The organism is Kitasatospora sp. NPDC001664 (assembly GCF_053596675.1).
On sequence record NZ_JBSFGS010000009.1, the window covers coordinates 115,344 to 229,313 of the forward strand.

A 113,970-nucleotide genomic window follows, 5' to 3' on the forward strand; every position below is an offset into this window, starting at 1 on the left:
CACGGCTCCCATCAACCAGTGGATCATGGAGCAGCTGATCATGATCGACGCGCTGAAGCGGGCCTCGGCCCGCTCCATCACGGCGATCCTCCCGTTCTACGGCTACGCCCGGCAGGACAAGAAGCACCTCGGCCGCGAGCCCATCTCGGCCCGCCTGATCGCCGACCTGCTGCGCACCGCCGGCGCCGACCGCCTGATGGCGGTGGACCTGCACACCGCGCAGATCCAGGGCTTCTTCGACGGCCCGGTGGACCACCTGTTCGCCCTGCCGATGCTGGCCGACTACGTCGGCGACCGGGTCGCCGACCGCTCCAAGCTGACCATCGTCTCCCCGGACGCCGGCCGCGTGAAGGTCGCCGACCAGTGGTGCGACCGCCTCGGCGCCCCGCTGGCCGTCATCCACAAGCGCCGCGACCTGACCCAGGCCAACACCATCCTGTCGGCCCAGGTCGTCGGTGACGTCAAGGACCGGGTCTGCGTCCTGGTCGACGACATGATCGACACCGCCGGCACCATCTGCGCCGCCGCCGACGCGCTCTTCGACAACGGCGCCGCCGACGTCATCGTGGCCGCCACCCACGGCGTGCTCTCCGGCCCGGCCGCGGACCGCCTGAAGAACTCCCGGGTGAGCGAGTTCGTCTTCACCAACACCCTGCCCACCCCGCAGGAGCTCCAGATGGACAAGGTGACCACCCTCTCCATCGCCCCCTCGATCGCCGCCGCGATCAAGGAGGTCTTCGAGGACGGTTCGGTCACCAGCCTGTTCGAGGGCGTCCACTGATCCCGGAGAAACGTCCCTGCTGACGGACGGTCAGCGACGATCGGCCCTCCACCGTTCACGGTGGGGGGCCGATTTCACGGTTGACGAGCTTCCAAGTTAGACTCGTGAGACTGCTCGGCGAGGGATGCTGTGCGCCCAAAACGGTGCCGTGTCCGTGATCGACGCGCTGACCTCACGGTCCGTCGTCTCCGCCGCCGAGCGAACCCCCAGCGTATTTGTGGGTGTGGCTTCGGCGGTTTTCGCTTGTCTGCACCCGGACCTTCACGAGGAGCAGACGTGTCCGAGATCCGCCTTGCCGCCGAGTCCCGCACCGAGTTCGGCAAGGGTGCCGCCCGTCGCGCCCGCCGTGCCGGCTTCGTCCCCGGTGTCGTCTACGGCCACGGCCACGCCCCGGTTCACCTGAACCTGCCCGGCCACGACCTGATGATGGCCCTCAAGACCCCGAACGCCCTGCTGGTCGTCCCGATCGAGGGCAAGGACGAGTACGTCCTGCCGAAGGCCGTCCAGCGCGAGGCCATCAAGCGCTCCATCGAGCACGTCGACCTGCTGCTGGTGAAGCGCGGCGAGACCGTCACCGTCGAGGTCCCGGTCCACACCGAGGGCGAGCTGGCCGCCGGTGGCAACCTGCTCGAGCACGTCCTGAACGCCCTGCCGATCGAGGCCGAGGCCACCCACCTGCCCGAGGCCGTCACCGTCTCGGTCGAGGGCCTGGAGGCCGGTGCCTCCGTCACCGCCGGCGACATCGAGCTGCCCAAGGGCGCCAAGCTCGCCGTCGAGGCCGACACCGTCGTGCTGCAGGTCATCGGCGCCCAGGCCGCCGAGCCGGCCGCCGAGGAGACCGCCGAGGTCACCGAGGCCTGAGCCTCGCCCCGCACCTGACCGCTGCCCCGGTCGCTCCGTTCGGAGTGACCGGGGCAGCGGTGCGTCCGGGATGATGGCCGAAGCGAATCAGGAGGAGCGGTACACATGGACGACTACGACGGTCCCTGGCTGGTCGTGGGCCTCGGCAACCCGGGGGAGCAGTACGCCCGGAACCGGCACAACATCGGCTTCATGGTGGCCGACCTGCTGGCCGGGCGGATGGGGGCCAGGTTCAAGGCGCACAAGAGCCGCGCGCAGACCGCCGAGGGGCGGATCGGCGGCAAGCGGGTGGTGCTGGCCAAGCCGATGACCTTCATGAACCTCTCGGGCGGGCCGGTCACCGCGCTGCGGGACTTCTACAAGGTGCCCACCGGGGCGGTCGTGGCGGTCCACGACGAGCTGGACATCGACTACGCCACCCTGCGGCTCAAGCTCGGCGGCGGCGACAACGGGCACAACGGCCTGAAGTCCATCACCAAGTCGCTCGGCCCGGACTACCACCGGATCCGCTGCGGCATCGGCCGCCCGCCGGGCCGGATGGAGGTGGCGGACTTCGTGCTCAAGGACTTCTCGTCCACCGAGCGCAAGGAGCTGGACTGGTTCGTGGACCGCTCCGCCGACGCGGTGGAGGCGCTGCTGACGGAGGGTCTGGAGCGCGCCCAGTCCACCTACAACTCCTGACGGACCGTCAAGAAGTCGTCCTGGTTTGCGCAACGGTCGTACAACGCTTGCTTGATCGTTCCGAAAACGGTGTGGGAACGACCCGTCCGATCCGATAGCGTCGACCCGTGCACGGGGTTGAGGGGTCGGTACAGGGGGTAAGGAACGTGGTTCGCTCGAAGCGGGTCCGGGTCGCTCGCGTGGTCGGCGGGACGGCACTGCTGGTCACGGCGCTGGGTGCGCCGGCGGCGCGGGCGGCGGAGCCGACGGGGGGCCCGGTGGCGACGCCCGAGCCCGCGGCGGCCCAGTTCCCCGGGCCGAACGACGTCGACCTGGAGGGCGGCTCCGGGCTGTACGCGGTCGGCGGCGGCCTGGTGGTCGCGGCCGGCGGCGCGGCGATGTGGCTGCGCCGGCGCCGGGCCGGACAGCCGACCGTCCACTGACTCCGCGGGAGAGCGGCAGAACACCGCGAGGGCGGCCCGGGAAGTCCCGGGCCGCCCTCGCGTTCTGAGGCTCCGTCAGCCGGTGTTGCGCAGGCCGGCGGCGATGCCGTTGACGGTCAGCAGCAGCGCGCGGGCCCGCAGCGGGTCCTCGTCGCGGCCCTGGGCGACCAGCTCGCGCTGGCGGCGGAGCAGGGCGACCTGGAGGTAGGAGATCGGGTCGAGGTAGGCGTCGCGGACCTGGAAGGTCTGCTTCAACACCTCGTTGTGCTCCAGGAGTTCGCCCTCGCCGGTGAGGCGCAGGACCTCGCGCAGGGTGAGCTCGTGCTCGGCCACGATCTGGTCGAAGACGTGGTGCAGCTCGGCCGGGACCAGCTGCTCGACGTAGTGGCGGGCGATCCGCAGGTCGGTCTTGGCCAGCGTCATGGCGACGTTGGACAGGAAGTTGCGGAAGAAGTGCCACTGGCCGTGCATCTCGTCCAGCACGTCGCCCAGGCCCGCCTCGCGGGCGGCGGCCAGGCCGGAGCCGACGCCGTACCAGCCGGGGACGATCTGCCGGGACTGGGTCCAGCCGAAGACCCACGGGATGGCCCGGAGGCCGTCCAGACCGGCGCCGGAGTCGGGGCGGCGGGACGGGCGGGAGCCCAGGTGGAGCGAGGCCAGCTGGTCGACCGGGGTGGCCGCGAAGAAGTACTTCGGCAGGTCCTCCTGCTCGACCAGGGCGCGGTACGCGGTGTGCGCGGCCTCGGAGACCTGGTCCATCGCGGCGTCCCAGCGGGCCAGCTCCTCGGGGGCCTGGCGCGGGGAGGTGTGCAGCGCGGAGGCGGCCAGGGTGGCCGAGATGGTGAGCTCCAGGTTCTCCCGGGCGAGGGAGGGGAGCAGGTACTTGTCGGAGATGACCTCGCCCTGCTCGGTCACCTTGATCTCGCCCTCCAGGGTGCCCCAGGGCTGGGCCAGGATGGCCTCGTGCGAGGGGCCGCCGCCGCGGCCGACGGTGCCGCCGCGGCCGTGGAAGAGGCGCAGCCGGATGCCGTAGCGGTGGGCGACGTCGCGCAGCCGGCGCTGGGCGCGGTGGATCTCCCACTGGGAGGTGGTGATGCCGCCGAACTTGGAGGAGTCCGAGTACCCGAGCATGACCTCCTGGATGTCGCCGCGCAGCGAGACCAGCAGGCGGTAGGAGGGGTCGGAGAGCATCTCGTCGAGGATCCGGTCGGCCTGCTGGAGCTCGTCGGTGGTCTCCAGCAGCGGCACGATGCCGATCTTGGCGATGCCGGCGTGCAGGTCGATCAGGCCGGCCTCGCGGGCCAGCACGGTGGCGGCGAAGACGTCGTCGGCGCCCTGGCACATGGAGATGATGTAGCTCTCCACGATCTCGTCGCCGAAGCGCTCGAAGCCCTCGCGGATGGTGCTGAAGACGCCCAGGGTCTTGGTGCCGGCCGGGTCCAGCGGGGCCGGGGTGGGGGCCAGCGGGCGGCGGGAGCGGAGCTCCTTGGCGAGCAGCTTCTGGCGGTACTCGCGCGGCATGTCGGAGTAGCGCCAGGCCTCCTCGCCGAGGCGGTCGAAGAGCTGGCCGAGGGCGTGGTGGTGGGCCTCGGCGTGCTCGCGGACGTCCATGGTGGCGAGCTGCAGGCCGAAGGCCTCGACGGTGCGGATCGCGCGGGCCAGGCGGCCGTCGGCGATCAGGCCGCCGCGGTGGGCGCGCAGCGAGTCCTGGATCAGCTTGAGGTCGGCGACCAGCTCGCGGGTGCCGAGGTAGTCGCGGCCCGGGAGGTGCGGGGTGCCGGCGGCCAGGCGCTCGCGGGTGTTCTCCAGCTTGAGGCGCACGCAGGTGGCCTTGAGCCGGTAGGGCTCCTCGGCGTTCATCCGCTTGTAGCGCGGGCTGAGCTCGGGCAGCAGGCGCAGGTCGGCGTCGAGCGAGGCGAGCAGCTCCTCCGAGGCGCCGGCCAGCCGGACCGAGGTGGAGAGCGAGCTGCGCAGGTCGTCGACGGCGGCCAGGGCGTCCTTGATGCCGTACTCGTGCTGGAGGTTGAGCACGTCCCAGGTGACGGCCGGGGTGACGTTCGGGTTGCCGTCGCGGTCGCCGCCGATCCAGGTGCCGAAGGTCAGCGGGCGGACGCCCTCGGGGAGGGTGAGGCCGACCCGGGCCAGCTCCTCGTGGAGCTCCTCCAGCACCTCGGGGACGGCCTCGCGGTAGAGCTCGTCCAGGTAGTAGACGGCGTTGCGGGCCTCGTCGGTGGGCTCGGGGCGGGCGATCCGGAGCTCGTCGGTCTGCCAGAGCAGGTCGATCACCTCGGCCAGCCGGCGGTCGGCCTGGCGCTTGGCCGAGCTGTGGCGGGCCGGGTCGGTGGCGGCGAGGCCGGAGGCGACGTGCTCGCGGTGGATGCGCTCCAGCAGCTCGCCGATCCGGCGCAGCTTGTTGAGCACCGAGCGGCGGGCGGCCTCGGTCGGGTGCGCGGTGAAGACCGGGCGGACCGCGAGGTTGGCCAGGGTGTCTTCCAGGTGCTTGGGGTCCGCCTCGGCCAGCTGGTCGGCGGTCTGCGCCAGCAGCGAGCCCTCCTTGGCCCGGCGGGTGGCGAACTCGCGGCCGCGGTGCACCTGCTCGGTGACGTTGGCGAGGTGGAAGTAGGTGGAGAAGGCCCGGACCAGCTTGGCGGCGGTCTCCAGGTCGATCCCGGCGAGCAGCTCGGCGGTGGCCTCGCCGTCGGTGCGGCTGAGCAGGCGGACCTGCTCGACCAGGCCGAGCAGCTCGGGGCCCTCCTGGCGGACCAGGGTCTCGCCCAGCAGGTCGCCGAGGCGACGGATGTCCGCGCGCAGGGCGGCGTTGTCGGCGATCGGATTCGGGTTCTCCGCCGAGGTGGGGACCGGAGCGGTCACGGCTGGCTCCCTGTGGTGGTGGGGTTCGGCAACGGCTCGCGCGGACCTCGCTGTCCGACGCGCCCAGCATATGTGGCACCCGGTGCCGTCTCACCCGGGTAACCGAATGTCGGACACTCAGGAGTCGCGGGGCGAGGGTCCCGGGCTGGTCCGGGTCGGTCTCCTGAGGGGATGGTCGGTGCCCGCACCTGCCCGACCGTACGGAGCCCGGCCGACCTTGTCAGGTCGCCCCGCTGGTGCGGCCGATCGGCGGCCGGTTACTCGGGTGCCCGGCGTGGAGGCGCTGCCATAGGCTGAGCGGCATGAGCAACTCGCCGGACGGGGGCGGGCCGGGCCGATCACTCTGGTGGTGGGAGCGGCGCCGCAGCGTGGTGCTGGATGTGGGGCTGGCCGCGCTGGCCGCCCTGGAGTGTGCCGCCGGGGCCTACGCCACGGCGGTGCAGAAGTTCGACTGGTCCACACCCCTCGCGGTGGCCACCGCGGTGGTGGGCGCGCTGTGCGGGGCCTCGCTGGTGGTGCGGCGGCGCTGGCCGGCCGTGCCGGTGGTGCTGGCCCTGCTCTTCGTGCCGGGGTCCTTCGGGGTGGTGCTGCTGGTGGTGTCGCTGTACACCCTGGCGGCCACCTGGGAGTGGCCGTCCAGACGGGGGCGGGTGGTCTCGCTCTCCGCGCTGGCCTTCGCGGAGACCGTCGCGGTGGTGCTGTTCGGCATGTTCGAGCCGGTGCCGCCGGAGGAGACCACCCCGCCGGTCTGGGTGCTGGTGCTGATCGCGGTGCTGGTCTCGGTCGGCGTAACGGTCCCGCCGGTGGTGACCGGCCTCTACCTGGGCGCCCGGCGGCGGCTGGTCGAGAGCCTCAAGGACCGGGCGCACGGTCTGGAGACCGAGCTCGACCTGCTGGCCGAGCAGGCCCAGGAGCGCGCCCGCCGGGCCCGGCTGGAGGAGCGCACCCGGATCGCCCGGGAGATGCACGACGTGGTGGCGCACCGGGTCTCGCTGATGGTGGTGCACGCCGGGGCGCTGGAGCGGATCGTCGCCAAGGACCCGGAGAAGGCCCAGCAGAGCGCCAAGCTGATGGGCGAGGTCGGCCGGCAGGCGCTGAACGAGCTGCGCGAGATCCTCGGGGTGCTGCGGATGTCCGAGGAGGGGGCCGTCGCGGTGGACGACCTGGCCGGGCTGCCGGGGCTGGTCGAGCAGTCGGAGGCGGCCGGGATGCTGGTCACCCTGACGGTGAGCGGCAGCCGGCTGCCGTACACCACCGAGGCGGAGCGGACCGCGTACCGGGTGGTGCAGGAGGGGCTGACCAACGCCCACAAGCACGCCGGCGGGGCCAGGGTCACGGTGCTGCTGGCGTACGTGCCCAACGGGGTGCGGGTGGCGGTGCTGAACGAGTGCCCGGGCGGGGCGGCCAAGCGGGCCGGGCTGCCCAGCGGGGGCAACGGACTGGTGGGCATGGAGGAGCGGGTGCTGGCCCTGGGCGGCACCTTCGCGGCCGGGCCGGAGCCGGACGGCGGCTTCCGGGTCGAGGCGGTGCTCCCCTCACGCCTCGCGGTGCAGGACACCAGGCTGGCGTAGCAGCCGCTCGACCGGCGGCTGCACCAGCGGGCGCGTCAGCCGGACGGTGACCGGCAGGGCGAGCAGGACGGCGAGGGCGAGCGCGAAGGCGCCGTACAGCGGCAGCGCGGTCCAGGCGTGCCGGAGCACCCGGGCGTGGTAGACCCCGCTGGCCTGGAGCGCCTTCAGCGGCAGGCCGTGCAGCAGGTAGACGTAGAGCGAGGCGGCGCCCAGCGAGGTCCAGCGCAGCCGGCGGTCCGGGAGCAGGGCCAGGAACGAGGCGGCGGCCAGCAGCGAGAGCAGGCCGAGGACGACCCTGACGGCCAGCCAGACCGGGTAGCCGACCTTGAGCTGGGCGGCCGTCCCGGTGTACTCCAGCCAGCCCGAGTCCAGCAGGAACGGGTGGGCCGCCCAGACCGCCGCGAGGGTGAGCAGCAGGCCGAAGGGGGCCAGCCGGCGGACCGCCTGACGGCGCAGCAGCTCGAAGTGGCCGGGGCGCAGCACCAGGCCGAGCACGAACCAGGGCAGGAAGCCCAGGGTGCGCCCGAGCGCCAGCTCGGCCGGGAAGGCGTGCAGTGCGCCGGAGCCGAGGGCGATCAGCACCGCCACCGGCAGCGGGTGGCGCAGCGCCGTCCAGAGCGGCACGCTGAGCCGCCAGAGCAGCAGCGAGAGCAGGAACCAGGTGAGCCAGCGCGGCTCCAGCAGCGGTATCGGCTCCAGCTTCCGCTCCAGCGCCATCCCGACCACGTTGTAGAGCACCTGGAAGACCAGGTACGGCACCACCAGCTGGGCGATCAGCCGGGCGCCGTCCACCTGCGGGCGGCCGGGCCGGGGCCGTGCGAAGTAGCCGCACAGGGTGATGAAGACCGGCATGGCGAAGGCGGCGACGGTGAGCACCACGGCGCCGACCAGCCGGTCGGCGGCCAGCAGCGGCATCCAGGTGTGGGCGCAGACCACCAGGGCGACCGCCGCGAACTTGGCGTTGTCGAAGAGTGGTTGACGGTCCACCGGGCCCCCTGGTGCAGACGTGTGGGGAAAGTGTGGTGGCTCGGAGGTGCCGGTGGGAAGGGATTGCCCGAAGTGGCACGTGCCGCCGGAGGGCGTCGGGTCGTCAGACCGACAGCGGGAGCAGCCGCTCCGGCCGCAGGCCGAGCACCAGGGCGCCCACCGCCTGGTCCACCGAGCGGCCCAGGTACCACTCGCCGGCGTGGTCCAGGCTGTAGACCCGGCCGTCCTCGTCCAGCGCCAGCAGCGCCTGCCCGTACGACTCCTCGCCCAGCGGGGCGACCCGGCGTCCCAGCGCCCGGCCCAGGTCGGCCAGGGTGCGCGGCTGGTGCAGCCCGCAGCGCGGGTCGAGCAGGAAGGGGGTGCGGGCGATCTCCCGCCCGGCGCCGGACAGGTCGAAGGCCAGGCCGCCGAACTCGGCCCAGGCCTCGATCGCGGCCGGGAAGACGGAGTGCTGCACACCCTGGGGATCGCCGTGCGCGACCAGCGCGTCGGCCCACTCCTCGGCCTGCCGGATCTGCCAGCGGCCGGGGTGCCAGCCGGCCTGCTTGAGCTCGGCGGCCACGTCGGCGGGGAAGCGGGGCTGGGTGCGGAGGGCGGAGTTCAGTGCGGGCTCCAGACTGACGGGACGGGGGGACTCAGGGGGCGGCCGGGCCGACGGCCACGCTGGCCACCTGGAAGTGGGCCAGCAGCGGTTCGCAGGACCGGCAGGGCGGCGCGTGCGTGCCGTGCGCCGGATCGCCCTCCTCGCGGATCCGGACGGTGGTCAGCCGGGAGCCCTTGAGGGCCTTGCGCGCCTCCGGCAGGCCGAGCGGCTTGCGCGCGGCCCGCTTGGAGCGGTTGGCGTCCACCTCGGTCAGGTACCGGGAGAGCAGCACCGCCTCCGGGCAGCGCCCGAGGAAGCGCTCGCGCTGGTCCAGCGGCAGCCCGTCCAGGAACTCGCCGACCAGCGGGTGCAGTTCGGGCAGCTCGTCCGGCTTGTGCCCGGCCAGGGTGTGCACGGTGCCGTTCTTCAGGGAGAGCGCGGCGGCCACCGCGGGCAGCAGGCTGTCGCGGTGGTGGCGCAGCGTCGGGGCCTGCTCGGCCTGCTCCATGACTGCTCCTCACCTGCTCGGCCGCCCTTCGGCGGGTGGTGCCCCGGTGCACCACACTAGGCACCAAGCCTGCCAAATGCCGCCGACAGGGCGGACGCCGGGGGTGCGCGCCCCGCCACGCTTCACCATTCCCACACGGTTTCCCGATTCGCCCCCCGAGCGCCGATGGCAGCCGATAGCGTTCCGCACCAGGGCCGGGCCGCCATCCACCGGGGGATCGGTGCGCGGTCATGACGAGTGCCCTCTCAACTGTCGGGCAAGGGGGGTCTTGCGATGACGAACGCAGCTGACCAGGTGGCGCACGAGGCGCCGGGCGAGCACGTGGAGACACCGGGCGTGCCCGGACCGCGGTCGGCCGACCGGATCGGCATGGCCGTGGTCGGGGCGGGCTACTGGGGGCCGAACCTGGTCCGCAACGCCCAGCAGACCGCTGCCATGCGGTTGCACTGGCTGTGCGACCTGGACGAGGCCAAGTCCCGCCGGGTGCTGGGCGAGTACAGCACCGTGAAGCCCACCACCTCCTTCGAGCAGGTGCTGGAGGACGAGCGGGTGCACGCGGTGGCCATCGCCACCCCGGCCGCCGGCCACTACAAGCTGGTGCGGGCCGCCCTGGAGGCGGGCAAGCACGTGCTGGTGGAGAAGCCGATCACCACCTCGGTCGAGGAGGCCGCCGAGCTCTGCGAGCTGGCCGAGGAGCGCGGCCTGGTGCTGATGACCGATCACACCTTCTGCTACACCCCGGTGGTGCGCCGGATCCGCGACCTGGTCCACGGCGGCGAGATCGGCGACGTGCAGTTCTTCGACTCGGTGCGGATCAACCTCGGGCTGGTCCAGCCCGACGTGGACGTGCTCTGGGACCTCGCCCCGCACGACCTCTCCATCCTCGACTTCGTGCTGCCCCCGGGCGTCGAGCCGGTCGGCGTGAGCGCCCAGGGCGCCGACCCGATCGGGGCCGGCCGGGCGTGCGTGGCCTACCTGACGGTGCGTCTGTCCAATGGCGCGCTGGCCCACTGCCACGTCAACTGGCTCTCCCCGACCAAGGTCCGCACCACCATGATCGGCGGCTCCCGCCGCACCCTGGTCTGGGACGACCTCAACCCGCAGGCCCGCCTCGCCGTGCACGACCGCGGCGTGGACCTCACCCCGCCGGACGAGCTCACCGACGCCATCCGCCACCAGGCCCTGATCTCCTACCGGGTCGGCGAGATGGTCGCCCCCGCGCTGGTCGAGCAGGAGGCGCTGCGCAACGTGATGGCCGAGTTCGCCGCCGCCATCACCGAGGGCCGGGCCCCGCTCACCGACGGCCGCTCCGGCCTGCGGGTCCTCAAGCTGCTGCACGCCGCCTCGCGCAGCCTGGAACTCGGCGGCGCCACCGTGCCGGTGAACGCCGACGACTCCGCCGACGACTCCTCCGACGTAGAACTGATCACCGCACAGGAGAGGGCCACCGCCCGATGAACGCCGTACCGATCGAGGGTTCCCGCTGCCTGGTCACCGGAGGTGCCGGCACCATCGGCTCCACCGTGGTCGACCAGCTGATCGCCGCCGGGGCCCGCGAGGTCGTGGTGCTGGACAACTTCGTCCGCGGCCGGATGGCCAACCTGGCGGACGCCGAGGCCGCCGCGGCCCCGGGCCAACTGCGGGTGGTGGACGGGGACATCCGCGACCGCGCGCTGCTGCGGGAGCTGCTGGGCAGTGACACCGACCTGCTGTTCCACCTGGCCGCGATCCGGATCACCCAGTGCGCGACCGAGCCGCGGCTGGCGCTGGAGATCATGGTGGACGGGACCTTCGACGTGGTCGAGGCCGCGGCCGAGTGCGGCGTGAAGAAGGTCGTGGCCTCGTCGACGGCCTCGGTCTACGGCCTCGCGGACGTCTTCCCGACGCCGGAGACCCAGCACCCCTACAACAACGACACCCTGTACGGGGCGGCCAAGGTCTTCAACGAGGGCCTGCTGCGGTCCTTCCACGCGATGTACGGGCTGGACTACGTCGCACTGCGGTACTTCAACGTGTACGGCCCCCGGATGGACGTCCACGGCAAGTACACCGAGGTCTTCATCCGCTGGATGGAGCGGATCACCGCCGGGCAGCCCCCGCTGATCTTCGGCGACGGCGCCCAGACCATGGACTTCGTCTACACCGAGGACATCGCCCGGGCCAACCTGCTCGCTGCCTCGGCGCCGGTGACGGACCGGGTCTACAACATCGCCTCGGCCTCGGAGGTCTCGCTGCGCGGGCTGGCCGACGCCCTGCTGTCGGCGATGGACTCCGAGCTGGACGTCGAGCACGGGCCGGCCCGGGACACCGCCGGCGGTGTGACGCGTCGGCTGGCGGACATCTCGGCCGCCGAGCGCGACCTGGGCTGGAAGCCGGAGCTGGGCCTCGAAGACGGACTGCGCAAGCTCGTCACCTGGTGGCAGCAGGCTCGCTAGAGGCGACCCCGGGGGCGCGGGGAACTGCGCGACCAGCCATCCACTCGCCGTTAGATCGCGGCACTTGCAACTGAACCACTTGGGAGCGGCTCTATGGCGCGCTCCTTCCGCTGCGCGCAGTTCCTCGCGCCCCCGGTGTAACGGAGTTCGTCCACATGACCATCCCCGTGATGATCCCCTGGCTCGGTGAAGAAGAAGCCCTGGCGGCCGCCGATGCGGTGCGCTCGGGCTGGGTGGCCCAAGGGCCGCGGGTGGCGGAGTTCGAGCGGGCGTTCGCCGAGTACCTCGGCGTGCCGCACGCGGTCGCCGTCTCCTCTTGCACCACCGCCCTCCAACTCGCCCTGATCGGGGCCGGGGTGGGCCCGGGCGACGAGGTGGTGGTCCCGTCCTTCTCGTTCATCGCGACCGCCAACGCCGTCACCTACCTCGGTGCCGTCCCGGTCTTCGCCGACGTGGAGCTCTCCTCGGGGAACCTCACGCCGCAGACGGTGGAGCCGCTGCTCACCGACCGCACCAAGGCCGTGATCGTGGTGGACCAGGGCGGCGTCCCGGTGGACCTGCCCGCGATCGAGGCGCTGGTCGCGGGCCGCGGGATCACCGTGGTCGAGGACGCCGCCTGCGGCGCGGGCTCGCTGCTGAACGGCCGCCCGGTGGGCAGCGGTGCGGCGATCGCCGCGTACTCCTTCCACCCGCGCAAGCTGCTGACCACCGGCGAGGGCGGCATGGTCACCTGCCAGGACGGCGAACTCGCCGCCCGGCTGCGGCGGTTGCGCGAGCACGGGATGAGCGTCTCGGCCGCCGACCGGCACGCCGCCAGCGGCGGGGCCAGTGTGGTGGAGACGTACGACGAGGTCGGCTACAACTTCCGGATGACCGACATCCAGGCCGCGATCGGCCTGGTGCAGCTCGGGAAGCTGCCGGCGCTGGTCGCCCGGCGCCGCGAACTGGCGGCCCGCTACCGGGAGCTGCTCGGCCCGCTCGGCGAGCGCCTGGTGGCGGACCCGCCGCACGGCAGCTCCAACTTCCAGGCCTGCTGGCTGCTGCTGCCCGAGGACGCCCCGGACCGCACCGAGGTGCTGGCCCGGCTGGCGGAGAAGGGGATCTCGGCCCGGCGCGGGATCATGGCGGCCCACCTGGAGCTGCCGTACAAGGGGGCGGCCCGGGTGGAGCTGCCCAACACCGAGCTGCTGACCGGCCGTTCGCTGATCCTACCGCTCTACCACACGCTGACCGAGGAGCAGCAGGACACCGTCGTCGCGGCCCTGTTGGAGATCGTCGGGTGACGGTGATCAGGCACCTCGGCCACGCGGGCTTCGTGGTCGAGCACGCCGGGCTGCGGATCCTGATCGACCCGTGGTTCCACCCGGCGTTCCTGGACGCCTGGTTCCCGTACCCCGACAACCGGCCGCTGCTGCCCGAGGTGGTGGGCGGCCGGTACGACTACCTGTACGTCTCGCACACCCACGAGGACCACTTCGACGAGCGGCTGCTGGCGCAGCTCTCCCGCGAGGTGACGGTGCTGGTGCCCCGGTACCGCTCGCAGTCGCTGCGCCGCCGGCTGGCCCGGATGGGGTTCGGGCAGCAGGTGCTGCTCGGGCACCGGGAGTCGCACCGGCTGGGGCCGGACGCGGTGGCCACCGCGTACCTGGACACCAGTCACAAGGAGGACAGCGGCCTGCTGCTGGACCTCGGCGGGTACCGCTTCCTGGACCTGAACGACTGCAACACCCCGCTGTCCGAACTGCCCACCGGCATCGACCTGCTGGCGGCCCAGTACTCGGGCGCCATGTGGTACCCGAACGCCTACGGCTACCCGCCGGAGGAGATGGCCCGCAAGACCGCGGCCGTCCGGGCGGACCTGCTGGACACCCTGGTGCGCAAGGTCCGGCTGACCGGCGCCCGGGCCTACCTGCCCTCGGCCGGTCCTGCCTGCTTCCTCGACCCGGAGCTGGACCGGTTCAACGACCGGGCGGCCACCATCTTCCCGCACTGGGAGGACGTGGCCGGGGAGTTCGCCGCAGCCTGCCCCGGGGTCGAGGTGATCCGCACCGCACCCGGCGACACCGTGGACGCCCCCTCGGTGCCCGGGAGTTGGGCCACCGACCAGCAGGGTTACCTGGACGCCTACCGGGAGCGCCGCCGCGACGAGTGGGAGGCGTACCACCGGGGCCCGGAGCCGGTGATCCGCGCGGCCGAGGTGGCGGCGCACTTCGACCGGCTCCAGCGGCTCAACCGCCCACTGCTGGACGGCTACCGCCAGGGCCTGCGGCTGGAGGCCGACGGAGCGGCCTGGGGCGTGCGCCTGGGCGAGCTCGCCGAACGGGTCGAGCTTGAGGACGAGCCGGTCGACCCCGGCTACACCATCCGGGTCCCGCCCCGGGCGCTGCGGGCCGTGCTGGACGGCCGGACCGGCTGGGAGGAGGCGCTGCTCTCCATGCGGCTCTCCCTGCACCGCGACCCGGACGTCTTCGACCTGACCCTGCTCAGCCTGCTCCGCTACGGCCACCAGCCCGCCCAGACCCGGCAGTTGGTCCACGAACGGAGCGGGGCCGGGGATGCCGTGGTGGAGCGGGACGGCCTGCGCTTCCAGCGGTACTGCCCGCACGCCGGGGAGGACCTGGCCCACGCCGAGGTCGCCGACGGCGTGATCGAGTGCCCCCGCCACCACTGGCGCTGGGACGCCCGCACCGGCCGCTGCCTCTCCGGCGGCACCCTCCCGCTGCGCGTGGAACCCGCCGCAGCCCCTGTTGACCCCCTGCTCGAACCGACCCTGGAAGGGCCAGTCCGATGAACCCGATCCCGCTGGTGGACCTGCAAGCCGCCCACGCCGAGGTAGCCGAGGAGGTCCGGGAGGGCATCGACCGGGTGCTCGCCTCCGGGGCCTACATCAAGGGGCCGGACGTGGCCGCCTTCGAGGCCGAGTACGCGGCCTACTCCGGCGTCGCCCACGCGATCGGCGCCGCGAACGGCACCGACGCCATCGAGATGGCCCTGCGGGCGCTCGAACTCCCGCCCGGCGCCCGGGTGGTGATCCCCGCCAACACCTTCGTCGCCAGCGCCGAGGCGGTGGTCCGGGCCGGGATGCGGCCGGTGCTGGTGGACGCCGACCCCGAGCACCTGCTGATCGACCCGGAGCGGGCGGCGGAGGTCGGGGCCGAGGCCTACCTGCCGGTCCACCTGAACGGGCAGCTGGCGCCGATGGAGCGGATCCTGGAGCTCGCCGACGGCCGCCCGGTGGTGGAGGACGGCGCCCAGTCCCAGGGGGCCACCCGGCACGGCCGGGTCTCCGGCTCCTGGGGCGTGCTCGCCGCCACCAGCTTCTACCCCGGCAAGAACCTCGGCGCCTACGGCGACGCCGGTGCCGTGGTCACCGACTCGGCCGAACTCGCCGCCGCGGTCCGGGAGATCGGTGACCACGGGTCCAGCCGCAAGTACGTGCACGAGCGCTTCGGCTTCAACTCCCGGATGGACACCATCCAGGCGGTGGTGCTGCGGGCCAAGCTGCGGCGGCTCCCGGCCTGGAACGAGGCCCGCCGCGCGGCGGCGGCCCGCTACGACGCGCTGCTCGGCGAGTTGGGCGGGGTGACGCTGCCGAAGACCCTGCCGGGCAACGAGCACGTCTGGCACCTCTACGCCGTCCGGATCGCCGGGGGCCGCCGGGACGAGGTGCTCGCCGCCCTGAACGCGGCCGGCATCGGCGCCGGGATCCACTACCCCGCCCCGGTCCACCTCCAGCCCGCCTTCGCCGACCTCGGCCACCGCGAGGGCGACTTCCCGGTCGCCGAACGGGCCGCCCGCGAGCTGCTCAGCCTCCCCCTGCACCCGCACCTGACGGAGGACCAGCAGACCTACGTCGCGGAGACCCTGACCAAGGCCCTCTAGGGACCGAGGTCATACCGCTGGGGGCGCGAGGAACTGCGCGGGCCGGGAGGCGGCTCACCTGCAACTGACCCACCGTCGGCCAGTTGCACGTGCTGCCGTTCCCCCGCGCGCAGTTCCCCGCGCCCCTGCGGGGCGCAACCACCTTCGCCCTGCGAGGCACAGCCACCTCGCCCGTGCGAGGCAAAACCACCTGCGCCCGCCCCCCCCCCGGGGCGTCAGTCGGGAAGCCTGACCTCCAGCCCCGCGAGGACCGCCGGGTCGGCGGTGACCTCGATGGCGTCGATGGTGCCGTCCGCCGCGAAGGCGAAGCGCAGGACGACGGTGAGGCGGCCGAAGGGGGCCATCACCAGGGCGAGGGCGTCGTTCACCAGGGCGACCTCGGTCGCGCGGGCGCGGGCCATCGCGGCCATCGCCCCCTGCGCCACCGGGAGGGCCCCGGAGACGGTGACCGGTTCGGGCGTCGGGATGACCATGCGGTCGGCCCGGAGCACCACGTCCGGGTGGAGGAGGGCGAGCAGGGCGTCGAAGTCCCCGCCGCGGGTGGCGGCGAGGAAGGCCTCCACCACCTGCCGACGCCGCGTCAGGTCCGGGTCGGGGCCCGGCGCGGCGCCCCGCACCCGGCGGCGGGCCCGGCTGGCGAGCTGCCGCACCGCCGCCGGGGTCTTCTCCAGCATCGGGGCGATCTCGTCGAACGGGACCGCGAACATGTCGTGCAGGACGAAGGCCAGCCGCTCCGCGGGCGTCAGGGCGTCGAGCACCACCAGCAGCGCCAGGCCGACCGAGTCGGCCAGCAGGGCCTCCTCCTCGGGGTCGGCCCCCGAGCCCCGCTCCAGGGCCCGGTCCGGGCCCTCGGGCCCCTCGGGCCCGTGCTCCAGCGGGTCCTCCCGCCGGGTGCGCCGGGTGCGCAGCAGGTTGAGGCAGACCCGGCCGACCACGGTGGTCAGCCAGGCGGCGAGGTTCTCCACCTCGGAGGTGTCGGCGGAGGCGGCCCGCAGCCAGGCCTCCTGGAGTGCGTCGTCGGCCTCGCTCAGCGAGCCGAGCATCCGGTAGGCGACCGCGCGCAGGTGCGCGCGCTCCTCCTCGAAGCACCGTACGAGGTCCAGTTGCCGGTCCATGGGTGTCGCGTCCCCCCCCGTTCGCTCATGGGCGTGTGGTCGCCGCGAACCTACCGGGCCGAGGTGGACGGCTCCCGTGACGGGGCACCTGTCGACGGTCCGTCAAGTCCGTCCGGACCTGGTGGACCGGACGGGGAGTACCCCTAGGCTGTGGGCAGCAATCCGTCGCAGCAGCCAGTGGGGGCACCCAGATGACTACAGGCCGGCCCGGGACCGCCGCGCCCAACGGGGCGTACGCGGGGCAGGTGGTGCAGTTTCCCGACCCGTTGAGGGCGGGGAAGTACCCGGCCGGGGTGCGGGTGGACGAGAACGGCCTGCCGGACTTCTCCCCGTACGCCGCGGCCGCCGCCGAGGTGGCGGACCCGCCGGAGGGCTTCGGTGTGGACGAGATGCGGCTCACCGACTACGTCTCCGCCAACGCCGCCCTCTACACCCAGGGCCACGAGCTCTGGGCCGACCTGCCCACCGCCGTGGCCACCCCGGCCGGCTGGACCTGGCACCACGTCAGCGGCGGCGCGCAGCCCGGCTGGCGGCGGATGGAGCTGGTGCCCGTCGAGGTGAAGGCGCTGTTGCGCCACCACGGCGGCCTGGCGCACTCCGGCGCGGACCACCACCGCCGGGGCACCCGGCCGCTCCAGGAGCAGCGTCCGGCGCACTTCCCGCTCGCGCTGGACGGCGGCGACCCGCTGGCCGTCACCGAGGACCTCGCCCAGCGCGCCGAGCAGCGCCTGGGCCACCCGCTGCCGGACGCGTACCGCGACTTCCTCAAGCTGGCCGGCGGCCGCGCCCCGGTCGGCGTCGCGCTGGACGTGGGCCTCGGGCTGCTGGTGGACCAGCCGTTCCTGACCCTCAGTGAGGAGTACGGCGTCCAGGACCTGGTGTACGCCAACAAGTGCCTGCGCGACCACCTCACCAAGGACTACCTGGGCGTCGCCTACCTCCAGGGCGGCCTGCTGGCCCTCAAGGTGCGCGGCGAGGAGACCGGCTCGGTCTGGTTCTGCCCGTACGACGACGCCCGGGACGCCGGCGACCCGGACGAGACGCCCGAGCAGCGGGTGGCCCGGCTGCTGCTGCCCTGCGGCGCGGACTTCGACGAGTTCCTGCTCCGCCTGGCGGGCAGCCCCCAGGAGCTGGAGACGGTGGCGGCGATGATGGTGGACGGCGGCTTCGCGCGCGCCGTCCCGGTGAGTGCGGAAGGGGTGCGGCAGGCGTGGTGACCTACGCGCAGGCCCGGGAGACGGCCGAGGACTGGATCAACGCGGGGGTGCCGCGCTCGCGGCAACGCGAGGTCCGGGTGCGGGAGTTCGATCTGGGCTACGTCTGCTGGGCGGAGGAGGCCACCGACGTCCCGTCGGCCGACCCCGGCTCGGCTCCCGGCCCCCGGCTGGTGATCGCCCGCGAGACCGGCGCCAGCACCCTCTGGCCGGCCCTCCCCGTCAACGAGGTGGTCGCCCGCTACGAGGCCGCCTACGGCACCCCGAGCGAACCCAACCCGGCCGGTGCCGCCAAGCCCGCCCCGGGGCGGGTGGAGGCCACCTCCTTCCTGCTCAGCCCCCCGCAGTGGCTCCAGGAGGCGGGGGAGGCGGCCATCGCGGCCGAACGCGCCCGCCTCGGCGGCGAGCCCGACGCGGCTTCGGCGGCTGCGGCTGCGGACACCACCCTGCCGGGTCCCGGCAACGCTCCCACCGGTGAGGGCGCCACGCTGCCCGGGCCCGGTGCGGGAGCCGCGGGCGCGGGGCCGGCCACGGGGCTGCCCGAGCCCGGGGCCGCCGACGCGGGTCCGGTCGCGGCGGGCGGACCGTCCGCCGGTCCGGCCGAACCGGAGGGACTGGACGCCGCGCTGGCCTTCGCGCTGAGCGGCTCCCTCGACCCGGCCGTCGCGCCGGGCCCGGTTCCGGCGGCACCGAACGGCGGCCTGGCGGAGCCGGGCCACGCGGACGGCCCCGGCGCCGGCCCGGGCGCCGCTCAGGCGGCTCCTGCGGCGGGTGCCCAGCCCGCCCCCGGGCAGCAGCCCGGTGCGTTCCCGCCGCCCGGTGGCTTCCCGCCGCCCGGTGGTCCGGGTGCGCCGTTCCAGCCCGGGCCCGAGGGCTTTCCGCCGCACAGTGGTCCCGGGACTCCGCCGCACGGTGCACCGGGTGGCTTCCCGCCGCCCCAGGGTGTGCCGGGCGCGTTCCCGCCGCCCGGAGCTCCGTTCCCTGGTGGTCCGTCAGCGGGTGCGCCGCAGGCTCCCGGTGGCTTCCCGCCGCCCGGCGGGCCCGGAGCGCCTTACCAGCCCGGGCCCGGGGGCTTCCCGCCGCCCGGTGGTCCCGGGACGCCTCCGCAGGGTGTGCCGGGCGCGTACCCGCCGCCCGGGGCTCCGTTCCCTGGTGGTCCGTCAGCGGGTGCGCCGCCGCACGGTGCTCCTGGTGGCTTCCCGCCGCCGTACGCCGGTGGGCCGTACCCGCCGCCGGGTGGTCCCGGGACGCCGCCGCACGGTGCTCCCGGTGGCTTCCCGCCTCCGCAGGGCGCGCCGGGTCCGTTCCCGCCGCCCGGTGGTTTCCCGCCGCCGGGCGGCCCCGGGACGCCTCCGCAGGGTGTGCCGGGCGCGTTCCCGCCGCCCGGGGCTCCGTTCCCTGGTGGTCCGTCAGCGGGTGCGCCGCAGGCTCCCGGTGGCTTCCCGCCGCCCGGCGGGCCCGGTGCCCCGCCGGTGTTCGCCGCGCCGCCGGAGTCCGGCCGCCCGGCCGGGGACGCCCCGACCCTGCTCGCGCCCCCGCCCGGCGGGCCCGGCGCGGGCCCGGTCGGCGACCCCTCGCACGCGCCGACCCTGCTGGCCTCCGAGGTCCCCGGCCTGAGCGGACTACCGGGCGCCCCCGGACGGGGCGGTCCGACCGCCCCGCCGCCCCCGCCCCCGGCCGACCTGCGCGGGCCCGGCGCCCCGCCCGTACCGCCGGGCCCGACGGGTCAGGCCCCGGGCCGGACCCCGACCGCCCCGCCCCCGCCGCCGCCGGCCGAGCTGCGCGGTGACGGCGGCCCCGGCGCGGTCGGCGGCGCGGCCCCCGGCACCCGCCCGCTCCCGGGCGCGGCACCGGTCGGCTACGGCTACCCGGACGCCGGCTCGGCCGGCGCCCCGGCCCCCGCCGCCCCCGCCGAACCCGCGGCCCCGGCTCCGGCCCCGCAGGCCCCGGGCGCCCCCGGTCAGCCCTCGGTCGGCCCGGGCAGCAGCGCCGTGGTCCGCTACCGGGGCCCGGACGGCTCCGAGCAGACGGTGATGCAGCGCAGCGAACCGGGCACCCCGCACCCCGAGGTGAAGGTGCTCGCCGAACTGCGCCGCCTCAACGTGCCCCCGGACCAGGTGCTCGAACTCCACACCGACCTGGAGCCCTGCGACCTCCCGGGCGGCTACTGCCAGCGGATGGTCCGCGCGGCCTGGCCGAACGTCCGGATCAGCCACACCGCCGCGTACGGCCGCGACCACCAGGCCCGCCAGGCCGGCATGGCCGTGCTGCTGGACCACCTCGACCAGCTCCACCAGCTGGCCGCGGGCCCGCAGCGCCCGCGCACCGTCCGCGTCCCGCTGCCCCCGGCGGGCTCGCCGCCGGCCGGGGCGGTGCCGCTGCCGCCCACCGATCCGCAACAGCTGGGCGGCGAGCTGGCCCAGGTCTTCGGGCCTGCGGTGTTCCGCTTCGAGCAGCGCGCGGTGTCCCGCCAGGGCGTGCCCGAGCAGGTCGCCCAGATGCTGATGTGGGCCGGGCTGCCGCGCGACTTCGCGCCGTTCTTCTGGGCCCAGGCCCAGGAGGGCAGGCCGATCCCGACCCTCGCCGAGCTGGCCGCCGAACGCGGCCTGCCGGGCGCCCCGGACTTCGGCGGCTACCTGGTGCTGGGCAACGACTACGGGCGCCAGCTGTGCGTGCAGTACGGCACGGCCGCGGTGGTCGCCGTCGACCTGGAGCGGCCGGGCGCGGAGGCTCCGCGGTTCGTCAACAGCGGCGTCCCGGAGTTCGTCCGCTCGCTCGCGCTGCTCGGGCGGATGTGGCGCCTGCGCTACGGGCTGACGCCCGATCAGGCGGGCCGCTGGACGGTGGACTTCCAGGCCCAGCTCCAGGCCGTCGACCCCGCCGCCCTGGCCGGACCGGAGACCTGGTGGTCCGTGCTGCTGGAGCAGTTCTGGGACGGCCTGATGTAACGAACGCTCACCAATGATGGGGCGCGTCACAGGCTGACGCGCCCCTCGTCCGTCCCGTCCCGCAGACCCCGTCGGCCCTACTGCGGCTTGCCCGGGCGGGCCCCGCCCCCGAGCCCCCGGCAGGGGCCCTCACCCACCTGCCCCGGCACGGCCTTGTTTGGGTTTCGATCCCACTTGCGCAAAATAGGTCAAGAGGACGGTCCTATCCGCGCCTGCCTCCACCGGCACCGACAGGGGAAGAGACCATGAGCGACGCAGTCTCCCAGCACGGCTTCATCGTCACCCGCCGGGGCTACGCCCCCGAGCAGGTCGACCACGCGATGGTCGTGCTGACCGCCGAGCGCGACAGCGCGTGGGAGCAGCTCAGCGTGCTGGGCTCCGGCGTCCGGGAGATGGAGCGCCGGCTGGCCGAGATCCGGCAGGCCGCCGAGGACGCCCCGGAGCCGGACTACTCGGTGCTGAGCGAGCAGGCCGTGAAGCTGATGGGCATCGCGGACTCCGAGGCGACCGCCGTCCGGGAGGCCGCCCAGCAGGCCGCCGAGGACGCCCGCGACGAGGCGTACGAGAACGGTCAGAAGGCCGCCAACGCCGCCCGCGACCACGCCCTGGCAACCCGGAACGAGGCCGATGCGGCCGCTCGCCGCACCGACGAGCGGACCCGGGCCGAGGCCGAGCAGCTGCGGGCGGCGGCGGACCGGGAGTCGCGGGCGATCCGGGACTCGGCGACCGCGGACGCGGCCAAGGTCCGGGTGGCGGCCGCCGAGGCGCAGGAGCGCGCGGAGGTCAAGCTGGCCGAGCTGCGCCGCCGGGCGGACGAGACCTTCGCCGCCGTCGAGGCCAAGGCGGACGCGGAGGACGCGAAGATCTCCTCCACCGCCGAGCGCAAGGTGAGCGAGGCCGAGCAGCACCGGGAGTCGGTGCTGGCCACGATCAAGCAGGCCGAGGCCAAGGCCCGTTCCGAGGCGGACGCGCTGGTCGAGGCGGCCCGCCGGGAGGCCGAGCGGATCCGGGCCGCGAGCGAGCGCGAGCACCGCGAGTTCACCGCCAAGTACGAGCAGGTGCAGCAGCACCTGGACCACATCAAGCAGACCCTGGCCGCCCTCACCGGTGCCGCCGTCGGCCAGATCGAGGCGGCCGCACCGGCCGCTGAGCCCGCAGCCGCAGTCGCAGTCGCAGCCGACGCCGCAGCCGCAGCCGACGCTCAGCCGGCCCCGTCGGCCGCCGCCGCCCCGGCGACTCCGGCCCCCAAGGTGCTCCGGGCGGCCGAGGAGGCCCCGACCGCCCCGCTGCCGAGCATCCCGCCGGCCGCGCCGCTCCCGCCCAAGCCCCCGGCCCCGCCGGCCGCCGCCGCCCCGGCCCCGGTCCCCGCCCCGGAGGCCCCGGCCGCCAAGGCCGCCACGGCGCCCGAGCCGGAGACCCGGATCATCCCCAAGATCGTGATCGTGGACGACGGCCACGAGTACCCGAGCGAGGTCATCCGCCGCGGCTGACGCCCCGTCGGCCGGAACGCCGCGGGCCCCGTCCACACCCTGTGGACGGGGCCCGCGGCGTTCCGGCTGGATCAGAGCACCTCGACGGCCGGGCCGCTGAGGCGGCGGCGGCAGTCCAGCACGTACGTGGCGTGGGTGGTGACGGCCTCGTAGTCGAAGTCGTCGTGGTCGGCGAGCAGCACCACCGCGTCGGCGGCGGCCAGCTCCTCGGGGGTGGCCTCGACCCGGACGACCGCGCTGAACGGGGTCTCCGGTTCGGTGGCCCGCTGGCCGGGGATGACCGGCTCGGCCACGTGGACGCCCGTGACCACGTGCGGGTCGGCGGCCCGGACCTCGGCGCCCATCCGCAGCAGCAGTTCGGCCACCCGGGCGGCCGGGGTCTCGCGGGCGTCGCCGGTGTTCTTCTTGTACGCCAGGCCGAGCAGCAGCACCCGGGAGCCGCGGACCGAGCGGTGACGGTCGTTCAGGGCCTCGCCGAGGCGGCGGACCACGTAGTCGGGCATGTGGCTGTTGACGTCGTTGGCCAGCTCGACGAAGCGGAAGGACTGGCCCAGCGCGCGCTCGACCCGCCAGGACAGGTAGGAGGGGTCGATCGGCAGGCAGTGGCCGCCGACGCCCGGGCCCGGGGTGAAGCGCAGGTAGCCGAAGGGCTTGGTGGAGGCGGCGTCGATCGCCTCCCAGACATCGATGCCGAGGTCGTGGGCGAACATCGCGAGCTCGTTCACCAGCGCGATGTTGACGTGCCGGAAGGTGTTCTCCAGCAGCTTGGTGAGCTCGGCCTCCTTGCAGGAGGAGACCGGAACGGTGCGCTCGATCAGCTCCGAGTAGAAGGCGTCCACGGCGGCCAGGCCCTCGGGCGAGGTGCCGGAGACCACCTTGGGGGTGTTCTCCAGCTTCCAGGTCGGGTTGCCCGGGTCGATCCGCTCCGGGCTGTAGCCCAGGTGGAAGTCCTGACCGGCCGTCAGGCCGGAGCCCTCCTCCAGGATCGGGGCGAGCAGCTCCTCGGTGGTGCCGGGGTAGGTGGTGGACTCCAGCACCACGGTGGCGCCGGGGCGCAGGTGCTGCGCCAGCAGCCGGGCCGAGGACTCGATGTAGGAGAGGTCCGGGACGCCGTCCCGCAGCGGTGTCGGCACGGTGATCACCGCGACGTCGAACCCCGCGACCTCGGCCGGGTCGGCGGTCGGCTGGTAGCTCCCGTCGTCCAGCAGCGGACGGAGGCGCTCGGCCGGGATGTCCTCGACGTAGGACTCGCCGAGCGCCAGGCGCTTGATCCGCCGCTCGTCCACGTCGTACCCGACCACCTGGTGCCCGACCTCCGCCGCGCGGACGGCCAGTGGCAGCCCTACGTAGCCCTGGCCCGCGATGACCACGCGCATGACGAAGTACCCCCTCCGTTGCGGTTCGCACGGTGTCCCCACACCGTCTTCACACGAGAGGGTACGGAGCCCCGACCGGCCGCGCCGGGGTTCGGGCAAAGTGGTCGGAGAGTGGTACGGAGGGGACCGGGTGGGACGGGTCCGGAAACGCCAGGGGCCGCGGCGCCCCCCAGGAAGAGGCACCACGGCTCCCGCGATTGGGCACGGGCGCCCCCACCCAGGGCCGCCCGGCCACGCACTCCCGACCCCCATCGGAGGTGCGTCCGTGCCGCCACAGCCATCCCCCACGGTTGGGTGCGGCGGGCACGAACACCATGCTGCGCGACCACCATGGACGTGCAGTGTCGGCAATATGTCGAGTTCGTGATCTGTGGGCGGGTTCGGGTGTCCGCCCGGACGGACCGACCGGCCCGATGATCACGGCGGCGGGGCGGGTGGCGGCGTAGTCTGGAGACCCCCGGGGCGCTCCGCGTTCCGGGTCGTTCGCGTTGCCCGGCCGGGGTCCTCCGGCGCCCGGGCACTCCAGCCGTGGAGCCGAGAAGCATGAGTCTGTCCGGACTGCTCGACGTCGTCGTCCGCGACGCCGCCCTCGCCGAGGCGATCGAGGCGGCCGCTGCCGGACAGCGGCAGCACCTCGACCTGGTGGGGCCGCCCGCCGCCCGCCCGTTCGCGATCGCCGCACTGGCCCGCTCGCTGGCCGGGGCGGCCGGGGAGCGGGGGCGTCCGGTGCTGGCGGTGACCGCGACCGGCCGGGAGGCCGAGGACCTGGCGGCCAGCCTGCGCTCGCTGCTGCCGCCGGACGCGGTGGCCGAGTTCCCGGCCTGGGAGACCCTGCCGCACGAGCGGCTCTCGCCGCGCTCGGACACGGTGGGACGCCGGCTCGCGGTGCTGCGCCGGATCGTCCACCCGCGCGGCGACGACCCGGCGGCCGGGCCGGTGCAGGTGGTGGTGGCGCCGGTCCGTTCGGTGCTCCAGCCGCAGGTGAAGGGGCTGGCCGAGCTGGAGCCGGTGGCCCTGCAGCGGGGCGAGCAGCACGACCTCGGCGAGGTGTCCCGCAAGCTCGCGGCCGCCGCCTACTCCCGGGTCGAACTGGTCGAGAAGCGCGGCGAGTTCGCCGTCCGCGGCGGCATCCTGGACGTCTTCCCGCCGACCGAGGAGCATCCGCTCCGGATCGAGTTCTGGGGCGACGAGGTCGAGGAGATCCGCTTCTTCAAGATCGCCGACCAGCGCTCGCTGGAGATCGCCGAGCACGGCCTCTGGGCGCCGCCCTGCCGTGAGCTGCTGCTGACCGAGGAGGTCAAGCTCCGCGCGGCCGAACTGGCGGAGCAGCACCCGGAGTTGGCCGAGATCCTGGACAAGATCGCCCAGGGCATCGCGGTCGAGGGCATGGAGTCGCTGGCCCCGGTGCTGGTGGACGACATGGAGCTGCTGCTGGACGTGCTGCCGCAGGGCTCGGTCACGGTGGTCTGCGACCCGGAGCGGGTCCGTACCCGGGCGGCCGATCTGGTGGCGACCAGTCAGGAGTTCCTGCACGCCTCCTGGGTGGCCGCGGCCGCCGGTGGCGACCGGCCGATCGACATCGCCCAGCTCAGTGATCCGAGCATCGACGTCTCGGCCGCCTCGCTCTGGTCGCTGGCCGACGTCCGGGAGCACGCGGCGGAGATCGGGCTGCCCTGGTGGTCCGTCAGTCCCTTCGCCACCAGCGACTCGTCCGTCACCGAGATCCTGGAGTTCGACGCCAACACGCTGACCCTCGGCATGCACGCCGTCGAGGCCTACCGGGGCGACACCGCCCGGGCGATCGCCGACGCCAAGGAGCGGCTGAACGCCGACTGGCGGGTCGTCATGGTGACCGAGGGCCACGGCCCGGCCTCCCGCCTGGCCGAGGTGCTGAGCGGCGAGGGCATCCCGGCCAGGCTGGTGGCCGACCTGGACGGGGCACCGACCCGGGACGTGGTGTACGTCTCCTGCGGCTCGATCGAGCACGGCTTCGTGGACGAGGCCCTCAAGCTCACCGTCGTCACCGAGACCGACCTGTCCGGTCAGAAGTCCTCCACCAAGGACATGCGCCGGATGCCGTCCCGCCGCCGCAACGCGATCGACCCGCTGGCCCTGGCGGCCGGCGACTACGTGGTGCACGAGGCGCACGGCGTCGGCCGGTACGTGGAGATGGTGCAGCGCACCGTCCAGGGCGCCACCCGCGAGTACCTGGTACTGGAGTACGCCCCCGCGAAGCGGGGCCACCCCGGCGACCGGCTGTTCGTGCCGACCGACCAGCTCGACCAGGTCACCAAGTACGTCGGTGGCGAGGCGCCCACCCTGCACCGGCTCGGCGGCGCGGACTGGGCCAAGACCAAGCAGCGGGCCAAGAAGGCGGTCAAGGAGATCGCCGCCGACCTGATCAAGCTCTACTCGGCCCGGATGGCCGCGCCCGGCCACACCTTCGGCCCGGACACCCCGTGGCAGCGCGAGCTGGAGGACGCCTTCCCGTACGCGGAGACCCCGGACCAGCTCACCACCATCGCCGAGGTGAAGTCGGACATGGAGAAGTCGGTCCCGATGGACCGTCTGATCTGCGGCGACGTCGGCTACGGCAAGACCGAGATCGCGGTGCGGGCCGCCTTCAAGGCCGTCCAGGACGGCAAGCAGGTCGCGGTGCTGGTGCCGACCACGCTGCTGGTGCAGCAGCACTTCTCCACCTTCGCCGAGCGCTACGCCAACTTCCCGGTGAACGTGAAGGCGCTCTCCCGCTTCCAGACCGACTCCGAGGCCAAGGCCGTGCTGGAGGGCCTGTTCGAGGGCTCGGTGGACGTGGTGATCGGTACCCACCGCCTCTTCTCCAACGAGACGAAGTTCAAGGACCTCGGGCTGGTCATCGTCGACGAGGAGCAGCGCTTCGGCGTCGAGCACAAGGAGCAGCTGAAGAAGCTGCGGGCCAACGTGGACGTGCTCACCATGTCCGCGACCCCGATCCCGCGCACCCTGGAGATGGCCGTCACCGGCATCCGGGAGATGTCCACCATCACCACCCCGCCGGAGGAGCGCCACCCGGTGCTGACCTTCGTCGGCCCGTACGACGAGAAGCAGATCTCGGCCGCCATCCGGCGTGAACTCCTGCGCGAGGGCCAGGTGTTCTACATCCACAACCGGGTCGAGTCGATCGACAAGGCGGCCGCCCGGATCAAGGAGCTGGTGCCGGAGGCCCGGGTCGCCACCGCGCACGGGCAGATGGGCGAGACCCAGCTGGAGAAGGTGGTGGTCGACTTCTGGGAGAAGGAGTTCGACGTCCTGGTCTCCACCACCATCGTGGAGTCCGGCATCGACATCTCCAACGCCAACACCCTGATCGTCGAGCGCGGCGACACCTTCGGCCTCTCCCAGCTGCACCAGCTCCGCGGCCGGGTCGGCCGCGGCCGCGAGCGCGGCTACGCCTACATGCTCTACCCGCCGGAGAAGCCGCTCACCGAGACCGCCCACGAGCGCCTGGCCACCATCGCCCAGCACACCGAGATGGGCGCCGGCATGTACGTCGCCATGAAGGACCTGGAGATCCGCGGCGCGGGCAACCTGCTCGGCGGCGAGCAGTCCGGCCACATCGCCGGCGTCGGCTTCGACCTCTACATGCGGATGGTCGGCGAGGCGGTGGCCGAGTTCCGCGACTCGCTGGCCAACGGCGGGGCGGAGCCGGAGGAGGAGCCGCTGGAGGTGAAGATCGAGCTGCCGGTCGACGCCCACGTGCCGCACGACTACGCACCGGGGGAGCGGCTGCGGCTGCAGGCCTACCGCTCGATCGCGGCGGTCAACTCCGAGGAGGACATCGTCCAGGTCCGGGAGGAGCTGACGGACCGTTACGGCAAGCTCCCGGAGTCGGTGGAGAACCTGCTGCTGGTCGCCGCCCTGCGGCTGTACGCGCGGCGCTGCGGCATCGGCGACATCACGCTCCAGGGCCAGTTCGTGCGGTTCGGGCCGGTCGAGCTGCGGGAGTCGCAGCAGCTGCGGTTGAACCGGCTCTACCCGCGCAGCCAGGTCAAGGCGACGGCGCAGCAGCTCCTGGTGCCGCGGCCGTCCACCGGCCGGATCGGCGGCAAGCCCCTGGTCGGGCGCGAACTGCTGGCCTGGTGCCGGGAGTTCCTGAGCACCATGTTCGACGACCTCGCGGGTGCCTCGAAGGGCCGCTAGGCGGAAGACCCTGACCCGGGTGCCGGGTACGGACGTTCACGTGCCAGTGGATCTCCGTACCCGGCACACGGGTCTCGTCCTTCCGCAGCGCGCAGTTCCTCGCGCCCCCGGTACGACCACCTTCCGCCGCATCCCGTAGGCGGTACGGTGTGCCGGGAGTTTTGGCGGCGCTCGTACGGGAGTACCCATGGCTGGTCAGCAGTACGGCAGCAACCCCGGCCCGCTCGGGGTCGGCGGGAAGGTGCTGCTCGCCCTGGTGCCGCTGCTGTCGCTCGGGCTGCTGGGCATGGTGCCGTCCTTGGTGCTGGCGGTGCGGCGCAGGCGGGCGGCGGACGTGGCCGGTGCGGTGGTGGCCGGGCTGCTCCAACTCCTGGTCTACGTCGCGGTCGGGCTGACCGACCCGGACCCGGACGTCGCCAGCGGGCTGGACCTGGCGGGCGGGCTCGCCCTCTTCGCGCTCTGGCTCGGCGGCCCGGTGCACTTCCTGGTGATGGACACCCAACAGCAGTGGCGCTCGAAGGCACCCGCCCCGGCACCCTGGTACCCGCCGCCCGTGGTCCCGTACCAGCCGCAGCCGCAGCCCTCGTACCCGCCGCGGCCGCAGCCGCAGCCGCAGGCGGGCCCGGCCACCCAGGACGACCTCCAGCAGCTGGGTGAGCTGCTGCGCCGTCAGGCGCAGGAGGGCCGTCCGTGAGGGACGCCCGGCTGGTCGGCGGCCGGTACCGGCTCGGGGAGCCGATCGGCCAGGGCGGGATGGGGCAGGTCTGGGCCGGGACGGACGAACGCCTGGGGCGGCCGGTCGCGGTGAAGCTGCTCCGCGCCGCCCGCTTCGGCCACGGCCCGGACCCGGACGCGTCGCTGCGCCGCAGGTTCCTGCGCGAGTGCCGGGTGACCGCCGGGCTCGACCACCCGGGCCTGGTGACGGTCTTCGACGCGGGGGAGGACGACGGCGAGCTCTACCTGGTGATGCAGCGGGTGGCGGGCCTGAGCCTGGCGGACCTGATCGCCGCTCAGGACCCCTGCCCGCTGGAGCGGGCGGTCGCCGTGGCGGCCCAGCTCTGCGGTGCGCTGGAGGCGGTGCACACCGCCGGGCTGGTGCACCGGGACCTCAAGCCGAGCAATGTGATGGTCCGTGAGGACGGCCGGGTGGTGCTGCTGGACCTCGGCATCGCGACCGCACTGGACCCGTCGGCGACCAGACTCACCCTGACCGGCGTGCCGATCGGCAGCCCCGCGTACATGGCACCGGAGCAGGCCCTCGCGACCGGTGCCGACCGGCGCAGCGACCTCTACGCGCTGGGCTGCCTGCTGCACGAGATGCTGGCCGGCCGGGCGCCGTTCGAGGCGCCCAGCGCGCTCGGGGTGCTGCGCCGGCAGGTGGACGAACCACCCACTCCGCTGCGGGAGTTGCGGCCCGAGGTGCCGGTGGTGCTGGAGGCCCTGGTGCTGGACCTGCTGGCCAAGCGCCCCGAGGACCGCCCGCCGGGCACCCGCGCGGTGTACGCCCGGCTGCTGCCGCTGCTTCCGCAGGCCCGGGCCGAACTCCGGCCCGCCGCAGGGGTGCTGCCCGATCCGACCGCGCCCTACCGGTACCCGCACCAGCCGCTGCCGCCCGCTCCCGCCCCGGTCCCGGCGCCGGCCGCGGACCCGACGGGCGAGGGCCGGTCGGCCGGTGGCCCCGCCATCCTGCCCTCGGTCGCGGTGCCGCCGCCCGCCGCCGAGGACCTGACGGCCGCCTTCGACCAGCTCTCCGACCTGGTCGCCGCCCGCCGCTACGCCGAGGTCACCGAGCTGGCGGGCCGCCTGCTGCCCCGGGCCCGCGCCGAACTCGGCGAGGCGGCGCCCCTGGTGCGCACCGTCCGCACCATCCACGCCCGGGCCCTGCAGACCCAGCGCCGCTACCCGGAGGCGCTCGCCGAGTTCCGGCAGCTGCTGGCCGGGGCGGCGGGGGAGCCCGAGCGCGCCTTCGAACTCCGGGAGCAGATCGGCCTGTTGCTGATCCGCCAGGGGGAACGCCGGGCCGCCTGGCAGCAGTTCACCGAGCTCCTGCTGGAGCGCGAGCGCAGCTACGGCCCGCACCACCCCGACGTGCTCCGGCTGCGCTCCCACCTGGCCGCGATCGGCCCGGCGACCCCGCCGCCCACCCCGGTCCGCGGCAACCCGTACGCCTCCGGCTGACGGCCCGTCGGGGCACGGCGAAGGGCCCGCCCCTCCGCTGCCGGAAGGACGGGCCCCTGCACGGTGGTTCAGCCCTCGGCGCCCTGACGGCGGCGCGAGGCGGCGACCAGCGCCGCACCGGCGGCCAGCGCGGCCGCGGCACCGCCGACCTGCCACGGCAGGTCCTCGCCGCCGCCGGTGTAGGCCAGGCGATCGGTGCTGTCGGTGGTCACCGGGGTGGTGCCCGTGGTGGCCGGTGCCGGAGTGGTGGTCACGTTCGCCGGGGTGACCGTGGCCGGCTTCTCCCGCTCGGCCTTCTCGGCCGCGGCCTTGTCCTCGGCGGCCTTCTTCTCCGCCGCCGCGTCCGTCTCCAGGGCCTTGGCGTGGCCGCTGTTGAGGAAGGCGGCGATGCCCGCGTAGTCGCCGTCGAGGGCGGCGAGGGCGGCCTTGCGGACGGCGGGGCCGCCGGTCTCGGCGATCTGCGAGACCCGGATCCGGTCGGCGCTCTCGGCCTTCGCACGGCCGGTGTTGAGGAAGGCGGCGATGCCCGCGTAGTTGCCGTCGAGGGCGGCGAGGGCGGCCTTGCGGACGGCGGGGCCGCCGGTCTCGGCGATCTGCGAGACCTGGACCCGCTCGGCGCTCTCGGCCTTGGCGCGGCCGGAGTTGAGGAAGACGGCGACCTTGGCGTAGCCGCTCCGCAGGGCCTCGTCCGCGGCCTTCCGCACCAGCGGCCCGGCGATCTCGGCGATCCGGGCCGCCTCCACCATGTCGTCGCCCTTGGCCTCCTCGTAGCCCGTCGCGAGGAAGGCCTGGACCGCCTTGCGGTCACCGCTCATGGCGGCGCCGGCGGCCGCCCGGACGGCCGGACCGCCGGTGCTCATGAGCTGGGTCAGCTTCACCCGCTCGTCGCTCTCGCGCACCGCGTGCTGCTTGACCGTCAGGAACGCGACCCGGTCCTCCGGGGTCCCGTCGAGGGCGGCCTGGGCGGCCTCCCGGATGCCCGGCCCCTCCTTCGGGTCCGCGAGCATGGCCTTGATCAGGTCCTTGTTCTGCTCGTCGGTCTGGCTGTCGGCGGCCGAGACGCCCGGGGTGGCGGGCGGGTTCCCGGTGGCCGAGGCGGCGGACGGGAACAGGATCGCCGGGGCGAGCGCGGCGGCCGTGAGGACAGCGGAGACGCGGGACAGCTTCATGTACGGGATTCCCCCACCGGTGCAAAGAACGTGCAGTGAACGCGAGTACGAATCATAGGTGGGTGATCAAACCGGTTTCCGGCCGGTGCGCCCCGTCGCGACACCAGCCTTCCGGGGACGTCGGCACCCTTGGCCAAACGCCCCCGGGCCACGAGACTGGTGCACCGTCAGCAGAACCACGCGCGCCCCACAACTCCCGGGAGGCCCCACGTGATCCGCCACCTCCGCACCACCGCCGGAGTCCTGCTCGCCGGAGCCGCACTGGCGGCCTGCGGGAGTCAGCCGCCCCACCAGGGATCGGCTGCCGTGGTCGGCGGGGAGAAGATCAGCATCGCGGCCGTGGAGGCCCGGGTCGGCGAGGTCCGCCAGGGCGTGGCGGCCGAGACCGGCGGGCAGCAGGCCGAGCGGGCCGGGCTGGTCCGCCGGACGGTGGTCGACCTGGTGCTGGACCGGGTGGTCGCCCAGGCCCTGGCGGACCGTCGGCTCACCGTCACCGACGGGGAGATCGCCGAGGCCAAGGCGGGCCAGGCCAAGATGATGGGCGGCGAGGCCGAGCTGGCGCGCGAACTGCTGGTGCGGCAGAACGTCCCGGCCGACGCGGTGGACTCCTTCTACCGGCAGCAGCTGGGCATCCAGAAGCTGGCCGCCGGCAAGGACGCCCGCACCCCTGAGGGCGACGCCGCGATCCGCTCCGCGCTGACCGAGGCCGGGGCCAAGCTGAAGATCGAGGTCAACCCGCGCTACGGCCGCTGGGACGTCCAGCAGATCGGCCTGGTGACTGCCCCCGCGGACTGGATCAAGCAGCCCGCCGCCACCGCCTGACCGGGTAGGTTCGGAGTGTGGACACTCCGAAGCTGATCCTGCTCACCACCACTCACCGGGTCGCCCCCGGCCTGCTCTCCTGGCCCGCCTGGGAGGCGCTGCGCGGGGCGGCCCGGGTGCTGGCCGGGGACCCGGCCCACCCGCAGCTCCCGGCCGTCCGCCAGGCGGGCGTCACGGTGGAGCTGGTCGAGCGCTCCACCGCGCCCGCACTGGCCCGGCTGCTGACCGGGGAGCGGGAGGGCGTGACGCTCTGGCTCGGCAGCCCGGACGGGGACCCGGGGCTCACCGACGCGCTGGCCCGGATCGCGGTCGAGCAGGCCGGGGAGGCGCCCGAGATCGAGCTGCTGCCCGGCTCCTACGACCTTCCGGGGGCCCGGCTGCTGGACCTGGTCGCGGTGATGGACCGGCTCCGCTCCCCGGGCGGCTGCCCCTGGGACGCCGAGCAGACCCACGCCTCGCTGGTGAAGTACCTGGTCGAGGAGGCCTTCGAGCTGGTCGAGGCGATCGAGGAGGGCGACCGCACCACCCTGCGCGAGGAGCTGGGTGACGTCCTGCTCCAGGTGATGTTCCACTCCCGGATCGCCGAGGAGCACCCGGAGGACCCGTTCACCGTCGACGACGTGGCCGGGGACATCGTCGAGAAGCTGATGTACCGTCACCCGCACGTCTTCGGCGACGTGGAGGCCGCCGGCGCCGCCGAGGTGGAGGCCAACTGGGAGCAGCTCAAGGCCGCCGAGAAGCAGCGCGACTCGATCCTGGACGGCGTCCCGGCCGGGCTGCCCGCGCTGGCGTACGCCGCCAAGCTGGTCTCCCGGGTCCGCCGGGCCGGCTTCACCGCCGTTCCGGACGCCCCGTACGAACTCCCCGCCGCGCTCGACCAGGAGAGCCTGGGCAGGGTGCTGCTGGCCCTCGCCCAGCGGGCCTACGACGAGGACCTGGACATCGACCAGGCGCTGCGCGCCACCACCCGCGCCTACCGGGACGAGGTCCGGGCGGCGGAGTGAGCGGAAGGGCTCAGGCGGCGACGGCGGGGGCGAGGACCTCGCCGATCGCCTCGCCGACCTGGGCCATCAGCTCGGCCAGCGGGCCGAGGGTGGCGGGGAGTTCGGCGATCGGGAGGATGCGCTCGGCGTCGGGGCCGCAGACGCAGAACAGGTCGATCGGGCCCAGGTGCTTGACCGCGGTGGAGACCAGGGCGGCCACGTCGGAGGGCTGCCGGACGTCGGCGCCCACCCCGACCACCGGGCAGCCCGGACGGTCCAGTTCGGTGGCCAGGTCCTCCGCCACGCCGGCCCGCTGATCGGCGATCAGCATCCCGGCCGCGCCGGCGGCGGCGAACCGCCGGGCCAGCCCGGCACCCGAACCGCCGTCCAGTACCGCGATGACCACCACTGCCCCGGTTACTCGCATGGGACTGCTCCTCCTTGAGCCGCGCCCGGCGGGACGCGCCGCACCGGCGTCCCTCCAAGTCCGTATCGGAGGATCGTAAGCACGCTCCGATCCTCCGCAAGAGCAATTACCCGCCAGGTGACCAGGCTCACTCATACTTCGGCGGGTTACCGTTCACACCATGCCGGACAGCCCCGCCCCGACCCAGCCCGCCCTCTTCACCTGGGAGTTCGCCGCCGATCCGTACCCCGCGTACGCCTGGCTGCGCGAGCACGCCCCGGTGCACCGCACCACGCTGCCCAGCGGGGTGGACGCCTGGCTGGTCACCCGGTACGCGGACGCCCGGCAGGCGCTGGCCGACGCCCGGCTCTCCAAGAACCCGGCGCACCACAGCGAGCAGGCCCACCGCACCGGCCGGGTCGGCATCCCGGGGGAGCGGCAGGCCGACCTGATGACCCATCTGCTGAACATCGACCCGCCGGACCACACCCGGCTGCGCCGGCTGGTCTCCAAGGCCTTCACCCCGCGCCGGGTGGCCGAGTTCCAGCCCCGGGTGCAGGAGCTGACCGACCGCCTGGTGGACGGCTTCGCGGCCCGCGGCGAGGCCGACCTGATCCACGAGTTCGCCTTCCCGCTGCCCATCTACGCGATCTGCGACCTGCTCGGCGTGCCGCCGGAGGACCAGGACGACCTGCGGGACTGGGCCGGGGCGATGATCCGTCACCACGGCGGCCAACGCGGCGGAGTGGGGCGGGCGGTGAAGAGGATCCGCGCCTACCTGCTGGAGCTGATCCACCGCAAGCGGGCCGACCTCGGCGACGACCTGATCTCCGGCCTGATCCGCGCCAGTGACCACGGTGAGCACCTGACGGAGAACGAGGCCGCCGCGATGGCCTTCATCCTGCTGTTCGCCGGCTTCGAGACCACCATCAACCTGATCGGCAACGGCACCTACGCCCTGCTGCGCGACCCGGAGCAGCGGGAGCTGCTGCAGGCGTCGCTGCGCCGGGGCGAGAGCGCGCTGCTGGAGACGGCGGTGGAGGAACTGCTGCGCTACGACGGCCCGGTGGAGCTGGCCACCTGGCGGTTCGCCACCAGCCCGCTGACCATCGGCGGGGTGGACATCCCGGTCGGCGACCCGGTGCTGGTGGTACTGGCGGCGGCCGACCGCGACCCGGCCCGGTTCGCGGCGGAGAACACCCTCGACCTCGCGCGCAAGGACAATCCGCACCTGGGTTTCGGCCACGGCATCCACTACTGCATCGGCGCCCCGCTGGCCCGGATGGAGGGTCAGCTCGCGCTCGCCGCCCTGCTGACCCGGCTGCCCGACCTGCAACTCGCCGCCGAGCCCGCTGACCTGCGCTGGCGCGGCGGCCTGATTATGCGCGGGCTGCGGGAGTTGCCGGTCCGCTTCACCCCGGAAGGCTGAACACCCGTTATCTGACGGCGTGTCGGTCATATCTGATCGACCGTGATCTGAATACACATCAATCCGGCCACAGGAGTACGGTTTGTGGACGACCCACCGCGCAGCGTGATTTCGGTGTGATGTGTTCGACATGAGCTTGTGATCGATCAGCTGATCTGCTTACCCTCCCTGGAGTCCGCAGCTGCGGACCCCGCGCGCGGAACGCCGAATCCTGCCCGCCGCGCTACCGGGACACCGACCAGACCCTTGGGCAGGGGCGGGGGACCCACACGTACGTCGCCGTCCCCCCACGGCTTGGGGTGAAGCCGCCTCACGGCGGCCGGGCCACCTCCCGGTCCGAACCCGACAGCTCACCTCGCAGGCGTGCGGAGAGGGACTTCTTCATGCTGTTTTCTGGTTCGGGCCGTCACCGTCGTCGTACCCAGGCCGAGAAGGCGATCGCCGTCGCGGGCGTCGCGGGCGTCGGCCTCGCCCTTCCGCTGATGGCCGCCACCGGCGCCCAGGCCGCACCCGTCTCGACCTGGGACAAGGTCGCCCAGTGCGAGAGCGGCGGAAACTGGTCGATCAACACCGGCAACGGCTTCTACGGCGGTCTGCAGTTCACCTCCAGCACCTGGGCCGGCTTCGGCGGCAAGGCCTACGCGCCGCAGGCCAACCAGGCCACCAAGGGCCAGCAGATCGCGGTCGCCGAGAAGGTGCTCGCCTCCCAGGGCCCCGGCGCCTGGCCGGTCTGCTCCGTGAAGGCGGGCCTGACCAAGGGCGGCGCCGCCGCCCAGGTCGACACCAACTCCGAGGCCAAGGCCTCCCGTTCGGAGACCCGCACGGCCGCGCCGAAGGCGGAGACCCCGAAGGCCGCCGCGCCCAAGACGGAGACCAAGAAGGCGGCGCCGAAGGCCGCCGAGACCACCAAGCCGGCGCCCAAGGTCGAGACCCCGAAGGCCGCCGCGCCGACGGTGAACGCCCCGAAGCACGCCGCGCCGAAGGCCCCGGCCACCGGCAGCTACACCGTCAAGTCCGGTGACACCCTGTCCGGCATCGCCGCCGCCAAGGGCCAGGACTGGCACCAGGTCTACCAGGCCAACAAGTCGGTCGTGGGTGGCAACCCCGACCTGATCTACCCCGGCCAGGTCCTCCAGCTGGGCTGATCCGACGCACCGTCATCACGGAGGGGCCGCACCGTTCGACGGTGCGGCCCCTCCGTGCCCGTCCCAGGTGAACTACCGGTGGGTAGGAAGGCCACGAGGTGAGACGGGACCAAGGTCAGCGTGGTCCCGGGGCCCGGTGCGGTTAGGCTCTGGTCGTAACGACTACACATCCCGCTTCCGCAAGGAGATGCCTCGTGCCGTCCATCGATGTCGTCGTAGCCCGCGAGATCCTCGACTCCCGTGGCAACCCCACGGTCGAGGTCGAGGTCGGTCTGGACGACGGCAGCACCGGCCGTGCCGCCGTCCCGTCGGGTGCCTCCACCGGCGCCTTCGAGGCGCTTGAGCTCCGCGACGGTGACAAGAACCGCTACTTCGGCAAGGGCGTCGAGAAGGCCGTCCTGGCCGTCATCGAGCAGATCGGCCCGGAGCTCGTCGGCTACGACGCCACCGAGCAGCGCCTGATCGACCAGGCCATGCTCGACCTGGACGCCACCCCGGACAAGTCCTCGCTCGGCGCCAACGCCATCCTGGGCGTCTCGCTCGCCGTGGCGCACGCCGCCTCCGAGGCCAGCGACCTGCCGCTGTTCCGCTACCTGGGCGGCCCGAACGCGCACGTCCTGCCCGTCCCGATGATGAACATCCTGAACGGTGGGTCGCACGCCGACTCCAACGTCGACATCCAGGAGTTCATGATCGCCCCGATCGGCGCGGAGTCCTTCTCCGAGGCCGTCCGCTGGGGCGTCGAGGTCTACCACACGCTCAAGGGCGTCCTGAAGGAGCGCGGCCTCTCCACCGGCCTGGGCGACGAGGGCGGCTTCGCGCCGAACCTGGACTCCAACCGCGAGGCCCTGGACCTCATCACCGAGGCCATCAAGAAGGCCGGCTACACCCCGGGCAAGGACGTCGCGCTGGCGCTCGACGTGGCCGCCTCCGAGTTCTACAAGGACGGCGCCTACCAGTTCGAGGGCAAGGCGATCTCCTCCGCCGAGCTCATCGACTACTACGCCGAGCTGGTCGCCGCGTACCCGCTGGTCTCCATCGAGGACCCGCTGGACGAGTCCGACTGGGACGGCTGGAAGGCCATGACCGACAAGCTGGGCGACAAGGTCCAGCTGGTCGGTGACGACCTGTTCGTCACCAACCCGGCCCGCCTGGCCCGCGGCATCGAGACCGGCACCGCCAACGCGCTGCTGGTGAAGGTCAACCAGATCGGTTCGCTGACCGAGACCCTGGACGCCGTCGAGCTGGCCCAGCGCAACGGCTACCGCTGCATGATGTCGCACCGCTCCGGCGAGACCGAGGACGTCACCATCGCCGACCTGGCCGTCGCCACCAACTGCGGCCAGATCAAGACCGGTGCCCCGGCCCGCTCCGAGCGCGTCGCCAAGTACAACCAGCTGCTGCGCATCGAGGAGATCCTCGACGACGCCGCCGAGTACGCGGGCCGCGGGGCCTTCCCCCGGTTCAAGGCCGAGGCCTGAGCGACCCGGGGCTGACACTCAGCCAGCTGTGCCCGGTGCCCCGGCTCCCACCCCGTAGGGTGGTGGGCCGGGGCACCGGCGTGTGGATGGAGGGGTACCGGCGATGTGGAAGATTCCGGGCTTGGCGGCGCGACCGCGCTTCACCAGCCGCGCCACCGTGCTGGTGCTGGTCCTCTGCTCGCTGGTGGCGATCCTCGCCTACCCCACCCGGCAGTACATCGCGCAGCGCTCGGAGATCAACGCCCAGCGGGCCAAGGCCGAGCACGCCAGGGCCCAGGTGGAGAAGCTCAGCCGGGAGAAGGCGCGCTGGCAGGACCCGGAGTTCGTGAAGGCCCAGGCCCGCCAACGGCTGCACTACGCGATGCCCGGCGAGACCCCGTTCATCTCGGTGGACCCGGCCCCGCCGGCCACCAAGTCCTCCTCGGCCGACGGTGCGTCAGCTCCACAGGCCAAGGCCGCCCAGCCCTGGTACGCCAGCGTCTGGGACTCGGTCGACCAGGCCGACACCACCCCCGTCCCGCGCTAGGCGCAGCAGCACACCCCCAGAGGCAGTAGCAATCCCATGACTGACACCCCCTCGACCGACACCCCCCTGGTCGACGACCAGGACGTCGCCGCCATCGCGGCCCAGCTCGGCCGGGTGCCGCGCGGCCTGCGCGGCGTGGCCCACCGCTGCCCGTGCGGCAACCCGGACGTGGTGGAGACCGCGCCCCGGCTGCCCGACGGCACGCCGTTCCCGACCCTCTACTACCTGACCTGCCCCAAGGCCGCCTCGCTGATCGGCACCCTGGAGGCGGACGGCGTGATGAAGGAGCAGACCGCCCGGCTGGCCGAGGACCCGGAGCTGGCGGCGGCCTACCAGAAGGCGCACGAGGACTACATCGCGCGCCGGGACGCCATCGAGGTGCTGGAGGGCTTCCCGAGCGCCGGCGGCATGCCGGACCGGGTGAAGTGCCTGCACGTGCTGGTCGGCCACTCGCTGGCCGCCGGGGAGGGCGTCAACCCGCTCGGCGACGAGGCGATCGCGATGCTGGAGGACTGGTGGGCCAAGGGCCCCTGCGTCTCCCCGGCCGAGGTCGAGGAGGCCGGTGCCCGGGTGCTGAGGAACCGCGCCAAGGACCAGGACCACGCGGCCGTGATCGCCGCCAAGGAGCAGCTGACCGCCGAGCGCGCCGCCAAGAAGGCCGCCGCCGAGGCCGAGCAGGGGGAGTCCGAGTGAGCGTGACCAGGGTGGGGGCCATCGACTGCGGCACCAACTCGATCCGGCTGCTGGTGGCCGACCTGGACCCGGAGACCGGGGAGATCACCGACCTGGACCGCCGGATGGTGATCAACCGGCTGGGCCAGGGCGTGGACCGCACCGGCCGCCTGGCCCCCGAGGCGCTGGAGCGCACCTTCGCCGCCTGCCGCGAGTACGCCGCGGTGCTGGCCGAGCACGGGGTCGGCCCGGACCGGCTGCGGTTCGTGGCCACCAGCGCCTCCCGGGACGCCGAGAACAGCGCCGAGTACGTGGCCGGGGTCAAGGAGATCCTGGGCGTGGAGCCGACCGTGGTGAGCGGCGAGGAGGAGGCCCGGCTCTCCTTCACCGGCGCCACCAAGGAGCTGACCGGTGGTCAGTTCCCCTCCCCCTACCTGGTCTTCGACCTCGGCGGCGGCTCCACCGAGTTCGTGCTCGGCGGGGAGTCCGTGGAGGCGGCCCGGTCGGTGGACATCGGCTGCGTCCGGCTGACCGAGCGGCACTTCGAGGGCGGCGCCGGCGTGCCGACCGAGGAGCAGACCGCCCGGGCCAGGGCCGACGTGGAGGCCGCGCTGGACCGGGCCGCCGAGGTGGTCCCGCTGACCACCGCGGCCACCCTGGTCGGCCTGGCGGGCACCGTCACCACCGTGGCGGGCATCGCGCTGGAGCTGCCGGAGTACGACTCGGCCCGGATCCACCACGCCCGGCTGACGGTCGGGCAGGTCCGCGAGACCGCCCACCGGCTGCTGGCCATGGACCACGCCGAGCGGGCCGCGATCCCGGTCATGCACCCGGGCCGGGTGGACGTGATCGGCGCCGGGGCGCTGGTGCTGCTGGAGATCATGGAGCGCACCGGGGCCGCCGAGCTGGTGGTCAGCGAGCACGACATCCTGGACGGCGTCGCCTGGAGCCTGGTCTCCTGACGCCCCGTCGGGAGCCCTCCCGACGCCCCTGCGAGCGGCCCCGGAGCGCCTGGATGGCACCCGGGGCCGCCCGCTGCACCGGGTGTCGCAAGAACCTTCGTGAATTTCTTCACATGGCGAACCAGCCTTTCGTCGCACTCGGCGGTCCGGTCTGTCCGATATGCGGGACCGAAGGCCTCTGGTGGGCCGCGCTCGATGGTTCGAAGGTGGGCATCGGGCTGGGTAGTGGAATCGAAACAGCGGGCCGGGAACCGGGACCGGATCGGGATCGTTGCTGCTCAGCGACGGGGTTTCGCACGGGTACCGTTCGAGCGGACCGGGAACGCCGTCGGGCCGGGGTGAGGTGACACGGTGGGGCCCGGAGTGTGGCCGCGCAGTGTAGCAGACGGTGTCCAGAGGCTTGTGACGGGCCTCACGAAGGTGCCCCCGAACGGGGGTGGATACTTTCGGATATGAGCACCACGGAGCGTCCTCGCATCCTGATCGTCGGCGGTGGTTACGTCGGCCTGTATGCCGCGATGCGCATTCTCAAGAAGATGCGCTACGGCGAAGCGACCGTCACGGTCGTCGACCCGCGGTCGTACATGACGTACCTGCCCTTCCTTCCCGAGGCGGCCGGCGGCAACGTCGCGCCTCGCAACCTCGTCGCGCCGCTGCGCAGCGCCCTCAAGAAGGCGGAGGTGCTCACCGGTGCGGTCACCGGTGTGGACCACGCCCGCAAGGTCGCCACCATCCAGCCCGCAGCGGGCGACTCCTACGAGCTGTCCTTCGACTACCTGGTCGTCGCCACCGGCTCGGTCTCCCGCACCTTCCCGATCCCCGGTCTGGCCGAGCACGGCATCGGCATGAAGACCGTGGAGGAGGCCATCAGCCTCCGCAACCACGTGATGGCGCAGCTGGACCGCGCCGAGTCCACCACGGACGAGGCGATCCGCCGCAAGGCCCTCACCTTCGTGGTCATCGGCGGCGGCTTCGCCGGCATCGAGACCATCGCGGAGATCGAGGACATGGCGCGCGACGCCGCCAAGATCTACCGCACCGTCAGCCGCGACGACATGCGCTTCATCGTCGTCGAGGCGGCCAACCGCATCCTCCCCGAGATGGGCCCGGACCTCGGTCTGTGGACCAAGGAGAAGCTCGAGGAGCGCAACATCGAGGTCTACATCGAGACCTCGATGGACTCCTGCGTCGACCAGCACGTGGTGCTGAAGAACGGCATGGAGATGGACGCCTCGACCATCGTGTGGACCGCGGGCGTCAAGCCGAACCCGGTGCTGTCGCAGTTCGGCCTCCCGCTCGGCCCGCGCGGCCACGTGGACGCCGCGCCGACCCTCCAGGTCACCGGCTTCGACTACGTCTGGGCCGCCGGCGACAACGCCCAGGTGCCGGACCTCGCCGCCGGCGAGGGCGCCTGGTGCCCGCCGAACGCGCAGCACGCCGTCCGTCAGGCCGCCGTCCTCGGCGACAACGTCATCTCGGGCATGCGCGGCTTCCCGCAGGCCGAGTACAAGCACAAGAACCTCGGTGCGGTGGCCGGTCTCGGCCTGCACAAGGGCGTGGCCATCCTCTTCGGCAAGGTCAAGCTCAAGGGCCGGCTGGCCTGGTGGTTCCACCGCGGCTACCACGGCGCGATGGTCCCGACCATGAACCGCAAGATCCGGGTCTTCACCGACTGGACGCTGGCGATGTTCCTCAAGCGCGAGACCGTCGGCCTGGCGCAGATGGAGAAGCCGTTCGAGGCGTTCCAGGAGGCCACCGGCCCCGCGCCGAAGGCGGCCGTCCCGGCCCCCGCCGAGCCCGCCAAGGAGCTGGCCAGCAAGTGAGCGACTGGCCCCGGGCGTTGACCGCACCCGGGGTATGAGTCGGAGGCTCTCCGCCCGGCAGTGTCGCCGGACCACGACCTCCGTGGTGCTCAGCCGGTTCCACGACCGGGCGGAGTACAGCAGTTGAGACCGACGAAGGCCCCCACCGGGAGATCCGGTGGGGGCCTTCCTCGTGCCGCTGAGGGGTCGTCAGTCGGTCTTGATGCTGGTCAGGATGTCCAGCTTGGACGCCCGGCGGGCGGGCCACAGGGCGGCCACCAGGCCGACCAGACCGGCCATCAGCAGGAAGAGCAGCAGCTGGCCGTAGGGCAGCTCGGTGACCAGGCCCGGGATGCTGGAGTCCAGGGTGGAGTTGACCGCCCAGGCCAGGAAGGAGCCGAGCAGCACACCGGTGACGGCGCCGAACAGCGAGATCACCACCGACTCCAGCTTCACCATCCGCTTGATGCCCCGCCGGTCCAGGCCGATCGCCCGCAGCATTCCGATCTCCCGCTTCCGCTCGAACACCGACATCGCCAGCGTGTTCACCACGCCGAGGACGGCGACCAGCACCGACATGGCCAGCAGGCCGTACATCATGTTGAGCGCGAAGGAGATGATCTGGTTGAACTCCTCCTTCATCTGCTCCAGGGTCTTGACCTCGATCACCGGGTTGTTGCCGGTGGCCTCCTTGACCGACGTGGCGAGCGCGGTGGTGGCGCCGTCGGTGCCCTTCACCAGGATGTCCCGGATGTCGGCGTCCTTGGCGTGCGGGGCCATCACCGAGTCGGCGACCACGAAGGGGGAGAGCATGTCGAGCGACTGGTAGACGCCGCCGACCGTCAGGGTCCCGGTCTTGCCGTCCATGAAGTCCGCCTTGACGGTCGAACCGACCGTCAGGCCGCGCTTCTTGGCGGTCTCGGCCTCGACCAGCACCTGACCCTTCGCCAGGGCGTCCGCCGAGCCGGCGTCCATGGTGAGGTCGAGCAGCTTGGGCAGCGTCGCCGGGTTCACGCCGGAGACCGCGGAGTCCTTGCCCTCCAGGTCCCAGTACGCGTTGGTCAGGGCGCTGGAGGCGGTCACGCCGGGCGCCTTGGCGACCTTCTCGGCCAGCTCAGGGGAGAGGCTCATCCGGTTGGCGCTGGAGACCTTGTAGTCGGCCACCACGCCCTTGGAGACGATCCGGTCGACCGCTCCGCCGACCGAGGCGCCCATCACCGTCATGGCGGTCACCAGGGTCAGGCCGATGGTGAGCGCGGCGGCGGTGGTGGCGGTGCGGCGCGGGTTGCGCACCGCGTTGCGGCGGGCCAGCTTGCCGGGGGTGCCGGCCACGGCGGCCAGCAGCGGGCCGGTCAGCGCGATCACCGGGCGGGAGAGCAGCGGCAGCAGGACGAAGATGCCGATCATCGCGACCGGGGCGCCGCCCATGATGACGTAGCGACCGGTCTCGCCGCCCTTGGCGGCACCGCCGAGGATCATCGCGAAGCCGGCCGCGGCGAGCAGCGAGCCGATCACGTTGCGGACGATCAGGCTCTTCTGGGTGGCCGGGGCGTCGCCGCTGGCCATCGCGGCGACCGGGGCGATCCGGGAGGCCCGGACGGCCGGCAGCAGGGCGGAGACCACGGTGACCACGACGCCGGTCACCAGCGCGGTGATCACGGTGGCCGGGGCGATCACCAGCGGGCCGGTGGGCATGCCCTCGGCCAGCTTCGCCATCCCGGCCTGCATCGCGGCGCCGATCCCGATGCCGGTGACCAGACCGGCCACCGAGGCGGTCAGACCGATCAGCAGCGCCTCGGCCAGCACCGAGCGGGTGATCTGGCCGCGGGCCGCGCCGATGGCGCGCAGCAGGGCCAGCTCCTTGGTGCGCTGGGCGATCAGCATGGTGAAGGTGTTGGCGATGATGAAGATGCCGACGAAGAGCGAGATGCCGGCGAAGGCCAGCAGCATCGTCTTCATGCCGCTGGTGCCCTGCTCGACCATCTTGGTCTGATCGGCCGTCAGCTGGTCACCGGTCTTCGCGGTGATCGAGCCTTCCTTGGGCAGCTTGGAGATCACCGCGTCCTGCAGCGCGGTCTGCGAGGTGCCGGGCTTGCCCTGGACGTCGATGGCCGAGAAGCGGCCGGGCGAGAGCAGGAACTGCTGCGCGGTGGCGGTGTCGAAGAGCGTGAGGGTGGCGCCCGAGGTGATCTGCGGGTCGTCGGTGGTGAAGATCCCGGTCAGCTTCACGTCCTGGGCCGGGCCGTTGCCCGCCACCCGGACGGTGTCGCCGACCTTGTAGCCGGCCTTGTCGGCGCTGGCGCGGTCCAGCGCCACCTCGCCGGCCTTCTTCGGGCCCTGGCCCTCGACCATCGGGTAGCGCGGGTCCTTGCCGTCGGCGGCCGGGGACCAGTTGGCGCCGTAGGCGTTGTACGCCTGGCCGATCAGGTCGCCCTTCTTGTTCGCCACGGCGGTGAAGCCGGCCGCCACGCCGCGGACCTGGGCGACGCCCGGGAGGGCGGCCAGCTGGTCGACGGTGGCCTTGGTGAGCTCGGCGCCGTCGCCGGTCTTCTCCGAGGCGCGGGCGTAGGCGGAGGCCGAGCTGTCGGTGACCTGGACCGAGATGTCGGAGTAGCTCTTGGAGTAGCTGTTGGTCATGGCCTTGCCGAGCGTGTCGGAGAAGACCATGGTGCCGGCCACGAAGGCGGTGCCGAGCATGACGGCGAGGACCGTCATGAGCAGCCGGCCCTTGTGGGCCGCCACGTTGCGCAGTGCGGTGCGGAACATCGAATGTCGTCCTGGGGGAGTCGGAGCGGGGGGCGGTCGGTGACGGGCCGTCAGGCCGTCAGCTCGTCCGGCCCTTGGCGTCGAAGCGGCGCATCCGGTCCAGCACGGTGTCCGCGGTCGGCCCGGTCAGCTCGTCCACGATCCGGCCGTCGGCCAGGAAGACCACCCGGTCCGCGTAGGAGGCGGCGACCGGGTCGTGGGTGACCATCACGACCGTCTGGCCGAGCTCGCGCACCGAGTTGCGCAGGAAGGAGAGGATCTCGGCGCCGGAGCGGGAGTCGAGGTTCCCGGTCGGCTCGTCGGCGAAGACGATGTCCGGCCTGCTGGCCAGCGCGCGGGCGCAGGCCACCCGCTGCTGCTGGCCGCCGGAGAGCTGCGAGGGGCGGTGCGAGAGGCGGCCGGAGAGGCCGACCGTCTCCACCACCCGGTCCAGCCAGGCCTGGTCGACCTTGCGGCCGGCGATGTCCATCGGCAGCGTGATGTTCTCCAGCGCGGTCAGCGTCGGCAGCAGGTTGAAGGCCTGGAAGATGAAGCCGATCTTGTCCCGGCGGAGCTTGGTGAGCTGCTTGTCCTTGAGGCCGACCAGCTCGGTGTCCCCGATGGTGGAGGAGCCGGAGCTCACCGTGTCCAGGCCCGCCATGCAGTGCATGAGGGTGGACTTGCCGGAGCCCGAGGGCCCCATGATGGCGGTGAACTGGCCCTGCGGGAACACGACGCTGACGTTGTCCAGCGCGACCACCCTGGTCTCGCCCTCGCCGTAGACCTTGTTGAGGCCGGTGGCGCGGGCGGCCGCCTGGCCGGTGTGTGCGGCGTTCGCGGGCTTGGTGATCACGGGGGAACTCCTTGCGGACGTGAGGTGGTCGTGGACGGCCGGACGCAGGGCCCGACCGCTACACCATCCTCCGCCGGACGATCATGGAATCCGTCGCCCGCCGGAACGGTTGGACCCACCGCCGCTGGGCGTAGGCGGGGCCCGGGCTTCTCCTCCTGCGGTATGACACCGACCCCGACGCCGAGGAGGTGGCCGGATCGCGCCGGGGCATGGCCGATTTCCAGACGATTCGTCAGATGTCAAGGAAACATGACAAATTGCCTGCCTGAGAGTGTGCGAAAGGGTGCTCTGGGCGACTAGTCTCAGGGGTACCCCGTACGAGGGGCGGAGAGGTCCCGCCCGGGTGGTGGAACGCAGACACGGGCAGCTTAAAACTGCTTGGCCGTAGGCCGTGCCGGTTCGAGTCCGGCCCCGGGCACCAAGACTCCGCGCGCCGCCGGTGCGCGTGTGCGAGATCATCCTCGCGGTTGAGGCTCATTCCTTTGCCAAGGCATTACCCTGGAGCGGTGCGGGTGGCACCACGCCGCCCCGGAGGGAATGACATGAGAAGCAGCAACCCGGTCTTCTCGCGGGAGGGGTCCTTCACCCGCGACGCCGGATACGCGGGGTTCAACACCGCCCAGCAGCCCCAGGCCGGGGCGCCGCAGGCCGGGAGCCCGTACGGCAACAACCCCTACGGCAACAACCCCTACGCCCAGCCGCAGCCCGGTCAGCTGACCGACGAGCAGCTGGTGCAGATGTACCAGGCCCCGTCCGCGGGCCCGCTGCAGACCGGCCGGATGACCATGGACGACGTGGTCGCCCGCACCGCGATCACGCTGCTGACCCTGGTCGCGGCCGGCGCGGTGGCCTGGTTCCTGCTGCCCGCCACCTCCTTCGGCCCGGCCATCGGCGCCGCGATCGCCGCCTTCGTGGTCGGCATGGTGATCAGCTTCAAGCGGAGCGTCAGCCCCGCCCTGATCGTCACCTACGCGGCCCTGGAGGGCTTCTTCCTCGGCGCGGTCAGCCACGCCTTCGAGACCATGTTCTCGGGCATCGTGGTGCAGGCCGTGCTCGGCACCGCGGCCGTCTTCGCGGCGATGCTGATCGCCTACAAGTCCGGCCGGATCCGGGTCACCCCGCGCTACACCCGGATCGGCATCGCGATCGCCATGGGCTTCGTGCTGCTCATGCTGGTCAACGTGGTGGCCTCGCTGTTCGGCGCCGACATGGGCCTGCGCTCGGGCCCGCTCGGCATCGTGGTGGGCATCCTCGGCATCGGCATCGGCGCCTTCTTCCTCTCCCTGGACTTCGCCGAGATCGAGGCGGGCATCCAGGGCGGCGCCCCGGAGAAGGAGGCCTGGCGGGCCGCCTTCGGGCTCACCCTGTCGCTGGTCTGGATCTACCTGGAGATGCTGCGCCTGATCGCCATCCTCCGCGGCGACGACTGATCCCGCGTCAGCCCGCCTGAGGCCCGCCCCGGTTGCACCGGGGCGGGCCTCCGCCGTTCCCGGCAGCGCATAGGCTCACCGCATGGCAGACGCACAGACCTTCCTGGCCGCCGTGGACCGGCTGGCCGACCGCTTCCGTTCGATGCCGCAGAGCAGGCTGCTGGCCCCGGTGCCCGGGTACCCGAGCCGGGCGGCGGCCGTGCTGGCCCTGGCAGCGGACTCGGCCGGGCGGGCGCTGGAGCTGGCGGGCGAGCCGCCGAGGGAGTTCCCGGACGCCGGGGCCTTCGCGGTGGGCGACCAACTGGCCGTCGCCGGGCGGGAACTGGCCGCGGTGGCCGGCCCCGAGGTGCTGGCCCAGGCGCTGGACGCGGTGCGGGCGGCGGACGAGCTCACCGCCTGACCCCCGGGCGCCCGGGCACGCGAACGGCCGGTCGAGTCGGTAACCCCGATGACTCGACCGGCCGTTGGCCTGCTGCGGGCGGATCAGATGCTGGCGACCACCCGGTCGGCCAGCACGTAGACGGCCTCCTCGTCGGTGGAGAAGGTCAGCGAGTAGGAGCCGGAGAACCGCGAGCCGCCGAGCAGCCGGACGTCCTCGCCGGCCCGGACGGCGTCGATCAGGCGGTAGGCGGCCTCGCGGTCGCCGGGGGCGACGCAGAGCGTGGTGCCGTCGGCGAAGGCGTAGACGTCCAGGGTGCCGAGCGGGCCGGGGCGGACGTCGGTGAGCGCGACGCCCTCGTCGGCCAGGGTGGCGAGGCGGGTGTCGGTCCACTCGCGGGACGGGGTCGGGCTGGGCACGAAGTCCGGGTGCGAGGGGTGGCGGCGCGGGTCGGGCGCGGCCACCGGCTCGGCGTCCACGGCCGGTTCGGCGTCCAGCAGGCCGGCCTCCAGGCCGGTGGCGAGCAGATCGGCCTCGCGGCGGGCCCGGATCTCCCCGGCGCTCTCGGCGGGGTGGCCGCCGCCCGAGGGGTGGGCGCCCGCCGGGCGCGGGGCGGCGGTGCCGCCGTCCTCGCCGATCAGGTCCTCGAGCGCGCTGCGCAGCGCCTCGCCGAACTCCGGGTCCATGGTGCCCGCCTGGTCGGCGGCGTCGAGCGGGCCGGTCGGGCGCGGGAAGAAGAGCGGCCACTCCTCCTGGGCACTGGTGAACGGGGAGTCGAAGATCGGGGCGTCCTCCGCGGCCCGGGCCTCCTGCTCGGCCCAGAACGCGCGGGCCTCGGCGATCTCCCGCTCGCGGTCGGCGGCCAGCGCCTCGTGCACGGCCCGGCGTATCACCGTCTCGTCAACCACGGCCGGGGCGGCGGCACTTGCGGCGGCGGTCGCGGCGGCGGTGGCGGCCGCCTGCTCGGCGAGACGGCGGGAGAGGCGGCGGCCCTGGACCAGCAGCGCGGCGGAGAGGGCGATCAGGACCAGCAGCAGGGTGGTGTACACGACGCTCACGGAACGTACTCCTAGGGAGGAGCGGAACGGGGTTACGTCTCCACAGTGCCGCATGGGCGACTGATGCTGCAGTGGCAGATGTCCGATTTGTCCGTGACTTTCGTCCTTGTCCTCAAATTGTTAGGTAGTCCCGCTCTACGCTGCGGAGTTGACCGATTCCGGGGCGTCGACAAAACGGCTCGGAGAGGGTGTGCCGAGGGCCGGATCCCACTCCGCGTGTGATCCGGCCCTCAGTTACGCACCGTCACTCCGAACGGGTGGACGGAGTCGGTCGAGCGGTCAGCTCAGGCGCTCGATGACCATCGCCATGCCCTGGCCGCCGCCGACGCACATGGTCTCCAGGCCGAACTGCTTGTCGTGCCACTGCAGGGAGTTGATCAGGGTGCTGGTGAGGCGGGCGCCGGTCATGCCGAAGGGGTGGCCGACGGCGATCGCGCCGCCGTTGACGTTCAGCTTCTCCAGCGGGATGCCCAGGTCCCGGTAGGAGGGGATGACCTGGGCCGCGAAGGCCTCGTTGATCTCCACCAGGTCGATGTCGTCGATGGTCAGCCCGGCCCGCTTGAGCGCCTGGCGGCTGGCCTCGACCGGGCCGTAGCCCATGATCTCGGGGGAGAGGCCGCTGACGCCGGTGGAGACCACGCGGGCGAGCGGGGTGAGGCCGAGCTCGCGGGCCTTGGTGTCGGACATGACCACCAGGGCGGCGGCGCCGTCGTTCAGCGGGCAGCAGTTGCCGGCCGTGACGGTGCCGTCCGGGCGGAAGACCGGCTTGAGGCCGGAGACGGCCTCCAGGGTGACCCCGGCGCGCGGGCCGTCGTCGGCGGAGACCACGGTGCCGTCGGGCAGGGTGACGGGAGTGATGTCGCGCGCCCAGAAGCCGGACTTGATGGCGGCCTCGGCCAGGTTCTGCGAGCGGACGCCGAACTCGTCCTGCTCGGCGCGGGTGATCCCCTTGAGCGCGGCCAGGTTCTCGGCGGTCTGGCCCATCGCGATGTAGGCGTCCGGCAGCAGGCCGTCCTCGCGCGGGTCGTGCCACTCGCCGCCGCCGTTCGCGGCCCGGTCGGCGGTGCGCGCCACCGCGTCGGCGAACAACGGGTTCTGGGTGCCCGGCATGCCGTCCGAGGTGCCGTTCACGCTGCGCGAGACGGTCTCCACGCCGGCCGAGACGAAGATGTCGCCCTCGCCCGCCTTGATGGCGTGCAGCGCCATCCGGGTGGTCTGCAGCGAGGAGGCGCAGTACCGGGTGATGGTGGTGCCGGGCAGGTAGTCCATGCCCATCTGGACCGCGACGATCCGGCCCAGGTTGTGGCCCTGCTCGCCGCCGGGCAGGCCGCAGCCGAGCATCAGGTCGTCGATCTGGCGCGGGTCCAGCCCGGGCACCTTGGCCAGCGCGGCGCCGATGATCTGCGCGGTCAGGTCGTCCGGGCGGATGTCCTTGAGCGAGCCCTTGAAGGCCCGGCCGATCGGCGAACGGGCGGCGCTGACGATGACGGCTTCGGGCATGGTGGGCTCCTCGCTGGGTGTCCGGGTCGACGGGCGTCCGGGTGCGCCGCGCGGGGGCGGCGGCGGACGGTCCGGGAGAAAGTTACCGCTTGGTAGCCCTGTCGTCACCCGTCCCCGCGTGTGAGTTGGCCGACGCCGGTTCGGGGGTCGAGTCGGCCGCGTCCGGCAGGCCGAACCGCAGCCGCAGCTTGACCTGTGCCCACCGCCGGCCGAAGTCCCCGATCCGCTCGTCGGCCGTCACCTCGGTGCCCGAACGGCCCGCTGCGGCCGCCGCCGCGACGGCCATCGGCAGCACCTGCTCGGCCCCCGGCGCGGCCGGCTCCCGCTCGTCCGGCCAGAGGTCCAGGGCGGCGCAGAGCGAGGGCAGCAGGGCCATCGCGGCGGTCGCGTAGCCCTGCGCGGAGGGGTGGTACCGGTCGGCGGCGAACATCTCCGGCCGGGCCGCGAACTCCGGGCCCAGCAGCGAGCCCAGCGAGACCGTCCGGCCGCCCTGCTCCACCACCGCGATGGTCTGGGCGGCGGCCAGCTCGCGGCTCAGCCGCCGGGCCACCCAGCGCAGCGGCGGGCGCACCGGCTTGATGGTGCCCAGGTCCGGGCAGGTGCCGACCACCACCTGGCAGCCGGCCTCGCGCAGCGCCCGGACCGCCTCGCCGAGCTGACGGACCGCCAGGGCGGGCGGGGTGCGCTTGGTCACGTCGTTGGCGCCGACGATGATCACGGCCAGCTCGGGGCGGTGCGGCAGCACCTGGACCACCTGCTCGGCCAGGTCGGCGGACCGGCCGCCGGAGCGGGCCACGTTGGCGAGCCGCACCCGGCGCTCGGCCACCGAGGCCAGACCGGCCGCCAGCAGCGCGCCCGGGGTCTCGTGCCCCCGCCGCACGCCCAGCCCGGCGGCCGTCGAGTCGCCCAGGAAGCCCAGCACCAGCGGCTCCTGCTCGCCCGCCGGATCGGCGAAGGCGGCCCCGTACACCCCGTCCGCCCGCGGCGGGTCGCCCTCCAGCAGCCCGACCGCGCGGACGGCCAGCCGGCTCTCGGTGACCAGCAGCCCGACGAAGCCCACCCCGAGCAGCCCCAGCCCGCCGCCGCCGTACGCGGCCGCGGTGGCGATCCGCCGGGCCGCCCGGGCCCGTGACTCCCGCGTCAACCCCGCACCCCCTCCATCCACCGGGCCCCTCGTCGGGGCGGCACCTTCTGTCCCCTTCTGGGTACCCAACGACGGAGCGCCCTACCGGGCACCCTCGGCCATCCGGGGAGAGAACGTCAGGTGCCGCGCCGCCCGTCGCCGGAACGGCCCGCGGCCCCGCCCCCGCCGAGCCGGACGCGGTTCCCTTTCGTCCCGCAAGTGCCCGTCCACCCCTTGAGACGCCCTAGGCTTTGAGGTACTCACAGACGTCGCATTGCCCCAGACCGGGAGGACCCCCGTGCGGTACCACAATTCGATCATCGACCTGGTCGGCGGCACGCCGCTGGTGAAGCTCAACAAGGTCACCGACGGGATCAGCGCCACGGTGCTGGCGAAGGTCGAGTACTTCAACCCCGGCGGCTCGGTGAAGGACCGGATCGCGATGCGCATGATCGAGGCCGCCGAGGCCTCGGGCGCCCTCAAGCCGGGCGGCACCATCGTCGAGCCCACCTCCGGCAACACCGGGGTCGGCCTGGCGATCGTGGCCCAGCAGAAGGGCTACAAGTGCATCTTCGTCTGCCCCGACAAGGTCTCCACCGACAAGATCAACACCCTTCGGGCGTACGGCGCCGAGGTGGTGGTCTGCCCGACCGCCGTCGCGCCCGAGCACCCGGACTCCTACTACAACGTCTCCGACCGCCTGGTCCGCGAGACCCCGAACGCCTGGAAGCCGGACCAGTACTCCAACCCGGACAACCCGGCCTCGCACTACCACTCGACCGGCCCCGAGCTCTGGGAGCAGACCGAGGGGAAGATCACCCACTTCGTCGCCGGCGTCGGCACCGGCGGCACCATCTCCGGCACCGGCCGCTACCTCAAGGACGCCTCGAAGGGCGCCGTCAAGGTGATCGGCGCCGACCCGGAGGGCTCGGTCTACTCCGGCGGCACCGGCCGCCCGTACCTGGTCGAGGGCGTCGGCGAGGACTTCTGGCCGACCGCCTACGACCGCGAGGTGGCGGACGAGATCGTCGCCGTCTCCGACAAGGACTCGTTCCAGATGACCCGCCGCCTGGCCAAGGAGGAGGGCCTGCTGGTCGGCGGCTCCTGCGGGATGGCCGTGGTGGCCGCGCTGGAGGTCGCCAAGCGGCTCGGCCCGGACGACGTGGTCGTGGTGCTGCTGCCGGACGGCGGCCGCGGCTACCTGTCGAAGATCTTCAACGACGACTGGATGGCCGACTACGGCTTCCTGCCCTCGGAGACCGACGAGGCGCACATCGTCGAGGTGCTGGCCCGCAAGGACGCGCTGGAGCACGAGGGCGTCCCGCAGTTCGTCCACATGCACCCCAACGAGACGGTGGCCGAGGCGATCCGGGTGCTGCGCGACTTCGGCGTCTCGCAGATGCCGGTGGTCTCGCCGGGCGCGGGGCACCCCGATATCATGGCCGGCGAGGTGATCGGCTCGGTGGTGGAGCGGGAGCTGCTGGAGGGGCTGTTCACCCAGAAGGTCGCGCTCACCGACACCCTGGACAGCGTGATGTCCAAGCCGCTGCCGGTGGTCGGCTCGGGCGAGACCGTCACCAGCCTGATGACCGTGCTGGAGAAGGCCGACGCCGCCGTGGTGCTGGTCGAGGGCAAGCCGCAGGGCATCGTGACCAGCCAGGACCTGCTGGCCTTCCTGGCCAACCGGGCCGGTCACTGACCCGCCGTCAGCCGCCGTGCCGGGGACGGCGGCTGACGGAACGCTCCCGGCACGAAGTGGTACACCGGCGTCACCTGCGCGCATCACGCGGTTAACACGGGTCGTGCACTGTAGTGGTCAACGGCGAGACGCCGAAGCAGGTGACAGCGGAAGCGGGAGCGGCTCCCCGCACCGGGGTCACCACGGACACGTCGGTCGGCCCTGACCCGGCCCACCGTGTCCTGCCCGTGGGGGTTGCCGTCGTCCCGCCCCTGTGCCGGCCCAGGCCGGCCCAGGGTGTGGTGGCCCCCGCGGCACCTACCGCGCCGCGAGGCGCGCTCCGCGGTTCCCGGGTGGGGGAACCAGGGCGGAGACGGCGAGGCCGGCCCCCTTCCGAGGGGGCCGGCCTCACCCGTTTCCCCGGCGGCGGGTGCTCGCCTAGGCTCGCCCCCATGACCAGCACTGACCTGCCCGAGCAGGACGCCCCCCGTTACGTACGGCTCAGCATCGAGATCGTCGCCGAGATCACCGACGAGCAGGCCCTGAAGGCCGCCGCCCTGGCCCAGGTGGAGGCCGACGAGTACCTGGACGACGAGGAGCGCGGCCAGTCGGTGGAGGCCATCGAGCTGGACCCGTCCGGCTCGCTCGCGCACTTCATCGACCCGGTGGCGCTGCTCGGCGGCGTCCCCGGCACCGAGCTGACCTCGGCCACCTGGGAGTCGGCCCGGATCGACTACGACCCGGACGAGGAGACCTGGACCGAGTACGCGGACCAGTAGGCAGCATCGCGAATCCCCCGCCCGGAGCCCCGGGTGGGGGATTTGTCCGTTCTGGCGGCATCTTCAGTACTCTCGTACGATCTCAACCGTTTGGTGATGGAACCGCTTCCGCCCGGATCGCGTTGATTTGGTACGTAACGCCCGTAGGTGAAGAGCAGGGAGAACCGCCGTGACGCAGACCGAGAAGCCGCGCTGGACCAGGCGCGGCGTACTGGCCGGGATGCTCGGTGCCCCCGTCCTCCTGCTGGCGGCCTGCAACGACGACAAGCCCTCCGGCGGCAGCGGCGGGGGCGCCGGGGCGGGCGGCAGCGGCTCGCCGAGGACCTCGGTCGCGAAGATCACCGTCTCCCCGGCGGACGGCGTCACCGACGCCCCGTTCACCGAGCCGGTCAAGGTCACCGTCGTGGACGGGAGGCTCACCTCGGTGAAGCTCACCGCCGAGGACGGCAAGGAGATAGCCGGCCAGCTCGCCGCCGACGGCGCGAGCTGGACCTCCACCGCGCCGCTGTCCAGCGGCGCCAAGTACGCCGTGGCGGCCGTCGCCCAGGACAAGGACAAGCTGGAGGCGGACGCCAACGCGAAGTTCGCCACCGCCTCCCCTGCCAACACCTTCGTCGGCTACTTCACCCCCGAGAACGGGGCCGTCGTCGGGGTCGGCATGCCGGTCTCGATCAACTTCAACAAGGCGGTCACCAACCGCAAGGCCGTCCAGCAGGCGATCACGGTGACGGCCGAGCCGGGCGTCGAGGTCGTCGGGCACTGGTACTCCAGCACCCGGCTCGACTTCCGCCCCGAGCAGTACTGGGCCAAGGGCACCAAGGTCACCCTGAAGCTGCGGCTCAAGGACGTGGAGGGCGCCAAGGGCGTCTACGGCACCCAGTCCAAGGACGTGGCCTTCACCATCGGCCGCAGCCAGGTCAGCGTCGCGGACCTGGGCAAGGACACCCTCACGGTGACCACCGACGGCCAGGTGACCGCCACCTACCCGGTGATCGGTGGCTCCCCGGAGCACCGGACCTGGGCCGGGAAGATGGTCATCTCCGAGCAGTACACCCAGACCAAGATGGACTCACAGACCGTCGGCCTGGGCGACGAGTACAACATCCCGGACGTCCCGCACGCCCAGCGGCTGACCACCTCCGGCACCTTCATCCACGGCAACTACTGGTCCCCCGCGTCACAGTTCGGCAACGCCAACACCAGCCACGGCTGCATCGCCCTGCGGGACGTCAAGGGCGCCGGTGATCCCGGGACGAACGGTGCCAAGTTCTACGCGAGTTCGATGGTCGGGGACGTGGTCGAGGTGATCAACTCGGGTGACAGGACCGTGAGTCCGTCGAACGGCCTGAACGGCTGGAACATGGACTGGTCCGCGTGGAAGGCCGGCAGCGCGGTCTGACCCGGTCGTGGGCTCGTCATAAGAACCGGATAAGTTACCGGGTGCGTCCTGCTTCGGCCACAAGTGCCGAAAACAGGGTGACCCGGCGGGTGAAAGCTGCTTGCCTGGGGTCGTCACCAAGAGTCGAGCACTGCAGCCCGGTGAGCAGTCCGGGTGCCTTTCACGGGGGAGAAGTCCCATCAACACCACCCTGCGCCGGACGGCCCGCGTCGCCGCCACCGCCACCGCCTGTTCCGTCGTGCTGGCCGGCGGCCTGGTCGCCTGCGGCACCGTCAAGCAGCTGTCCGCCGCCGACAAGGTCTCGGACGCCTTCGGCAAGGTCTACGAGGGCAAGAGCTTCAAGGCCGAGCTCGGCTTCGACGCCACGCCCGAGCAGATCCTCGCCTTCGACAAGGCCGTCTCCAAGGACAAGAGCGAGCAGCTCGACCAGAAGACGGCCGAGCTGATGTCCGGCATCAAGCTCTCGGTCGCGATCGCCGCCGACAAGCCGCTGAAGGACGTGGCGGGCCTCAAGGAGGGCCAGGCCGCCGACCTCAACTCCATCCCGGACGACCTCGGGTTCGACGCCGCCTACGCCCTCACCGGCAAGGACGGCGCCGCGCTGGCCGACATCCGCTACATCGACGGCACCCTCTACGCGAAGGCCGACGTCGACGGCATCGCCAAGATCGCCGGCGAGGACACCAAGGAGCTGAAGGAGGGCGCCGCCCTCTTCCCGAAGGTCTTCCAGGACGCCATCGGCGGCAAGTGGGTCTCGATCGACACCAAGACCCTCAAGGGCCTGGCGGAGGAGGCCGGCAAGGCGGCGGGCAGCAAGGGCAGCCCCTCGGCCGCCCCGTCGGTGGACCCGAAGGTCGCCTCCGGCCTGGTCAACACCGTCAAGGACGTCATCTCCCGCAACGTCACCTTCGAGGACAAGGGCAAGCACGAGGGCGCCGACCACATCTACGTGGCCGCCCCCGCCAAGGCCTTCGCGGACGACCTGCTGAAGAGCATCAAGCCGCTGGCGAAGGACCTGCCGGGCTTCGACGAGCTGCCCGCCACCGTCCCGTCCGACTTCCCGGACAAGAAGGTCGGCGTCGACGTCTTCATCAAGGACGGCGCCCTCTCGGCGGTCTCCTTCGACCTGGCCCAGTTCGAGAAGGACGCCCCGGCCGACCTCCACATGCCGATCAAGGTGACCTTCGCCAAGGACGCCGAGGCCCCCAAGGCCCCGACCGGCGCCACCGCGATCACCAAGAAGGACCTCGAGGACACCATGGGCGCCGTCATGGGCGCCGCGATGGCCGGCAAGGGCGGCGCCCCCGTCCCGGGCGGCGCCGACATCCCGGGCGTCAAGCCCGGTGCCGGTGCGGTCACGCTGACCGACGCGCAGATCAAGGAGCTCGTCGCGCTCGGCGCGCCCGAGGCCGAGATCAAGGTGCTGGCCCAGGCCGGCATGACCTTCGAGCAGCTCAAGGCGCTGGCCGCGGCCGGCGGCTGACGGTAGACCGGAACGCACCCGGGCCCCGTCGCTCCCCCGGAAGGGGGGAGCGACGGGGCCCGTTCCGTGCCGGTCGTCAGGCCTTGGCCACGCCGATCGGGCAGCTGGCGCCGGTGCCGCCGAGGCCGCAGTAGCCGTTCGGGTTCTTGGCGTCCGAGAGGTACTGCTGGTGGTACTCCTCGGCCGGGTAGAACGGGCCGGCCGGGGCGATCTCGGTGGTGATCGGCCCGAGGCCGATCGCGGTCAGTGCGGGCTGGAAGGCGTCCTTGGCGCCCAGGGCGGCGGCCAGCTGGGCGGGGGAGTGGGTGTAGGCGGCGGAGCGGTACTGGGTGCCCCGGTCGTTCCCCTGGCGGAAGCCCTGGGTCGGGTCGTGGGACTCGAAGAAGGTCTTCAGCAGGGTCTCGTAGGAGATCACGGCGGGGTCGTAGACCACGCGGACCACCTCGGTGTGCGCGGTCAGGCCGCTGCACACCTCCTCGTACGTCGGGTTCGGCGTGTGGCCGCCCTGGTAGCCGACCAGGGTGGTGAAGACGCCGGGCAGGCGCCAGAAGGTGCGCTCCGCGCCCCAGAAGCAGCCGAGCGCGAAGTCGGCGACCTCCAGGCCGTCCGGGTAGGGGCCGGTGAGCGGGGTACCGAGGACGGTGTGCGGGCCGGCCGGGACGAACCGGGGCTCGGCGCGGCCGGGCAGGGCCTCCTCGGGGGTGACGAGCTCGCTCTTGGAACGGTTGAACAGCACGGCCTGCTCCCGGGGTTCGACATCGGGGGGTGACCCTGACAACGCAGGGGGCCCGCCCGGAAATTCCGGACGGGCCGGGCCCGGACGGCCCCTCCCGCTGACGCGGCGTCAGCCGCGGGCGAGCGCGGCCACCGTGCGGGCCCGCAGGTCGGTGAACTCGTCCGGCCCGTTCGAGGAGCGCAGGAAGGTCCGCGGGATGACCGGGCCGAGGGCCTGGAACTGGGCCAGCGCCTCGGCGTGGCGGCCCTGGCCGGCCAGGAAGCGCACGGCCGTGCCGCGGGCGGCGGCCAGCTGCGGGTGGTCGGGGCGGGCGGCGGCCAGGTCGGCCAGCAGGGCGTCCACGGCGGCCCGCAGCTCGGCGGTGCCGAGGCCGGCCGCGGCGTCGCCGTACTGCTCGGTGTAGGCGTCCAGCTTGTGGACGGTGAGCAGGCTGCCGACCGGGTTGGCGGCGATCGTGGCGTCGACGAAGGCGTGCATCAGCTCGTGGCTGCCGTGCCACTTGCGGGTCCAGTACTCCTTGCCCTGCCAGATGCCGTCCCAGTGCCGCGGGGCGCGCGAGGAGACCTCGGCCCAGAGCGCGCGGAACTCCTCGGCGGACCAGTTCTGGCCGCGGGCCAGCGCCAGCTGGGCCAGGTACGGGGTCGGGTCGCCGGCGGGGGCCAGGCGGGCCGCCGCGGCGCCGGCCTCGCGGGCCTCGGCCAGCTTGGCCTGGAAGCCCTTGCGCATCTCGTCGGTGACGGTGTCGGAGTACCCGGAGCCGCGGATCGCCCAGGCGGCGTGCACCAGGGCGGCGGTGCGGATCGAGGCGGCGTCCGAGGACTCCGGCCGCTCCTGCCGCCAGGCCTCCAGCCACTCGTGGCGGCGGCCGGCCAGGTCGACCAGCAGGTCGATCCGGTCGTAGCGCTCGTCCCAGTCCGTCCCGGCCTCCTCGACGTACTCGGCGGCCGGGCGCCAGTCGCCGCGCTCGGCGGACTCCAGGGCCGCCCGGCCCCGGTCGTCCAGGGTGGTGTGGCCGAGCACCAGGCCGCGGTCGGGGACCAGGCCGAAGCGCTGGGCGGCGGCGTCGGTCAGCGGGGCCGGCGGGCGGGCGGCCCGGCGGGCGCGCAGGGACTTGAACAGGCTGAAGAGCAGCGCGATGACCGCGATGGTCAGGAACAGCACGGGGCACTCCGGTGGTTCACGGGCAGCTGACGGTGGGTCGGACGGCGGGTGCGGGGGCGTGCGCGAGGGCGCTCGGCCGGCCGGTCCGGGATGCTCCGTTCGGGTCGGACACGTGTACGGGGCGTGCAGATCGTAGCCGCACCACGCGCGGAAGTTGACGGACGGTCCGACCGGGGGGCGTATCGACCGCCTTGGTCCCGTTTGCGGACTAGGCTCGGACCATGACCGAGCACCCTCTTCCCCAGGGCTTCGAGACCCTCGCCATCCACGCGGGCCAGGAAGCAGACCCCCAGACCGGGGCCGTCGTCACGCCGATCTACCAGGTGTCCACCTACAAGCAGGACGGGGTGGGCGGGCTGCGCGGCGGCTACGAGTACAGCCGCTCCGCCAACCCGACCCGCACCGCGCTGGAGGAGTGCCTCGCCGCGATCGAGGGCGGCGCCCGCGGCCTGGCCTTCGCCTCCGGCCTGGCGGCCGAGGACACCCTGCTGCGCACCGTGCTGAAGCCGGGCGACCACATCGTCATCCCGAACGACGCCTACGGCGGCACCTTCCGCCTGTTCGCCAAGGTGCTGAGCCGCTGGGGCGTGGAGTTCTCGGTGGCCGACACCCAGAGCCTCGACGCCGTGCGCGCGGCGATCCGCCCGGGCACCAAGGCGGTCTGGGTGGAGACCCCGTCCAACCCGCTGCTCGGCATCTCCGACATCGCGGGCCTGGCCGAGGTGGCGCACGCCGCGGGCGCGCTGCTGGTGGTGGACAACACCTTCGCCAGCTCCTACCTGCAGCAGCCGATCTCCTTCGGCGCCGACGTGGTGGTGCACTCGACCACCAAGTACATGGGCGGCCACTCGGACGTGGTCGGCGGCGCGCTGGTCGCGGCCGACGCGGGCCTGGCCGAGGAGCTGGCGTACCACCAGAACGCGATGGGCGCGGTCTCCGGCCCGTTCGACGCCTGGCTGGTGCTGCGCGGCATCAAGACCCTGGGCGTCCGGATGGACCGCCACAGCTCCAACGCCGAGAAGGTGGCCGAGCTGCTGACCTCGCACCCGAAGGTCAGCCAGGTCTACTACCCGGGCCTGCCGGAGCACCAGGGCCACGACATCGCGGCCAAGCAGATGAAGGCCTTCGGCGGCATGGTGTCGTTCCGCGTCGCGGGCGGCCAGCAGGCGGCGGTCGAGGTCTGCAACCGGGCGAAGCTGTTCACCCTGGGCGAGTCGCTGGGCGGCGTGGAGTCGCTGATCGAGCACCCGGGCCTGATGACCCACGCCTCGGTCGCGGGCTCCGCGCTGGAGGTCCCGGCCGACCTGGTCCGGGTCTCGGTCGGCATCGAGGCGATCGACGACCTGCTGGCCGACCTGACGCAGGCGCTCGGCTGATCCCGCTCCACCCGGGGGCGCGCGCCTTGTGGCGCGCGCCCCTTCGTCAATTCCCGTACGTCACACGGCACCTGAGGAACCATGCAGAACTGGCCGGTCACCCTGGACGACGTCCGCGGTGCGCACAAGATGCTCGCCGGGGTCGCCCGGGTCACCCCGATGGAGAGCAGCCGGTACCTCTCCGGGCTGATCGGCTCCCCGGTCCACCTCAAGTGCGAGAACCTCCAGCGCACCGGCTCCTTCAAGCTGCGCGGCGCGTACGTGCGGATCGCCGGGCTGACGCCGGTGCAGCGGGCCGGCGGCGTGGTGGCCGCCAGCGCGGGCAACCACGCGCAGGGCGTGGCGCTGGCCGCCTCGCTGCTCGGGGTCCGGGCCACCGTCTTCATGCCGCGCGCGGCCCCGCTGCCCAAGGTGGCCGCCACCCGTGACTACGGCGCCGAGGTGAAGCTGCACGGGGCGACCGTGGACGAGGCGCTGCGGGCCGCCCAGCAGTACGCGGAGACCACCGGTGCCACCTTCATCCACCCCTTCGACCACTGGGACGTGGTCACCGGCCAGGCCACCGTCGGCCTGGAGATCCTGGAGCAGTGCCCGGAGGTGCGCACCATCCTGGTCGGGGTGGGCGGCGGCGGGCTGCTGGCCGGCATCGCGGCGGCGGTGAAGCCGCTGCGGCCGGACGTCCGGGTGATCGGGGTGCAGGCGGCATGCGCGGCCGCCTACCCGCCCTCGCTGGCGGCCGGGCGGCCGGTGTCGCTGGAGCGCTTCGCCACCATGGCCGACGGCATCATGGTCGGCCGCCCGGGCGACATCCCCTTCGAGGTGGTCAACGCCCTGGCCGACGGCGTCCGCACGGTCTCCGAGGAGAGCCTGTCGCGGGCCCTGCTGGTCGGCCTGGAGCGGCTCAAGATGGTGGTCGAGCCGGCCGGGGCCAGCCCGGTGGCGGCCCTGCTGGAGCACCCGGAGGACTTCCGGGGCGGCCCGGTGGTGGCGGTGCTCTCCGGGGGCAACATCGACCCCCAGCTGATGCAGCGGGTGCTGCGGCACGGCCTGGCCGCCGCAGGGCGCTACCTGTCGCTGCGGGTCCGGCTGACCGACAAGCCGGGGGCGCTGGCCGACCTGCTGGCCGTGCTCACCCGGGTGGACGCCAACGTGCTGGACGTGGCGCACGTGCGGATCGACCCGCGGCTGGGGCTGACCGAGGTCGAGGTGGACCTCCACCTGGAGACCAAGGGGCCGGAGCACTGCGCCCTGGTGGTGGGCGAACTCCGGGACGCGGACTACGTGGTGAGCAGCTGACCGGCGCCGCCGATCCCGAAAACCGGAGGCGGTTGTCACAGGTAGCTGAGAGGGTGTCAGGGCCTTTCCTGCGGCATGAATCCCCGGGCACCCGGGTACCGCCATGGGATAAAAAGGACAAATCCCCCAGAAGGAGATGAGGCAGGCTCATGGCGCCAGCCATCCAAGCCGAGAACCTGGTCAAGACCTTCGGTGACGTGCGCGCCCTCGACGGCGTCAGCCTGGACGTCCCCGAAGGCACGGTGCTCGGGCTGCTCGGCCCCAACGGCGCCGGCAAGACCACCACCGTCCGCGTCCTCACCACGCTGCTCCGCCCCGACTCCGGCCACGCCGTGGTCGCCGGGGTGGACGTGCTCAAGCACCCCAACAAGGTGCGCAGCCTGATCGGCCTCTCCGGCCAGTACGCCGCCGTCGACGAGTACCTGACGGGGCGCGAGAACCTGGAGATGGTCGGCGAGCTCTACCAGATGACCAACCGCGACTCCAAGGCCCGGGCCAAGGAGCTGCTGGAGTGGTTCAACCTCACCGAGGCCGCCGACCGCACCGCCAAGACCTACTCCGGCGGCATGCGCCGCCGCCTGGACCTGGCCGCCGCCCTGGTGGTCCGCCCGCCGGTGATGTTCCTGGACGAGCCGACCACCGGCCTCGACCCGCGGAACCGGCTGGCGCTCTGGGAGGTCATCGAGACCCTGGTCGAGCAGGGCACCACCCTGCTGCTCACCACCCAGTACCTGGAGGAGGCCGACCGCCTCGCCCACGACATCGCGGTGGTCGACCACGGCAAGGTGATCGCCCGCGGCACCGCCGACCAGCTCAAGGCCCAGATCGGCGGCGAGCGGATCGAGGTCGTGGTGCACCGCGCCGACGACGTGACCGAGGCGCAGGCCGCGCTCGCCCCGTACGCCAAGGGCGACCCGGCGCTGGAGAAGAACACCCGCAAGATCACCGTCCCGGTCAGCGGCGGCGCCCGGGTGCTGGCCGACGTGATCCGCGAGCTGGACGCCCGCTCGATCGAGATCGACGACATCGGCCTGCGCCGCCCGACCCTGGACGACGTCTTCCTCTCCCTCACCGGCCGGGCCACGGTCGAGGAGGACGAGGACGAGTCGGGCGAGGGGCAGAAGCCGGCCAAGGGCCGCAAGAGCCACGGGAAGGACGCCTGATGACCACGGCCAACCCGCAACAAGCCATCGGCTCCGCCGTCACCCACCCCAAGCACGGCCTCGCCGCGATGCTGCACGACTCCTGGGTGGTCGCCAAGCGGAACCTGCGCCGGATGACCCGCATCCCGGAGATCGTGGTCTTCGGCCTGATGCAGCCGGTGATGTTCGTCCTGCTCTTCACCTACGTGATGGGCGGAGCGATCCAGATCCCCGGTGCCACCGCGAGCACCGACACCTACACCCAGTTCCTGATGGCGGGCATCTTCGCCCAGACCGTCACCTTCGCGGTGGCCGGCGCCTCGGCCGGCATCGCGGAGGACATGACCAAGGGCCTGGTGGACCGTTTCCGCTCGCTGCCGATGGCCCGCTCCGCGGTGCTGGTCGGCCGCACCCTGGCCGACCTGGTGCAGACCGCCTTCACCCTGCTGGTGCTGGCGGTCGTGGCGGCCATCGTCGGCTGGCGCTTCCACGAGGGCTTCCTCAAGGCGCTCGGCGCGTTCGCGCTGCTGCTCCTGCTGGGCTACGCCTTCTCCTGGATCGGCGCGCTGATCGGCCTCTCGGTGCGCAGCCCCGAGGCGGCCACCTCGGCCGGTCTGATCTGGCTGTTCCCGCTGACCTTCGTCTCCAACGCCTTCGTGCCGATCAGCTCGATGCCGGGCTGGCTCCAGCCGATCGCGTACTGGAACCCGTTCAGCGCCACCGTGCAGGCCTGCCGCGACCTGTTCGGCAACCAGCTCGGCCCGGTGCAGGGCGGCTGGCCGATGGAGAACGCCGTGCTGGTCTCGGTGCTCTGGTCGCTGGTGATCCTGGGCCTGTTCGGCTGGCTCTCGGTGCGCAAGTACCGCTCGGCCGTGGGCTAGTCCGCGACGCGAGAGCGGCCGCCCCCTCCAGGAGGGGGCGGCCGCTCTGCCGCGTGCTGAGGGTGCGTCAGCCGGTGTGGGCCTCGACCGCGATGATCTTGACCATGGCGCGCTTGCCGTTGGGCAGCTCGTAGTGCGCCTCGTCGCCGATCTTCTTGCCGTCGATCGCCAGGCCCAGCGGGGACTGCGGCGAGTAGACGTCGATGTCGGTGGTGCCCGCCATCTCGCGGGAGCCGATCAGGAACTTCATGGTGTCGTCCTCGTCGCCGTCGAAGGCGACGGTGACCACGGTGCCGGGGGCCACGGCGTCCGCGCCGGCCGGAGCCTCGCCGACCTTGGCCCGCTCCAGCAGCTGGGTGAGCTGACGGATGCGCAGCTCGCCCTTGCCCTGGTCGTCCCGGGCGGCGTGGTAGCCGGCGTTCTCCTTGAGGTCACCCTCCTCGCGCGCGGCCTCGATCTTCTGGACGATCTCGGAACGCCAGGTGGTGGTCATGTACTCCAGCTCAGCCTTGAGCTTGTCGTAGCCGGCCTGAGTGAGCCAGGTCACGTTCTCGCTGGTCTGGGTCACGGGTGCTCCTCGTAGGTGCAGGGTCGCGCTGAGGGTTGGGTCAGCAGCCGAACGGTGTCGTACTACAAAGCAACGCCCGGCTTCCGGGCAGGCGGCGCGGAAGGGGCGAAACCACGAGCCTAACAAGTTCCGCCGACGAAGGGGAGGGCGTTACTTCGCCGGAGTGCAGCCCAGCAGTTGTGCGCTGGTGGCCCTGGCGGTGGTGCGCAGGGTGACCACCTCGTCGTACGTCCCCCCGGCGGCGGGCACCTGGAAGTCGTGCAGCCCGACCACGCCGCCGTCCTCGGCCTGGGCCCGGATGGTGCAGACCCCCGCCTTCCCGTCGCTCTTGTGCACGGAGAGCTGCACCTGCACGGCGCTGTCGGAGACCACCTGGAACCCGGGCACCAGGCCGTTCATCTCGGAGCCCTTGCTGACGTACGACCAGCCCAGCCAGCCCACCAGGGCCAGCCCCAGCGCGCCGCAGACCACCCCGAGGGTCCGGAGCCTGCGATCGGCCTCCCGGTCGGAGGTGCGGCCGTAGCGGCCCTGCGGCACGGCGGCGGCGGTGGTCGTACGTCCGGAGTCCATGGCGGCTCAGTCCTTTCGCTGAGGGGCCGCCGGTCTGCGGGGGGAATGGACGGGCCCTTCGGTCAGTCACTATAGGAGTGGTACGTCCGCGCCGGAGGCGGCGGGGGGAGCGGCCCGATGAACCGGATGAATCCCGGAAGGAACCAGGCGTTGACTGAGCAGTTGCGACTGATGGCGGTGCACGCGCACCCGGACGACGAGTCCAGCAAGGGTGCCGCGACCATGGCGATGTACGTGTCGCAGGGGGTGGACGTCCTGGTCGCCACCTGCACCGGGGGCGAGCGCGGCTCGATCCTCAACCCCAAGCTCCAGGGCGACCCGTGGATCGAGGAGAACATCCACGAGGTGCGCAGCAAGGAGATGGACGCGGCCCGGGAGATCCTCGGCGTCAAGCAGGCCTGGCTCGGCTTCGTCGACTCCGGCCTCCCGGAGGGCGACCCGCTGCCGCCGCTGCCGGAGGGCTGTTTCGGGCTCCAGGACGTAGCCGAGGCGGCCGCGCCGCTGGTGAAGCTGATCCGCGAGTTCCGCCCGCACGTGATCACCACGTACGACGAGAACGGCGGCTACCCGCACCCGGACCACATCATGACCCACAAGATCACCATGGCGGCCTGGGACGCGGCCGGTGACCCGGAGGCCTACCCCGGCCTCGGTGAGCCGTGGCAGCCCTCGAAGCTGTACTACAACGGCTTCACCATGGGCCGGATCCGGGCCATGCACGCGTACCTGACCGAGCACGGCATCGAGTCGCCGTACGGCGAGTGGATCGCGGGCTGGGAGAAGAGCGGCCGCCAGGACCGGGAGATCACCACCCGGGTGCGCTGCGACGACTGGTTCGAGACCCGGGACCGCGCGCTGATCGCGCACGCCACCCAGATCGACCCGGACGGCCCGTGGTTCCGGGTGCCGCTGGAGGTCCAGAAGGCCGTCTGGCCGACCGAGGACTACGAGCTGGCCCGCTCCCTGGTCGACACCGACCTGCCGGAGGACGACCTGTTCGCCGGCCTGCGCACCCCGGCCGGCACCGCCGCCTCGGCCTGACGGCGCGACACATTCCACCCCGGTGGCCCGGTCCGTGTAGGGCCGGGCCACCATTGGAGACATGAGCACCCCGATGCACCTCACCGACCTCGCCACCGCGGCCATCGCCTTCGACAAGGCCAAGGTCACCCCCGGCCTGCTCGGCTTCGTGGTCTTCGCCGCCCTCGGCGTGGCCACCTGGTTCCTGGTCAAGTCCATGAACAAGCAGTTCGGTCGGGTGAACTTCGTCGAGGAGCCCGAGCAGCCCGCTGCCGTGCCCGCCAAGCCGGCCACGGACTGACGACGGCTCAGCCCGGCAGCAGCCGGGCCAGCCCGTCCCGGAGCGCGGTGCGCTCGGTGGAGACGAAGCGGTGCAGGGTGCGGGAGGCGAAGGCGGTGCGCTGGGCGGTGCGCCGCCGTTCGCGGTCGTAGTCGCGCAGCGCCTGCGGCACGCCGGTGACCCCGTGCCGGGCCACCGCGCGGGCCAGTGCCTCGGCGTCCAGGACGGCGGTGCAGGCGCCCTGGCCCAGGTTGGGCGTCATGGCGTGCGCGGCGTCGCCGATCAGGGCGGTCCGGTCGCCGTGCACGAAGCTCGGCAGGGCCGGGTGCAGGTGCCGCATCTCGTAGCGGAGCCAGCCGGCCGGGTCGGTCCCGGTGAGGATGCGGGGGACCGGGTCGTGCCAGCCTTCGAAGAGCCCGGGCAGGTCGTCGGCGGTGGTGCCCTCGGGGACGGCCGCGTACCAGTTGGTGCGGCCGGGCTCGACCGGGGTGAGGCCGAAGAAGCGGCCGCGGCCCCAGGTCTCGCCGTGCAGCCCGCTCTCGAAGTCGGCGATGCCGATCCAGGCCACCGAGCCGATGTTCCGCGGCCCGCTCGCGGTGCCGAAGTCCCCGCGCACCACGCTGCGGATGCCGTCGGCTCCGACCACCAGGTCGTGCGCGGCCCGCAGCTCCGCCGTGTCGGTGACGGTCTCGCCCGCCTTGACCGGCACGTCCCCGAAGGCCTCCAGGCCGGCCAGCAGGGCATCGATCAAGTACGGGCGGGAGAGCAGCAGTTCGGGCTTGCCCGCCTTCTTCTCCACCCGGTCCAGCGGGAGCCGGGCCAGCACCCGCCCGCCCGGGGTGCGGATCTGCGCGGAGCGGTACGGCACCGCGCGGCGGCGCACAGCCTCGCCCACCCCGAGCCGGTCGAGCGCGTCCTGCGCGGCGGGGTGGAGCGCGAAGGCGGTGCCGTACCGCTCGATCCCGGCGCGGCGCTCCAGCACCGTCACCCGCCAGCCCGCCCGGCGCAGCCCGATCGCGGCCGCCAGCCCGCCGACTCCCGCTCCCACCACCACGGCCGTACCCGTCATCGCGCCCCCCGGCGTCGTATGGCTTCCGGTCTACCACACCTGTGGTACCACGCCTGGGGTAGTTTGGGCAACGCACCGAGGAACAAGGAGAACTGACGGTGAGTGAGAACCGCCGGGACCGGCTGGGCGACGCCGCGATCCGGGTCCTGGCCGAAGCGGGAGGCCGGGGGCTGACCCACCGGGCCGTGGACGCGGCCGCCGGGCTGCCGCTGGGCACCGCCAAGAACTACCACCCGAGCCGGGACGCCCTGCTCCGGGCCACGGCCGAGCGGATCGTCGAGCAGTACGAGCGCACCACCGCCGAGGTGATGGCCTCCGGCGCCCACCCCGTGGACCGTCGCGGCCTGGCCGCCCTGATGGCCGGACTGCTGCACGACGTGGCCGGCCCCGGCGCCCCCCGGATGCTCGCCTACCTGGAGCTCCAGATCGAGGCCGCCCGCCGCCCCTGGCTGGCCGACACCCTCGCCTCGGTCGTCGCCGCCGACTTCGCCGGCTTCGAACACGCCCAGCGCGCGGCCGGACTCCCCGTCACCCCCCGCCGCGCCGCCACCGTCACCCTCGCCCTGCACGCCGCCATCCCCCAGCTCCTCGGCGGCAACCCCCGCGCCCTGGCCAGCGCCGGCCTGGACGACCTGGACGCCTTCGTGAACGGCCTGCTGGACTCGGTGTACGGGCCCTGAACCGCCCCGGGACCGGTCGTCGCCGGGTTCAGTCGGCGGTGCCCGCGGTGCCCGCGGTGCCCACGGTGCCCACGGTGCCCGCGGTGCCCACGGTGCCCGCGGCGGTCCTGCGGCGCAGGACGACCGACTCCGCCGTCCAGACCGCCAGCGCGAGCAGCGCCGCGCCGCCGCCGGCCGCGCAGACGCCCCACCAGCCGTACCCGGCGTACAGCGCGCCGGAGACCGCGGAGCCGACCGCGCCGCCCAGGAAGTAGGTGGTCATGTAGGCCATGGTGATCCGGCTGCGGGCCTCCGGCCGGAGCCGGTAGAGCACGCCGAGGTTGGTCACCTGGGCGCCCTGGACGCCGAAGTCGAGCAGCAGCACGCCGAGCACCAGCGGGACCGCCGCGCGGCCGTGGTCGACGGCGAGCAGGGCCCAGCTCAGGCAGGAGGCGGCCAGCAGGACGGTGGTCGCGGTGCGGTCCCGGCCCCGGTCCACCAGGAAGCCGGTGGCCCGGGCGGCCACCGCGCCCGCGATGCCGAGCACGCCGAACGCGCCGATCAGCGCCTCGTCGAAGGAGTACGGGGGTGCGACCAGCAGGAAGGCGGCGGAGGCCCAGAAGGCGCTGAACGAGGCGAAGCAGAGGAAGCCGTACAGGCAGCGCAGCCGCAGCACCGGCTCCTGGCGCACCACCGTGGCCACGGAGCGGAGCAGGGCGGGGTAGCGCAGCTCCGCGGCCCGCGGCACGTCGGGCAGGGTGCGCCACAGCACCGCCGCGAGCAGCACCATCAGCACGGCCGCCACCGCGTAGACGGAGCGCCAGCCGCCCGCGTACTGGGCGACCGCGCCCGCGCCGGTACGGGCGAGCAGGACCCCGGCCAGCACCCCGCTCATCACCCGGCCGGTCACCCGGCCGCGCTGCTCCGGCTCCGCCAGGGTGGCCGCGAAGGAGACCAGCAGCGGGGCGACCACCGCGGTGACCGACAGCAGTCCCGAGAGCACCACCAGGACGGCCAGCGAGGGCGCCGCCGCCGAGGCGGCCTGGGCCAGCGCCACCACCGAGAGCAGCAGGACCACCAGGCGGCGGCGGTTGACGATGTCGCCGAGCGGGACCAGCAGGGCGAGGCCGGCCGCGTAGCCGACCGTGGAGACGGTGACGACCAGGGAGGCGGCGCCGCTGCCGGAGCGGAAGGTGGCGGCGATCGCCGTGAGCAGCGGCTGCGCGTAGTAGATGTTCGCGACCGCGAGGCCGGCGGCCACCGAGAACAGGGTGACCGTGCCGTCGGAGAGCCCGCCGCCCGGCAGCAGGGGCCGGCGTCCCGGCCGGGCGGCGGTGGGCACGGGGGAAGGGGCTCCGGAGGTGGTCACCAGTACGGCCTTTCGCAGGTCGACGGTGGGCGGCCGTCGCCGGCCGCCCACCCGGGGCAGCGGGCCGCAGGCCGGACGGGGGAGACCGGCCTGCGGCGGCATCGGTGCGCAACCAGGTTATCGGCGCGCGGAGTTGGCGGAGGGTCAGTTCCGCACGGAGAGCACGATCTTGCCGGTGGCCCGGTCGGTCTCGCCGAGCTCGTGCGCCTTGGCGGCGTCCGCCAGCGGGAAGACCCGCTCCAGGTGGACCCGCAGCCGGCCGGCCTCCACCAGCCCGGCCAGCGCCTCCAGCCCGGCCCCGTCGGGTTCGACCAGGAACGGCGTCACCCGCACGCCCAGGCTCAGGGCGCGGGTGGCCACCTCGGGGCTCACCTGGCCGATGGCCAGGATCAGCAGCCCGCCCGGGCGCAGCGTCCGCAGCAGGTCCAGGGTGTGCTCGCCGCCGAGCAGGTCGAGCACCACGTCCTGGTCCCGCACCTGCTCGGACACCCGGCCGGCGGTGTAGTCGACCGGGTGGTCGACGCCCACCGAGCGCAGGAAGTCGTGCTTGGGCGCGCTGGCCGTCCCGGTCACCTCCGCGCCCCGCACCCCGGCGATCTGCGCGGCCAGGTGCCCGACCCCGCCCGCCGCCGCGGTGATCAGCACCCGCTGGCCCTCCCGGAGCTCGGCCACCTCGGCCAGCGTCTGCCAGGCGGTGAGCCCGGCCATCGGCAGGGCCGCCGCCTCCTCGAAGCTCAGCGCGGCGGGCTTGCGGGCGAACTGCCGGGCGGGCGCGGTGACGTACTCGCCGTAGCCGCCGCCGGGGCGCGGGAACCAGACCAGCCCGAACACCTCGTCCTCCGGCTGGAAGCGGGTGACCCGGGGGCCGGACTCCACCACCCCCGCGACGTCCCAGCCCTGGACGAACGGCGGGGCGCCGAGCCCGCCGGGCGGGAAGACCCCGCTGCGGACCTTCCAGTCCACCGGGTTCACCCCGGCGGCGTGCACCCGCACCAGCACCTCGGTGGGCAGCGGTACGGGCCGGGGGGCCACGGCGGGGACGAGGACGTCCGCCGCCGCCCCGGCTCCGGTGGTCCGGATCACGTTCATCAGCTCTGTCATGGTGTGCCTTCTCGATCGGTGGTCGTGGTGCGGTGGGTTGACGGGGCCTCAGCCGTCGAGCACCGGCCAGCCGCGCGCCGCGGCCAGCCGGAGCAGGGCCGGCCGGTCGCCGACCGCGCACGGGTGCCCGACCGCGGCGAGCAGCGGGGCGTCGGACTCGTCGTCGCCGTACGCGTGGCACTCGGCCAGGTCCAGTCCGTGCACCGAGGCGAACCGGTGCACCGCCCGTGCCTTCTGATCGCCGATCATCGGCACGGGAACCTCGCCGCTGTACCGGCCGTCGCGGACCTCCGGCCGGGTGCAGATCACCGCGTCGGCGCCGATCCGGCGGGCGATCGGTGCCAGGCACGGCGGGAAGGAGCCGGAGACCGCGACGATCGCGGCCCCGGCCGCCCGGTGCTCCTCCAGCCGCTCCAGCACCCGGAGGTTGAACAGCCCGGGCAGGCTCTCCTCCTCCCGGAACCAGAGCTCGCCGCGCTGCGCCAGCTCCTCCGCCGGGCGGCCGGCGAAGACCCGGTAGAACGCGCGGTTGGTCCGTTCCCGGGGGGCGCCGGCCGCCTTCAGACTCCGGACCTCCGCCAGGAGCTCCTCGTACCGGGACGGCGGCGCCCCGCTCAGCCGGAGGTCGAACGCCAGGAAGCGGAAGAGGCTGGTGATCCGGATCAGCGTTCCGTCGACGTCCAGGAAGGCGGCGCGGCGGGCCACCGGGGTCAGGGCGTCCTCCCGTCCAGGAAGGCCGTCCACTCGTTGAGCGTCTGGGTGGCGGCGAGTTCGCCCTCGGCGAGCTCGATGCCGTACTCGCGCTCGACGAAGAGCGCGACCTCGATCAGGACCAGGGAGTCCAGACCGACGGTGTCCAGCGGCTCGTCGGGGACGATCTCCTCGACCGGCACCTCGGCCTTGCGGGCGATGAAGTCGACCAGGCGGTCGTAACTGACGGTGGGCACGGGCTTCTCCTTGCTGTTCGGCTGTTCGGCTGTTCTGCTGTTCTGTTCCGCTGTCCGAAGTGCCGTGCGGTCAGCCGGCGCTGACGTCCGGCCAGGTCAGGCAGGCCGCACCCCAGGTGGTGCCGGCGCCGAAGGCGGCGGTCAGCACCCGGTCGCCCGGCTTGAGCACGCCGGTCGCGGCCGCCTCGTGCAGGGCCAGCGGGATGGATCCGGCCGCGGTGTTGCCGTAGCGGTCGAGGTTGAGGAACGCCCGCTCCGGCGGCAGGCCGAGCTGCTCGGCCACCGAGTGCAGGATCCGGGCGTTGGCCTGGTGGCCGACCAGCAGGTCGACCGAGTCCAGCGGCCACCCGGCCCGGGCCAGCACGCTCCGGGCGGAGTCGGTCATCCGCACCACGGCGTGCTTGAAGACCTCGCGGCCCTGCATCAGCATGAAGTGGTCCCCGGGTGCGGCCGGCACGCCCGAGGAGCGCTGCCGGGAGCCGCCGGCCGGGACGATGATCAGCTCGGCGAGCCGGCCGTCGCTCCCCAGCTCCATGGCGGCCACCGCGCCCGGCTCGTCCGGGGCGCCCGCGCGGAGCACCACGGCCCCGGCGCCGTCGCCGAAGATGGGTGCCGTGTTGCGGTCCGTCGGGTCGATGATGGTGGTGAAGGCGTCCGCACCGATCACCAGCACCGTGTCGGCCGCTTCCTGGGCGATCAGGCCCAGGCCGCTGGAGAGCCCGTACAGGAAGCCGGTGCAGACCGCCGACACGTCGTACGCCGGCACCCCCGGCAGGTCCAGCCGGGCCGCCACCGCGGGTGCGGTGGCGGGCACTTGGTGGTCCGGTGTCGCGGTGGCCAGTACCACCGCGTCCACCCGGTCGGTGCCCGCCGAGCGCAGCGCGCGCAGGCCGGCCTCGACGGCCAGGTCACCGGTCGAGGTGCCGGGTTCGATCACCCGGCGCTCGGCGATCCCGGTCCGGCTCCGGATCCACTGGTCGGAGGTGTCCATCCGCTCCGCCAGCTGATGGTTGGTCACTGTCCGCGCGGGGACGGCCGATCCGATCCCCGCGACGATCCCCGTTCTCCGCATCGCCGGTGCTCAGCGGACGATGACGGAGGCGCGGTCGGACTCGATGGTCATGTCGACCGCCTGGTACTCGCGCTGTGCGAGCTCGATCGCCTCCTCGATGCCCATCTTCGGCTGCAGGCCGAAGACCTCGAGGATCCGCTCCAGGCGCTCGGGGATCGTGCCGCCCACGATGTGCGCCGGGATGCCGAGTTCGGCGGCCATCTCCAGCAGCCGCTCGTCGGCCATCGAGCGGAAGCGCTCGTTGACCGGACGGTGGCCGTCCTTGGCCAGCGTCAGCTCGTTCGGCAGGTGGACGAAGACGTCGTAGGTCTGCTGGACGTGCTGCTTGAAGTACACGCCGAGCTGCGCCATCACCTCGTCGAAGACCTTGATCTCCGGGGTGCGGTCGACGCTCTCCAGCTCGCCGAGGTGGAGCGAGGCGTTCGGGTTGATGCCGACGATCACCCGGACCGAGCCGTAGATCCACTCCTGCAGCGAGGTGCCGTCGGAGATGAAGGCGTCGCCGAAGCGGCTCTCGAAGACCGCGCGCTCCGAGTGCCGGCGCACGATCAGCTGCACCAACTCGGCGGCGGTGCACTGCTCCAGGGTCTTGCCGGGGACGGCCTCGGGCAGCAGCTCGCGCATGGTGCGGGCGCGGGTCCGCGGGATGCCGGTGAGGTGGGACAGGGCGTACGAGGTGAAGGTCTTGCCGGACGAGTAGGTGCCGGAGATCGCGATGCGCATGAGGTCCTCCTGGTGATCCGGTCGTGGAAAGGGTGTCGACTGCCGTACGGGGCAGGGTCGTTCAGGGGAGGCGGTGGGTCACGGAGCAGCGGGTGGTGACCCCGCCGAGCACGCCGACCACGTCCGCGGTCCGCCAGACGCCGTCGGGGCGCTCCAGCAGTTGGGCGTTCTCCAGCCGGGTGACGGCCGCCGCGCCGTCGCTGCACACCTGGGGCACCGGCGCCGCGACGATCTCGGTGCCGCGCATCCACAGCGTGTTGCTGGCGCCGCGCTCGGTGCCGTCCAGCTCGTAGAGCAGGACCTGTCCGAGCTGCAGGCTCACCACGAAGCTGTCGACCATGCCCAGGAAGGGCTGGTAGCGGCCCTCGATGCCCTGGTCGGCGACCAGCCCGGCGCGGGCGATGTGCACCCCGGCCTCGGCCCGCAGCCGCTCCGGCTCGACGAGGACCCGGCGCAGCGCGTGCGCCTGCCGGGCGAAGCCGGTGCCGTAGTAGCGCTCCTCGGCCGGGCCGAGCAGGCTGTCCGGGCCGGCGTAGCGGGCCCGGCCGACGGAGCGCCCGAGCGGGCGGCCGACGGCGGCGTGGTCGATCTCGCAGCGCACCCGCATGCCGCCGAGGCGGGTCTCCAGGACCGAGGACTGGCCGTTCAGCGCCGCCGGGTCCGTGACGCTGGTCAGCAGACGGGTCGTCACCTGGAGCCGCCCGAGCTCCTCGTCCGGGGTGGTGCCGGCCTTGATCCGCACGGACCGGACCAGCATCCGGCGGCGGTCGGCGGCCGACAGCCCGAAGGAGTGGGTGAGCGTCAGTTCGCTCAGCTGCACCGCGGTGATCAGACCGTCCACGGTGCTCAGGTGCGGCCGGAGGTCGGCGCTGCGGCCCTTGCGGGACCAGTCGGCGGGATAGGCCACGCCGAGCAGGGTGTGCAGCATCACGCTGCCGTCGGCCAGGGACCGGACCGAGACGGGTTGGTAGTCGTATTCGACGCGGCGGAATCCGGCGCCGAAGAATCTCTTCTCGGCCGGTCCGAGGTAGTCGTCCACCGAATCGAGGTGAACTGCGGTTCCAGGCATGTTTTTCCCCCATGAAAATGCCGGTGCGCATGGCGGGCCACCGGAGCGGAAATCCGGCCGGCGACCGCTGATTCGAAAGCTAACACGAGAAAAGTTCTGCGAGGCACATAGGTGCTGATGCTGTTACTGCCAGTACCACCCTTGAGGCCACTACGCACCGGGCCGTATTCCAACTGCTTTTGCCGCTAGGGTCGTTCGCATCGGCTCCCGCGTTCCGGAGGTGGTTGTGCCAGCGATGTCGCTAGGGCCGGTCGCGGTCCTGCCGGAGTACGCGGACGAGCAGCTCGTCACACGTCTGGGCATCGAGATCCTGCGCTGCGAACCGGGCCTGGTGATCGGCACGATGCCGGTCCGGGGCAACCGCCAACCGGTCGGGATCCTGCACGGCGGCGCCAACGCCGTGCTGGCCGAGACGCTCGGCTCGGTGGCGGCCTGGCTGCACGCCGGCCCCGGCGGCAGCGTGGTGGGCCTCGACCTGTCGGTCACCCACCACCGCTGGGCGTCGAGCGGGCTGGTCACCGGCGTCTGCCGCCCTCTGCACGAAGCGGGGGCGCACGCCACGTACGGGATCGAGATCAGCGACCACACCGGAAAGCTCAGCTCCACCGCTCGCCTCACCTGCGCCGTCAGCGCGGCGGCCGGGCCCCGTGGCCTCCCCGTCCAGGGGCGGTAACCACCCATCATCGAAAGGCAGTTCACCATGTGCCACCCCACCGACAGCCGTCCGCCGGGCATCGAGAACCCGGGTGAGGTCGCCGAGCACGGCATCGTCCGGCTGACCACCGAGGACGGCAACGTCTTCGAGGCCTACCGCGCGGTGCCGGCCGAGCCCAACGGCCGCAGCGTCGTCATCCTCCCGGACGTCCGGGGCGTGCACCCGTACTACCGGGAGCTGGCACAGCGCTTCGCCGAGGCCGGGTTCACCGTGCTGGCGCTCGACTACTACGGCCGCACGGCCGGCATCGGCGCGCGGGACGACGAGTTCGACTGGCAGCAGTACCTGCCGCTGGTGCAGCCCGACGAGGTCGCGCTGGACGTCAAGGCGGCCGTCGCGCACCTGGCCGAGACCGCCCCGGGCCCGGTCTTCACGGTCGGCTTCTGCTTCGGCGGCAGCCAGTCCTGGCGCCTGTCGGCGGCCGGCCTGGGCCTGGCGGGCACCATCGGCTTCTACGGCCAGCCCAAGCTGGTCGAGGACGCGGTCGACGGCATGGAGGTGCCGCTGCTGCTGCTCATCGCCGGCAGCGACGTGGCCACCACGCCGGAGGAGTTCGACGCCTTCACCGGCGCCCTGGAGAAGGCCGGCAAGACCTACGAGAGCCAGGTCTACGAGGGTGCCCCGCACTCCTTCTTCGACCGGGGCTTCGCCGAGTGGCAGGAGGCCTGCACCGACGCCTGGGGCCGGATCCTGGACTTCACCGCCCGCCACGCCGCCGTGGCCAACTGACCTCCGGCGCCTCACCCTTGGAGAGCGATCATGACGCAGCCCCCCGGCGAGCGGTTCGAGCGCGGGGTCGCCAAGCTCGCGGAGATCGGCGGCGACGCCCAGGTGATCTTCGACGCCCTGAGTGACGTGGCGCCCGATCTGGGCCGGTACGTCGCGGAGTTCGCGTTCGGGGACGTCTACAGCAGGCCCGGGCTCGACCCGAAGCAGCGTCAACTCCTGACCCTGGCCTCGCTGCTGGCGCTCGGCGACTGCGAGCCCCAGCTCTCGTTCCACACCAAGGTCGCCCTCGAAGTGGGGGCCACCCCGCAGGAGATCGTGGAGACGGTCCTGCACTGTCTGGTCTTCGTCGGCTTCCCGCGCACCTTCAACGGCGTCGCCGTGGTGCGGAAGGTGCTGGCCGAGCAGGGGCTGCTGCCCGTCCCCGCCGGCTGAGCCGGCTCCGTCCGCCCGCAGAACCCGCACTCGTCGAGTGCGGGTTTTGTCGTATATATGACACTATTAAAGAGAGTGGAGACTTCGCTTCGATTTGCCCGTGGTTCACTTCTGAATGTTTCCGCACGATAAAGCGCCTGATCCCCTAGCCGATACCGCCGTCATTGCCAAAACATTGCTTGACACACCGTCAGGTTGCGGCAAGCATCGAAGCCATGAGTGGGATGACGGGGGTTGGGCAGCAGAGGCGCTTGCAGGAATTAGGGCAGTTCTTACGCGGTCGTCGCGCCAGACTGTCCCCCGACGAACTGGGCTTCGCACCGTCGAGCCGAAGACGTACTCCCGGGCTGAGGCGGGAGGAGGTGGCGGTCCGGGCCGGCGTCGGCACCTCCTGGTACACCTGGGTGGAGCAGGGGCGCGACATCAACGTCTCCGAGTCCGTGGTCAGGGCGATCAGCCGTGCGCTGTGCCTGAACGCCACGGAGGAGGACTACCTGTTCAAGCTGGCAGGGATGCCGCGGGTGGCCAAGGACACCTCCGCCGAGGGCGTGCTGGACCAGATGCGGCTGGCCCACGTGGTGGACGAGTGGCTGCCGAACCCGGCCTTCATCCTCGACAAGTTCTGGAACGTCCTGGCCGTCAACGCGGCGGTCTACGAGGTCTTCGGGTTCGGCGAGTTCAACACCAACCTGCTGGAGGTCTACTTCACCGACCGGATCTCGCGCTCGCGGTACGTCGACTCCGACGAGCTGGCCCGGGTCACGGTGGCCAAGTTCCGGGCCAGCATGGCGGAGCACTTCGGCGATCCGCAGTTGGAGGCCCTGGTGGAGTCGCTGCAGGAGCGGAGCGAGGAGTTCCGGCGGCTCTGGCACAGCCACGAGGTGCTGGACGCCGACCACCGGCTCAAGGAGATCGACCACCCGATGGTCGGCCGGCTCAGCTTCGACGTCCACCACTGGAACCTCGCCGCCAACGAGAACGTGCAGCTGATCCTGCACGTCCCGCGCAGGACCTCGCAGACCACCCAGAAGCTCCAGAGGCTGCTGCGGGCCGCGCAGGGCGACGAGCCCCTGGCGGACTGGGACGGTTGACGGAACGGAACGGAACAGAACAGAACGACGGAACGACCCGGAACCGGGCAACCGGTTCCGGGTCGTTCCGTCCTTCCGGACGCGGCGGCGTGACGGCGCGTCAGTCGGTGGCCGCAGCCGCCCCGGGGGCCACCCGCCGCAGCGCCAGCCCGATGACCACGGCCGCGACCAGCACGATCGCCGCGTCCACCAGCAGGGCCAGCGTCGTCCCGCCCAGCATCGCCTGCTCGGGGGTCCGGCCGGAGAGCGCCTCGGTGCGCGCGGTGGCGACCGCGCTCATCACCGGGATGCCCAGGGTGATGCCCACCTGCTGGGTCAGGGTGGCGAGGCCGGTGGCCAGGCCCTGCTCCTCGTCGTCCAGCCCCGAGGTGCTGGTCACCATGAAGGAGACCACGCTCAGCACGTGGGCGAAGCCGCCGACCGTGGTCGCGACCAGGACCAGGACCATCCACGAGCGGTCCGCGCCGACCAGGAAGAGCGAGGCCGTCACGGCCGACTGCACCACCAGGCCGCCCACCAGGGTGACCCGGCTGCCGCCGAGCCGACTGATCAGCGGGCCGGCCAGCAGACCGGCGAAGAAGGCGGCCGCGCCCTGGAGGCCGAAGGCCAGGCCGGTGACCAGCGGCGAGTAGTCCAGCACCTGCTGGAGGTAGAGCGTCATCAGGAAGATGACGGCGCTGAACATCGTGAAGGTGATCAGCCCGCCGAGGTTGCCCCACTTCACGGTGGGCCGGGCGAGCACCCGCAGCGACACCAGCGGCTGCTCCTGGCGCAGCTCCACCGCCCAGAACGCCCCCAGCAGCACGACCGCGGCCGCGAGCGAGACGAGTGTGGTGGTGCTGCCGAAGCCCTCGTGCCCGCCCGAGGTGACGCCGTAGCTCAGCGCGAGCAGGCCACCGGTGACGGTGACCGCTCCGGGCACGTCCAGCCGGGCCCGCCCGCCGCGGCTGCGGTCGGAGATCAGCCCCGGGGCGACGGCCAGCACCGCGACGCAGACCGGGATGTTGATCAGGAACGCCCAGCGCCAGCTCACCAGGCCGGTGAGCAGGCCGCCGGCGACCGCTCCGGTGGTGAAGCCGGCCGAGAGCAGCGCACCGCTCAGGCCCAACGCCCGCTGCCGGGCCGGGCCTTCGGGGAAGGAGGTGGTGAGCAGCGCCATGGCGGTGGGCGCGACCGCGGCCGTGCCCAGGCCCTGCGCGACCCGGGCCACCAGCAGGACGGTCTGGGAGTCGGCCAGGCCGCCGGTCAGCGAGGCGAGTGCGAGCACCACCATGCCGCCCATGAACACGTTGCGCCGTCCGGCGATCTCGGCCACCCGGCCGAACAGCAGGGTGAAGCCGGCCGAGCTGAGCGCGAACAGCGTCACGACCCACTGCAGGTTCTCCGGGCTGAAGCCCATGCCCGTGCCGATGTCCGGCAGGGCCACGTTGAGGATCGAGAAGTCCAGCGCGATCAGGAACTGGGCTCCGAGGAGCAGGACGAGCAGCCAGCGCTGCCTGCCGTCGAGTCGGTCGCCGGCCGCCGCGGGCGCGACGACGCTCTGGTCGGTGGTCGACATGGTGGGTCCCCCTCAGCCGGCGAAGGCGAAGGCCGCCGCGACGCTGTTCTCGTACATCCGGTAGGTGGTGATCAGGCCGTCGGTGACCGTGACGTGCAGGGCGAACCGGCTCGCGAAGACCTTGCCGGTGCTCAGCACCTCGTGCGCGAAGTCGCCTAGTACGACGGCGTGCTGACCGTCCACCAGGATGTGGTCGACGTTGAAGGCCTTGGTGGCGACGTCCTCCGTCGCGCTGCGGATGAACTCCGCGATCTGCCCGTGGGTCGACCGCTGTCCGGTCCACGGCACGGTCGGCGCCCCGGGGACCTCGAAGTCGGTGGTCTCGGCGAACAGCTCCAGCATGCCGGTGCGGTCACCGGCCCCGAAGCGGTTGAAGAACTCCTGGACGGTCTCGGCGGTCCCGCGCACGGTGGTGGCGTTCTCGGACACGGCTGTGCTCCTCTTGCTACTCGTCGCTGGTCGGTGAAGGTTCGGGTGACGTCGGGTCAGGTGAGAAGTGCGGCGTCGGCCGGGCGTGCGGCGAGCTCCCCGCGCAGCAGGGCGGCGCCCGGGCGCTGCTCGGCCAGGAAGGCGGCCACCTGCTCGGGCCGGCCGGGCCCCGTGCGCAGGGCCAGGTGGCCGTCCGGGCGCACCACGGCCAGCGCCGGGGCGCTGCCGAGGGCGTCCAGCAGCCAGGTGTGCGCCCGGCCGAAGACGGTGGACAGGTCGTGCACCGGCGCCAGGTCGGCCAGCCGCTGCCGCAGCACGGCCGCCTCGGCCGCCCAGTCCCGGTCCGCGCGGCGGCCCGGCCAGAGCAGCACGGTGTACTGCTCCAGGTCGAGGACGGGCAGACCGGCCAGGGCCGCGGGCCCGGCGAAGAGCGGGAGCCGGTCGCCCTCCTGGGCCGGCCGGCGCACGCCCCAGCCGGTCACTCCGAGCGGCTGGCGGCCGTAGGTGAAGTCGGTCTGGGCGAGCAGCGGCGCCATGCCCCGCTGCAGCACGCCCGCGTAGTGGGAGGCGTGGAACAGGTTGTCCCGCAGGCCGACCTTGAAGGCGCCGCGCACCGTGCCGTAGCGGATCTGGGTGGCAGCGGCCCGGCCGACCCGCTCGGCGGCGGCGCTGCGCTCGGGGTGGTAGGTGTTCAGGATCGAGTGGTCCAGCTGCCCGCGGAGCACCCCGCCCAGCTTCCAGCCGAGGTTCACGGCGTCCTGCAGGCCCAGGTTCATCCCCTGGCCGCCCGCCGGGCTGACCACGTGCGCGGCGTCGCCGGCCAGGAAGCACCGGCCGCTGCGGTACTGGTGCACCACGCCGCAGCGCGGCCGGAAGGAGCTGGTCCACAGCGGCTCGGCGAGCCGGACCGAGAGCCGGGCCCGCTGGCGCAGCATGTTCTGGAACAGCTCCAGGGTCGGCGGGCCGGCCTCCTCGCCGCGGTGCGGCACGTTGCCCGCCAGGCGGTAGAGCCCGTTCTTCAGCGGCACCACCACCGCGATGCCGTTCGGCGAGTAGTAGTACTGCACGCTGTGCGGCACCCCTCCGCTGATCGCGAAGTCGCCGATCGCGTAGCTGACGTCGATCGGTTCGGGGTCGAAGGCGATGCCGAGCAGCTCGCGCAGGGTGCTGCCGGCGCCGTCGGCACCCACCAGGTACTGCGGGACGACGGTCTCCTCGGTGCCGTCCGCCCGCCGCAGCCTGACCTTCGGCCGGTCGTCGTCGGCCGTGCCGTGCTCCAGCCCCTCCAGGGCGGTCTCGTACTCGACCACCCCGCCCAGCTCGGTGAGCCGGGACCGGAGGATCTCCTCGGTCTCGCCCTGGGCCAGCGTCAGGACGAAGGGGTAGGGGGTGTCGGGCAGCCGGTCCATCCGCACCGAGCCGCGCGGGCGGCCCTCGGCGAAGTAGTCCACCGCGGGGAGCACGTGCCCGGCCTCGACCAGCCGTTCGCTGACGCCGACCCGGCGCAACTGCTCGAGTATCCGGGGCCAGATCAGGATGGCCCGCGAATGCAGACCGGCACTGCCCCGCGGGCTCGGCCGCCGCTCCACCACCCTGACCCCGACGCCCTGCTGGAGAAGTTCACAGCCGAGCACCAGACCGACGGGGCCACCGCCGACGATCAGTACTTCCGGTTCGCCGCCGAACGCCGGCCGGATACCGGCTCCTCGATTCCGCTTGCCGTCCTGGGACATTTCACACCGCCACATCATGGATCGCGAGGGACGCACTTCCGGGGTGCTTTTTCGAATTAACGGATATGCACGATGAGGACGCTAACGGGCCGTCAGAAGGGCGTCCATATGTGTATTGAGAGGGGTATCCGCACCACCAGGTTCGACGCGGAGGGCACCCGATGCGCAAGGATGGGGCCATGCCGAACCGTCTCGCGGACGCGACCTCGCCGTACCTGCTGCAGCACGCCGACAATCCGGTCGACTGGTGGCCCTGGGGGCCGGAGGCCTTCGAGGAGGCGGAGCGGCGCGGGGTGCCGGTGCTGCTCAGCGTCGGCTACGCGGCCTGCCACTGGTGCCACGTGATGGCCCACGAGTCCTTCGAGGACGAGTCGGTGGCGGAGTACGCCAACGAACACTTCGTGGCCGTCAAGGTGGACCGCGAGGAGCGGCCGGACGTGGACGCCGTCTACATGGAGGCGGTGCAGGCGGCCACCGGGCAGGGCGGGTGGCCGATGACGGTCTTCCTGACGCCCGGTCAGGAGCCCTTCTACTTCGGGACGTACTTCCCGCCGAAGCCCCGGCACGGCCTGCCGGGCTTCCGGCAGGTGCTGGAGGGGGTGAACTCCGCCTGGCGGGACCGCCGGGACGAGGTCGGCGAGGTGGCCGCCCGGATCCGGGCCGACCTGGCGGAGCGCGCCTCGGTGTACGGGGTCGGCAGCGGGGTGCACGAGGCGCCCGGGGCCGAGGGGCTGGCGGCCGCGGTGGCCGAGCTGGGGCGCTCGTACGACGAGAAGTGGGGCGGCTTCGGCGGGGCACCCAAGTTCCCGCCGTCGATGGCGATCGAGTTCCTGCTGCGCCACCACGCCCGGACCGGTTCGGCCGAGGCGCTCGCGATGGCCGGGCACAGCTGCGAGGCGATGGCCCGCGGCGGGATCTACGACCAGCTCGGCGGCGGCTTCGCCCGCTACGCGGTGGACAACCGCTGGGTGGTGCCGCACTTCGAGAAGATGCTCTACGACAACGCCCTGCTGCTCCGCGCCTACCTGCACCTGTGGCGGACCACCGGCGACGTCCTGCCGCGCCGCATCGCGCTGGAGACCGCGGACTTCCTGCTGCGCGAACTCCGCACCCCCGAGGGCGGGTTCGCCTCCGCGCTGGACGCGGACAGCCTGGACGCGGCGAGCGGCGAGAACGCCGAGGGCGCCTACTACGCGTGGACCCCGCAGCAGCTGGCCGAGGTGCTGGGGGAGGAGGACGGGGCGCTGGCCGCGGTGCTGTTCGAGGTGACGGCGGAGGGCACCTTCGAGCACGGGAGTTCGGTGCTCCAGCTGCTCTCCGACCCGGTGGACGAGGTCGCCCACGACCGGATCCGGACGGCGCTGTACGAGGCCCGGCTGAAGCGTCCGGCCCCGGCCCGGGACGACAAGGTGGTGGCGGCCTGGAACGGCCTGGCCATCGCCGCGCTGGCCGAGACCGGCGCCCTGCTGGAGCGGCCCGACCTGGTCGAGGCCGCCGAACGCGCCGCCGACCTGCTGATCACCGTGCACCTCGGCGAGGACGGCCGGCTGCTGCGCACCTCCCGGGACGGCCGGGCCGGGGCCAACGCGGGCGTGCTGGAGGACTACGCGGACACCGCCGAGGGCTTCCTCGCGCTCTACGCGGTGACCGGCGGGGCCGAGTGGCTCGGGCTGGCGGGCGGGCTGCTGGACACGGTGCTGGCGCACTTCCGCGACGAGGCGTCGGGCGCGCTCTACGACACCGCCGACGACGCCGAGCAGCTGATCCGCCGCCCGCAGGACCCGACCGACAACGCCACCCCCTCCGGCTGGACGGCCGCCGCCCAGGCGCTGCTGACCTACGCCGCGTACACCGGCTCCGAGCGGCACCGCACGGCGGCCGAGGGGGCGCTGGCCATCGTCGGCGCGCTCGGCGGCCGGGCGCCGCGGTTCGTCGGGTGGGGCCTGGCCGCCGCCGAGGCGCTGGCCGACGGGCCGCGCGAGGTGGCCGTGGTCGGCGCCGAGGGCGACGCCGGGCGGGCGCTGCTGCACCGGACGGCGCTGCTCGGCACCGCGCCGGGCGCCGTGGTCGCGGTCGGGGAGCCCGGCTCCTCCGAGGTGCCGCTGCTGGCCGGGCGGCCGCTGGTGGGCGGGGCCGCGGGGGCGTACGTCTGCCACCACTTCGTCTGCGAGGCACCGGTGGCGCAGGCGGCCGAGCTGGCGGCCAAGGTGGGGGCCCGGACCGACGGTAATGGAGGTGCGTGAAGCGCCGCTGATCAGGGAGGATGCGGCATGAACTGGACCCTCTCCTCCTCCCTGGACGAATTCCGGACGCACGCGGGCGATTTCCTGGCGGCCCATCCGGCCGGGAACACCGTCCTGCTGACCCTGGTGCACAACCTGACCCTGAGCGGCCTGCACGTCTTCGGCGAGGCCGACCCGTGGTTCGGCTGGTGGCGGCCGGCCCCGGACGCACCGGTGGCCGGCGCCTTCTGCCGGACGCCGCCGTTCCCGCTCCGGCTCAGCACCATGCCGCCCGAGGCGGCCGCCGAGCTGGCGACGGCGCTCGGCGCCGACCGGCGGGAGGTGCCGGCGGTCGGCGGCGAGACCGTCGCGGCCCGGGCCTTCGCCGAGGCCTGGGAGCGGGAGACCGGGGTCGGCAGCAGCGTCAACAGCAACGAACGGCTCTACCGGCTCGGAGATCTGACGGACCCGTCGCCGCTGCCGAAGGGCTCCGTCCGGCTCGCCACCCCGGACGAGGCCGACCTCCTGACGGACTGGTTCGCCGCCTTCGTCGCCGAGGCCGAGGTCGGCATCCCGGGCGAGAACCACCGGCCCACCGTGGAGCGGCGGATCGCCCGCGGCCACCTGCACGTCTGGGAGCACCAGGGCGAGGTGGTCTCCTTCGCCGGGGTCAGCGACGTCCTCGCCGGGATGTCACGGATCGGGCCCGTCTATACCCCGCCGCAGCACCGGGGCCACGGTTACGCCAGCGGCGTCGTCGCGGCCGGCTCCGCCCACGCCCTCGCCGCCGGCGCGGCCGAGGTGCTGCTCTACACCGACCTGGCCAACCCCACCAGCAACTCCATCTACCAGAAGCTCGGCTACCGGCCGGTCGAGGACTGCGTCTCCATCGACTTCGCCTGAGGTGACGCCACGTGGCCGTGCTCCGGGGCCGGAGGCCCCAGGGGCGCGAGGAACTGCGCGAGTCCGGAAGGCGGACCAGCGCTAGATCGGGGCACGTCAGCCAGTTGCACGTGCTGCCGTTCCCCCGCGCGCAGTTCCTCGCGCCCCTGCGGGGCGTTCCTCGGCGTGGCGCCTACTCCCAGTCCCAGCGGATGCCGAGCAGGCACGGGCTGAGCGAGCTGGCGACCAGGTGCACGCAGTGGTGCCCGTCCAGCGTCAACTCCTCCGTCTCGTAGGGTGGTTCGCCCGGCGCCCGGCTGGCGAAGCGGTGGCACCGGACCGGCAGCGCCTCCGGATGGAAGGTGACCTGCAGGACGTACTGCCCGGCGCCGGAGTTGAAGCCGCGGACGTACTCGGTGGACGGCTCCGCCGCCGGGGCGTCGTCGAACCCGTACCCCAGCAGATGGGTGTCCCCGGTCCGCAGCCGCCGGTCCAACAGCAGTTCAGCGACCAGCAGTTCGGCCTCCGGGTCGCGCCGGACCCGCCCCGGCCGGCAGTTCTCCTCACCCCGCACCCGCACCACCCCGATGTCGCACCCCGGATCCCCCTGGTAGAGCGCCAGGTACCGGTCGATCCCGTCGCGGTGCGCCCGCAGGGCGTGTTGGGAGTCGCGGCGGACCATCTGCCGGTCGGCGCCGATCCGGACCCGTTCGATGTGGGTGATGGTGTGCAGGCCGGTGTCCGGCGGTGAGGCGATGGTGGCGAGCAGGCCGTCCACGGCGACGGCCGGTGCGATCAGGTCCCGGTACGGGCGGGTGGCGGGCCCGGCGGCCTCGGCCGGTGCCGCCTGGCGGGGGCCGAGCAGGCGGGTGAGGGAGTGCTCGGGGAGTTCCAGCACCTCCTCCAGGATCCGTACGGCGCGCAGGGATTCGGGCCGTTCGGGCCGTCGCCGCCCCTGCTGCCAGTAGCTCAGGCTGGTCACCCCGACCTGGACGCCGCGCTGGGCCAGGTGCAGCCGCAGGCGGTGGAGGGCGAGGCCGCGGGCCGCGATGGCGGCGCGCAGGGCGAGGTGGAACGGGCCGGTGCGGAGGGCGGTGGCGAGCTCGGGGTGGACGGTCTGCTGCACGGCGGGCTCCCGTCTGTCGGGTTGACCGTGAATATTCACACGCCGGTGGCGAGTTGTCACCGGTCCGGACGTGTTGACGTGCGCGGGGTGCCGGCCGTGTTCACACCGTGCGGGGCCTCGTTCACACCCCCGTCCGGGCCCCGACGAGGTGCGTTGACCGGCTCCCGTCATGGCCCGATGCTCACTGCACCGCGCCCCATCGCGGTACCCCCACATCCCCTCTCCTGCGGGAACGCAAGGAGGAGAAGCCCATGCAGATCTCCAGGACCCGCCTGCGCCGTGCGGTCGCCGCACTCGCGCTCGGCGTCATCGCCCCCACCCTGGTGGCCGCCACCGGCACCCCGGCCCAGGCCGCCACCGCTCCCCAGGCCCGGGCGGCCACCGCCCAGGCACCCGGCGCCGTCACCGCCCTCGGGGTGCGCAAGCTCAACCTCACCATGCAGCAACAGCAGCAGGACAACTGGTGCTGGGCGGCGAGCGGCAACACCATCGCCACCTACTTCGGCTACACCTACAGCCAGAACCAGTTCTGCAACGCCGCGTTCAACCGCTCGATCAACTCCAGCTGCCCCAACAACCAGGCCACGCTGGGGAACGTGCAGACGGCGCTGCGCTACATCGGCATCAACTCCGGCTCCTACGTGACCGGGTACCTGCGCTACAGCACGGTGCAGACCGAGATCGACGCCAACCGGCCGATCGAGACCCGGATCCAGTGGTCCTCCGGCGGCGGCCACATGCACGTGCTCTACGGCTACGACACCGGCAACAACTGGGTCTACTGGGGCGACCCGTGGCCCTCCAACTACCGCTACAACTGGGCGGACTACAACTACTACGTCAACAACAACACGTTCTCCTGGACCCACTCCCTCTACCGGATCGGCGCCTGAGGAGACGACCATGACCGACACCATCCGCAAGCAAGCCTCCCGGCTCGCGGCCGCCACCGTGCTGGCCGCCACCCTCGGCCTGGCCGCCGCCCCGCTCGCCCAGGCCGCCGACCCGGCACCCGGCGCTCCCGCCCAGCTCGCCCCCACGGAGCTGAGCGCGGCCCGCGGTGCGGCCCAGTCCCCGTCCGTCCTGGACCAGTTGGGCCACTTCTTCGCCCGCAAGGGCGTCCCGCCGAACCAGTCGCTGGCGCTCTCCCCGGCCGACGAGGCCCGGGCCGCCGCCGAGGCCGCACCGCGGCTGAGCGGCGACACCGTCCCGGTCTACCTGCTGGACCCGGGCTTCGTGGCCGGCACCCCGGGTGCCCCGGTGGCCCGGGCGGAGTTCACCGCCAGCAAGGCGGTGGCGGCCGACGGCCAGGTGGCCTCGGTCTGGACGGCCAGGCAGGGCGCGGGCTGGCGGGTCGTCAACATCGCCACCGGTGGCGACGAGACCGACTACGCCGCGAAGGCCGCGGCCGGCGGAGGCGGCACCGCCTTCCGCGAGCCGCAGATCGACGCCTGGTACGTGCTGCGCGGGGGCAGGGTGCTCCCGCTGGACGAGGACGCCCGGAAGGCGGTGGGCGCCGGGGTCTCGCTGGCCGACTACCAGCGCCAGGTGAAGCAGCGCTACGGCGACAAGCTGCCCGGCTCGGTCTACGACCGGCAGGGCAAGGGCGGTGGCTACCAGGCCGCTCCGGTGGCGGAGCCGGACGGCCCGTCGCTGCTGACGGCGGGCACGGCGGGCGCGGCCCTGCTGGCCACCGCCCTGACCGGCCTCGGCCTGCGGGCACGGCGCAGGGCCCGCGGCTAGCGGAGCGGGGCCCCATGCAGGACCGAGGACGCGGGGCCGGGGAACCGGCACCGCGTCCTCGGTCTTTTTTGACGAAGCGTTGACCCCTCGTTCGCCTTCCTGCCGGTCCGGCATGTCACCGTGTGTGCCGTCGGAGTCCCGTTGGGTGTCAGGAGAAGGGGAGCAGATGGCGGTGAGGTACACGGGGGCGCTGGTCGCGATCGCGGCGGCGTTGGCCGTCGTGCTGGCCTACGTGCTGGGCGGACCGAGGATGGTCTGGATCGTGGCGGCGGCCGAGGTGGCGCTGGTGATGATGGACGTGGCCCGCCGGTTCAAGGTGCGGGCGATGCACCGCAGGGCGGCCGTCCGGCCGGAGGCCGACCACTGCGAGCAGTGCGCCCGGGCCAGGCGGCGGCTGGAGGGCCGGACCGTCCGCTGACGGGCCCTCAGTGGGCGACGCTGTACGCGACCAGGGAGACCCCGACGTACTGCGTGATGAACGCCCCCAGGGTGAAGGCGTGGAAGACCTCGTGGAAGCCGAACCAGCGCGGTGAGGGGTTCGGCTTCTTGAGTCCGTACACCACGCCGCCCACGCTGTAGAGCACCCCGCCGACGAGCATCAGCACCAGCACCGCGACGCCGCCGGTGCGCAGGAAGTCGGGCAGGAAGAAGACCGCCGCCCACCCCAGTGCCAGGTAGCACGGGGTGTAGAGCCAGCGCGGTGCGCCGACCCAGAAGACCCGGAAGGCGATCCCGGCCAGCGCTCCGCCCCAGACCAGCCAGAGCAGCACCTGCTGCCGGCCGCCGTCCAGCAGCAGGATGGTGAACGGGGTGTACGAGCCCGCGATGATCAGGAAGATGTTCGCGTGGTCGAGCCGGCGCAGGATCGCGTCGCCGCGCGGGCCCCAGTCGAAGCGGTGGTAGACGGCGCTCACGCCGAACAGCATCCACGCGCTGATCGAGTACACGGTGCAGGCGATCCGGGCCGGGGTCGAGCCGGCCAGACAGATCAGCACGATGCCGGCGGCCACCGAGGCCGGGAACATCCCCGCGTGCAGCCATCCGCGCCACTTGGGCTTGATCTCGGCCAGGGCCTGCGTCAGAGCATCCGTCATGGCCAGATCCTACCTACGGTCCCGTAGGTTACCGACGTGTAGGAAGTGATGATCGCCACCTTTGTACGTTCTGGAGTGTTCGAGGGTGGCACTCGGGGGTCCAGAGAGGGACGCCGGAGCCTTGTTACCCCCCAGTACTTGGACAAGGAGGCGTAAAGATTCCGCCAATCACGCCTCTGTGCCGTGTCCTGGCCTTGAGGGCGGAGCTACGGTGTAGACACCCTCAACCACCGCGACGCCGCCTCCCCGACGAGATGGCGTGAAACGGAGCGATCGTGTCGAACGAGATCTCTGCGCTCAGCGCAACCGCGCCGACCCGTCACAAGCGCCTGCTCGCCTGGGTGAGCGAGATCGCGGAGCTGACCCAGCCGGACGCCGTCGTCTGGTGCGACGGCTCGGAGGAGGAGTACCAGCGCCTCGCCGACCAGCTGGTGGCCCAGGGCACCTTCACCAAGCTCAACCAGGAGAAGCGGCCCAACTCCTACTACGCCGCCTCCGACCCGACCGACGTCGCCCGGGTCGAGGACCGCACCTACATCTGCTCCGAGCAGGAGAAGGACGCGGGCCCGACCAACAACTGGAAGGCCCCCGCCGAGATGCGGGAGCTGTTCACCGGCGCCGAGGGCCTCTTCAAGGGCGCGATGAAGGGCCGCACGATGTACGTCGTGCCGTTCTCCATGGGCCCGGTCGGCTCCCCGCTGGCCGCGTACGGCGTCGAGATCACCGACTCCGCCTACGTCGCCGTCTCGATGCGCGTGATGACCCGGATGGGCCAGGCCGTGCTGGACCAGCTCGGCGAGGACGGCGAGTTCGTCAAGGCCGTGCACACCGTCGGCGCCCCGCTGGCCGAGGGCCAGGCGGACGTCCCGTGGCCGTGCAACACCACCAAGTACATCTCGCACTTCCCGGAGACCCGCGAGATCTGGTCCTTCGGCTCCGGCTACGGCGGCAACGCCCTGCTCGGCAAGAAGTGCTACGCGCTGCGGATCGCCTCCACCATGGCCCGGGACGAGGGCTGGCTGGCCGAGCACATGCTCGTCCTCAAGCTCACCCCGCCGAGCGGCGCCGAGCCCAAGTACATCGCGGCCGCCTTCCCGTCCGCCTGCGGCAAGACCAACCTGGCGATGCTCCAGCCGACCATCCCGGGCTGGAAGGTCGAGACCATCGGCGACGACATCGCCTGGATGCGCTTCGGCGCCGACGGCCAGCTCTACGCCATCAACCCGGAGGCCGGCTTCTTCGGCGTCGCCCCCGGCACCGGCACCGACACCAACGCCAACGCGATCGACACCCTCTGGGGCAACACGGTCTTCACCAACGTCGCGCTGACCGACGACGGCGACGTCTGGTGGGAGGGCCTGACCGACGAGCCGCCGGCCCACCTGACCGACTGGCGCGGCAACGACTGGACCCCCGAGTCCGGCACCCCCGCCGCCCACCCGAACGCCCGCTTCGCCGTCCCGGCCGCGCAGTGCCCGACCATCGCGCCGGAGTGGGAGGACCAGGCCGGCGTGCCGATCTCGGCCATCCTGTTCGGCGGCCGCCGGGCCACCGCCGTCCCGCTGGTCACCGAGTCCTTCGACTGGCAGCACGGCGTCTTCCTGGGCGCCAACATCGCCTCCGAGAAGACCGCCGCCCAGGAGGGCACCGTCGGCGAGCTGCGCCGCGACCCGTTCGCGATGCTGCCGTTCTGCGGCTACAACATGGGCGACTACTTCGCCCACTGGCTGAAGCTCGGTGCCGAGGCCGACGCCGCGAAGCTGCCGAAGATCTACTACGTCAACTGGTTCCGCAAGAACGCCGGCGGCGACTTCGTCTGGCCGGGCTACGGCGAGAACGCCCGGGTGCTGAAGTGGATCGTCGAGCGCCTGGAGGGCACCGGCGCGGGCGTCGAGACCCCGATCGGCGTGCTGCCGACCGTCGAGGGCTTCGACCTCAAGGGCCTGAACATCGCCGACGCCGACCTCGACCTGCTGTTCTCGGTCGACAAGGAGATCTGGCGCAAGGAGGCCGCACTGGTCCCCGCCCACCTGGAGCTGTTCGGCGAGCACACGCCGAAGGCGCTCTGGGACGAGTACGAGGCGCTGGTCGACCGCCTGGGCTGATGCCCGGGTGGCCTGACGCGGCGTCACAGAACGGCCGGAGCCCCGACCGTACGATCCCAACCCTCTGGGGATCGTCCGGGCGGGGCTCCGGCCGTTTCCGGGTGCGGGCGCGCTACGGCTGCACGTAGCCGGAGAGGAAGTCGCCGATCCGGGTGACGGCGTCGGTGATGTCCTCCGGGCGGGGCAGGGTGACCAGCCGGAAGTGGTCCGGCTCGGGCCAGTTGAAGCCGGTGCCCTGGACGATCAGGATGCGCTTGGCCCGGAGCAGGTCGAGCACCATCCTGGCGTCGTCCTTGATCTTGTAGACCTGCGGGTCCAGCCGGGGGAAGGCGTAGAGCGCGCCCTTGGGCTTGACGCAGCTCACCCCCGGGATCTGGTTGAGCAGCTCGTACGCCGCGTCCCGGGACTCCAGCAGCCGCCCGCCGGGCAGCAGCAGGTCCTTGATCGACTGCCGTCCGCCGAGCGCCGCGGCCACCGCGTGCTGGGCGGGCATGTTGGCGCACAGCCGCATGCTGGCCAGCACGGTCAGGCCCTCGATGTAGCTGGCCGCCCGGTGCCGGTCGCCGGAGAGCACCATCCAGCCGGAGCGGAAGCCCGCCACCCGGTAGGACTTGGACATCCCGTTGAAGGTCACGCAGAACAGGTCCGGGGCCAGGGTGGCCAGCGGGACGTGCACCGCGTCGTCGTAGAGGATCTTGTCGTAGATCTCGTCCGCGTAGAGCACCAGCTTGTGCCGGCGGGCGATCTCGACGATCCCCTCCAGCACCTCCTGCGGGTAGACCGCGCCGGTCGGGTTGTTCGGGTTGATCACCACGATCGCCCTGGTCCGGTCGGTCACCTTGGCCTCGATGTCGGCCAGGTCCGGGTACCACTCGGACTGCTCGTCGCAGCGGTAGTGCACGGCGGTGCCGCCGGCCAGCGAGACCGAGGCGGTCCACAGCGGGTAGTCCGGAGCCGGCACGAGCACCTCGTCGCCGTCGTCCAGCAGGGCCGTCATGGCCAGCTGGATCAGCTCGGAGACGCCGTTGCCGAGGAAGACGTCCTCCACCGTGAGGCCGTGCAGGCCGCGCTCCTCGTAGTGCATCACGATGGCGCGGCGGGCCGAGAGCAGGCCCTTGGAGTCGCCGTAGCCGTGCGCCGAGGAGAGGTTCTTCAGGATGTCCTGGAGGATCTCGGGCGGCGCCTCGAAGCCGAAGGCGGCGGGGTTGCCCGTGTTCAGCTTGAGGATGCGATGGCCCTGGTCCTCCAGTCGCATCGCCTCGTCGAGCACCGGGCCGCGGATGTCGTAGCAGACATTGGCGAGCTTGCTGGACTGGATGACCTGCATGCTCGGTAATGCTACGGGCGCCGGGCCCCGGATCCGCAGTGGCCTTGCCCACAGCGTCAGGTGTTCTGGGAGGCTGTGGGCCATGACGGCGATTCTGGGCGGGGCGCTGGCGGGGCTGGCCGCAGTGGTATGGGTGCGGTGGGCGGTGGCCCGCTGGGCGGTGCCCTACGAGGGGGAGACGGCGCGGCCGGTGCCGCTGCCGGTGCAGGCCGCCGTGACGGTGGCGGTGGGCGCCGCGGTCGGGGCCGGGTACGGGGTGCCCGGCTGGCCGGCCCTGGTCTGGCTGGCCCTGCTCGGCGTGCCGCTCGGCCTGATCGACGCCTCGGTGCACCGCCTCCCCGACGTGCTCACCCTCCCGCTGGCCCTGGGCACCGCCGCCCTGCTGGCCCTGACGGAGCCTCAGGCCCTGCTCCGCTGCCTGCTCGCGGCCCTGACCCTCGGACTCGGCTTCGCCCTGCTGGCCCTGCTGGTCCCGATCGGCCTCGGCGACGCCAAGCTGGCCCCCAGCCTGGGCGCCCTGCTGGCCGTCACCGGCTGGTCCACCGTGCGCACCGGCCTGCTGCTCACCGTCCTGCTGGCCGGCCTGTGGGCGGTCGCCCTGCTCGCCACCCGCCGGGCCGGCCGCCGGGACGACCTGGCCTTCGGCCCGCCGCTGCTGCTCGGCACGCTGGCCGCGGTGCTACTGGCCCAGTAGCGCTTCGGCCTTCGCCAGCGCCTGCCGCCAGGCCTCGGCGGCGGCCCGCAGCTGCGGCTCGCGCTCCTTCAGCAGGGCGTTCTGGTGCTCGGTCTCCACGGTCTGCCAGACCGCCAGGTAACCGGTGCGGCGCTTGCAGTCGAGGTCCTGCTTCGCGGTGGTGATCTCCCGGGCGTCCGGGGAGGCCGGGACGCCCGGCGCGCCCGGCCGCCACGCCGGGTCACCCGCGGCCCGGTGCGGATCGGGGTAGTCGAGACCGGCCTCGCGCATGCAGGTGCTCCACCGAGCGTCGGCCTCCTTGGCCCGGGCGTCCTCGGCGGTGCGCTGCCACCCGGCCTGCAGGGCGGCCTCCACCGGGTCGTCGCCCTCGGCCAGGCCGGCCGGGACGCCGAGCCGCTGCTCGGCCTCGCCCCGGCAGCCGCCGCGCCCGGCCTGCTGCGGGGTGGTCGCACCGGGCTCCTCCCCGGTGTACGCCGCGACCAGGGGCTCCGTCATGGCGGCGTTCCTGGCCTCCACCGCCTGCCGCCGCTCGGTGACCTGAGCGGCCGTCAGGCCGCGCGGCGGCGCCACCCGGTAGCCGATCGCGGCCACCGTCCGGGCGTCGGTGACGCCGTAGCGGCGCTCGTTGACGTCGTGCTCCTCGCCCGCCGCGGCGGGACGGGCGGGCCAGCTCAGGCCCTTGGCCCGCATGCAGTCGGCCGCGATCCGGTCGGTGGCCTGCTGGAGGCGCTCCAGCTGGGGCGGCGTCAGCCGGTAGGCGTCCAACGGCAGGACGGGGGCCACCGCCCCGGCGACCGTCCGGGTCGGCAGCGCGGACGAGAACGCGCTCGGCTCGGCCGGCCGGTCGGCCTGGCAGGCGGTGAGGACGGCGACCACGGCCAGCAGGGCCGAGGCGGCGCCGAGCGGGTGCGGGCGTGCCACGGATCTTTCTCCTCGCTCTGTCGGGGGAATTCCGGGAAACTCCGGGAAATGCGGAGGGGCGCCCCGGGAATTCCGGGGCGCCCCTCCGGCCGATTACGGGCAGCCGGCGTTGGAGGAGAAGCAGTGCGAACTGAAGGCGTTCGCGAATCCGGTGCCGAGCGTGTTGAACTTGCCGCCGCCCGCGACCACCTTGACGCTGCCGGTGTAGTTGGCGCCGGTGAACAGCTTCAGCGAGCTGTCGGGGTCACGGTTCCAGACCGCGCCGACGGTGTCGTTGATCGGGGTCTCGGTGCCGTAGTACGTGCCGGTGTAGCTGGGCTTGCTGTACAGGGTGTCGTACACCCAGCCGTCGTAGCTGTAGGTGTAGTAGAGGCAGGCCTCGCCGCCGCCGGCGGATTCGCAGACGCCGTTGTAGCTGCCGGCCGAGGCGGTGCCGGCCATGCCGACGGTCAGCGCGGCCGCGCTGACGAAACCGATGACGGCCTTCTTGAAAGTACGCATTTCCCAACTCCCCGGTAAATGATGGCGGTTTTTCGGGTCGTCCATCGCGAGGCTCCGGATTTCATCTCCTCGCAACAATTCGATCCTACGAACGCGCACCGGTTTTACCACGGCTTTAATCGGCCATCACGAGACCTTGTCATGTCGCCCCCGAACGTCCGGCCTCCGGGGCCGGTGGAGCCGGTATCCGGAAACCGTGTCCGATCCGTCCCGGTCCCCCCGGGGCAAACGTGAGGCGGACCACAGTGGCGGGTGTGACGGGAGTGGCGGAAAACCACCTGTGGGTTGACGGGCCGTCATGTCCGGAGGAGGGGCCCGCCGAACGCGAAGAGGCCCGCCACGCCCGGAGCGGCGTGACGGGCCTCGTGGGTGCGCGGCCCCACCCTCATAGGGCGCGCACCCGGGGAGGTGTTACGGCATGGAGTGGACGAACGGGCCCACGGTGTTGGAGAAGGCGTTGCCGTTGTTGGCGTCCCAGTTGGTCGACCAGGTCATCGCGCCGCGGATGGTCGGCCACTTGGCCGGCGGGACGAAGGAGCCGCAGTTGGTGCCGGTGGCCAGGCAGCTGAGCGCGTTGTTGACCACGCTCGGGGCCACGTAGCCGCCGCCGGCCGCCTTGGTCGAGGCCGGGACGCCGATGCCGACCTGGTCGGGCCGCAGGCCGCCCTGGATCTGGGTGCAGACCTGGGAGGTGATGAAGTCGATGGTGCCCTGGGTGTAGACCTTGCCGTCGCAGCCGTTCATGCCACCGGAGTTGTAGAACTGGGTGTTCATCACGGTGAGGATGGACTTGGTCTTGAGCGCCAGCTTGAAGTACGCGCCCTCGGTGGAGTAGACGCCGATGGTCTCGGGCGCCATGGTGAGGACGAACTTCGAGCCGATCTTCGCCTGCAGGTTGAGCAGGGCGTTGCCCAGCTGCTCCGGGTTGACCCCGTTCTCCAGGTCCACGTCGATGCCGTCGAAGCCGTAGTCCTTCAGCACCGCGTAGGCGCTGTCGGTGAAGGCGGTGGCGGCGGCCGCGTCGTTGACCGTGATGGCGCCGTTCTGGCCGCCGATGGAGAGGACGACCTTCTTGCCGGCCGCCTGCTTGGCCTTCACGTCGGCGCGGAACTGCGCGTCGGTGTAGCCGCCGAGCTTGCTGGACAGGCCCGGGTCGAGCTGGAAGGTGATCGCCCCGGTCTTCGTCGGGACGGAGTCGGCGAACGACACCTCGATGATGTCGTAGGCGCTCTGCACCTCGCTCAGCTTCTGGACGGTCGCGCCGTTGTCGAAGTTGTGCCAGTAGCCGGTCAGCACGTGCTTCGGCAGGTCGGTGACCGGGCCGGTCGGGGTGACCGTGGGGGTCGGCGTGGGGGTGACCGTCGGCGTCGGCGTCGGGGTGACGGTGGGCGTCACGGTCGGCGTGGCCGTGGGGGTGACCGTCGGCGTGGCGGTCGGGGTGGGGGTCGGCGTCACGGTCGGCGTCGGGGAGGCGGTGCCGCCCGGGCCGGTCAGGGTGATGTCGTCGGCCTGGTACGCGGCCTGGCCGTACCAGCCGTGCACGTACAGGGTGACGCTGTTGACGCCCGCGCCGGTGGTGAAGCTGGTGGAGAGCTGGTTCCAGCTGGACTGGCTGGACCAGACCGACGGGTCGGTGCCGCCGGTGCCGCGGACACCGAGGTAGGTGTACGGGCCCTGAACCCAACCGGCCAGCGCGTAGCTGGTGTTGGGCAGCACGCTGACGGTCTGCCGGCACTCGGCGGTGTCGGAGCTGCTCGGCGCCGCGTTCAGCGCGTACGAGCCGGAGTGCGCCGGGGAGGCGACGGCCGAGGCGGTGCCGGTGCAGGTCCAGCCGGAGAGGTTCCCGGCCTCGAAGCCGCCGTTGGCCACCAGGTTGCCGACGGCGGCGTTGGCGCCGCCCGCGAACAGGGCCAGGCCGGTGGCGGCCAGCGCGAGTGCGGTGCCGCCGGCCGCGAGGGCGGGGACGGGGCTGCGCCGGCGCCGGTGGGACGGCTGCGACAGCGTACGAGCCATGGAGACGCTCCTGTGGGAGGAGGGAGGAGCCGCCGCGGTGGGGGGCGCGGCGGCTCCGTGTGGGGGAGGGGAGGTCCGCTGTGGTTCCGGTGAGTGCGGCGGCCGGTGGGGCGTCCGCTGCTCTCGGTCAAAAGCTGGACTAGACCAATGGCAAGCGTCAAGGAGTCGGCGGTCGGCTTACGCCATATTTAAGGAACAGGAGACCGTTCCGTGTCCGTGGTCACGGCGGCGACGTCAGGTCGTGACACGGTCGGTACCTGCGGCTTTACCGAGCGGACCGGTGCCGGAGTAGGCTGCGCAGGGTATTTTTCGGTACCCGTCCCGGGGGCCGAGCACGGAGGGACCGAACTACATTGGGTCTGCGCGACGTCGTCGAGCGCACGCCGGGTCTCCGCACCCTGCTGGACAACGCCTACCGGCTGTACGGCCGCCGGGTCGAGGTCTACCTGGAGAGCACCCCGCACCACATCGGCGTGATCCTGGACGGGAACCGCCGCTGGGCCAAGGCCACCGGTGGCACCACCGTGGACGGCCACCAGCGCGGAGCCGACAAGATCAGCGAGTTCCTGGGCTGGTGCGAGGAGACGCACGTCCAGGTGGTCACCCTCTGGATGCTCTCCACCGACAACCTCTCCCGCCCGCCGGCCGAACTGCTGCCGCTGCTCGGCATCATCGAGGACACCGTCCGCCGGCTCGCCGCCGACGGCCGCTGGAAGGTCCACCCGGTCGGCGCGCTCGACCTGCTCCCCGAGCGGACCTCCTCCACCCTCAAGGACGCCGCCGAGGCCACCGCCCACGTCAACGGGATCACCGTCAACGTCGCGGTCGGCTACGGCGGGCGGCACGAGATCACCGACGCGGTCCGCTCCCTGCTCCAGGAGCACGCCGAGCGCGGCACCTCCATCGAGGAGCTCGCCGAACTCCTCGACGTCGAGCACATCGCCGAACACCTCTACACCAAGGGCCAGCCCGACCCCGACCTGGTGATCCGCACCTCCGGCGAGCAGCGCCTGTCCGGCTTCCTGCTCTGGCAGAGCGCCCACTCGGAGTTCTACTTCTGCGAGGCGTACTGGCCGGCCTTCCGGAAGGTCGACTTCCTGCGGGCCCTGCGGGACTTCCAGCTGCGCAACCGGCGGATGGGCCTCTGAGGCATCCGGCCCGACGGCCCGGTACGGGTCGGCCCGGCGGGCGGCGACGCGGGGTCGGCTGGGGGTGCGGGGGTCGACCCCCGCAGGAGACAGCCTGCTTCTGCGAGGCGTACTGGCCGGCCTTCCGGAAGGTCGACTTCCGCCGGGCCCTGCGGGACTTCCAGTTGAGGAACCGTCGGATGGGGCTGTAGCCCCGGTCGGTCCCGGTCGGCCAGGACCGGTGGCCCACGGTGGGTCTGACGCACCGAAAGTTAACCAAGAGGATGATCTCCAGCAGGGTTCGTCAGGTCTCGGGTGAGGGAATAGACCCACCATGACCGGTACCCGGCCACCCGGGTCGCGGGACCGGCTCTGGAGGCCTAGTGGTCAGTACCAAGAGCCGCCGGACACCAGACCGGCGCACGTACGTTCTCGACACCAGCGTGCTCCTGGCGGACCCACTCGCCATGACCCGCTTCGAGGAGCACGAGGTCGTCCTCCCCGTGGTCGTGGTCACCGAGTTGGAGGCCAAGCGGCACCACCCGGAGCTCGGCTACTTCGCCCGCCAGGCACTGCGCCTGCTGGACGACTACCGGGTCCGCTTCGGCCGGCTCGACGAGCCGATCCCGGTGGGGGAGGTGGGCGGCACCATCAGGGTGGAGCTCAACCACTCCGACACCTCGGTGCTGCCGGCCGGCTACCGCATCGGCGGTGGTGAGGCCGACACCCGGATCCTCGCGGTCGCGCGCAACCTCCAGGCCGAGGGGTACGACGTCACCGTCGTCTCCAAGGACCTGCCGATGCGGATCAAGGCCAGCTCGGTCGGTCTGCTCGCGGAGGAGTACCGCGCGGAGCTGGCGATCACCTCGGGCTACACCGGGATGTCCGAACTCCACGTCTCCGGCGACCAGGTGGACGCGCTGTTCGGCGCGGGCCACGACGCCGCGGTGGACGTGGAGGGCGCGGAGGAGCTGCCGGTGCACACCGGTCTGGTGCTCAGCTCCGAGCGCGGCCGGGCCCTCGGCCGGGTCACCGCGGACGGCCGGGTGCGGCTGGTCCGGGGGGACCGGGAGGCCTTCGGGCTCCGCGGCCGCAGTGCCGAACAGCGGGTCGCCCTCGACCTGTTGCTCGACCAGGAGGTCGGCATCGTCTCGATGGGCGGCCGGGCCGGCACCGGAAAGTCCGCGCTGGCGCTCTGCGCCGGTCTGGAGGCGGTGCTGGAGCGGAGGCAGCACCGCAAGGTGATGGTCTTCCGTCCCCTCTACGCGGTCGGCGGGCAGGAGTTGGGCTACCTCCCGGGCAGCGAGGCGGAGAAGATGGGCCCGTGGGCCCAGGCGGTCTTCGACACGCTCTCGGCGGTGACCACCCCGGACGTGATCGAGGAGGTCATCTCCCGGGGGATGCTGGAGGTGCTCCCGCTCACCCACATCCGGGGCCGTTCGCTGCACGACGCCTTCGTGATCGTGGACGAGGCCCAGTCGCTGGAGCGGAACGTGCTGCTCACCGTGCTCTCCCGGATCGGCCAGGGTTCGCGGGTGGTGCTCACCCACGACGTGGCCCAGCGGGACAACCTGCGGGTGGGGCGGTACGACGGCGTGGTCGCGGTGGTGGAGAAGCTGAAGGGCCATCCGCTGTTCGCCCACATCACGCTGACCCGCTCGGAGCGTTCGCCGATCGCGGCCCTGGTGACCGAGATGCTGGAGGACGTCGGGCCCTAGGAGGCCTGCGGGAACGCCCCGGCCGGGAGGTCATAACGGGGCAAGACCGGACAACGGGACCTGGTACGAAGTATCAGGTCCCGTTGCTGTCATCAGATCTGACTGTCTGTCGGGCGGTGCTCCGTCAAACGTCCTGGTGGCGGAGGCTGTGACATCTGCCACGCGAAGGGGAATTGCGTTGACCCGTCCCCGTGCGGCATGGTGAGGGTTCTGTCAGGCCCCGCGTACGGCACATATCACCCGACAACTCCGGTCGTCGGGTGGACAACTGAACAGCCATGAGCCGTACGCCGCCCGAACGAACCGCCGATCCGGCCTGCCGGAGAGGTGCCGGGCCCGCGTCTCCCGTGACCAGAGCACCACCATGGAGGCCAGTGACCAGGGGCATGGTGCACCCGGACGGTCACGGCTGTGGGTGCTGCTGGAAGGAAACCATGTGACTCGGATCTCGGTCCGGGGAGTTGCCGTGGCCTCCGCCACCGCCGTCACCGCAGTCGGTGCGGTCGTGGGCGTGGCCTCGGGCAGCGAGGGCAAGCCGACCCAGACGGTCGACGTCGCGGGAGCCACCCTGCTCCAGGACGTCCCGGTGGGCGCCCACGCCCAGACGGTCAGCGACCACATCGCCGCCCAGGCGACCGCTCAGCAGGCTTCGGCCGACGCCGCCGCCAAGAAGGCCGCCGAGGAGGCGGCCCGTCAGAAGGCGGCCGCGGACGCGCAGGCCAAGGCCGACGCGGAGAAGGCCGCGAAGGCGGCCGAGGAGAAGCGGAAGGCCGACGAGGAGGCCGCGAACCGCGCCAAGGCGCGCTCCGTGATGGCCACCGTCAGCCCCGGCTCGGTCCAGGAGATGGCCCTCCAGATCGTCGGCAACGACACGCAGTTCCAGTGCTTCAGCCAGATCGTGAAGCGCGAGAGCGGCTGGAACTACACGGCGAGCAACCCGAGCTCCGGCGCGTACGGCCTGGTCCAGGCGCTGCCCGGTTCCAAGATGGCCTCGGCCGGCGCGGACTGGCGCACCAACCCCGCGACCCAGATCAAGTGGGGCCTGAACTACATGAACAGCCGCTACGGCTCGCCCTGCGGTGCCTGGCAGTTCTGGCAGTCCCACCACTGGTACTAGACACCACGACGAAGGCCCCGACCTGCGATCAGGTCGGGGCCTTCGTCGTGCCCGGGGCGTCGGTGGGCCGCGCCGCCCGGATGCGCTGACCGTGCGCGCGGGCGGTGCGGCCGGGTGCGGACGCGGGGGCCGGAGGGGGTCCTGGTGCCTCCGGGCCGGTCCGCGGACAGTTGGTCCGTGTACTCCGCCCCCTCCCCGGGATCGTGGTGTCCGAAACCTCCCGTTTGCGGACGGTCTGTCAGGAGCGGTCCGGGATACCCGTGGCTGACGCGAGGCCCGGCCCGGTAGCGTCGTCCCCGGATCGTCGTGGCGGGACCCACGGCACGAGCGGGGAGCGGTGGTCGAGGTGTCACAGGGCCTCTGGATGTCCCGGGCCGCGGCCCGGTTGAGCGCGGCGCTGCAGCGGCGGGCGGCGCGGGCCGGTTCGGCCGCGTCCGCGGCGTCGGCCGCGCGCCCGGCGCACGAGCCGGGAACGGGAGGAGCCGGACTGCCGGTGCAGCGCGAACCGCAGGCCGTGCCGCAGGTGCGGGTCTTCGTCGAGGCCCCCGCCGAGCCGCCCCGGCCGGAGCCGGCCCGCGACCCGTACCCGGTCCGACCGGCCACCCCGGCCGAGGCGGTGCCGTGGGGGCTGCGGGTGGCGGCCGAGTCGACCTGGCGGCTGCTGCTCCTGGCCGGGGCGCTCTACCTGGTCTTCCGGGTGGTCGACATGCTCCGGCTGGTGGCCTTCGCGGTGCTGGCGGCGCTGCTGGTCTCGGCCCTGCTGGAGCCGGTGGTCTCCTGGCAGAAGCGGCACGGCGTGCCGCGCTCGCTCGCGGCGGCCAGCAGCTTCCTGGCCGGGATAGGCGGCATCGGTCTGGTGGGCTGGTTCGTGGTGTGGCAGGTGAGCACCAACCTGCACGACGTCACCGACCAGGTGCAGGCCGGCGTCGAGCGCCTGCGGGAGTGGCTGGTCACCGGGCCGCTGCACCTGACGGAGCAGCAGATCACCGACTTCGCCAAGCAGATCTCCACCGCGATCGGCACCAACTCCGAGCAGATCACCTCGGCCGGCTTCACCGGCGTGACGGTGGCGGTCGAGGTGCTGACCGGGGTGGTGCTGGCCTTCTTCACCACCTTCTTCCTGCTCTACGACGGTGCCCGGATCTGGAACTGGCTGCTCGGCGTGCTGCCCCGGCAGTCCCGCTACGCGATGGCCGGGGCCGGCCCCAAGGCCTGGACCACCCTGACCGCGTACGTGCGCGGCACGGTCTGCGTGGCCTTCATCGACGCGCTCTGCATCGGCATCGGCATCGAGCTGCTCGGGGTGCCGCTGGCCATGCCGCTGGCGGTGATCGTCTTCCTCGGGGCCTTCGTGCCGCTGGTCGGCGCGCTGGTGACGGGGACCATCGCGGTGCTGATCGCGCTGGTGACGGTGGGCCCGTTCACCGCCCTGATGGTGCTGGTGGTGCTGGTGGCGGTGCAGCAGATCGAGGGGCACCTGCTCCAGCCGCTGATCCTCGGCCGGGCGGTGCGGGTCCACCCGCTCGCGGTGGTGCTCGGCGTCGCGGCCGGCACCATCGTCGGGGGGATCGGCGGGGCGGTGGTGGCGGTGCCGCTGATCGCGGTGACCAACACGGTGGTCTCCCACCTGCGCCGCCGGGCGGCGGCCGGGCAGCAGGTCTTCGAGGCGCTGGAGGCGGCCCAGGCCGCGCAGGCGGCCGAGCGCTCCTGAGGGCGCGCACGCGACGAGGGGCCCCTTCCGGTTCACCCGGAAGGGGCCCCTCGTCGGTTGACGCGGTGTCAGACCAGCGCGTCGGTGGAGATGGCGGCCTCGGCGTCCAGCACCGAGGCGACGGCCTGGACCACCGCGGCGATCTTGATGGAGGCCTGGATGGTCTCCTGGTCGACGCCGGCCTTGCGCAGCACGCCCTCGTGCGAGTCGAGGCACTGGCCGCAGCCGTTGATCGCGGAGACCGCGAAGCACCACAGCTCGAAGTCGGCCTTCTCGACGCCCGGGGTGCCGATGATGTTCATCCGCAGACCGGCCCGCATGCCCGCGTAGTCCTTGTCGGACAGCAGGTGGGTGGTCCGGTAGTAGACGTTGTTCATGCCCATGATCGCGGCCGCGCCCTTGGCGGCGTTGTACGCCGCCGGGCTCAGCTCGGCCTTGGCCACCGGCTCCAGCTCGCGCAGCACGGAGGCCGAGCGGGTCGCCATGGCGCAGGAGAGCACGGTGCCCCAGAGCTGCTGGGAGGGCAGCTCGGAGTTGCCTATCACGGCGCTCAGGTTGAGCTTCAGGTCCTTCGCGTACTCCGGAAGGGCCGCCTTCAGTTCGTCGAGCGCCATGGGTCAGCCCGCCAGCAGGGACTGGGCGTCGAGGGTGTCCTCGCCCTTGTTCCAGTTGCACGGGCACAGCTCGTCGGTCTGCAGGGCGTCCAGCACCCGCAGGACCTCCTTGGGGTTACGGCCGACGGAGCCGGCGGTCACCATGACGAACTGGATCTCGTTGTTCGGGTCCACGATGAAGACCGCGCGCTGGGCGGTGCCGTCCGCGCCCTCGACGCCGCAGGCCCGCATGAGCTCGTGCTTGACGTCGGCCAGCATCGGGAAGGGCAGGTCGCGCAGGTCCTTGTGGTCCTTGCGCCAGGCGTGGTGCACGAACTCGGAGTCGCCGGAGACGCCGAGGATCTGGGCGTCGCGGTCCGCGAACTCCTCGTTCAGCTTGCCGAACGCGGCGATCTCGGTCGGGCAGACGAAGGTGAAGTCCATCGGCCAGAAGAAGACGATCTTCCACTTGCCCTCGTAGGACTTGTGGTTGATCTCGGCGAAGGCGTTCGCGGCGTCGAGGTCGACACAGGCGTTGAGTTCGAACTCCGGGAACTTGTCACCGATCGTAAGCACGTTCGCTTCTCCAGGCTTGGAAACTGAGGGGATTTGTCCGGTATCCGGACAACATCCACAGTCGCACACCGAGACTGATAGGGGAAATCGTTAGACTCGATCCATCTGATCGGAGAGAGCTATCAGTTCCATGAGCACCAGGCCCCGCACGCCCCGCACCCCCACGATCGCCCAGCTGAAGGCCTTCCTGGCCGTCGCCGAACACCGCCACTTCCGCGAGGCCGCCGCCGCCAGCGGCACCAGCCAGCCCGCCCTCTCCGGGGCGGTCGCCGCCCTGGAGGAGACCCTCGGCGCCCAACTGGTCGAGCGGACCACCCGGAAGGTCATCATCACCCCGCTGGGGGAGCGGGTCGCCGACCACGCGCGCCGGGTGCTCACCACCCTGCACGCCCTCACCGAGGAGGTCGAGGCCGCCCGGCGGCCCTTCACCGGGCCGCTGCACCTCGGGGTGATCCCGACCGTGGCACCGTACCTGCTGCCCACCGTGCTCCGGCTGGTCAGGGGCTCCTACCCCGACCTCGAACTGCACGTCCACGAGGAGCGCACCCCCTCGCTGCTGGACGGGCTGGCCCACGGGCGGCTCGACCTGCTGCTGCTCGCCCTCCCGGCCGGCGGCTCCTCGCCGACCCGGGACGTCCCGCTCTTCGACGAGGACTTCGTGCTGGTCGTGCCGCCCGAGCACGAGCTCGCCGGGCGGGCGGACGTGCCGCGGGACGTGCTGCTCGACCTGGACGTGCTGCTGCTGGAGGAGGGGCACTGCCTGCGGGACCAGGCACTCGACCTCTGCCGCGAGGTCGGCGCCGACGCGGGCGGCTCCACCCGGGCGGCCGGCCTCTCCACCCTGGTCCAGCTCGTCGCCGGCGGCCTCGGCGTCACCCTCCTGCCGGCCACCGCCCTCGACGTCGAGACCGGCCGCACCGACCGCCTCTCCGCCGTCCGCTTCGCCCACCCCGCCCCCGGCCGCCGCATCGGCCTCGCCACCCGCCCCGGCTCCGCCCGCGCCCCGGAGTACGAACGCTTCGCCGTCGCCCTCCGCGACGTCCTCGCCGAACTCCCGGTCCGCATCGTCACCTGACGCTCCGGGAGGAGCGCCCCGCAGGGGCGCGAGGAACTGCGCGAGTGCGGAAGGCGGACCAGCGTGGGATCGGGGCAGGCGAGCCAGTCGCACGTGGTGCCGTTCCCCTGCGCGCAGTTCCTCGCGCCCCCGATGGCGTAGCCACGTTCGCCGGTCAACCCAAAGGTTCTCGTGGAGTTGCCGGTCCGGATCATGTCCTGACGGGTACTCAACTCCTAGGCTGATCGCACTGGACATGGGGGTGGGCGGATGTACGTCGCCAGGGTCGAGGTGGAGAACCTGCGCGGTTTCCGGGGCGCTCGGGCGGTCGATCTGGACCTGACCAGGCCGGACGGGTCGCACGCCGGCTGGACGGTGCTCGCCGGCCCCAACGGAGCGGGGAAGACCACCCTGCTGGCCGCCGTCGCGGCCGCCCTCGGCGAGCCGACCGACCCGCTGGGCTGGCTGCCGGAGGGGGCGGAGGAGGGCGGCGTCCGGTTGGACGGCGCGCACTGGCGGGTGACCAGGACCGAGACCGGCGGGCTGCAGTGCCGCCGCAACGGCCCGCTCGGTTTCCTGGCGCACTACCCGGCCCGCCGCCACCTCGCCGAGGGCGTCTCCTGGCTGACGGGCCAGCAGCTGCTGGCCCTGGAGCGCCAGCCGGGCTCGGTCGAGCTGGTCCGCGGGGTGAGGGCGCTGCTGGACGACGGCCTGCTCCCGGAGGGCAGCCGCCTGGGCCGGATCGACTGCGACGGCATCCGCATCACGGGGGCCGGCCGGGAGGCCCCGCTCGGTGACGGCGGCACCGGCGAGCTGGTCGGCCTGGTGCTCGACCTGCTGGCCAGGGTCCACCGCACCCACCCCGACGAGGAGTTGGTGGTCGACGGCACGCCGCCCACGGTGCCGGTCACCGGCGTGGTGCTGATCGACGAGGCGGAGGCCCACCTGCACCCGGAGGGCCAGCAGCGGCTCGGCGACTGGCTGGTCACGCACTTCCCGGGCCTGCAGTTCATCGTCTCCACCCACAGCCCTTACGTCTGCCAGGCCGCCGACCCCGGCGGGCTGGTCCGGGTGCCGGGCCCGGCCGAGCGCCGTGGCCCGTACGTGCTGGACGAGGACCTGCACCAACGGGTGGTCTACGGCAGCGGCGACGACACCGCGCTGACCGAGCTGTTCGCCATGCCCAGCGTGTACTCGCCGCAGGCGGAGGCGGAGCGGCGGCTGCTGGTCGCGCTGGAGCAGAAGCTGTACGCGGGGCGGGCCTCGGCCGCCGAGCTGGCCGAGTACCGGGAGCTGGGCGCCAAGTTGAACGCCTCGCTGGCGGCCCGGGTGGACGAGGCCCGGGACAGACTGGGCGGTGGGCGGTGATCCCGCTGCAACGGCCGCCGCTGAACGACCGGTTGGCGGCCGAGCTGGCGCAGCGGACGGAGGCGATCCGGCGGGCCGGGGTGACCACCGCCAGCGGGCGGGCGGCCTGGCGGACCGCCCGGGTGCCGAAGGCCCGGCTGCGCGCGCTGCTGCACGAGATGTCCCCGGGGCTGCTGCGCTGCATGTACTGCGGGGACAACCTGGGCACCGACATCGACCACTTCGAGCCGATCGCCCGGGCCCCGTTGCGCACCTTCGACTGGCACAACCACCTGCTGGCCTGCGCGTACTGCAACTCCAACCAGAAGCGGGACCGCTTCCCCTGCGACCCGGCGGGCGATCCGCTGCTGATCGACCCGGCCGCCGAGGACCCGGCCGACCACCTGCTGCTCTACCTGGAGTCCGGCGCCTACCAGGGCCTGACCGCGAAGGGCGAGGCCACCATCGAGGTCTTCGCGCTCAACTCCCGTGCCGAGCTGGTCCGGGGGCGGCGGCTGGCCTTCGCGGTGGTCAAGGCACTGCTGCGGGACTGGCTGACCCGCACCGAGGCGGGGGACCACACCACCGCCGCCGAGGTGGCCGACGCACTGGACCTGCTCTGGCAGGCCGACGTGGTCCGCGCCGTGCACCGGCTGTCGGCCAACCCGCCGCTGGCCGAGGCGGTCCTCGGCCCGGAGGCGGCCGGGGCGCTGTACGCCCTGACCTCCCGCCCGTACCGCGGCTGACGGCCGGTCAGGCGATCGGCCGGGCCGCCGGGAGCCGCTGCTCGAACCAGACCACCTTGCCCGCGCCGAGCCGGGTGGCGCCCCAGCGCTCGGCGCAGCGGGCCACTATCTGCAGACCCCGGCCCCGCTCGTCCTCCGGCCCGGCCCGGCGGGCCCGGGGGAGCAGGGCGCTGTCGTCGCCGACCTCGCAGCGCAGCACCGAGGTGCGCACCAGCCGGAGGGTGACCGGCCGGGTGGCGTGCTGGATCGCGTTGGTGACCAGCTCGCTGACCATCAGTTCGGTGTTGTCCACCAGGGACTCCAGGCCCCAGCGGCGCAGCGCGTGCCCGGCCAGCCGGCGGGCCCGGCCCGGGGTCTCGTGCCGGGGCTGGAGGTACCAGTAGGCGACGTCCTCGGCCGGGATGCCGTCGAAGGTGGCGGCCAGCAGGGCGATGTCGTCGGCCCGGTCCCCCGGCGGCAGGATCCGCAGGGCCTCCTGGCAGAGCTGGTCGGGGGTGCGCGGTAGGGCGTGGCCGAGCCGGCTGCGGAGCAGCTCCAGCCCGGTGGCCAGCGGGCGGCGCCGGGTCTCCACCAGGCCGTCGGTGAAGAGCAGCAGGGCCGAGCCGGGCGGTGCGGGCAGCTCGACGGAGGTGAAGTCCACCCCGCCGACGCCGATCGGCGCCCCGGCCGGCAGCTCCAACAGCTCGGCGGTGCCGTCCGGTTGGACCAGCACCGGCGGTACGTGCCCGGCGTTGGCCAGCACCACCCGGTTGGCGATCGGGTCGTAGACCGCGTACACGCAGGTGGCCAGGTGCTGCTCCCGGCCGAGCCGCTGGGCCTGCTCGTCGAGGTGGTAGAGCACCTCGTGCGGCGGCAGGTCGAGCGCGGCCAGGGTCTGGGCGCTGGTGCGGAGCTGGCCCATGATGGCGGCCGAGGTGAGCGAGTGGCCCATCACGTCGCCGACGATCAGGGCGACCCGGTTCCCCGGCAGCGGGACGGAGTCGTACCAGTCCCCGCCGACCTGGGCGCCGCGCTCGCAGGGCAGGTAGCGGTGGGCCAGCCGGACGCCGTGCCGCTGCGGCAGGTGGGTGGGCAGCATGGAGCGCTGGAGCTCGTCGGCGATCTCCCACTCGCGGGAGTAGCGCAGCGCGGTGTCCACCGCCAGGCCGGCCTGGGTGGCCAGGTGGGAGGCGGTCGCGGTGTCGGTGGCGTCGAAGGCCAGCGCGGCGTCGTAGGCGGCGGTCAGGGCGAAGGCGTCCGGGGCGCCCGGGCCGGTGAACTGCCGCTCCGGGGGCGGGAGTGCGCTGCTCGCGGCGGCGCCGGCCGTGGTGGCCGGGGCGGGGCTCTTGCCGGGGCGGCGGATCAGCAGGAGCAGGCCGAGCACGGTCTTGCGCCCCCGCAGCGGCAGCGCCAGCAGCGCGGTCCCGGTGGCCAGGCGGCCGAGCGTGCGGGCCCCGTACAGCTCCTCCAGCAGCGGCCGCAGCCGGGCCGCGGAAGGGGTGCCCAGCACCACCGGGCCGGTCGGGAACTGCTGGTTCAGCGCCCTGGCCACCGCACCGCCCGGCACCAGCCGCCTGGTCCGGGAGCGGCGGCCGAGCCGGGTGCCGTGCAGGTGGTGGATGGTCAGCGCGGCCGGGCTGCCGGAGAAGCGCTCCATGTCGGGCAGCGGGTCCCGCAGGTGCACCACGGCCGCGTCGGCCAGCGCGGGGACCACCACCTTGCCGAGGTTGCGCAGCGTCGCGGCGAGGTCGAGCGAACTGTTGATCCGCCGGGTGGCGTTGTCGAGGTACGCCAGGCGCTCGGCGGTGCGGGCCCGGCCGCCGGGCAGCAGCGGGGGACGCCGCTGCGGCGGCACGACGGGTGACTGCCCCGTCCGGGGCTCGGGAAGGTCGCGCACGGGCTGCCGTTCTGCGAGGGTTGGCGTCTCTAGGGGGCGGTCTCTGTACGGGCGGTCACGGTGCGGTCGGTCTGCGGTCGGTCTGCGGTCGGGCCGGGCCGCGTCGCGGACGGGGCGTCAGCCCGTCCGGCGACAGCGGAGGAAGAGCTGCTCCTCCGGCGGCAGCGTGGTGCAGGCGGGAGCGTACGGGTGGCCGTCGTGGCACTCCACGGTGAAGCCGGCCCGGTGCAGGGTCTGCTCCAGCTCCTCCCGGAGGTACCCGCTGATCCTTATCTCGTGGCCGAGGAAGGGCAGCGGCGCGTGGTCCAGGTCGGCCTCGACCATGCCGAGCGCGAGCAGGCCGCCGGGCCTGAGCAGCGTCCGGATCCGGCCGAGCACCTCGGGGATCTCCGCCTGCGGCAGCAGGATGAGGGAGAAGAAGGCCGTCGCCGCGGCGTACCGCCCGGCCGCCTCGGGGCCCAGCTCCGGTGCGCCCCAGGCCCGGACCGCCCGCGGCGTGGCCAGGTCGTACATGTCGATCCGGTGGTACTCGGCTCCCGGCACCGCGGCGCGGGCCAGCCGCAGCATGCCGTCCGACAGGTCGACCGCGGTCACCCGCAGGCCGCCCTCGGTGAGTTGACGGACCGTCGGATCGCCCGTCCCGCAGCCCACGTCCAGCACCTGGGCGCCCGGCTCCAGCTCCTCCAGCAGCCACTCGCCCGCGTCCAGCTGCCCGGCCTTGGCCGGGAAGGCCTCCATGTACCGGGCCCCGATCGCGTCGAAGGCCACCGCCTGGAGCGCGCGCTCGGCCCGTCGGAGGCACAGGTGGTGCGGGTCGCGCTGGGAGCCGTGACCCTGGGCGGGATCGGATATCTGTCCGGTCGTCACGATTGAGAGGCACCTTTCACCCTGGCCGTCGGCCGGCGGTGCCCGGAGGTCTCCATCGCCCCCCGTGCGCCGCTCGTGACGGTCCGTCACGCTCCCGCGTCACACCCTGCTCCGCGCCGCCGCCCTGCCGCTCCCTCTGCCTCTGTCGGCTCGCCGTCAATACGTCGCTGGCCTCCGAGAATAGGCGCGATCAACCGACCGTAGGGTCCATTTCCGGCCAACTCGTGCCGGTCGGGACGAATTTGGCCGGGATGACGGGAGCACTCAGGAGCGGGAGGGGGTGGTGCGTGCTCCCCCTCCGCGCCGCGTGGCGCGACCGGGTGGCGCGACCCGGCGGCGGACCGGGGCAGCGGCCGACGGGGTCCGCCCCCGGACCTGACGGAGCCGGGCCGGACGGCGTTTATCGGTTGTCAATCGGGGCCTGCCAGAGTGGTCTCAGCGCCGGGGAAGCGTCGAGGCGCTCCCGCAGCCGGGGGGCTGCGGGAGCGCTGACGCCACGACGGGGGACCTGCTGGGGGGCAGGCGTCACGGCGCGGGGGGTGCCGTGGGCTCGGTGTGCTGCTGCAGTTGGATGAGGTCCTGTACGGGGACGACCTCGGGCACACCGAGCCGGGTGAAGACGGCCAGCGCCTCCTGGAGACAGGCCAGGCCACGGGCCGGCTGACCGAGCTTCAGCAGCGCCTCGCCGAGCGCGGCGTTGGCCAGGCCCTGGCAGTAGGCGGCGTCCAGCTCCTGACCGATCGCCAGCGCCTCGTCGGCGGCCTCGACCGCCTCCGGCAGCTGGTCGTCCGCGAGCAGGCACGGCGCCAGCCGGGCGAGCGAGTAGCCCTCCCAGATCCGGCGCTGCTCCGACTGGTACAGCTTGTGCGCCTCGCGCAGGTGCGGCGCGGCCTCGCCGGGGGAGCCCGTCGACCTGAGGACCACACCGAGTTGGTAGAGCGTGTCCGCGAGGCACGGCGTGTTGCCCGAGGCCCGCGCGGCCGCCACCGCGGCCTCGGCCGAACGGGCCGCGTCCTCCTGCTGGCCGAGGTCCAGGTGGGCCCGGGCGATGTTGCCCAGCAGCCTGGCCTCGCTGATGGTGGCGCCCAGGCTGCGGCTGATCTCGCTGGCCTGCTCGAAGAACGGCAGTGCCTCGGCCGGCCGGTCGGCGAGGCTGAGCACCACGGCGAGCAGGTTGGCGGCGTTCACCCGCAGGTGGGTGCGGTCGTCCGGGCCCTGGAGCGCCAGGCTCTGACGCAGCGAGGCCTCGGCCTCCTGGAAGTCCCCGGCGACGTGCTGGAGGTACCCGAGCCCGAGCCGGACCCGGGCCAGGGTGGCCGCGTCGGCGTTCGGGTGTGCCGCCGCGTGCAGCGCCACCCGTATCCGCTGGGCGTGCGTGGGGTCCTCGACCAGGCTGTTCAGCACCATCAGCAGGTCGACGGTCGGGCGCAACAGGGTCAGCGGTTCCTGGACCGCGGCCTCGATCGTGCTGAGCAGCAGGGCGAGTTCGGACCGCAGCCAGGTGTGCGCGTCCGTGCTGTCCCGGAGCTGCCGGCCGGGCGAGACCGGCTGGTGCAGGGTCTCGGGAAGGATGTCGTCGGGCTCCAGCGCGCGGGCCGCGTTCCGCATGGTGGCCAGCAACTGGTCCAGCAGGCGCAGCACCGCGGCCTGCAGCTCGTCGGCGTTCTCCAGCTTCTCGTTCTGCCGCTGCGCGAAGAGCCGGAGCAGGTCGTGGTACCGGTAGCGGCCGGGGGTGAAGCACTCCAGCATGTTCGCCTCGACCAGCGCCTCGGCCAGCGACTCCGCCTCGTGCTCGTCGGTGCCGAGCAGGGCGGCGACGGCCTCCAGCGGGAGGTCGGGGGTGTCGATCACCGACAGCAGGCGGAAGGCCCGGGCCTCGTCCGGCCGCAGCTGCCCGTAGCCGAGGCCAATGGTGGTCTCCACGGCCAGGTTGCCGAGCTGGAGCTCGTGCAGCCTGCGCCGTTGGTCCGCTAACCGCCTCGCCAGGTCCGAGACGCTCCAGCGCGGGCGGCTGGCCAGCCGGGCGGCCGCGATGCGGACGGCCAGCGGCAGGAACCCACAGGCCGTCACCACCGCGAGTGCGGCCTCGGGTTCGGCCGCCACCCGCTGCTCGCCGACGATGGCCGAGAACAGCGCCAGCGCCTCCTCGGGCGTCAGCTCCTCCACGTCCACCAGGTGGGCGCCGGGAAGCTCGGCCAGCCGCGAACGGCTGGTGACCAGGACCGCGCTGCCCGAGACGCCGGGGATCAGCGGCAGCAACTGCCGGGCGTCCTTGGCGTTGTCGAGCAGGATCAGCATCCGGCGGTCGGCCAGCAGGGAGCGGTAGAGCGCGGCGCGCTGCTCCAGGGCGTCCGGGGTCTCCGGTGCCCCGAGGGCGTAGAGGAAGTCACCGAGCACCACGGCCGGGTCGGCCGGCGAGGCACTGGGGCCGCGGAGGTCCACGTAGAGCTGCCCGTCCGGGAACTCCGAGCGGATCGAATGGGCGAGGTGCACTGCGAGGGTGGTCTTGCCGACGCCCCCGATGCCGGCCAGCGAGGTGACCACCACGGCCTGGCCGGAACCGCTGCGCAGGACGTCCCGGAGCTCCGTCACGAGTTCGGATCGGCCGCTGAAGTCCGAGACGTCCGCCGGGAGTTGGGCAGGTGGGACGAACGCCGGAAGCTCTTCCGGATCGGCCAGGCGCGCCGTCGCCGGCATCAGGGTGGGGTCGCCCGCCAGGATGCGGGCGTGCATCGAGGCCAGCCCGGCGCCCGGCTCGACGCCGAGCTCCTCGATCAGCAGCTTCCGGGTGTCGGTGTAGACGCCGAGCGCCTCCGCCTGCCGGCCGCAGCGGTACAGGGCGAGCATCAGCAGTTCGCGCAGCCGCTCGCGCAGCGGGTGTTCGGCCGAGAGCGAGCTCAGCTCCGAGACGGTCTCGGCGTGCAGTCCGATCTCCAGCGCGGCGGAGCAGCGCTCCTCCCAGGCGGCGACCTGACGCTCCGCCAGTCTGCTCCGGTGCGCCTCCGCGTGCGGACCCGGGATGCCGGCCAGCGGCCGTCCGCTCCACAGCTCCAGTGCGGTGGCCAGCAGGCGGTGCGCCTCCCGGAAGTCGCCACCGGCCTTGGCCATCGCGGCGCGGGTGAACTCGCGCTCGAAGACCGAGAGGTCGAGCGCCTCGCCCGGGATGCGCAGTGCGTACCCGTCGCTGACCGAAATCAGTAGCTCGGCCGGCGCGCGGACCTCGCGGTCGGGCTCGATCAGCGAGCGCAGCCGCGAGACGTACGTGCGCAGCGCGGCGACCGCCTGCGGTGGCGGCCGGTCGCCCCAGAGGCCGTCGACCAGGTCCTGGGTGGTGACCGGCCGGCCCTGGTTGAGGAGCAGCGCGACCAGCACTGCCTGCTGTTGAGGTGAGCCGAGAGACAGGGGTTGTTCCCCGCGCCAGGCTTGGACGGGGCCGAGCACCTGGAAGCGCAGCGTGGGTGGCTGCGGCTCAAGTTCCATGGAATTCCCCCGATGATGGCCAAGGTGAGGCGCCAGCTTATGAGCAAGCGGGCAAACGTTGGAGAAGTGGGCGGGCCTCGGGATGTTTATAAGACATTTAGCGGGCCCTACGATACTGGGCGCACGCCCTGACCCGTCCGTCCGGGCCGACTGTTCTGATTACCCGAAAGGCGGCGTCATGGCCGAGACCGAGACCACTACCGCTACCCCGAACGAGGCCCAGCCGGTGGCCGAGGCCGCACCCGTCGAGCAGAGCCTCACCGCCGTGGAGCCCGACCGCGGGCTCCTGGAGGTCGTGGAGATCCTGGCCGAGCCGGAGACCGAGGAGGAGGCCGCCGCGGCGGCCGAGACGGCCGCCGCCCCGAAGCAGGACGGCCCCTACGAGCCGCTCGGCAACGTGGTAAACCGTCCGTAATCCGGCGAATGAGCGTCAAATGCCCCGCCCCACCTCGCAGGTGGGGCGGGGCACTCGCCGTTATTCCGCCGAACGCACCCGCAGACTGGTGATCAACGGACCGTCGGTGACCTCGGCGAAGAAGTCGTTGCCCTTGTCGTCGACCACGATGAAGGCCGGGAAGTCCTCGACCTCGATCCGCCAGACCGCCTCCATGCCGAGCTCGGGGTACTCCAGCACCTCGACCTTCTTGATGCAGTCCAGCGCCAGCCGCGCCGCCGGCCCGCCGATCGAGCCCAGGTAGAAGCCGCCGTGCTCGTTGCAGGCCTTGGTGACCTGCTTGGACCGGTTGCCCTTGGCCAGCATGACCATCGAGCCGCCCGCCGCCTGGAACTGGTCGACGTAACTGTCCATCCGACCGGCCGTGGTGGGGCCGAACGAGCCCGAGGCGTAGCCCTCCGGGGTCTTGGCCGGGCCGGCGTAGTAGACCGGGTGGTCCTTCATGTACTGCGGCATGCCGTCGCCCGCGTCCAGCCGCTCCTTGATCTTCGCGTGCGCGATGTCACGGGCGACCACCAGCGTGCCGGTGAGCGAGAGGCGGGTCTTGACCGGGTACTTGGAGAGCTCCGAACGGACCTCCGACATCGGCCGGTTCAGGTCGATCCGGACCACCTCGTCGTCCAGGTGCTCGTCCGTGGTGTCCGGCAGGTACTTGGCCGGGTCGGTCTCCAGCTGCTCCAGGAAGACGCCCTCGGCGGTGATCTTGCCCAGCGCCTGGCGGTCGGCGGAGCAGGAGACGGCCATCGCGACGGGCAGCGAGGCGCCGTGCCGCGGCAGGCGGATCACCCGGACGTCGTGGCAGAAGTACTTGCCGCCGAACTGCGCGCCGATGCCGATCTTCTGGGTCAGCTCGGTGACCTTGGCCTCCAGCTCCAGGTCCCGGAAGCCGTGGCCGGTGGCGGCGTCGCCGCTGGTGGGCAGCGAGTCCAGGTAGTGCGCGGAGGCGTACTTGGCGGTCTTCAGCGCGAACTCGGCGCTGGTGCCGCCGACCACGATCGCCAGGTGGTACGGCGGGCAGGCCGCGGTGCCGAGCGAACGGATCTTCTGCTCCAGGAAGTTGAGCATCGAGGCCTCGTTGAGGATGGCCTTGGTCTCCTGGTACAGGTACGACTTGTTGGCCGAGCCGCCGCCCTTGGCCATGAAGAGGAACTTGTACGCGTCGCCGTCGGTGGCGTACAGCTCGATCTGGGCCGGCAGGTTGTTGCCGGTGTTCTTCTCGTCCCACATCGTCACCGGCGCCATCTGCGAGTACCGCAGGTTCAGCTTGGTGTACGCGTCGAACACGCCCTGCGCGATGGCGGACTCGTCGCCGCCGGAGGTCAGCACGTTCTGGCCGCGCTTGCCCATCACGATCGCGGTGCCGGTGTCCTGGCACATCGGGAGGACGCCGCCGGCCGAGATGTTGACGTTCTTCAGCAGGTCCAGCGCCACGAAGCGGTCGTTCGGGCTGGCCTCCGGGTCGTCCAGGATGCGGCGCAGCTGGGCCAGGTGGTCCGGGCGCAGGTAGTGCGAGATGTCGTGCATCGCCTCGGCGGTGAGCAGGCGCAGGGCCTCCGGCTCGACCTGCAGGAAGCGGCGCCCGGCGGCCTCGACGACGCTGACGCCCTCGGAGGTGAGCTTGCGGTACGGGGTCGGGTCCGCACCGAGGGGGAGGAGGTCGGAGTAGGCGAACTCTGGCGTGGGAGCCATGGCTGGAGGTCCTTAACTGATCCGGCTGCGTCGACGAAGCACCCTCAAGGTTAGGTGCCCCCGGAGGAAGGGGTGCGCGCAGGTGAGCCTGCGTGACGGGAGTCACTACGACTTGGTCATAAGGCCGGTTCGAACAGACCTCCGGTGACTAGGCTTGGAGGGTGGAGAACTCCGAGCCGTCCAAGGCCGATCTGACCAAGCGTCCGGTGGACGCCGCGCCCGCCTCCGTCCCTGCTCAAGCGCCCGTCACCGAGGCCGAGCTGCGCGCCTCCGACGCCGACCGCGAGCGGGTCGCCGAGCTGCTCCGGGACGCCTACGCCGAGGGCCGGCTGACCGTCGAGGAGCACTCCGAGCGGATCGAACTCGCCTACGGGGCGAAGACCCTGGGCGATCTGGCGCCGCTCACCCGGGACCTGCCGGCCCCCGGCGCGCCGGTCTCGGTGGCCAAGCCGCAGCCCGCCGCCGACCGCCCGCCGGTGCTCCCGGCCCGGGCCGAGGCGCCCACCGTGGTGGCGATCTTCGGCGGGGCGGCCCGCAAGGGCCGCTGGCGGGTGGGTTCGCACCTGCGGGCCGTGGCGCTCTTCGGAGGGGTGGACATCGACCTCACCGACGCGGTCTTCGAGTCCCCCGAGGTGGAGATCGAGGTCTTCGCGATGTTCGGCGGGGTGGACGTCAAGGTCCCGGAGAACGTCTCGCTGCACGGCAGCGGCCTCGGCCTGTTCGGCGGCTTCGACGTCAAGGAGCAGACCGTGGCCGACCCGTACGCCCCGGTGGTCCGGGTCAAGGGCGCGGCGATCTTCGGCGGGTGCAGCGCCAAGCCGCGTCGCGGCAAGAAGCTCAAGGAGTGGGTGCGCAAGCAACTCGAAGGCTGAGCAAGGCAGTTGGCCGGGGCCGGGCCGACGGGGCGTCACCCGTGGGGTCGGCACCCGGCGCCGGGGCGAGTGCAGTCCGTAGTCATGCGCATGCGGTGTGCATGAACCGGGTTACGGCGGGGTAGTTCCAGACGCACATCGTTTCTTGTACGGCTGTGACCCCGGGGGCGGCTGAGGTTCGACCCGACGCGTGCGCGGGGTCGCTGCGGGGCAGCCGGGCAGGGAGCCCTTTTCCCCGAGTCTTGAGCCTCGTCAGGAGTAAGCCGTGCTGCATCCGATCGAGTCCAGCCCCCGAGCCGTCTCCGTGGCGGCCCACGCCGCCTCTTCCCCCGTGGTGGTGGTGCAGCGGCTCGACTCCCAGGACGACAACCCCTGGCACACCGGTGCGGCCTGCCGCCGGGACGAGGCGGGGCTGTTCTTCGCCCCGTCCAAGGAGCCCACGGCGGCCCGGCTCTCCCGGGAGGAGCAGGCCAAGCAGGTCTG

General features: G+C 72.8%; 99 protein-coding genes, 1 tRNA gene and 1 riboswitch (2 of these 101 running past the window's edge). Of the genes, 60 read left to right on the plus strand and 40 right to left on the minus strand.

All coding sequences use genetic code 11. The annotated features are described in order from the left end of the window. The 4 genes from ACWCYY_RS15015 to ACWCYY_RS15030 all read left to right on the plus strand — a co-directional run. Window positions 1–781 carry the 3' portion of a ribose-phosphate diphosphokinase gene (locus ACWCYY_RS15015; RefSeq protein ID WP_345281145.1) on the plus strand. Its footprint begins 200 nt before the window's first position, so the window shows 781 of its 981 coding nt (coding positions 201–981); its start codon lies off the left edge, out of view; the stop codon is at window positions 779–781. A gap of 276 nt (window positions 782–1,057) precedes the next feature. Continuing rightward, window positions 1,058–1,642 (plus strand): 50S ribosomal protein L25/general stress protein Ctc, encoded by a 585-nt coding sequence (locus ACWCYY_RS15020; protein ID WP_345281143.1) that lies wholly within the window; start codon window positions 1,058–1,060, stop codon window positions 1,640–1,642. 105 nt (window positions 1,643–1,747) lie between these two features. Next, window positions 1,748–2,323 carry an aminoacyl-tRNA hydrolase gene (gene pth, locus ACWCYY_RS15025; protein WP_449796249.1) on the plus strand — a complete coding sequence of 192 codons (576 nt, stop codon included), beginning with the start codon at window positions 1,748–1,750 and terminating at the stop codon, window positions 2,321–2,323. Window positions 2,324–2,469: 146 nt separating this feature from the next. Next, window positions 2,470–2,745 carry a hypothetical protein gene (locus ACWCYY_RS15030; protein WP_345281139.1) on the plus strand — a complete coding sequence of 92 codons (276 nt, stop codon included), beginning with the start codon at window positions 2,470–2,472 and terminating at the stop codon, window positions 2,743–2,745. Between the two features lie 75 nt (window positions 2,746–2,820). On the opposite strand, the gene ppc is transcribed toward ACWCYY_RS15030, so the two are convergent. Further along, on the minus strand, window positions 2,821–5,616 hold the full coding sequence (ppc, locus tag ACWCYY_RS15035) for a phosphoenolpyruvate carboxylase (protein WP_380149427.1): 2,796 nt from the start codon (window positions 5,614–5,616) through the stop codon (window positions 2,821–2,823). 302 nt (window positions 5,617–5,918) lie between these two features. Here ppc and ACWCYY_RS15040 point away from each other — a divergent pair, with 302 nt between their 5' ends. Next, window positions 5,919–7,187, plus strand: coding sequence for a sensor histidine kinase (locus tag ACWCYY_RS15040; RefSeq protein WP_345281137.1), 1,269 nt, complete (start codon window positions 5,919–5,921; stop codon window positions 7,185–7,187). Here ACWCYY_RS15040 and ACWCYY_RS15045 read toward each other — a convergent pair. The 3 genes from ACWCYY_RS15045 to ACWCYY_RS15055 form a co-directional block, all read right to left on the minus strand. Beyond that, on the minus strand, window positions 7,152–8,174 hold the full coding sequence (locus ACWCYY_RS15045; protein WP_449796250.1) for an acyltransferase family protein: 1,023 nt from the start codon (window positions 8,172–8,174) through the stop codon (window positions 7,152–7,154). The genes ACWCYY_RS15040 and ACWCYY_RS15045 overlap by 36 nt on opposite strands. 103 nt (window positions 8,175–8,277) lie before the next feature. Then, on the minus strand, window positions 8,278–8,736 hold the full coding sequence (locus tag ACWCYY_RS15050; RefSeq protein ID WP_380149426.1) for an SUKH-3 domain-containing protein: 459 nt from the start codon (window positions 8,734–8,736) through the stop codon (window positions 8,278–8,280). Between the two features lie 73 nt (window positions 8,737–8,809). Then, window positions 8,810–9,265 carry a YwqJ-related putative deaminase gene (locus tag ACWCYY_RS15055; RefSeq protein ID WP_345281133.1) on the minus strand — a complete coding sequence of 152 codons (456 nt, stop codon included), beginning with the start codon at window positions 9,263–9,265 and terminating at the stop codon, window positions 8,810–8,812. A gap of 273 nt (window positions 9,266–9,538) precedes the next feature. On the opposite strand from ACWCYY_RS15055, the gene ACWCYY_RS15060 reads away from it, so the two are divergent. The 5 genes from ACWCYY_RS15060 (at window position 9,539) to ACWCYY_RS15080 (ending at window position 15,582) form a co-directional block, all read left to right on the plus strand. Beyond that, entirely contained in the window at window positions 9,539–10,723 is a 1,185-nt protein-coding gene (locus ACWCYY_RS15060) for a Gfo/Idh/MocA family protein (protein WP_345281131.1), read from the plus strand. After that, the gene (locus ACWCYY_RS15065; protein ID WP_449796251.1) at window positions 10,720–11,700 is read left to right on the plus strand and encodes an NAD-dependent epimerase/dehydratase family protein; all 981 of its coding nucleotides are present in this window, start codon (window positions 10,720–10,722) and stop codon (window positions 11,698–11,700) included. Before ACWCYY_RS15060 ends, ACWCYY_RS15065 begins: the two co-directional genes overlap by 4 nt. 155 nt (window positions 11,701–11,855) lie before the next feature. Further along, window positions 11,856–12,983: a DegT/DnrJ/EryC1/StrS family aminotransferase gene (locus ACWCYY_RS15070; protein WP_449796252.1), complete on the plus strand. Its 1,128-nt coding sequence runs from the start codon at window positions 11,856–11,858 to the stop codon at window positions 12,981–12,983. Further along, a complete protein-coding gene (locus ACWCYY_RS15075; RefSeq protein WP_449796253.1) occupies window positions 12,980–14,491 on the plus strand; it encodes an MBL fold metallo-hydrolase in 1,512 nt (503 codons plus the stop codon). The genes ACWCYY_RS15070 and ACWCYY_RS15075 overlap by 4 nt, the downstream gene beginning before the upstream one ends. Continuing rightward, a complete protein-coding gene (locus ACWCYY_RS15080; RefSeq protein WP_345281123.1) occupies window positions 14,488–15,582 on the plus strand; it encodes a DegT/DnrJ/EryC1/StrS family aminotransferase in 1,095 nt (364 codons plus the stop codon). The genes ACWCYY_RS15075 and ACWCYY_RS15080 overlap by 4 nt, the downstream gene beginning before the upstream one ends. Window positions 15,583–15,797: 215 nt before the next feature. On the opposite strand, the gene ACWCYY_RS15085 is transcribed toward ACWCYY_RS15080, so the two are convergent. Continuing rightward, entirely contained in the window at window positions 15,798–16,697 is a 900-nt protein-coding gene (locus ACWCYY_RS15085) for a sigma-70 family RNA polymerase sigma factor (RefSeq protein WP_449796254.1), read from the minus strand. Window positions 16,698–16,888: 191 nt separating this feature from the next. Between ACWCYY_RS15085 and ACWCYY_RS15090 the strand changes: the two genes are divergently transcribed. From ACWCYY_RS15090 to ACWCYY_RS15100, 3 genes are all read left to right on the plus strand, one after another. Next, on the plus strand, window positions 16,889–17,914 hold the full coding sequence (locus ACWCYY_RS15090) for an SMI1/KNR4 family protein (protein WP_449796255.1): 1,026 nt from the start codon (window positions 16,889–16,891) through the stop codon (window positions 17,912–17,914). After that, entirely contained in the window at window positions 17,908–20,859 is a 2,952-nt protein-coding gene (locus ACWCYY_RS15095) for an SUKH-4 family immunity protein (RefSeq protein WP_449796256.1), read from the plus strand. Before ACWCYY_RS15090 ends, ACWCYY_RS15095 begins: the two co-directional genes overlap by 7 nt. A gap of 245 nt (window positions 20,860–21,104) precedes the next feature. Next, window positions 21,105–22,349, plus strand: coding sequence for a hypothetical protein (locus tag ACWCYY_RS15100; RefSeq protein ID WP_449796257.1), 1,245 nt, complete (start codon window positions 21,105–21,107; stop codon window positions 22,347–22,349). A 71-nt stretch (window positions 22,350–22,420) separates the two neighbouring features. On the opposite strand, the gene ACWCYY_RS15105 is transcribed toward ACWCYY_RS15100, so the two are convergent. After that, entirely contained in the window at window positions 22,421–23,725 is a 1,305-nt protein-coding gene (locus ACWCYY_RS15105) for a nucleotide sugar dehydrogenase (RefSeq protein ID WP_345281959.1), read from the minus strand. 543 nt (window positions 23,726–24,268) lie between these two features. Between ACWCYY_RS15105 and mfd the strand changes: the two genes are divergently transcribed. From mfd to ACWCYY_RS15120, 3 genes are all read left to right on the plus strand, one after another. Then, the gene (gene mfd / locus ACWCYY_RS15110; protein ID WP_449796258.1) at window positions 24,269–27,904 is read left to right on the plus strand and encodes a transcription-repair coupling factor; all 3,636 of its coding nucleotides are present in this window, start codon (window positions 24,269–24,271) and stop codon (window positions 27,902–27,904) included. A 187-nt stretch (window positions 27,905–28,091) separates the two neighbouring features. Then, window positions 28,092–28,598, plus strand: coding sequence for a hypothetical protein (locus tag ACWCYY_RS15115; protein ID WP_449796259.1), 507 nt, complete (start codon window positions 28,092–28,094; stop codon window positions 28,596–28,598). Beyond that, window positions 28,595–30,082, plus strand: a complete 1,488-nt coding sequence (locus ACWCYY_RS15120; RefSeq protein ID WP_449796260.1) for a protein kinase domain-containing protein — start codon at window positions 28,595–28,597, stop codon at window positions 30,080–30,082. Before ACWCYY_RS15115 ends, ACWCYY_RS15120 begins: the two co-directional genes overlap by 4 nt. Window positions 30,083–30,150: 68 nt before the next feature. Here the strand turns inward: ACWCYY_RS15120 and ACWCYY_RS15125 are convergent, their stop codons facing one another. Continuing rightward, a complete protein-coding gene (locus tag ACWCYY_RS15125; protein WP_449796261.1) occupies window positions 30,151–31,251 on the minus strand; it encodes an ALF repeat-containing protein in 1,101 nt (366 codons plus the stop codon). A 210-nt stretch (window positions 31,252–31,461) separates the two neighbouring features. Here ACWCYY_RS15125 and ACWCYY_RS15130 point away from each other — a divergent pair, with 210 nt between their 5' ends. Then, on the plus strand, window positions 31,462–32,073 hold the full coding sequence (locus ACWCYY_RS15130; protein ID WP_345281967.1) for a SurA N-terminal domain-containing protein: 612 nt from the start codon (window positions 31,462–31,464) through the stop codon (window positions 32,071–32,073). Between the two features lie 17 nt (window positions 32,074–32,090). Beyond that, the gene (locus ACWCYY_RS15135) at window positions 32,091–33,077 is read left to right on the plus strand and encodes a MazG family protein (protein ID WP_345281968.1); all 987 of its coding nucleotides are present in this window, start codon (window positions 32,091–32,093) and stop codon (window positions 33,075–33,077) included. A gap of 10 nt (window positions 33,078–33,087) precedes the next feature. On the opposite strand, the gene ACWCYY_RS15140 is transcribed toward ACWCYY_RS15135, so the two are convergent. Continuing rightward, a complete protein-coding gene (locus ACWCYY_RS15140) occupies window positions 33,088–33,483 on the minus strand; it encodes an SDR family NAD(P)-dependent oxidoreductase (RefSeq protein WP_345281969.1) in 396 nt (131 codons plus the stop codon). Window positions 33,484–33,643: 160 nt separating this feature from the next. Here ACWCYY_RS15140 and ACWCYY_RS15145 point away from each other — a divergent pair, with 160 nt between their 5' ends. The 7 genes from ACWCYY_RS15145 (at window position 33,644) to ACWCYY_RS15175 (ending at window position 41,500) form a co-directional block, all read left to right on the plus strand. After that, on the plus strand, window positions 33,644–34,891 hold the full coding sequence (locus ACWCYY_RS15145; protein ID WP_345281970.1) for a cytochrome P450 family protein: 1,248 nt from the start codon (window positions 33,644–33,646) through the stop codon (window positions 34,889–34,891). Between the two features lie 225 nt (window positions 34,892–35,116). Further along, window positions 35,117–35,269: riboswitch (cyclic di-AMP (ydaO/yuaA leader) on the plus strand. Between the two features lie 5 nt (window positions 35,270–35,274). Beyond that, window positions 35,275–36,036, plus strand: coding sequence for a transglycosylase family protein (locus ACWCYY_RS15150; protein WP_449796262.1), 762 nt, complete (start codon window positions 35,275–35,277; stop codon window positions 36,034–36,036). Window positions 36,037–36,230: 194 nt separating this feature from the next. Further along, window positions 36,231–37,517 carry a phosphopyruvate hydratase gene (eno, locus tag ACWCYY_RS15155; RefSeq protein WP_345281974.1) on the plus strand — a complete coding sequence of 429 codons (1,287 nt, stop codon included), beginning with the start codon at window positions 36,231–36,233 and terminating at the stop codon, window positions 37,515–37,517. A 121-nt stretch (window positions 37,518–37,638) separates the two neighbouring features. Beyond that, on the plus strand, window positions 37,639–38,043 hold the full coding sequence (locus tag ACWCYY_RS15160) for an FtsB family cell division protein (RefSeq protein ID WP_345281976.1): 405 nt from the start codon (window positions 37,639–37,641) through the stop codon (window positions 38,041–38,043). A gap of 36 nt (window positions 38,044–38,079) precedes the next feature. Beyond that, entirely contained in the window at window positions 38,080–38,736 is a 657-nt protein-coding gene (locus tag ACWCYY_RS15165) for a DUF501 domain-containing protein (RefSeq protein WP_345281978.1), read from the plus strand. 2 nt (window positions 38,737–38,738) lie between these two features. Further along, window positions 38,739–39,677, plus strand: coding sequence for a Ppx/GppA phosphatase family protein (locus ACWCYY_RS15170; protein WP_449796296.1), 939 nt, complete (start codon window positions 38,739–38,741; stop codon window positions 39,675–39,677). A gap of 452 nt (window positions 39,678–40,129) precedes the next feature. Beyond that, the gene (locus tag ACWCYY_RS15175) at window positions 40,130–41,500 is read left to right on the plus strand and encodes an NAD(P)/FAD-dependent oxidoreductase (protein ID WP_345281980.1); all 1,371 of its coding nucleotides are present in this window, start codon (window positions 40,130–40,132) and stop codon (window positions 41,498–41,500) included. Window positions 41,501–41,689: 189 nt separating this feature from the next. On the opposite strand, the gene ACWCYY_RS15180 is transcribed toward ACWCYY_RS15175, so the two are convergent. Both ACWCYY_RS15180 and ACWCYY_RS15185 read right to left on the minus strand, forming a co-directional pair. After that, complete coding sequence (locus ACWCYY_RS15180; protein WP_449796263.1) at window positions 41,690–44,245, minus strand: ABC transporter permease; 2,556 nt, start codon at window positions 44,243–44,245, stop codon at window positions 41,690–41,692. Window positions 44,246–44,303: 58 nt separating this feature from the next. Continuing rightward, window positions 44,304–45,077 carry an ABC transporter ATP-binding protein gene (locus ACWCYY_RS15185; RefSeq protein ID WP_449796264.1) on the minus strand — a complete coding sequence of 258 codons (774 nt, stop codon included), beginning with the start codon at window positions 45,075–45,077 and terminating at the stop codon, window positions 44,304–44,306. A gap of 337 nt (window positions 45,078–45,414) precedes the next feature. On the opposite strand from ACWCYY_RS15185, the gene ACWCYY_RS15190 reads away from it, so the two are divergent. The 3 genes from ACWCYY_RS15190 (at window position 45,415) to ACWCYY_RS15200 (ending at window position 46,907) form a co-directional block, all read left to right on the plus strand. After that, window positions 45,415–45,498 (plus strand) — tRNA-Leu (locus ACWCYY_RS15190). Window positions 45,499–45,619: 121 nt separating this feature from the next. Next, window positions 45,620–46,507, plus strand: coding sequence for a Bax inhibitor-1/YccA family protein (locus ACWCYY_RS15195; protein WP_345281984.1), 888 nt, complete (start codon window positions 45,620–45,622; stop codon window positions 46,505–46,507). Between the two features lie 82 nt (window positions 46,508–46,589). Next, window positions 46,590–46,907, plus strand: a complete 318-nt coding sequence (locus ACWCYY_RS15200) for a hypothetical protein (RefSeq protein WP_345281986.1) — start codon at window positions 46,590–46,592, stop codon at window positions 46,905–46,907. Between the two features lie 83 nt (window positions 46,908–46,990). On the opposite strand, the gene ACWCYY_RS15205 is transcribed toward ACWCYY_RS15200, so the two are convergent. The 3 genes from ACWCYY_RS15205 to ACWCYY_RS15215 all read right to left on the minus strand — a co-directional run bounded on the left by ACWCYY_RS15205 (window position 46,991) and on the right by ACWCYY_RS15215 (window position 50,588). Beyond that, window positions 46,991–47,944: a hypothetical protein gene (locus ACWCYY_RS15205; RefSeq protein ID WP_345281988.1), complete on the minus strand. Its 954-nt coding sequence runs from the start codon at window positions 47,942–47,944 to the stop codon at window positions 46,991–46,993. 279 nt (window positions 47,945–48,223) lie between these two features. Next, window positions 48,224–49,444, minus strand: coding sequence for an acetyl-CoA C-acetyltransferase (locus ACWCYY_RS15210; RefSeq protein ID WP_345281990.1), 1,221 nt, complete (start codon window positions 49,442–49,444; stop codon window positions 48,224–48,226). Window positions 49,445–49,526: 82 nt separating this feature from the next. Next, the gene (locus ACWCYY_RS15215) at window positions 49,527–50,588 is read right to left on the minus strand and encodes an SGNH/GDSL hydrolase family protein (RefSeq protein WP_345281992.1); all 1,062 of its coding nucleotides are present in this window, start codon (window positions 50,586–50,588) and stop codon (window positions 49,527–49,529) included. 277 nt (window positions 50,589–50,865) lie between these two features. On the opposite strand from ACWCYY_RS15215, the gene ACWCYY_RS15220 reads away from it, so the two are divergent. The 4 genes from ACWCYY_RS15220 (at window position 50,866) to ACWCYY_RS15235 (ending at window position 55,906) form a co-directional block, all read left to right on the plus strand. Further along, window positions 50,866–52,266: a cystathionine beta-synthase gene (locus tag ACWCYY_RS15220; protein ID WP_345281994.1), complete on the plus strand. Its 1,401-nt coding sequence runs from the start codon at window positions 50,866–50,868 to the stop codon at window positions 52,264–52,266. A gap of 431 nt (window positions 52,267–52,697) precedes the next feature. After that, window positions 52,698–53,024 (plus strand): hypothetical protein, encoded by a 327-nt coding sequence (locus ACWCYY_RS15225; RefSeq protein ID WP_345281996.1) that lies wholly within the window; start codon window positions 52,698–52,700, stop codon window positions 53,022–53,024. A gap of 220 nt (window positions 53,025–53,244) precedes the next feature. Beyond that, a complete protein-coding gene (locus ACWCYY_RS15230; RefSeq protein WP_449796297.1) occupies window positions 53,245–54,423 on the plus strand; it encodes a L,D-transpeptidase in 1,179 nt (392 codons plus the stop codon). Window positions 54,424–54,661: 238 nt separating this feature from the next. Then, entirely contained in the window at window positions 54,662–55,906 is a 1,245-nt protein-coding gene (locus ACWCYY_RS15235) for a hypothetical protein (protein WP_380149424.1), read from the plus strand. 76 nt (window positions 55,907–55,982) lie between these two features. On the opposite strand, the gene msrA is transcribed toward ACWCYY_RS15235, so the two are convergent. Both msrA and ACWCYY_RS15245 read right to left on the minus strand, forming a co-directional pair. Further along, window positions 55,983–56,642, minus strand: coding sequence for a peptide-methionine (S)-S-oxide reductase MsrA (msrA, locus tag ACWCYY_RS15240; RefSeq protein ID WP_345282002.1), 660 nt, complete (start codon window positions 56,640–56,642; stop codon window positions 55,983–55,985). 108 nt (window positions 56,643–56,750) lie between these two features. Next, window positions 56,751–57,803 carry a DUF4034 domain-containing protein gene (locus ACWCYY_RS15245; RefSeq protein WP_449796265.1) on the minus strand — a complete coding sequence of 351 codons (1,053 nt, stop codon included), beginning with the start codon at window positions 57,801–57,803 and terminating at the stop codon, window positions 56,751–56,753. A 221-nt stretch (window positions 57,804–58,024) separates the two neighbouring features. On the opposite strand from ACWCYY_RS15245, the gene ACWCYY_RS15250 reads away from it, so the two are divergent. The 4 genes from ACWCYY_RS15250 (at window position 58,025) to ACWCYY_RS15265 (ending at window position 62,498) form a co-directional block, all read left to right on the plus strand. Beyond that, complete coding sequence (locus ACWCYY_RS15250; RefSeq protein WP_345282006.1) at window positions 58,025–59,179, plus strand: cystathionine gamma-synthase; 1,155 nt, start codon at window positions 58,025–58,027, stop codon at window positions 59,177–59,179. 81 nt (window positions 59,180–59,260) lie between these two features. Next, a complete protein-coding gene (gene ilvA, locus ACWCYY_RS15255) occupies window positions 59,261–60,475 on the plus strand; it encodes a threonine ammonia-lyase (RefSeq protein ID WP_449796266.1) in 1,215 nt (404 codons plus the stop codon). A 149-nt stretch (window positions 60,476–60,624) separates the two neighbouring features. Next, window positions 60,625–61,638, plus strand: a complete 1,014-nt coding sequence (locus ACWCYY_RS15260) for an ATP-binding cassette domain-containing protein (RefSeq protein ID WP_345282010.1) — start codon at window positions 60,625–60,627, stop codon at window positions 61,636–61,638. A gap of 68 nt (window positions 61,639–61,706) precedes the next feature. Then, complete coding sequence (locus ACWCYY_RS15265; protein ID WP_345282208.1) at window positions 61,707–62,498, plus strand: ABC transporter permease; 792 nt, start codon at window positions 61,707–61,709, stop codon at window positions 62,496–62,498. A 67-nt stretch (window positions 62,499–62,565) separates the two neighbouring features. Here ACWCYY_RS15265 and greA read toward each other — a convergent pair whose 3' ends face one another. Next, a complete protein-coding gene (gene greA / locus ACWCYY_RS15270) occupies window positions 62,566–63,066 on the minus strand; it encodes a transcription elongation factor GreA (RefSeq protein ID WP_345282012.1) in 501 nt (166 codons plus the stop codon). A 150-nt stretch (window positions 63,067–63,216) separates the two neighbouring features. Continuing rightward, entirely contained in the window at window positions 63,217–63,636 is a 420-nt protein-coding gene (locus ACWCYY_RS15275) for a DUF4307 domain-containing protein (RefSeq protein WP_345282014.1), read from the minus strand. A gap of 150 nt (window positions 63,637–63,786) precedes the next feature. On the opposite strand from ACWCYY_RS15275, the gene mca reads away from it, so the two are divergent. Next, window positions 63,787–64,677: a mycothiol conjugate amidase Mca gene (mca, locus tag ACWCYY_RS15280; protein WP_449796267.1), complete on the plus strand. Its 891-nt coding sequence runs from the start codon at window positions 63,787–63,789 to the stop codon at window positions 64,675–64,677. Between the two features lie 61 nt (window positions 64,678–64,738). Continuing rightward, window positions 64,739–64,957 carry a hypothetical protein gene (locus ACWCYY_RS15285; RefSeq protein ID WP_345282018.1) on the plus strand — a complete coding sequence of 73 codons (219 nt, stop codon included), beginning with the start codon at window positions 64,739–64,741 and terminating at the stop codon, window positions 64,955–64,957. Window positions 64,958–64,964: 7 nt separating this feature from the next. On the opposite strand, the gene ACWCYY_RS15290 is transcribed toward ACWCYY_RS15285, so the two are convergent. Beyond that, entirely contained in the window at window positions 64,965–66,005 is a 1,041-nt protein-coding gene (locus ACWCYY_RS15290; RefSeq protein WP_449796268.1) for an FAD-dependent oxidoreductase, read from the minus strand. Between the two features lie 98 nt (window positions 66,006–66,103). Here ACWCYY_RS15290 and ACWCYY_RS15295 point away from each other — a divergent pair, with 98 nt between their 5' ends. After that, window positions 66,104–66,685, plus strand: coding sequence for a TetR/AcrR family transcriptional regulator (locus ACWCYY_RS15295; RefSeq protein WP_345282020.1), 582 nt, complete (start codon window positions 66,104–66,106; stop codon window positions 66,683–66,685). A 28-nt stretch (window positions 66,686–66,713) separates the two neighbouring features. Here ACWCYY_RS15295 and ACWCYY_RS15300 read toward each other — a convergent pair whose 3' ends face one another. The 7 genes from ACWCYY_RS15300 to ACWCYY_RS15330 form a co-directional block, all read right to left on the minus strand. Beyond that, complete coding sequence (locus tag ACWCYY_RS15300) at window positions 66,714–68,033, minus strand: MFS transporter (RefSeq protein ID WP_449796269.1); 1,320 nt, start codon at window positions 68,031–68,033, stop codon at window positions 66,714–66,716. Window positions 68,034–68,177: 144 nt separating this feature from the next. After that, a complete protein-coding gene (locus ACWCYY_RS15305; protein ID WP_345282022.1) occupies window positions 68,178–69,134 on the minus strand; it encodes an NADP-dependent oxidoreductase in 957 nt (318 codons plus the stop codon). A 48-nt stretch (window positions 69,135–69,182) separates the two neighbouring features. Then, the gene (locus ACWCYY_RS15310; protein WP_345282023.1) at window positions 69,183–69,878 is read right to left on the minus strand and encodes an HAD family hydrolase; all 696 of its coding nucleotides are present in this window, start codon (window positions 69,876–69,878) and stop codon (window positions 69,183–69,185) included. After that, entirely contained in the window at window positions 69,845–70,081 is a 237-nt protein-coding gene (locus ACWCYY_RS15315; protein WP_345282025.1) for an acyl carrier protein, read from the minus strand. The genes ACWCYY_RS15310 and ACWCYY_RS15315 overlap by 34 nt, the downstream gene beginning before the upstream one ends. A 70-nt stretch (window positions 70,082–70,151) precedes the next feature. Next, window positions 70,152–71,153, minus strand: coding sequence for a beta-ketoacyl-ACP synthase III (locus tag ACWCYY_RS15320; protein ID WP_449796270.1), 1,002 nt, complete (start codon window positions 71,151–71,153; stop codon window positions 70,152–70,154). 9 nt (window positions 71,154–71,162) lie between these two features. Further along, window positions 71,163–71,876 (minus strand): AAA family ATPase, encoded by a 714-nt coding sequence (locus ACWCYY_RS15325; protein ID WP_449796271.1) that lies wholly within the window; start codon window positions 71,874–71,876, stop codon window positions 71,163–71,165. A 61-nt stretch (window positions 71,877–71,937) separates the two neighbouring features. After that, entirely contained in the window at window positions 71,938–72,945 is a 1,008-nt protein-coding gene (locus ACWCYY_RS15330; protein WP_345282031.1) for an AvrD family protein, read from the minus strand. A 235-nt stretch (window positions 72,946–73,180) separates the two neighbouring features. Between ACWCYY_RS15330 and ACWCYY_RS15335 the strand changes: the two genes are divergently transcribed. The 4 genes from ACWCYY_RS15335 (at window position 73,181) to ACWCYY_RS15350 (ending at window position 75,912) form a co-directional block, all read left to right on the plus strand. Beyond that, window positions 73,181–73,618: a hotdog fold thioesterase gene (locus ACWCYY_RS15335; protein ID WP_449796272.1), complete on the plus strand. Its 438-nt coding sequence runs from the start codon at window positions 73,181–73,183 to the stop codon at window positions 73,616–73,618. 27 nt (window positions 73,619–73,645) lie between these two features. After that, window positions 73,646–74,389 (plus strand): dienelactone hydrolase family protein, encoded by a 744-nt coding sequence (locus ACWCYY_RS15340; RefSeq protein WP_345282035.1) that lies wholly within the window; start codon window positions 73,646–73,648, stop codon window positions 74,387–74,389. Window positions 74,390–74,419: 30 nt separating this feature from the next. After that, window positions 74,420–74,821 carry a carboxymuconolactone decarboxylase family protein gene (locus ACWCYY_RS15345; protein WP_345282037.1) on the plus strand — a complete coding sequence of 134 codons (402 nt, stop codon included), beginning with the start codon at window positions 74,420–74,422 and terminating at the stop codon, window positions 74,819–74,821. 224 nt (window positions 74,822–75,045) lie between these two features. Then, complete coding sequence (locus ACWCYY_RS15350) at window positions 75,046–75,912, plus strand: helix-turn-helix transcriptional regulator (RefSeq protein WP_345282210.1); 867 nt, start codon at window positions 75,046–75,048, stop codon at window positions 75,910–75,912. 100 nt (window positions 75,913–76,012) lie between these two features. On the opposite strand, the gene ACWCYY_RS15355 is transcribed toward ACWCYY_RS15350, so the two are convergent. The 3 genes from ACWCYY_RS15355 to ACWCYY_RS15365 are packed head-to-tail and all read right to left on the minus strand — an operon-like array spanning window position 76,013 to window position 79,632. Continuing rightward, window positions 76,013–77,470 carry an MFS transporter gene (locus ACWCYY_RS15355; protein WP_449796273.1) on the minus strand — a complete coding sequence of 486 codons (1,458 nt, stop codon included), beginning with the start codon at window positions 77,468–77,470 and terminating at the stop codon, window positions 76,013–76,015. Between the two features lie 12 nt (window positions 77,471–77,482). Continuing rightward, window positions 77,483–77,899, minus strand: a complete 417-nt coding sequence (locus ACWCYY_RS15360; RefSeq protein ID WP_345282040.1) for a nuclear transport factor 2 family protein — start codon at window positions 77,897–77,899, stop codon at window positions 77,483–77,485. 56 nt (window positions 77,900–77,955) lie between these two features. Continuing rightward, window positions 77,956–79,632, minus strand: coding sequence for an FAD-dependent monooxygenase (locus tag ACWCYY_RS15365; protein WP_449796274.1), 1,677 nt, complete (start codon window positions 79,630–79,632; stop codon window positions 77,956–77,958). A 179-nt stretch (window positions 79,633–79,811) separates the two neighbouring features. Here ACWCYY_RS15365 and ACWCYY_RS15370 point away from each other — a divergent pair, with 179 nt between their 5' ends. Together ACWCYY_RS15370 and ACWCYY_RS15375 are read left to right on the plus strand one after the other, a co-directional pair. After that, a complete protein-coding gene (locus ACWCYY_RS15370) occupies window positions 79,812–81,875 on the plus strand; it encodes a thioredoxin domain-containing protein (protein ID WP_345282043.1) in 2,064 nt (687 codons plus the stop codon). Between the two features lie 27 nt (window positions 81,876–81,902). After that, on the plus strand, window positions 81,903–82,757 hold the full coding sequence (locus tag ACWCYY_RS15375; RefSeq protein WP_449796275.1) for a GNAT family N-acetyltransferase: 855 nt from the start codon (window positions 81,903–81,905) through the stop codon (window positions 82,755–82,757). Between the two features lie 172 nt (window positions 82,758–82,929). Here the strand turns inward: ACWCYY_RS15375 and ACWCYY_RS15380 are convergent, their stop codons facing one another. After that, on the minus strand, window positions 82,930–83,862 hold the full coding sequence (locus ACWCYY_RS15380; protein WP_345282047.1) for a hypothetical protein: 933 nt from the start codon (window positions 83,860–83,862) through the stop codon (window positions 82,930–82,932). 251 nt (window positions 83,863–84,113) lie between these two features. On the opposite strand from ACWCYY_RS15380, the gene ACWCYY_RS15385 reads away from it, so the two are divergent. From ACWCYY_RS15385 to ACWCYY_RS15395, 3 genes are all read left to right on the plus strand, one after another. Next, window positions 84,114–84,755, plus strand: a complete 642-nt coding sequence (locus ACWCYY_RS15385) for a papain-like cysteine protease family protein (protein ID WP_345282049.1) — start codon at window positions 84,114–84,116, stop codon at window positions 84,753–84,755. A 10-nt stretch (window positions 84,756–84,765) separates the two neighbouring features. Beyond that, window positions 84,766–85,605, plus strand: coding sequence for a hypothetical protein (locus tag ACWCYY_RS15390; RefSeq protein ID WP_449796276.1), 840 nt, complete (start codon window positions 84,766–84,768; stop codon window positions 85,603–85,605). A gap of 166 nt (window positions 85,606–85,771) precedes the next feature. Further along, window positions 85,772–86,023 (plus strand): hypothetical protein, encoded by a 252-nt coding sequence (locus ACWCYY_RS15395; protein WP_345282053.1) that lies wholly within the window; start codon window positions 85,772–85,774, stop codon window positions 86,021–86,023. A gap of 7 nt (window positions 86,024–86,030) precedes the next feature. Here ACWCYY_RS15395 and trhA read toward each other — a convergent pair whose 3' ends face one another. Next, window positions 86,031–86,699, minus strand: coding sequence for a PAQR family membrane homeostasis protein TrhA (gene trhA, locus ACWCYY_RS15400; protein WP_345282055.1), 669 nt, complete (start codon window positions 86,697–86,699; stop codon window positions 86,031–86,033). 275 nt (window positions 86,700–86,974) lie between these two features. Here trhA and ACWCYY_RS15405 point away from each other — a divergent pair, with 275 nt between their 5' ends. Continuing rightward, entirely contained in the window at window positions 86,975–88,804 is a 1,830-nt protein-coding gene (locus ACWCYY_RS15405; protein WP_345282057.1) for a phosphoenolpyruvate carboxykinase (GTP), read from the plus strand. 112 nt (window positions 88,805–88,916) lie between these two features. On the opposite strand, the gene ACWCYY_RS15410 is transcribed toward ACWCYY_RS15405, so the two are convergent. Next, window positions 88,917–90,131, minus strand: coding sequence for a pyridoxal phosphate-dependent aminotransferase (locus ACWCYY_RS15410; protein WP_345282059.1), 1,215 nt, complete (start codon window positions 90,129–90,131; stop codon window positions 88,917–88,919). Window positions 90,132–90,213: 82 nt separating this feature from the next. Between ACWCYY_RS15410 and ACWCYY_RS15415 the strand changes: the two genes are divergently transcribed. Next, window positions 90,214–90,825, plus strand: coding sequence for a prepilin peptidase (locus ACWCYY_RS15415; protein WP_345282061.1), 612 nt, complete (start codon window positions 90,214–90,216; stop codon window positions 90,823–90,825). On the opposite strand, the gene ACWCYY_RS15420 is transcribed toward ACWCYY_RS15415, so the two are convergent. The 3 genes from ACWCYY_RS15420 to ACWCYY_RS15430 form a co-directional block, all read right to left on the minus strand. Further along, window positions 90,811–91,746 (minus strand): hypothetical protein, encoded by a 936-nt coding sequence (locus ACWCYY_RS15420; RefSeq protein WP_449796277.1) that lies wholly within the window; start codon window positions 91,744–91,746, stop codon window positions 90,811–90,813. The genes ACWCYY_RS15415 and ACWCYY_RS15420 overlap by 15 nt on opposite strands. Window positions 91,747–91,839: 93 nt before the next feature. Next, complete coding sequence (locus ACWCYY_RS15425; RefSeq protein WP_345282065.1) at window positions 91,840–92,247, minus strand: peptidase inhibitor family I36 protein; 408 nt, start codon at window positions 92,245–92,247, stop codon at window positions 91,840–91,842. Between the two features lie 411 nt (window positions 92,248–92,658). Continuing rightward, a complete protein-coding gene (locus ACWCYY_RS15430) occupies window positions 92,659–94,260 on the minus strand; it encodes a chitinase (RefSeq protein ID WP_449796278.1) in 1,602 nt (533 codons plus the stop codon). Window positions 94,261–94,613: 353 nt separating this feature from the next. Between ACWCYY_RS15430 and ACWCYY_RS15435 the strand changes: the two genes are divergently transcribed. From ACWCYY_RS15435 to ACWCYY_RS15450, 4 genes are all read left to right on the plus strand, one after another. Further along, a complete protein-coding gene (locus ACWCYY_RS15435; protein WP_380149422.1) occupies window positions 94,614–95,408 on the plus strand; it encodes an isoprenyl transferase in 795 nt (264 codons plus the stop codon). Window positions 95,409–95,770: 362 nt separating this feature from the next. After that, window positions 95,771–97,105, plus strand: a complete 1,335-nt coding sequence (locus tag ACWCYY_RS15440) for a PhoH family protein (RefSeq protein ID WP_345282069.1) — start codon at window positions 95,771–95,773, stop codon at window positions 97,103–97,105. Between the two features lie 436 nt (window positions 97,106–97,541). Continuing rightward, window positions 97,542–98,222, plus strand: a complete 681-nt coding sequence (locus tag ACWCYY_RS15445; protein ID WP_345282071.1) for an aggregation-promoting factor C-terminal-like domain-containing protein — start codon at window positions 97,542–97,544, stop codon at window positions 98,220–98,222. Window positions 98,223–98,715: 493 nt separating this feature from the next. Next, window positions 98,716–99,933, plus strand: coding sequence for an AI-2E family transporter (locus tag ACWCYY_RS15450; protein ID WP_345282073.1), 1,218 nt, complete (start codon window positions 98,716–98,718; stop codon window positions 99,931–99,933). A 68-nt stretch (window positions 99,934–100,001) separates the two neighbouring features. On the opposite strand, the gene ACWCYY_RS15455 is transcribed toward ACWCYY_RS15450, so the two are convergent. Together ACWCYY_RS15455 and ACWCYY_RS15460 are read right to left on the minus strand one after the other, a co-directional pair. Then, window positions 100,002–100,547: a carboxymuconolactone decarboxylase family protein gene (locus ACWCYY_RS15455; protein ID WP_345282075.1), complete on the minus strand. Its 546-nt coding sequence runs from the start codon at window positions 100,545–100,547 to the stop codon at window positions 100,002–100,004. A gap of 3 nt (window positions 100,548–100,550) precedes the next feature. Continuing rightward, window positions 100,551–101,102 carry a peroxiredoxin gene (locus ACWCYY_RS15460; protein WP_345282077.1) on the minus strand — a complete coding sequence of 184 codons (552 nt, stop codon included), beginning with the start codon at window positions 101,100–101,102 and terminating at the stop codon, window positions 100,551–100,553. 130 nt (window positions 101,103–101,232) lie between these two features. Here ACWCYY_RS15460 and ACWCYY_RS15465 point away from each other — a divergent pair, with 130 nt between their 5' ends. From ACWCYY_RS15465 to ACWCYY_RS15475, 3 genes are all read left to right on the plus strand, one after another. Beyond that, window positions 101,233–102,177 (plus strand): LysR substrate-binding domain-containing protein, encoded by a 945-nt coding sequence (locus ACWCYY_RS15465; protein WP_449796279.1) that lies wholly within the window; start codon window positions 101,233–101,235, stop codon window positions 102,175–102,177. A 249-nt stretch (window positions 102,178–102,426) separates the two neighbouring features. Beyond that, a complete protein-coding gene (locus ACWCYY_RS15470) occupies window positions 102,427–103,524 on the plus strand; it encodes an AAA family ATPase (protein WP_345282081.1) in 1,098 nt (365 codons plus the stop codon). Beyond that, window positions 103,521–104,249 carry an HNH endonuclease gene (locus tag ACWCYY_RS15475; protein WP_345282083.1) on the plus strand — a complete coding sequence of 243 codons (729 nt, stop codon included), beginning with the start codon at window positions 103,521–103,523 and terminating at the stop codon, window positions 104,247–104,249. The genes ACWCYY_RS15470 and ACWCYY_RS15475 overlap by 4 nt, the downstream gene beginning before the upstream one ends. A gap of 7 nt (window positions 104,250–104,256) precedes the next feature. On the opposite strand, the gene ACWCYY_RS15480 is transcribed toward ACWCYY_RS15475, so the two are convergent. The 3 genes from ACWCYY_RS15480 to ACWCYY_RS15490 form a co-directional block, all read right to left on the minus strand. Beyond that, window positions 104,257–106,125: a SpoIIE family protein phosphatase gene (locus ACWCYY_RS15480; RefSeq protein WP_449796280.1), complete on the minus strand. Its 1,869-nt coding sequence runs from the start codon at window positions 106,123–106,125 to the stop codon at window positions 104,257–104,259. A gap of 117 nt (window positions 106,126–106,242) precedes the next feature. Next, window positions 106,243–106,929: a class I SAM-dependent methyltransferase gene (locus ACWCYY_RS15485; RefSeq protein ID WP_449796298.1), complete on the minus strand. Its 687-nt coding sequence runs from the start codon at window positions 106,927–106,929 to the stop codon at window positions 106,243–106,245. Between the two features lie 588 nt (window positions 106,930–107,517). Further along, the gene (locus tag ACWCYY_RS15490; protein WP_449796281.1) at window positions 107,518–110,472 is read right to left on the minus strand and encodes an AfsR/SARP family transcriptional regulator; all 2,955 of its coding nucleotides are present in this window, start codon (window positions 110,470–110,472) and stop codon (window positions 107,518–107,520) included. Window positions 110,473–110,650: 178 nt separating this feature from the next. Between ACWCYY_RS15490 and ACWCYY_RS15495 the strand changes: the two genes are divergently transcribed. After that, entirely contained in the window at window positions 110,651–110,887 is a 237-nt protein-coding gene (locus tag ACWCYY_RS15495; protein ID WP_345282089.1) for a hypothetical protein, read from the plus strand. 60 nt (window positions 110,888–110,947) lie between these two features. Here the strand turns inward: ACWCYY_RS15495 and ACWCYY_RS15500 are convergent, their stop codons facing one another. Beyond that, window positions 110,948–112,615 (minus strand): fumarate hydratase, encoded by a 1,668-nt coding sequence (locus ACWCYY_RS15500; protein ID WP_345282091.1) that lies wholly within the window; start codon window positions 112,613–112,615, stop codon window positions 110,948–110,950. Window positions 112,616–112,776: 161 nt separating this feature from the next. Between ACWCYY_RS15500 and ACWCYY_RS15505 the strand changes: the two genes are divergently transcribed. Both ACWCYY_RS15505 and ACWCYY_RS15510 read left to right on the plus strand, forming a co-directional pair. Beyond that, window positions 112,777–113,487 carry a DUF1707 SHOCT-like domain-containing protein gene (locus ACWCYY_RS15505; RefSeq protein ID WP_449796282.1) on the plus strand — a complete coding sequence of 237 codons (711 nt, stop codon included), beginning with the start codon at window positions 112,777–112,779 and terminating at the stop codon, window positions 113,485–113,487. Between the two features lie 304 nt (window positions 113,488–113,791). Further along, window positions 113,792–113,970, plus strand: the 5' portion of a protein-coding gene (locus ACWCYY_RS15510) for a WhiB family transcriptional regulator (protein ID WP_380149457.1). The gene runs 169 nt beyond the window's last position; only the first 179 of its 348 coding nucleotides appear in the window; its start codon is at window positions 113,792–113,794; its stop codon lies beyond the right edge, outside the window.

Excerpts from the sequence above, each read along its gene's own strand:
- pth (WP_449796249.1), top strand. The coding sequence starts at position 1,748 with ATGGACGACTACGACGGTCCCTGGCTGGTCGTGGGCCTCGGCAACCCG.
- ACWCYY_RS15040 (WP_345281137.1), top strand. The coding sequence starts at position 5,919 with ATGAGCAACTCGCCGGACGGGGGCGGGCCGGGCCGATCACTCTGGTGG.
- ACWCYY_RS15055 (WP_345281133.1), bottom strand. The coding sequence starts at position 9,265 with ATGGAGCAGGCCGAGCAGGCCCCGACGCTGCGCCACCACCGCGACAGC.
- ACWCYY_RS15060 (WP_345281131.1), top strand. The coding sequence starts at position 9,539 with ATGACGAACGCAGCTGACCAGGTGGCGCACGAGGCGCCGGGCGAGCAC.
- ACWCYY_RS15065 (WP_449796251.1), top strand. The coding sequence starts at position 10,720 with ATGAACGCCGTACCGATCGAGGGTTCCCGCTGCCTGGTCACCGGAGGT.
- ACWCYY_RS15070 (WP_449796252.1), top strand. The coding sequence starts at position 11,856 with ATGACCATCCCCGTGATGATCCCCTGGCTCGGTGAAGAAGAAGCCCTG.
- ACWCYY_RS15080 (WP_345281123.1), top strand. The coding sequence starts at position 14,488 with ATGAACCCGATCCCGCTGGTGGACCTGCAAGCCGCCCACGCCGAGGTA.
- ACWCYY_RS15085 (WP_449796254.1), bottom strand. The coding sequence starts at position 16,697 with ATGGACCGGCAACTGGACCTCGTACGGTGCTTCGAGGAGGAGCGCGCG.
- ACWCYY_RS15090 (WP_449796255.1), top strand. The coding sequence starts at position 16,889 with ATGACTACAGGCCGGCCCGGGACCGCCGCGCCCAACGGGGCGTACGCG.
- ACWCYY_RS15100 (WP_449796257.1), top strand. The coding sequence starts at position 21,105 with ATGAGCGACGCAGTCTCCCAGCACGGCTTCATCGTCACCCGCCGGGGC.
- ACWCYY_RS15105 (WP_345281959.1), bottom strand. The coding sequence starts at position 23,725 with ATGCGCGTGGTCATCGCGGGCCAGGGCTACGTAGGGCTGCCACTGGCC.
- mfd (WP_449796258.1), top strand. The coding sequence starts at position 24,269 with ATGAGTCTGTCCGGACTGCTCGACGTCGTCGTCCGCGACGCCGCCCTC.
- ACWCYY_RS15115 (WP_449796259.1), top strand. The coding sequence starts at position 28,092 with ATGGCTGGTCAGCAGTACGGCAGCAACCCCGGCCCGCTCGGGGTCGGC.
- ACWCYY_RS15125 (WP_449796261.1), bottom strand. The coding sequence starts at position 31,251 with ATGAAGCTGTCCCGCGTCTCCGCTGTCCTCACGGCCGCCGCGCTCGCC.
- ACWCYY_RS15140 (WP_345281969.1), bottom strand. The coding sequence starts at position 33,483 with ATGCGAGTAACCGGGGCAGTGGTGGTCATCGCGGTACTGGACGGCGGT.
- ACWCYY_RS15145 (WP_345281970.1), top strand. The coding sequence starts at position 33,644 with ATGCCGGACAGCCCCGCCCCGACCCAGCCCGCCCTCTTCACCTGGGAG.
- ACWCYY_RS15150 (WP_449796262.1), top strand. The coding sequence starts at position 35,275 with ATGCTGTTTTCTGGTTCGGGCCGTCACCGTCGTCGTACCCAGGCCGAG.
- ACWCYY_RS15165 (WP_345281978.1), top strand. The coding sequence starts at position 38,080 with ATGACTGACACCCCCTCGACCGACACCCCCCTGGTCGACGACCAGGAC.
- ACWCYY_RS15175 (WP_345281980.1), top strand. The coding sequence starts at position 40,130 with ATGAGCACCACGGAGCGTCCTCGCATCCTGATCGTCGGCGGTGGTTAC.
- ACWCYY_RS15180 (WP_449796263.1), bottom strand. The coding sequence starts at position 44,245 with ATGTTCCGCACCGCACTGCGCAACGTGGCGGCCCACAAGGGCCGGCTG.
- ACWCYY_RS15195 (WP_345281984.1), top strand. The coding sequence starts at position 45,620 with ATGAGAAGCAGCAACCCGGTCTTCTCGCGGGAGGGGTCCTTCACCCGC.
- ACWCYY_RS15200 (WP_345281986.1), top strand. The coding sequence starts at position 46,590 with ATGGCAGACGCACAGACCTTCCTGGCCGCCGTGGACCGGCTGGCCGAC.
- ACWCYY_RS15210 (WP_345281990.1), bottom strand. The coding sequence starts at position 49,444 with ATGCCCGAAGCCGTCATCGTCAGCGCCGCCCGTTCGCCGATCGGCCGG.
- ACWCYY_RS15225 (WP_345281996.1), top strand. The coding sequence starts at position 52,698 with ATGACCAGCACTGACCTGCCCGAGCAGGACGCCCCCCGTTACGTACGG.
- ACWCYY_RS15230 (WP_449796297.1), top strand. The coding sequence starts at position 53,245 with ATGCTCGGTGCCCCCGTCCTCCTGCTGGCGGCCTGCAACGACGACAAG.
- ACWCYY_RS15250 (WP_345282006.1), top strand. The coding sequence starts at position 58,025 with ATGACCGAGCACCCTCTTCCCCAGGGCTTCGAGACCCTCGCCATCCAC.
- ilvA (WP_449796266.1), top strand. The coding sequence starts at position 59,261 with ATGCAGAACTGGCCGGTCACCCTGGACGACGTCCGCGGTGCGCACAAG.
- ACWCYY_RS15260 (WP_345282010.1), top strand. The coding sequence starts at position 60,625 with ATGGCGCCAGCCATCCAAGCCGAGAACCTGGTCAAGACCTTCGGTGAC.
- ACWCYY_RS15265 (WP_345282208.1), top strand. The coding sequence starts at position 61,707 with ATGCTGCACGACTCCTGGGTGGTCGCCAAGCGGAACCTGCGCCGGATG.
- ACWCYY_RS15275 (WP_345282014.1), bottom strand. The coding sequence starts at position 63,636 with ATGGACTCCGGACGTACGACCACCGCCGCCGCCGTGCCGCAGGGCCGC.
- ACWCYY_RS15285 (WP_345282018.1), top strand. The coding sequence starts at position 64,739 with ATGAGCACCCCGATGCACCTCACCGACCTCGCCACCGCGGCCATCGCC.
- ACWCYY_RS15290 (WP_449796268.1), bottom strand. The coding sequence starts at position 66,005 with ATGACGGGTACGGCCGTGGTGGTGGGAGCGGGAGTCGGCGGGCTGGCG.
- ACWCYY_RS15305 (WP_345282022.1), bottom strand. The coding sequence starts at position 69,134 with ATGACAGAGCTGATGAACGTGATCCGGACCACCGGAGCCGGGGCGGCG.
- ACWCYY_RS15320 (WP_449796270.1), bottom strand. The coding sequence starts at position 71,153 with ATGCGGAGAACGGGGATCGTCGCGGGGATCGGATCGGCCGTCCCCGCG.
- ACWCYY_RS15325 (WP_449796271.1), bottom strand. The coding sequence starts at position 71,876 with ATGCGCATCGCGATCTCCGGCACCTACTCGTCCGGCAAGACCTTCACC.
- ACWCYY_RS15330 (WP_345282031.1), bottom strand. The coding sequence starts at position 72,945 with ATGCCTGGAACCGCAGTTCACCTCGATTCGGTGGACGACTACCTCGGA.
- ACWCYY_RS15335 (WP_449796272.1), top strand. The coding sequence starts at position 73,181 with ATGTCGCTAGGGCCGGTCGCGGTCCTGCCGGAGTACGCGGACGAGCAG.
- ACWCYY_RS15340 (WP_345282035.1), top strand. The coding sequence starts at position 73,646 with ATGTGCCACCCCACCGACAGCCGTCCGCCGGGCATCGAGAACCCGGGT.
- ACWCYY_RS15345 (WP_345282037.1), top strand. The coding sequence starts at position 74,420 with ATGACGCAGCCCCCCGGCGAGCGGTTCGAGCGCGGGGTCGCCAAGCTC.
- ACWCYY_RS15350 (WP_345282210.1), top strand. The coding sequence starts at position 75,046 with ATGACGGGGGTTGGGCAGCAGAGGCGCTTGCAGGAATTAGGGCAGTTC.
- ACWCYY_RS15355 (WP_449796273.1), bottom strand. The coding sequence starts at position 77,470 with ATGTCGACCACCGACCAGAGCGTCGTCGCGCCCGCGGCGGCCGGCGAC.
- ACWCYY_RS15365 (WP_449796274.1), bottom strand. The coding sequence starts at position 79,632 with ATGTCCCAGGACGGCAAGCGGAATCGAGGAGCCGGTATCCGGCCGGCG.
- ACWCYY_RS15370 (WP_345282043.1), top strand. The coding sequence starts at position 79,812 with ATGCCGAACCGTCTCGCGGACGCGACCTCGCCGTACCTGCTGCAGCAC.
- ACWCYY_RS15375 (WP_449796275.1), top strand. The coding sequence starts at position 81,903 with ATGAACTGGACCCTCTCCTCCTCCCTGGACGAATTCCGGACGCACGCG.
- ACWCYY_RS15385 (WP_345282049.1), top strand. The coding sequence starts at position 84,114 with ATGCAGATCTCCAGGACCCGCCTGCGCCGTGCGGTCGCCGCACTCGCG.
- ACWCYY_RS15390 (WP_449796276.1), top strand. The coding sequence starts at position 84,766 with ATGACCGACACCATCCGCAAGCAAGCCTCCCGGCTCGCGGCCGCCACC.
- ACWCYY_RS15395 (WP_345282053.1), top strand. The coding sequence starts at position 85,772 with ATGGCGGTGAGGTACACGGGGGCGCTGGTCGCGATCGCGGCGGCGTTG.
- trhA (WP_345282055.1), bottom strand. The coding sequence starts at position 86,699 with ATGACGGATGCTCTGACGCAGGCCCTGGCCGAGATCAAGCCCAAGTGG.
- ACWCYY_RS15410 (WP_345282059.1), bottom strand. The coding sequence starts at position 90,131 with ATGCAGGTCATCCAGTCCAGCAAGCTCGCCAATGTCTGCTACGACATC.
- ACWCYY_RS15415 (WP_345282061.1), top strand. The coding sequence starts at position 90,214 with ATGACGGCGATTCTGGGCGGGGCGCTGGCGGGGCTGGCCGCAGTGGTA.
- ACWCYY_RS15425 (WP_345282065.1), bottom strand. The coding sequence starts at position 92,247 with ATGCGTACTTTCAAGAAGGCCGTCATCGGTTTCGTCAGCGCGGCCGCG.
- ACWCYY_RS15430 (WP_449796278.1), bottom strand. The coding sequence starts at position 94,260 with ATGGCTCGTACGCTGTCGCAGCCGTCCCACCGGCGCCGGCGCAGCCCC.
- ACWCYY_RS15455 (WP_345282075.1), bottom strand. The coding sequence starts at position 100,547 with ATGGCGCTCGACGAACTGAAGGCGGCCCTTCCGGAGTACGCGAAGGAC.
- ACWCYY_RS15465 (WP_449796279.1), top strand. The coding sequence starts at position 101,233 with ATGAGCACCAGGCCCCGCACGCCCCGCACCCCCACGATCGCCCAGCTG.
- ACWCYY_RS15470 (WP_345282081.1), top strand. The coding sequence starts at position 102,427 with ATGTACGTCGCCAGGGTCGAGGTGGAGAACCTGCGCGGTTTCCGGGGC.
- ACWCYY_RS15490 (WP_449796281.1), bottom strand. The coding sequence starts at position 110,472 with ATGGAACTTGAGCCGCAGCCACCCACGCTGCGCTTCCAGGTGCTCGGC.
- ACWCYY_RS15495 (WP_345282089.1), top strand. The coding sequence starts at position 110,651 with ATGGCCGAGACCGAGACCACTACCGCTACCCCGAACGAGGCCCAGCCG.
- ACWCYY_RS15500 (WP_345282091.1), bottom strand. The coding sequence starts at position 112,615 with ATGGCTCCCACGCCAGAGTTCGCCTACTCCGACCTCCTCCCCCTCGGT.